General features: G+C 67.4%; 88 protein-coding genes (2 of these 88 running past the window's edge). 73 read left to right on the forward strand and 15 right to left on the reverse strand.

Annotated features, from left to right (window positions below; all coding sequences use genetic code 11):
- The 15 genes from RHA1_RS29690 to RHA1_RS29760 all read left to right on the forward strand — a co-directional run.
- Window positions 1-1,785, forward strand: the 3' portion of a protein-coding gene (locus RHA1_RS29690) for a mycofactocin system FadH/OYE family oxidoreductase 1 (protein ID WP_011598111.1). 180 nt of this gene lie to the left of the window's left edge; 1,785 of the gene's 1,965 nt are visible here — the last part of the coding sequence; its start codon lies beyond the left edge, outside the window; the stop codon is at window positions 1,783-1,785.
- An 8-nt stretch (window positions 1,786-1,793) separates the two neighbouring features.
- Complete coding sequence (locus RHA1_RS29695) at window positions 1,794-2,606, forward strand: mycofactocin-coupled SDR family oxidoreductase (RefSeq protein ID WP_011598112.1); 813 nt, start codon at window positions 1,794-1,796, stop codon at window positions 2,604-2,606.
- Window positions 2,603-4,564, forward strand: a complete 1,962-nt coding sequence (locus RHA1_RS29700; RefSeq protein WP_011598113.1) for a mycofactocin system FadH/OYE family oxidoreductase 2 — start codon at window positions 2,603-2,605, stop codon at window positions 4,562-4,564. Before RHA1_RS29695 ends, RHA1_RS29700 begins: the two co-directional genes overlap by 4 nt.
- Before the next feature lie 40 nt (window positions 4,565-4,604).
- Entirely contained in the window at window positions 4,605-5,327 is a 723-nt protein-coding gene (gene mftE / locus RHA1_RS29705; protein WP_009479315.1) for a mycofactocin biosynthesis peptidyl-dipeptidase MftE, read from the forward strand.
- A gap of 106 nt (window positions 5,328-5,433) precedes the next feature.
- A complete protein-coding gene (gene mftF, locus RHA1_RS29710) occupies window positions 5,434-6,834 on the forward strand; it encodes a mycofactocin biosynthesis glycosyltransferase MftF (protein ID WP_011598114.1) in 1,401 nt (466 codons plus the stop codon).
- Window positions 6,834-8,306: a mycofactocin dehydrogenase MftG gene (gene mftG, locus RHA1_RS29715; RefSeq protein WP_011598115.1), complete on the forward strand. Its 1,473-nt coding sequence runs from the start codon at window positions 6,834-6,836 to the stop codon at window positions 8,304-8,306. Before mftF ends, mftG begins: the two co-directional genes overlap by 1 nt.
- Before the next feature lie 66 nt (window positions 8,307-8,372).
- Window positions 8,373-9,689: a helix-turn-helix domain-containing protein gene (locus tag RHA1_RS29720; protein WP_011598116.1), complete on the forward strand. Its 1,317-nt coding sequence runs from the start codon at window positions 8,373-8,375 to the stop codon at window positions 9,687-9,689.
- A gap of 75 nt (window positions 9,690-9,764) precedes the next feature.
- Window positions 9,765-11,288, forward strand: a complete 1,524-nt coding sequence (gene adh / locus RHA1_RS29725; protein WP_009479319.1) for an aldehyde dehydrogenase — start codon at window positions 9,765-9,767, stop codon at window positions 11,286-11,288.
- Window positions 11,288-11,830 carry a DUF779 domain-containing protein gene (locus RHA1_RS29730; protein ID WP_011598117.1) on the forward strand — a complete coding sequence of 181 codons (543 nt, stop codon included), beginning with the start codon at window positions 11,288-11,290 and terminating at the stop codon, window positions 11,828-11,830. The genes adh and RHA1_RS29730 overlap by 1 nt, the downstream gene beginning before the upstream one ends.
- Before the next feature lie 155 nt (window positions 11,831-11,985).
- Window positions 11,986-13,440 (forward strand): ethanolamine permease, encoded by a 1,455-nt coding sequence (eat, locus tag RHA1_RS29735; protein WP_009479321.1) that lies wholly within the window; start codon window positions 11,986-11,988, stop codon window positions 13,438-13,440.
- The gene (locus RHA1_RS29740; RefSeq protein ID WP_009479322.1) at window positions 13,437-14,849 is read left to right on the forward strand and encodes an ethanolamine ammonia-lyase subunit EutB; all 1,413 of its coding nucleotides are present in this window, start codon (window positions 13,437-13,439) and stop codon (window positions 14,847-14,849) included. The genes eat and RHA1_RS29740 overlap by 4 nt, the downstream gene beginning before the upstream one ends.
- The gene (gene eutC, locus RHA1_RS29745) at window positions 14,846-15,613 is read left to right on the forward strand and encodes an ethanolamine ammonia-lyase subunit EutC (RefSeq protein ID WP_011598118.1); all 768 of its coding nucleotides are present in this window, start codon (window positions 14,846-14,848) and stop codon (window positions 15,611-15,613) included. The genes RHA1_RS29740 and eutC overlap by 4 nt, the downstream gene beginning before the upstream one ends.
- A 78-nt stretch (window positions 15,614-15,691) precedes the next feature.
- Window positions 15,692-16,237, forward strand: coding sequence for a hypothetical protein (locus RHA1_RS29750; RefSeq protein ID WP_011598119.1), 546 nt, complete (start codon window positions 15,692-15,694; stop codon window positions 16,235-16,237).
- A 121-nt stretch (window positions 16,238-16,358) separates the two neighbouring features.
- On the forward strand, window positions 16,359-17,699 hold the full coding sequence (locus RHA1_RS29755) for an MFS transporter (protein WP_011598120.1): 1,341 nt from the start codon (window positions 16,359-16,361) through the stop codon (window positions 17,697-17,699).
- Window positions 17,700-17,860: 161 nt separating this feature from the next.
- Window positions 17,861-19,498 carry an AMP-binding protein gene (locus RHA1_RS29760; protein WP_011598121.1) on the forward strand — a complete coding sequence of 546 codons (1,638 nt, stop codon included), beginning with the start codon at window positions 17,861-17,863 and terminating at the stop codon, window positions 19,496-19,498.
- 9 nt (window positions 19,499-19,507) lie between these two features.
- On the opposite strand, the gene RHA1_RS29765 is transcribed toward RHA1_RS29760, so the two are convergent.
- A complete protein-coding gene (locus RHA1_RS29765) occupies window positions 19,508-20,005 on the reverse strand; it encodes an ankyrin repeat domain-containing protein (protein ID WP_009479327.1) in 498 nt (165 codons plus the stop codon).
- Window positions 20,006-20,017: 12 nt separating this feature from the next.
- The gene (locus RHA1_RS29770; protein WP_009479328.1) at window positions 20,018-20,602 is read right to left on the reverse strand and encodes a GlcG/HbpS family heme-binding protein; all 585 of its coding nucleotides are present in this window, start codon (window positions 20,600-20,602) and stop codon (window positions 20,018-20,020) included.
- Window positions 20,603-20,765: 163 nt separating this feature from the next.
- Between RHA1_RS29770 and RHA1_RS29775 the strand changes: the two genes are divergently transcribed.
- The 3 genes from RHA1_RS29775 (at window position 20,766) to RHA1_RS29785 (ending at window position 23,009) form a co-directional block, all read left to right on the forward strand.
- Window positions 20,766-21,968, forward strand: a complete 1,203-nt coding sequence (locus RHA1_RS29775; protein WP_011598123.1) for a sensor histidine kinase — start codon at window positions 20,766-20,768, stop codon at window positions 21,966-21,968.
- Complete coding sequence (locus RHA1_RS29780) at window positions 21,965-22,591, forward strand: response regulator (RefSeq protein ID WP_011598124.1); 627 nt, start codon at window positions 21,965-21,967, stop codon at window positions 22,589-22,591. The genes RHA1_RS29775 and RHA1_RS29780 overlap by 4 nt, the downstream gene beginning before the upstream one ends.
- Window positions 22,592-22,739: 148 nt before the next feature.
- Complete coding sequence (locus RHA1_RS29785; protein WP_009479331.1) at window positions 22,740-23,009, forward strand: GlsB/YeaQ/YmgE family stress response membrane protein; 270 nt, start codon at window positions 22,740-22,742, stop codon at window positions 23,007-23,009.
- Window positions 23,010-23,116: 107 nt separating this feature from the next.
- Here RHA1_RS29785 and RHA1_RS29790 read toward each other — a convergent pair whose 3' ends face one another.
- Window positions 23,117-23,722: an SACE_7040 family transcriptional regulator gene (locus RHA1_RS29790; RefSeq protein ID WP_029539478.1), complete on the reverse strand. Its 606-nt coding sequence runs from the start codon at window positions 23,720-23,722 to the stop codon at window positions 23,117-23,119.
- Between the two features lie 115 nt (window positions 23,723-23,837).
- On the opposite strand from RHA1_RS29790, the gene RHA1_RS29795 reads away from it, so the two are divergent.
- The 7 genes from RHA1_RS29795 to RHA1_RS29825 all read left to right on the forward strand — a co-directional run bounded on the left by RHA1_RS29795 (window position 23,838) and on the right by RHA1_RS29825 (window position 67,026).
- Window positions 23,838-25,427 (forward strand): carboxyl transferase domain-containing protein, encoded by a 1,590-nt coding sequence (locus RHA1_RS29795; RefSeq protein WP_011598126.1) that lies wholly within the window; start codon window positions 23,838-23,840, stop codon window positions 25,425-25,427.
- 14 nt (window positions 25,428-25,441) lie between these two features.
- Complete coding sequence (locus RHA1_RS29800) at window positions 25,442-27,451, forward strand: acetyl/propionyl/methylcrotonyl-CoA carboxylase subunit alpha (protein ID WP_050787417.1); 2,010 nt, start codon at window positions 25,442-25,444, stop codon at window positions 27,449-27,451.
- Entirely contained in the window at window positions 27,448-28,608 is a 1,161-nt protein-coding gene (locus RHA1_RS29805; protein WP_009479335.1) for an acyl-CoA dehydrogenase family protein, read from the forward strand. Before RHA1_RS29800 ends, RHA1_RS29805 begins: the two co-directional genes overlap by 4 nt.
- Complete coding sequence (locus RHA1_RS29810; RefSeq protein ID WP_009479336.1) at window positions 28,605-29,090, forward strand: MaoC family dehydratase; 486 nt, start codon at window positions 28,605-28,607, stop codon at window positions 29,088-29,090. The genes RHA1_RS29805 and RHA1_RS29810 overlap by 4 nt, the downstream gene beginning before the upstream one ends.
- Window positions 29,087-29,932, forward strand: a complete 846-nt coding sequence (locus tag RHA1_RS29815; protein ID WP_011598128.1) for an HpcH/HpaI aldolase/citrate lyase family protein — start codon at window positions 29,087-29,089, stop codon at window positions 29,930-29,932. Before RHA1_RS29810 ends, RHA1_RS29815 begins: the two co-directional genes overlap by 4 nt.
- Window positions 29,933-29,980: 48 nt before the next feature.
- Window positions 29,981-31,924: an acetoacetate--CoA ligase gene (locus tag RHA1_RS29820; protein WP_011598129.1), complete on the forward strand. Its 1,944-nt coding sequence runs from the start codon at window positions 29,981-29,983 to the stop codon at window positions 31,922-31,924.
- A 1,325-nt stretch (window positions 31,925-33,249) separates the two neighbouring features.
- Entirely contained in the window at window positions 33,250-67,026 is a 33,777-nt protein-coding gene (locus RHA1_RS29825) for a non-ribosomal peptide synthase/polyketide synthase (RefSeq protein WP_011598132.1), read from the forward strand.
- Between the two features lie 73 nt (window positions 67,027-67,099).
- Here the strand turns inward: RHA1_RS29825 and RHA1_RS29830 are convergent, their stop codons facing one another.
- From RHA1_RS29830 to RHA1_RS29845, 4 genes are read right to left on the reverse strand one after another with little or no spacing between them, the layout of a single operon-like run.
- A complete protein-coding gene (locus RHA1_RS29830; RefSeq protein WP_011598133.1) occupies window positions 67,100-68,059 on the reverse strand; it encodes an AurF N-oxygenase family protein in 960 nt (319 codons plus the stop codon).
- Complete coding sequence (locus RHA1_RS29835; RefSeq protein WP_011598134.1) at window positions 68,056-68,988, reverse strand: prephenate dehydrogenase/arogenate dehydrogenase family protein; 933 nt, start codon at window positions 68,986-68,988, stop codon at window positions 68,056-68,058. Before RHA1_RS29835 ends, RHA1_RS29830 begins: the two co-directional genes overlap by 4 nt.
- Window positions 68,985-71,057: an aminodeoxychorismate synthase component I gene (gene pabB, locus RHA1_RS29840; RefSeq protein ID WP_011598135.1), complete on the reverse strand. Its 2,073-nt coding sequence runs from the start codon at window positions 71,055-71,057 to the stop codon at window positions 68,985-68,987. Before pabB ends, RHA1_RS29835 begins: the two co-directional genes overlap by 4 nt.
- Entirely contained in the window at window positions 71,057-71,494 is a 438-nt protein-coding gene (locus tag RHA1_RS29845) for a chorismate mutase family protein (protein ID WP_011598136.1), read from the reverse strand. Before RHA1_RS29845 ends, pabB begins: the two co-directional genes overlap by 1 nt.
- Before the next feature lie 230 nt (window positions 71,495-71,724).
- On the opposite strand from RHA1_RS29845, the gene RHA1_RS29850 reads away from it, so the two are divergent.
- The gene (locus tag RHA1_RS29850; protein ID WP_011598137.1) at window positions 71,725-72,660 is read left to right on the forward strand and encodes an esterase/lipase family protein; all 936 of its coding nucleotides are present in this window, start codon (window positions 71,725-71,727) and stop codon (window positions 72,658-72,660) included.
- A gap of 27 nt (window positions 72,661-72,687) precedes the next feature.
- Here RHA1_RS29850 and RHA1_RS29855 read toward each other — a convergent pair whose 3' ends face one another.
- The gene (locus tag RHA1_RS29855) at window positions 72,688-73,383 is read right to left on the reverse strand and encodes a GntR family transcriptional regulator (protein WP_011598138.1); all 696 of its coding nucleotides are present in this window, start codon (window positions 73,381-73,383) and stop codon (window positions 72,688-72,690) included.
- Window positions 73,384-73,430: 47 nt separating this feature from the next.
- Window positions 73,431-74,573: an acyl-CoA dehydrogenase family protein gene (locus RHA1_RS29860; RefSeq protein WP_011598139.1), complete on the reverse strand. Its 1,143-nt coding sequence runs from the start codon at window positions 74,571-74,573 to the stop codon at window positions 73,431-73,433.
- A 155-nt stretch (window positions 74,574-74,728) separates the two neighbouring features.
- Here RHA1_RS29860 and RHA1_RS29865 point away from each other — a divergent pair, with 155 nt between their 5' ends.
- Window positions 74,729-76,261, forward strand: coding sequence for an aldehyde dehydrogenase family protein (locus RHA1_RS29865; protein WP_011598140.1), 1,533 nt, complete (start codon window positions 74,729-74,731; stop codon window positions 76,259-76,261).
- Between the two features lie 23 nt (window positions 76,262-76,284).
- A complete protein-coding gene (locus RHA1_RS29870) occupies window positions 76,285-77,217 on the forward strand; it encodes an oxygenase MpaB family protein (protein ID WP_011598141.1) in 933 nt (310 codons plus the stop codon).
- A 39-nt stretch (window positions 77,218-77,256) separates the two neighbouring features.
- Here RHA1_RS29870 and RHA1_RS29875 read toward each other — a convergent pair whose 3' ends face one another.
- Window positions 77,257-78,495, reverse strand: coding sequence for a TetR/AcrR family transcriptional regulator (locus RHA1_RS29875; protein ID WP_011598142.1), 1,239 nt, complete (start codon window positions 78,493-78,495; stop codon window positions 77,257-77,259).
- A 272-nt stretch (window positions 78,496-78,767) separates the two neighbouring features.
- Here RHA1_RS29875 and RHA1_RS29880 point away from each other — a divergent pair, with 272 nt between their 5' ends.
- The 13 genes from RHA1_RS29880 to RHA1_RS29940 all read left to right on the forward strand — a co-directional run bounded on the left by RHA1_RS29880 (window position 78,768) and on the right by RHA1_RS29940 (window position 94,259).
- Window positions 78,768-80,003, forward strand: coding sequence for an acetyl-CoA C-acetyltransferase (locus RHA1_RS29880; RefSeq protein WP_011598144.1), 1,236 nt, complete (start codon window positions 78,768-78,770; stop codon window positions 80,001-80,003).
- Window positions 80,004-80,023: 20 nt separating this feature from the next.
- A complete protein-coding gene (locus RHA1_RS29885; RefSeq protein ID WP_011598145.1) occupies window positions 80,024-82,198 on the forward strand; it encodes a 3-hydroxyacyl-CoA dehydrogenase NAD-binding domain-containing protein in 2,175 nt (724 codons plus the stop codon).
- Window position 82,199: 1 nt separating this feature from the next.
- Entirely contained in the window at window positions 82,200-83,189 is a 990-nt protein-coding gene (locus RHA1_RS29890) for an NAD(P)H-dependent flavin oxidoreductase (protein WP_011598146.1), read from the forward strand.
- On the forward strand, window positions 83,186-83,977 hold the full coding sequence (locus RHA1_RS29895; RefSeq protein WP_011598147.1) for an enoyl-CoA hydratase: 792 nt from the start codon (window positions 83,186-83,188) through the stop codon (window positions 83,975-83,977). The genes RHA1_RS29890 and RHA1_RS29895 overlap by 4 nt, the downstream gene beginning before the upstream one ends.
- Window positions 83,978-84,103: 126 nt before the next feature.
- A complete protein-coding gene (fadD5, locus tag RHA1_RS29900) occupies window positions 84,104-85,696 on the forward strand; it encodes a fatty-acid--CoA ligase FadD5 (RefSeq protein WP_011598148.1) in 1,593 nt (530 codons plus the stop codon).
- Between the two features lie 64 nt (window positions 85,697-85,760).
- Window positions 85,761-86,570, forward strand: coding sequence for an MlaE family ABC transporter permease (locus RHA1_RS29905; protein WP_011598149.1), 810 nt, complete (start codon window positions 85,761-85,763; stop codon window positions 86,568-86,570).
- Window positions 86,570-87,430 carry an MlaE family ABC transporter permease gene (locus RHA1_RS29910; protein WP_011598150.1) on the forward strand — a complete coding sequence of 287 codons (861 nt, stop codon included), beginning with the start codon at window positions 86,570-86,572 and terminating at the stop codon, window positions 87,428-87,430. The genes RHA1_RS29905 and RHA1_RS29910 overlap by 1 nt, the downstream gene beginning before the upstream one ends.
- Window positions 87,430-88,482 (forward strand): MCE family protein, encoded by a 1,053-nt coding sequence (locus RHA1_RS29915; RefSeq protein ID WP_011598151.1) that lies wholly within the window; start codon window positions 87,430-87,432, stop codon window positions 88,480-88,482. Before RHA1_RS29910 ends, RHA1_RS29915 begins: the two co-directional genes overlap by 1 nt.
- A complete protein-coding gene (locus RHA1_RS52065; RefSeq protein WP_011598152.1) occupies window positions 88,479-90,533 on the forward strand; it encodes an MCE family protein in 2,055 nt (684 codons plus the stop codon). Before RHA1_RS29915 ends, RHA1_RS52065 begins: the two co-directional genes overlap by 4 nt.
- Window positions 90,530-91,621: an MCE family protein gene (locus tag RHA1_RS29925; protein ID WP_011598153.1), complete on the forward strand. Its 1,092-nt coding sequence runs from the start codon at window positions 90,530-90,532 to the stop codon at window positions 91,619-91,621. The genes RHA1_RS52065 and RHA1_RS29925 overlap by 4 nt, the downstream gene beginning before the upstream one ends.
- On the forward strand, window positions 91,618-92,667 hold the full coding sequence (locus tag RHA1_RS29930; protein WP_011598154.1) for an MCE family protein: 1,050 nt from the start codon (window positions 91,618-91,620) through the stop codon (window positions 92,665-92,667). The genes RHA1_RS29925 and RHA1_RS29930 overlap by 4 nt, the downstream gene beginning before the upstream one ends.
- Window positions 92,664-93,851 carry an MlaD family protein gene (locus RHA1_RS29935; RefSeq protein WP_011598155.1) on the forward strand — a complete coding sequence of 396 codons (1,188 nt, stop codon included), beginning with the start codon at window positions 92,664-92,666 and terminating at the stop codon, window positions 93,849-93,851. The genes RHA1_RS29930 and RHA1_RS29935 overlap by 4 nt, the downstream gene beginning before the upstream one ends.
- Window positions 93,852-93,881: 30 nt before the next feature.
- On the forward strand, window positions 93,882-94,259 hold the full coding sequence (locus RHA1_RS29940) for a hypothetical protein (RefSeq protein WP_011598156.1): 378 nt from the start codon (window positions 93,882-93,884) through the stop codon (window positions 94,257-94,259).
- 19 nt (window positions 94,260-94,278) lie between these two features.
- Here RHA1_RS29940 and RHA1_RS29945 read toward each other — a convergent pair whose 3' ends face one another.
- The 4 genes from RHA1_RS29945 to RHA1_RS29960 all read right to left on the reverse strand — a co-directional run bounded on the left by RHA1_RS29945 (window position 94,279) and on the right by RHA1_RS29960 (window position 97,669).
- Window positions 94,279-95,127 carry an ABC transporter permease gene (locus RHA1_RS29945; RefSeq protein ID WP_009479361.1) on the reverse strand — a complete coding sequence of 283 codons (849 nt, stop codon included), beginning with the start codon at window positions 95,125-95,127 and terminating at the stop codon, window positions 94,279-94,281.
- The gene (locus RHA1_RS29950; RefSeq protein WP_009479362.1) at window positions 95,124-95,939 is read right to left on the reverse strand and encodes an ABC transporter permease; all 816 of its coding nucleotides are present in this window, start codon (window positions 95,937-95,939) and stop codon (window positions 95,124-95,126) included. The genes RHA1_RS29945 and RHA1_RS29950 overlap by 4 nt, the downstream gene beginning before the upstream one ends.
- Window positions 95,936-96,904 carry an efflux ABC transporter ATPase subunit, DrrA-related gene (locus RHA1_RS29955; protein ID WP_011598157.1) on the reverse strand — a complete coding sequence of 323 codons (969 nt, stop codon included), beginning with the start codon at window positions 96,902-96,904 and terminating at the stop codon, window positions 95,936-95,938. The genes RHA1_RS29950 and RHA1_RS29955 overlap by 4 nt, the downstream gene beginning before the upstream one ends.
- Window positions 96,905-97,192: 288 nt before the next feature.
- Complete coding sequence (locus RHA1_RS29960; RefSeq protein WP_009479364.1) at window positions 97,193-97,669, reverse strand: hotdog fold domain-containing protein; 477 nt, start codon at window positions 97,667-97,669, stop codon at window positions 97,193-97,195.
- A 466-nt stretch (window positions 97,670-98,135) separates the two neighbouring features.
- On the opposite strand from RHA1_RS29960, the gene rpsJ reads away from it, so the two are divergent.
- The 24 genes from rpsJ (at window position 98,136) to map (ending at window position 110,705) form a co-directional block, all read left to right on the forward strand.
- Window positions 98,136-98,441, forward strand: coding sequence for a 30S ribosomal protein S10 (gene rpsJ / locus RHA1_RS29965; protein WP_003938093.1), 306 nt, complete (start codon window positions 98,136-98,138; stop codon window positions 98,439-98,441).
- A gap of 20 nt (window positions 98,442-98,461) precedes the next feature.
- Window positions 98,462-99,118 carry a 50S ribosomal protein L3 gene (gene rplC / locus RHA1_RS29970; protein WP_009479366.1) on the forward strand — a complete coding sequence of 219 codons (657 nt, stop codon included), beginning with the start codon at window positions 98,462-98,464 and terminating at the stop codon, window positions 99,116-99,118.
- Window positions 99,115-99,804, forward strand: a complete 690-nt coding sequence (gene rplD / locus RHA1_RS29975) for a 50S ribosomal protein L4 (RefSeq protein ID WP_009479367.1) — start codon at window positions 99,115-99,117, stop codon at window positions 99,802-99,804. Before rplC ends, rplD begins: the two co-directional genes overlap by 4 nt.
- On the forward strand, window positions 99,801-100,106 hold the full coding sequence (gene rplW, locus RHA1_RS29980; protein ID WP_005239632.1) for a 50S ribosomal protein L23: 306 nt from the start codon (window positions 99,801-99,803) through the stop codon (window positions 100,104-100,106). Before rplD ends, rplW begins: the two co-directional genes overlap by 4 nt.
- A gap of 40 nt (window positions 100,107-100,146) precedes the next feature.
- Window positions 100,147-100,983, forward strand: a complete 837-nt coding sequence (gene rplB / locus RHA1_RS29985; RefSeq protein ID WP_009479368.1) for a 50S ribosomal protein L2 — start codon at window positions 100,147-100,149, stop codon at window positions 100,981-100,983.
- A 13-nt stretch (window positions 100,984-100,996) separates the two neighbouring features.
- Window positions 100,997-101,278: a 30S ribosomal protein S19 gene (gene rpsS / locus RHA1_RS29990; protein WP_003940820.1), complete on the forward strand. Its 282-nt coding sequence runs from the start codon at window positions 100,997-100,999 to the stop codon at window positions 101,276-101,278.
- Complete coding sequence (gene rplV / locus RHA1_RS29995) at window positions 101,275-101,679, forward strand: 50S ribosomal protein L22 (RefSeq protein ID WP_005239634.1); 405 nt, start codon at window positions 101,275-101,277, stop codon at window positions 101,677-101,679. Before rpsS ends, rplV begins: the two co-directional genes overlap by 4 nt.
- Complete coding sequence (rpsC, locus tag RHA1_RS30000) at window positions 101,679-102,485, forward strand: 30S ribosomal protein S3 (protein ID WP_005239635.1); 807 nt, start codon at window positions 101,679-101,681, stop codon at window positions 102,483-102,485. The genes rplV and rpsC overlap by 1 nt, the downstream gene beginning before the upstream one ends.
- Before the next feature lie 3 nt (window positions 102,486-102,488).
- Entirely contained in the window at window positions 102,489-102,905 is a 417-nt protein-coding gene (rplP, locus tag RHA1_RS30005; protein WP_005239636.1) for a 50S ribosomal protein L16, read from the forward strand.
- On the forward strand, window positions 102,905-103,141 hold the full coding sequence (rpmC, locus tag RHA1_RS30010) for a 50S ribosomal protein L29 (protein ID WP_005239637.1): 237 nt from the start codon (window positions 102,905-102,907) through the stop codon (window positions 103,139-103,141). Before rplP ends, rpmC begins: the two co-directional genes overlap by 1 nt.
- The gene (gene rpsQ, locus RHA1_RS30015; RefSeq protein ID WP_005239638.1) at window positions 103,138-103,419 is read left to right on the forward strand and encodes a 30S ribosomal protein S17; all 282 of its coding nucleotides are present in this window, start codon (window positions 103,138-103,140) and stop codon (window positions 103,417-103,419) included. The genes rpmC and rpsQ overlap by 4 nt, the downstream gene beginning before the upstream one ends.
- A 170-nt stretch (window positions 103,420-103,589) precedes the next feature.
- A complete protein-coding gene (gene rplN, locus RHA1_RS30020; RefSeq protein WP_005239639.1) occupies window positions 103,590-103,958 on the forward strand; it encodes a 50S ribosomal protein L14 in 369 nt (122 codons plus the stop codon).
- Window positions 103,958-104,275 carry a 50S ribosomal protein L24 gene (gene rplX / locus RHA1_RS30025; protein WP_005239640.1) on the forward strand — a complete coding sequence of 106 codons (318 nt, stop codon included), beginning with the start codon at window positions 103,958-103,960 and terminating at the stop codon, window positions 104,273-104,275. Before rplN ends, rplX begins: the two co-directional genes overlap by 1 nt.
- A gap of 1 nt (window position 104,276) precedes the next feature.
- Window positions 104,277-104,843 (forward strand): 50S ribosomal protein L5, encoded by a 567-nt coding sequence (rplE, locus tag RHA1_RS30030; RefSeq protein ID WP_005239642.1) that lies wholly within the window; start codon window positions 104,277-104,279, stop codon window positions 104,841-104,843.
- Window positions 104,844-104,847: 4 nt separating this feature from the next.
- Window positions 104,848-105,033: a type Z 30S ribosomal protein S14 gene (locus RHA1_RS30035; protein WP_005239644.1), complete on the forward strand. Its 186-nt coding sequence runs from the start codon at window positions 104,848-104,850 to the stop codon at window positions 105,031-105,033.
- Window positions 105,034-105,181: 148 nt separating this feature from the next.
- Window positions 105,182-105,580, forward strand: a complete 399-nt coding sequence (gene rpsH, locus RHA1_RS30040; RefSeq protein ID WP_005239657.1) for a 30S ribosomal protein S8 — start codon at window positions 105,182-105,184, stop codon at window positions 105,578-105,580.
- A 14-nt stretch (window positions 105,581-105,594) separates the two neighbouring features.
- Complete coding sequence (rplF, locus tag RHA1_RS30045) at window positions 105,595-106,134, forward strand: 50S ribosomal protein L6 (RefSeq protein ID WP_009479371.1); 540 nt, start codon at window positions 105,595-105,597, stop codon at window positions 106,132-106,134.
- Window position 106,135: 1 nt separating this feature from the next.
- Window positions 106,136-106,543, forward strand: coding sequence for a 50S ribosomal protein L18 (gene rplR / locus RHA1_RS30050; RefSeq protein ID WP_009479372.1), 408 nt, complete (start codon window positions 106,136-106,138; stop codon window positions 106,541-106,543).
- Window positions 106,544-106,580: 37 nt separating this feature from the next.
- Entirely contained in the window at window positions 106,581-107,237 is a 657-nt protein-coding gene (gene rpsE, locus RHA1_RS30055) for a 30S ribosomal protein S5 (RefSeq protein WP_005253858.1), read from the forward strand.
- Window positions 107,237-107,416, forward strand: coding sequence for a 50S ribosomal protein L30 (gene rpmD / locus RHA1_RS30060; RefSeq protein ID WP_005253859.1), 180 nt, complete (start codon window positions 107,237-107,239; stop codon window positions 107,414-107,416). The genes rpsE and rpmD overlap by 1 nt, the downstream gene beginning before the upstream one ends.
- 2 nt (window positions 107,417-107,418) lie before the next feature.
- Window positions 107,419-107,862, forward strand: a complete 444-nt coding sequence (rplO, locus tag RHA1_RS30065) for a 50S ribosomal protein L15 (RefSeq protein WP_005239667.1) — start codon at window positions 107,419-107,421, stop codon at window positions 107,860-107,862.
- Window positions 107,863-108,052: 190 nt separating this feature from the next.
- Entirely contained in the window at window positions 108,053-109,366 is a 1,314-nt protein-coding gene (gene secY, locus RHA1_RS30070) for a preprotein translocase subunit SecY (protein WP_005239668.1), read from the forward strand.
- Complete coding sequence (locus tag RHA1_RS30075) at window positions 109,363-109,908, forward strand: adenylate kinase (protein ID WP_009479373.1); 546 nt, start codon at window positions 109,363-109,365, stop codon at window positions 109,906-109,908. The genes secY and RHA1_RS30075 overlap by 4 nt, the downstream gene beginning before the upstream one ends.
- Window positions 109,908-110,705, forward strand: a complete 798-nt coding sequence (gene map, locus RHA1_RS30080) for a type I methionyl aminopeptidase (RefSeq protein ID WP_009479374.1) — start codon at window positions 109,908-109,910, stop codon at window positions 110,703-110,705. Before RHA1_RS30075 ends, map begins: the two co-directional genes overlap by 1 nt.
- Window positions 110,706-110,730: 25 nt before the next feature.
- On the opposite strand, the gene dtd is transcribed toward map, so the two are convergent.
- Window positions 110,731-111,168, reverse strand: a complete 438-nt coding sequence (gene dtd, locus RHA1_RS30085; protein WP_005253862.1) for a D-aminoacyl-tRNA deacylase — start codon at window positions 111,166-111,168, stop codon at window positions 110,731-110,733.
- A 263-nt stretch (window positions 111,169-111,431) separates the two neighbouring features.
- Between dtd and infA the strand changes: the two genes are divergently transcribed.
- The 8 genes from infA to truA form a co-directional block, all read left to right on the forward strand.
- A complete protein-coding gene (infA, locus tag RHA1_RS30090; protein WP_003418601.1) occupies window positions 111,432-111,653 on the forward strand; it encodes a translation initiation factor IF-1 in 222 nt (73 codons plus the stop codon).
- 86 nt (window positions 111,654-111,739) lie between these two features.
- The gene (rpmJ, locus tag RHA1_RS30095; RefSeq protein WP_003938068.1) at window positions 111,740-111,853 is read left to right on the forward strand and encodes a 50S ribosomal protein L36; all 114 of its coding nucleotides are present in this window, start codon (window positions 111,740-111,742) and stop codon (window positions 111,851-111,853) included.
- Window positions 111,854-112,074: 221 nt separating this feature from the next.
- A complete protein-coding gene (gene rpsM, locus RHA1_RS30100) occupies window positions 112,075-112,449 on the forward strand; it encodes a 30S ribosomal protein S13 (RefSeq protein WP_005239677.1) in 375 nt (124 codons plus the stop codon).
- Window positions 112,449-112,862 (forward strand): 30S ribosomal protein S11, encoded by a 414-nt coding sequence (gene rpsK, locus RHA1_RS30105; protein WP_009479376.1) that lies wholly within the window; start codon window positions 112,449-112,451, stop codon window positions 112,860-112,862. Before rpsM ends, rpsK begins: the two co-directional genes overlap by 1 nt.
- Window positions 112,863-112,884: 22 nt before the next feature.
- A complete protein-coding gene (rpsD, locus tag RHA1_RS30110; RefSeq protein ID WP_005253863.1) occupies window positions 112,885-113,490 on the forward strand; it encodes a 30S ribosomal protein S4 in 606 nt (201 codons plus the stop codon).
- Between the two features lie 117 nt (window positions 113,491-113,607).
- Window positions 113,608-114,669, forward strand: coding sequence for a DNA-directed RNA polymerase subunit alpha (locus tag RHA1_RS30115; RefSeq protein WP_005239684.1), 1,062 nt, complete (start codon window positions 113,608-113,610; stop codon window positions 114,667-114,669).
- Window positions 114,670-114,696: 27 nt separating this feature from the next.
- Window positions 114,697-115,266 (forward strand): 50S ribosomal protein L17, encoded by a 570-nt coding sequence (gene rplQ / locus RHA1_RS30120; protein WP_011598158.1) that lies wholly within the window; start codon window positions 114,697-114,699, stop codon window positions 115,264-115,266.
- 5 nt (window positions 115,267-115,271) lie between these two features.
- A protein-coding gene (truA, locus tag RHA1_RS30125) for a tRNA pseudouridine(38-40) synthase TruA (protein ID WP_011598159.1) crosses the window boundary here: on the forward strand, window positions 115,272-115,343 show its start. Its footprint extends 822 nt past the window's final position; only the first 72 of its 894 coding nucleotides appear in the window; its start codon is at window positions 115,272-115,274; its stop codon lies beyond the right edge, outside the window.

A 115,343-nucleotide genomic window follows, 5' to 3' on the forward strand; every position in this document is an offset into this window, starting at 1 on the left:
GTCCATGCGTCCGACTGGCCGTACGAGCGGGCGCCGCTGGCGTCCGACTGCGTCGGCGGCTGGCGGGACGTGGTCGCTGCGTGCCGCCCGCACGGCACGCTGGTGCTGGCCGGGCTGGGGCACACCGGACTGCAGGGGTCGAGTGCGTATTCGCAGGCGGTGCTGTGGGGACCGTCGGGCATTGCCGACGTGATCTCCCGTGAGATGCCGATGCAGATGGAGCGGGCGGAGATCGACGGTCTCGTCGAGGGCTTCCGTGCCGCGGCCGCCGCGGCCGTGTCCGCGGACGTGGACGGTGTCGAGCTCGACGCGGGACCGAGAGGGATACTGCGGCAGTTCCATTCGAACCTCACCAATGTGCGCGATGACGCGTACGGCGCCGACCCGCTGCGCCTCACCCGGGAGGTCCTCGCCGCCGTCCGCGACGAGCTGGGCCCCGGCCGGGTCCTGTCGCTCCGCCTGAGCTGCGACGAGGCGACGTCCTGGGCGGGGATCACGCCGTCGATCGCCGCCGGACACGCACGAGAACTTGCCGAGGATCTCGACCTGCTCGTGGTGGTCCGGGGCGGACCGATGACGCCGAACGCGTACCGCCCCGACTTCCACCGGCCACCCTCGTTCAACACCGAGCTCTGCCGGGACATCCGCGCCGCTGTCGCGGGCGTGGTCCCTGTCGTTCTCCAGGGCAGCGTCGTCGATCCGGCCGACGCCCGGCAGGCGCTCGACGAGGGCGTCGCCGACGTCGTCGAGATGACGCGTGCCCAGATCGCCGACCCGGATCTCGTCGTCAAGATCCGGCGCGGTGCGGCGCCGCGGCCGTGCGTCCTGTGCAATCAGACGTGCCAGGTGCTCGACCCCCGCAATCCGGTGGTCACGTGTGTCGGTAATCCGACGGCCGGGCACGAGACCGTCGATCCCGTCGAGGACACCGCCGAGGTGGCCACCGGCGCGGTGCTGGTGGTCGGCGGCGGTCCGGCCGGTCTCGAGGCGGCGCGAGTGCTGGCCCTGCGCGGTCACCGCGTCACCGTGGCGGACGCGTCGGCCCGGCTCGGCGGGATGGTGCGGGCAGCCGTAGGTGCGCCGCACCTCGGAGCGCTCACCGATTGGCTCGAGAACGAATGCCGCAGCCTCGGAGTCGAATTCCGTCTCGGCACCGCTGTCTCGGACGCCGACATCGACGCCGCGGAACGCGAGGGCGCGACGGTAATCCTCGCGACCGGCAGCAGGCCCCGCCCGTTGCCGTTTCCCGCCAAGGGGAACGTCCGGTGCGTCGGCGCCGCGGATCTGCTGGACGGGGGACCGCCGACGAAGGGGCCCCATGTCGTCTTCGACCCGGTCGGCGGACCGGTCGGCGTGGCAGTCGCCGAATGGCTCGCGGCGCAGGGGCGCGACGTGAGCATCGTGACCCAGGACTCCGTGGCCGGCTCGCGACTCGGCATGACCGGAGATCTCGCCGATGCCAACACCCGGATGCAACGAGCCGGGGTGACGCGCCACCTCGACAGTCGCATCGTCTCGATCGGCGACGACGGCATGCGTATCCGCAACCGGTACACCGCCGAAGAGTCGGTGGTGCCGTGCACCGTGCTGATCGACTGCTCACACCGCCTCTCCGAGGACACACTCGGCTCGTCGCGTCCGGATGCGGTGCGGATCGGCGACTGCGTGGCCCCCCGCACACTGCTCGAGGCCGTCCGGGAGGGTCGCGCCGAGGCGCTGACCTGGACCGCGCACAGGCAGAACGAGTTCGACCACCATCCGTTCACCCTCGTCAACGAGAGATAGGACATTTCATGGGACAGATCGACGGCAAGGTCGCGTTCATCACAGGGGCTGCCCGTGGGCAGGGACGGACGCACGCGGTGCGGTTGGCGCGCGATGGTGCGGCGATCATCGCCGTGGACATCTGCGGGCCGGTGTCGGAGTACAACAGTTACGAGCCGGCGACGCCGGACGACCTGGCCGAGACGGTGCGGCTCGTGGAATCCGAGGGCGGCAAGATTCTCGCGGAGCAGGCCGACGTGCGTGACAGTGCGCAACTGAAGGCTGTCGTCGACCGGGGAGTCGAACAGTTCGGCCGGCTCGACATCGTGATCGCGAACGCCGGGATCTGCAATTGGAACCGCTTCTGGGAGATGCCCGACGAGCAGTGGGAGACGTTGATCGACGTGAACCTCACCGGGGCGTGGAAGACGCTGAAGGCTGCGGTGCCTGCGCTGATCGAGGGAGGTCGCGGGGGTTCGATCATCGTGATCAGCTCCGTCGCGGGCATCAAGCCGTTGCCGGGGCAGGCGAATTACGCCGCCTCCAAGTTCGGGCTCGTCGGACTTACCCAGACCGCGGCAAAGGAACTGGGCGAATACGGGATTCGGGTGAACTCCGTTCACCCGTACGGGGTGAAGACTCCGATGGGCACCGATCCGGGCAGCCTCGTGATACTCGAGAAGCACCCGCACTACCTGTCGAGCTTCGGCACCATCCTCACCGAGCACCCGCTGGCCGACACCGACGACATCACCGATGCGGTGCTGTGGCTGGCCGGCGACGGTTCGCGGAGGGTCACGGGCAGTCAGGTCGCCGTCGACATGGGCAACACCAAGGTGTGAGCACCTCCGCGTACCGCCACCTGTTCACCCGATTGCGTCTGGGGCCGCTGACCCTGCGCAATCGGGTGGTCTTCTCCGCGCACCTCACGGGGTACGCCGTGGACGGCCTGCCCACCGCGCAGCACGCCGCCTACTATGCGGCGCGCGCGAAGGGCGGTGCCGGCCTGATCCTCTCCGAGGAGCACGCCACCCATCCGGGCGACTGGCCGTACGAGAAGGTGATCGCCGGCTACCGGCCGGAGGTCGTCCCGGGGTACCGGCGGATCACCGACGCGGTTCACCAGCACGGAGTCCCAATCCTGGCTCAGGTCAACCACAACGGCGGCCAGGGGTCGAGCATGTACTCGCGGCGGCCGCTGTGGGCGCCGAGCGCAGTCCCCGATCCCCTGTTCCGCGAAGTTCCCAAGGCGGTCGATCAGCGGGAGATCCGGACCCTCGTCGACGGGTACGCGCGCGTGGCCGAGCATTGCGTCCGAGGCGGATTCGACGGGATCGAACTGCAGTGCTCCCATTCGTCGCTGGTGCGCAGTTTTCTCGCCCCCGCCACAAACCAGCGCACGGACGATTACGGGGGATCGTTGGAGAACCGGGCCCGGTTCCTCCTCGAGGTCGTCGAGGCCGTGCGCGTCGCGATCGGTCCGGATCGCGCACTCGGGGTGAGGCTCGCGGGGGAGGATCTGTTCGACGGTGGAGTCCGCCTCGACGAGGCGGTGGAGGTGGCCGCTCTGGTCGAGGCGGGCGGCCGTGTCGACTACATCAACACGTCCATCGGGATGGCCACCGAGACGCTCCACATGATCGAGGCGTCCATGGCCGTCCCTCGCGGGTACGCGCTGTTCGTCCCGAACGCGATCCGGCAACGGGTCGGTCTTCCCGTGGTCGGTGTCGGCCGATTCTCCGATCCGCACCAGGCCGACCAGGCTCTGGACGAGGGGCACTGCGACCTGATCGGGGTGGTGCGCGGCCAGATCGCGGACCCGGATTTCGCGGCGAAGGCCCTGGCCGGCGAAGAAGGAAACATCCGAACGTGCCTGGCGTGCAATCAGGAATGCATCGGACGTATGGGGCTCGGCCGGTGGCTCGGGTGCGTCGTCAACCCGCGCGCGGGCAGGGAATCGGTCCTGCTGCCCGAACCGACGGTTCCCGGCAGGCGGGTCTTCGTGGTCGGCGGTGGACCGGCCGGGCTGAAGGCCGCGGCGACCGCGGCGCAGCGGGGGCACGACGTGACCCTGTTCGAACGCGCGACGGTTCTCGGCGGCCAGGTCCGGACGGCTGCCGTCGTCCCGGGGCGCCGTGAGTTCCTCGACTTGGTCGTCGATCTGGAATCGGAATGCGTTCGGCGCGGTGTGGATGTGCGGACCGGCACCGACGCGACCGCCGGGGCGCTGATGCAGGGACGTCCCGACGTGGTGGTGCTCGCGACCGGGGCGCGTCCGCGCCGACCGCGCTGGGCGGGCGCGTCGGACCGGGTGGTGGACGTGCGGGACGTGCTGGAGGGCCGCGCGCGTCCGGCCGGGGCGGTGCTGGTGGTCGACGAATTGGGATTCCATCAGGGCACGTCCGTCGCGGAGTTCGTCGCCGACGCCGGGTGTGCCGTCACGATCTGCACACCGGGGATGATCGTCGGCCAGGACCTCGGCATCACGCTGGACCTCGAGGGCTGGAACCGGCGGGCGCACGACAAGGGCATCACGCAGGTGACGGACGTGGTGCCGACCGGGTGCGAGGCCGTCGACGGAGGGCGGCTCGCGGTCACGCTCCTGCATCATCCGACCGGTGAGTCGCGGCAGCTCACCGTCGACTGGGTGGTGTCCTCGGCGCATCAGCAGCCGGAGGAGGAGCTCTGGAAAGACCTGGCCGACAGAGGTATCGAGGTTCATCGCATAGGCGATGCCCTGGCTCCGCGCCGCGCGCATTCCGCCGTCATCGAGGGGGAGCGGGTTGCGCTCGCGCTCTAGCGCCCGCAGCGGCCGGTTCCGCATCGCCTAGCATCGGTGGATGCCCCATTCCGGACACCTCGACGACGCGGTGTGGCCCGAACTCGTGTCCCGCGTGTCGACGGTGGTGGTCCCGGTCGGCTCTCTCGAGCAGCACGGACCGCATCTGCCGCTCGACACCGACACCGCCATCGCCGACGCCGTGTGCCGCGCGCTGCCGCACGTACTGGTGGCGCCCCCGATCGCCTACGGAGCCAGCGGCGAGCACGAAGGGTTTCCCGGGACGGTCTCGCTCGGGTCGGAGGCGCTCGAAACCGTGCTGGTCGAGTACGGCAGGTCCGCGTGCCGGTGGGCCGACCGCGTGCTGTTCGTCAATGGGCACGGAGGGAACGGGCCCGCGCTGGTCAAGGCTGTCGCCTTGCTTCGGTACGAGGCACGCGATGTGGCTTGGGTGCCGTGTGCGGTACCCGGGGCGGACGCCCATGCCGGGCGTACGGAAACGTCCTTGTTGCTACACCTTTCACCCGCTCGAGTGAGGTTGTCCAGGGCTGAAGCCGGTAATACGGAACCTGTTGCGAGGTTGATGCCAAGACTGCGCGAAGGCGGTATGGTCGCCGTGTCGGCCAACGGCGTGCTCGGTGACCCGACGGGCGCTACGGCCGCGGAGGGGGCGCAGATCTTCGGCGTACTCGTCCACGCAGTCACCAAGGCACTGGCCCGGTGGGAACCGGGCCCCGATGGAAGGCTCCGGTCGGAACCGGGCGCCGATGGGAGGCTCCAATGACCCGCACGGGCGTCCTCGAGTTGCCGAGGGCGGATTTCCGGCATGCCGACGCGACTAATTTCCGGCATGCTCTGCCAGCGCTCTCCGATCCGCATACGATCGACTGATGCGCCAAGCTCGACTTCCCGACGGATTCGGGATCCGAATCGACCCCAAGGTACGCGCATATTCCGGAGGTCGCGTGCTCATCGGCGGTTCGCCGACTCGGATGCTGAAGCTGGCGCCCACCGCGGCGGCCATGATCGGAGACGGCTACCTCGAGGTCGTCGATCCGCAGTCCGCGGTCGTCGCACGCCGCCTCCTCGATTCGGGGGTCGCCAACCCGCGCCCCATGAGTACTCCGTCGCCCCGGGATGTCACCGTTGTCATTCCGGTGAAGAACAACGCGTCGGGGCTGCACCGGGTGCTGGCCTCGCTCCGCGGACTCGAGGTAATCGTCGTCGACGACGGCTCCGACGTCCCGATCGTCGCCCCCGTGCTGCAGAACGGGTGCGGTGGCCACGTCACCGTCCTGCGCCACGAGACGGCCAAGGGGCCGGCCGCGGCCCGGAACACCGGTCTGCGTTACGCCGCAACTCCGTTCGTGGCGTTCCTCGACTCCGACGTCCTGCCGCGCACCGGCTGGATCGAGGTCATGCTCGGCCACTTCAGCGATCCCGCAGTCGCACTTGTCGCCCCGAGGATAGTGGCGCTCGAACCCGACGCGAGCACACTCGCGCGGTACGAGCACGCCCGCTCCTCCCTCGACCTCGGACGTAAGGAGTCCGCGGTCCAGTCCGGTGGCCCGGTGTCGTACGTCCCGAGCGCCGCGATGATCGCCCGCCGCGAAGTGCTCGACGAGTTCGGCGGCTTCGACGAGTCGATGCACGTGGCGGAGGACGTCGACCTGTGCTGGCGACTCCAGGAGTCCGGCTGGCGACTGCGGTACGAGCCCGTGGCCCACGTTGCGCACGATCATCGTGTGACGTTCGGAAAGTGGTTCGACCGCAAGCTGTTCTACGGCACCGGTGCGGCGCCGCTGGCGGCAAGGCATTCGGGGATGGTTCCCCCGCTGTCGATGTCGCCGTGGACGTTCTTCGCGTGCCTCGCCGCCGCCACGTGCACCCGGCTCGGCCTGCTCGGCGCCGTCGCCACACTCGCGATGATGCTGATGCGCCTGCGCCGCATGTTCACCGGACTCGACCAGCCGACCCGCATCGCCGCGATCCTCGCGGCCCAGGGTTTCGCCGGCGGTGCCTGGCAGCTGGCGTCCGCGATGTGTCGCCACTATTGGCCGATCACACTGCTGGCGGTGCTGCTCTCGAAACGGATTCGCCGTATCGCGCTCGCGATCGCCGTCGCCGAGGGCGTCGCCGATTGGGTGACCCACCGGGCGCCCGGAGGGCTGGGACCGGTGCGGCACACGGTGTTCAAGCGGATCGACGACGTCGCGTACGGCGCCGGGCTCTGGAAGGGCGCCATCACCGCCCGCGACCTCGACGCATTGAAGCCCCGGTTGAAGTCGTAGTGGCCGATCCGATTCGCGCCGCCGACGTCGTGGTCGTCGGCGGCGGTTCGAGTGGATGTGTGGTGGCCGCCCGGCTCAGCGAGAATCCCGGACGATCGGTTCTGCTCCTCGAGTCCGGGCCCGGCTACCGAACGGTGTCCGACTGTCCCGTGCTCGACTACCGGACGCTGCCGGTCGGTCCGGGTAGCGCGTTCGCCGAGACGTACGGCGTGGAGTTGGCCCCAAGCGTTCCGTCGGCCATGGTGCGGGGACACGTCCTCGGTGGTTCGGGCGCCGTCAACGGCGCCTATTTCGTCCGTGGGACGGAAGCGGATTTCCGGCACTGGCCCGCGTCGTGGTCGTACGAGCACGTGCTGCCCGCCTTCCGGGCACTCGAGCGTGACGCCGACTTCGACGACTCCCGGCACGGCACGACCGGACCGATGCCCGTTCGCAGGCAGCCCGCGGAGCGGCTGAGCGAGATCAGCGCGGCGTTCCGCGCCGCGGCGCTCGGTGCAGGACATCCCGAGGAACCCGACAAGAACAGCGCGGGTGGAGGCGGGGTCGGTCCGGTGCCCCTGAACGTCGACGGCGGCCACCGTGTCAGTACGGCAGTGGCGTACCTGCTGCCGGCGTGGAAGCGGCCCAATCTGACGGTCGAAGCGAATTCCGACGTCGTCCGAATTCTGTTCTCCGGTAACGAGACCGTCGGGGTGGAGGTGGAGTCGGACGGGGTGCGGCGCACGGTCCGCACCGGTCGGGTCGTGCTGGCGGCAGGTCCTGTCGAAACCCCGGTGCTGCTGATGCTTTCGGGGATTGGTCCGGCAGAACACCTGAAGGACAACGGCATTCCCGTCGTCCTCGACGCGCCCGGTGTCGGCAGCGACTTCAGTGATCACCCCGAAGTGGCTCTGCCGTACCGTATCCGGGACTCGCTCCGCCGCAATGACACCAGTCCGGTCGTCGAAACGGTGCTGAATGTCGGCGACCTCGAAATCCGTCCGTACACGGCGCCGTTCGACGTGCTCGTCCCCGGATCCGGGCAGCCCGACCCGATCCTCGGGATCGGGCTCATGGTGACGGACAGTCGGGGCGACATCCGGCTCACGTCGGGGCGCCGCCGGGACCGTCCCCGAATCGAATACCGCTACGCGCAATCCGCCGCCGACCGCCGGGCGCTGCGCGAGGGGCAGGCCATCGGGCTGGAACTGCTCCGCTCACCGGAACTCGGCCCGCTGCTCGAGCCGTTGTCCCGGGAGGTGTCCGACCGCGCGGTGCTCGCCCACCTGGGGACGTCGCTGCACCTGTGCGGCAGTTGCCGGATGGGCGGACGCGACGATGCGGGCGCGGTGGTGGACGAGTGGTGCAACGTCCGCGGAATGGAAGGGCTGACCATCGCCGACACCTCGGTGTTCCCGGTGGTCCCGAGCCGTGGGCCGCACGCCACGGCGGTGATGGTCGCCGAGCGCGTCAGTACGTTCCTGGGGGAGTGACCGAGGGGACGACACAGGCACGTGTGACGCGGGTTACAGTAGGCAGAGACGCCGTGGAGGAGTTCGATGCAAAGTCAACCGCCCACAGGGGGCAATCCGTGGGTCGCCGTGCGCCCGGGAGACGACGTCGCGATGCTTGCACGCAGGGTGTCGTCGGCGCATCAGTTGTTCGTCGAGCGTCACGCACCCGCCGGTCGTGCCCCGGACGGTGACGGGAATTCCGTTCGTTCCGTCATCCTCGACTCGTGGTTGCGCAGCACCAGCAAGGGAGTGAACCCGGACGGGTCGGCCCGCGCGGTCGATCTGGCGGCCGCGGATCTCGCCGCGTACCGGGCGTCGCACCCGATGTCGATCATCCGCCCGGTGGTCCGCAAGCTTCTCGTCGAGGACGCCGCCGACACCGGGCTGCTCGTGGCCATCACGGACGAGAAGGGTCAGCTGCTGTGGGTCGAGGGCGATTCGTCCGCCAAGGACCGCGCACTGGAGATGAACTTCGTCGAGGGCGCCGACTGGAGTGAGGACACCGTCGGCACCAACGCCCCGGGTACCGCGCTGGCGCTCGACCATTGCGTGCAGATCTTCGGTGCCGAGCATTTCAGTCGCTCGGTGCACGACTGGAGTTGTTCGGCGGCGCCCGTCCACGACCCCGCGACCGGGCTGATCGTCGGGGCCATCGACATCACCGGTGGTCCGCGGGTGGCGGTGCCCGAGGTGCTCTCGCTGATCAGGGCGACCGTCGCGGCGGCCGAGGCGGAGTTGCGACTGCACCAGCTGCGTTCACCGCACCCGCTCGTCGAGACGGTATTGCGGTTGGAGGTGCTGGGATCGGGACGGCCGACTCTGGTCCGTGGGCCCGAACGCATCCCGCTGTCGCAGCGGCACGCGGAGATCCTCCTGCTTCTGGCGGAGCACCCCGAAGGCCTGAGTTCCGACCGCCTCGCGGTGCTGCTCGACGAGAACGAACTCGACGCCGTCACCATTCGTGCCGAGATGTCGCGCCTGCGTAAGGTTTTCGGTCCCGCAAACCTCGGTTCGCGGCCCTATCGGCTGCTCGCCGAGTTGACGTCGGACGTCCGGCAGGTTCGCGGAGCCCTGGACCGTGGCGAGCTCACCGCCGCCCTCGACGTGTACTCGGGCCCGGTCCTTCCCGGGTCGGAGGCGCCCGGGGTCGAGGATCTTCGCAACGAGTTGCGGGCACGCGTCCAGGCGGCGCTGCTGCGGGAAGGTGATCAACGGTTGCTCGCCAAATGGACCACGTCCGTCCACGGCCGCGAGGACGTCGCCGCATGGGAGGCGTACCTGGCGGGCCTCGACCCGCGTTCGCCCCTGTATTCCCAGGTCAAGTCCAGGATTGATCTGTTCGATCAGCAGTACGCAACGTAGTTGCAACGGTACGGTCCCTAGTGTTGTGAGTCACACCCAGTTCCACCCGAGTTTCACGACACCAGGGAGTTATCGATGACCGTGTATGCCCGCCCGGGTTCGCCGGACGCCGTCATGTCCTTCCAATCGCGTTACGACAACTGGATCGGCGGCCAGTGGGTTGCGCCCGTCAAGGGCCAGTACTTCGAGAATCCGACACCCGTCACCGGACAGCCGTTTTGCGAGGTCGCGCGTTCGACGTCCGAGGACATCGAACTTGCGCTCGACGCCGCACACGCTGCGGCTCCGGCCTGGGGCAAGACGTCGGTGGCGGAGCGCGCCATCATCCTGAACAAGATCGCGGACCGCATCGAGGAGAACCTCGAGTCCATCGCGCTCGCCGAGTCCTGGGACAACGGCAAGCCGATCCGCGAGACCCTGAACGCCGACATTCCGCTGGCCGTCGACCACTTCCGCTACTTCGCCGGCGCGATCCGGGCGCAGGAAGGCGCACTGTCGGAGATCGACTCCGACACCGTCGCCTACCACTTCCACGAGCCGCTCGGCGTCGTCGGCCAGATCATCCCCTGGAACTTCCCGATCCTCATGGCCGTGTGGAAGCTCGCTCCCGCACTCGCCGCGGGCAACGCGGTCGTCCTCAAGCCCGCCGAGCAGACCCCGGCGTCGATCCTGCACCTGATCTCCGTCATCGGCGACCTGCTGCCCGCCGGTGTGGTGAACATCGTCAACGGATTCGGTGTGGAGGCGGGCAAGCCGCTCGCCTCGAGCCCACGGATCCGGAAGATCGCGTTCACCGGTGAGACCACCACGGGCCGGCTCATCATGCAGTACGCGTCGCAGAACCTGATCCCGGTCACCCTCGAACTCGGTGGCAAGAGCCCCAACATCTTCTTCTCCGACGTGCTGTCCTCCAACGACGACTACCAGGACAAGGCGCTCGAGGGCTTCACGATGTTCGCCCTCAACCAGGGCGAGGTGTGCACCTGCCCGTCGCGTTCGCTGATCCAGGAGGACATCTTCGACGAGTTCCTCGCGATGGCGGCCATCCGCACCAAGGCCGTCCGCCAGGGCGACCCGCTCGACACCGACACGATGATCGGCGCGCAGGCCTCGAACGATCAGCTCGAGAAGATCCTGTCGTACATCGAGATCGGCAAGGGCGAAGGCGCCAAGGTCGTCACCGGCGGTGAGCGCGCCGAACTCGGCGGCGACCTGTCCGGCGGCTACTACGTGCAGCCGACGATCTTCACCGGTCAGAACAAGATGCGGATCTTCCAGGAGGAGATCTTCGGTCCCGTCGTCTCCGTCACGTCGTTCAAGGACTACGACCAGGCCATCGAGATCGCCAACGACACGCTGTACGGCCTCGGCGCCGGCGTGTGGTCGCGGGACGGTGGCGTCGCCTACCGCGCCGGTCGCGACATCCAGGCCGGGCGCGTGTGGACCAACACGTACCACCAGTACCCCGCGCACGCGGCGTTCGGTGGCTACAAGCAGTCCGGCATCGGCCGCGAGAACCACCTGATGATGCTCGAGCACTACCAGCAGACGAAGAACCTGCTGGTCAGCTACGCCCAGAAGGCTCAGGGCTTCTTCTGATGGACGCAGCCCGGGCGCCTCAGCGCCTGAAGGCAACCGCCGGGGCGGTGGAGCTTCTCCGCCGCCTCGGCGGTACCCACGGGGCGCTGATGATGCATCAGTCCGGCGGGTGCTGCGACGGCTCCGCGCCGATGTGTTACCCCGACGGTGAATTCATCGTCGGCGACCGCGACGTGCTGCTCGGCGTCCTCGACCTGCGACTCGGGGTCGGGGAGACCCCGTCCACCCGGCCCGAAGGCGGCGATGCGGTGCCCGTGTGGATCTCCGGTTCGCAGTTCGAGGCGTGGAAGCACACCCAGCTGGTGCTCGACGTCGTGCCCGGCCGCGGATCGGGATTCAGCCTGGAAAGTCCCGAAGGCATGCGTTTTCTCAGTCGTGCGCGTGCGTTCACCCCGGAGGAGAACGCCAGCCTCGCCGCGGAGGAGGTCATCGTGGGTCAGCGGTGGGAGCAGGGCTGGAGGCCCGCGCCGTCCCCCGAACCGCAAGTGGTCGACGAAGCCGTCGACGCATGTCCCGTGCCCGCCCGCCGCCCGGGCCCGTAGCGCCCCGCAGTGCACTACGACCTAGGTTTTTACGTCGTGGTCATGATTCGCTGACACGACGTGTACACAACTCGTTCACCATTGGCCTCGGCCGTTCGATCCCGCTCCACGAGCGGGGCGGGCGAGGCACCATTCGGATCGACGTAGGGGACGGAATGTCACTCGTAGAACCATCCAAGAATTCCGGAACCGGGCAACATCACGATGCTGCCGACTTCCACTCGGAAGACAGCAGCTATCTGGAAAAACGCACGCTCCGTAAGGGTTCGGCGGGCTGGGTGCTGCTCGCCGGCCTCGGTGTCAGTTACGTGATCTCCGGCGACTACGCCGGATGGAACAACGGACTGGCCGAGGGCGGATTCGGCGGCCTGCTGATCGCCGGCGTCGTCATCGCGGGCATGTACCTGGCCATGGTGCTGGGCATGGCCGAGATGTCGTCCGCCCTGCCCGCCGCCGGCGGCGGTTACACGTTCGCGCGGCGCGCACTCGGGCCGTGGGGCGGATTCGCCACCGGCACGGCCATTCTCATCGAATACGCGATCGCGCCCGCCGCCATCGCGACCTTCATCGGCAGCTACGTCGAGTCACTGAACCTGTTCGGTATCACCGACGGGTGGTGGGTGTACCTGGCGGTCTACGCCATCTTCATCGGAATCCATCTGACCGGCGCCGGCGAGGCACTCAAGGCCATGTTCGTCATCACGGCGATCGCACTGGTCGGTCTCGTGATCTTCGCGGTCTCCGCGATCGGCCTGTTCGACGCGGGCAATCTCACCGACATCGCGGCGACCGATGCGGTGGGAGCGTCGAGTTTCCTGCCCTTCGGTGCATTCGGTATCTGGGCCGCCGTCCCGTTCGCCATCTGGTTCTTCCTCGCCGTCGAAGGCGTGCCGCTGGCCGCGGAGGAAGCCCGCGAGCCGGAGAAGAACGTGCCGCGCGGAATCATCATCAGCATGCTCATCCTCATCGTCACGGGGGCGGCTGTCCTGTTCCTCGCTACCGGAGCGCTGGGTGCCGAGAGTCTGTCGACGTCCGGCAATCCGCTGGTCGAGGCGCTCGGTGACGGAACCGCGGCGAAGGTCGTCAACTACATCGGACTGGCCGGCCTCGTCGCCAGCTTCTTCTCGATCATGTATGCCTACTCGCGGCAGACGTTCGCGCTGTCCCGCGCCGGTTACCTTCCCAAGAACCTGTCGATCACCAACTCGCGGAAGGCGCCCACGCTCGCCCTCATCGTGCCGGGCGTCATCGGGTTCGTGCTGTCGCTCACCGGTGAAGGCGCAATGCTGCTGAACATGGCGGTGTTCGGCGCGGCCGTCAGCTACGTGCTGATGATGGTCAGCCACATCGTCCTCCGCAGGCGTGAGCCGGAGATGAAGCGGCCGTACCGCACCCCGGGGGGCATCGTCACCACGTCGTTCGCGCTCGTCATCGCGGCCGCCGCGGTGATCGCCACCTTCCTCGTCGATCCGGTCGCCGCACTCTGGACGCTGATCGCATTCGCGGCCTTCATGGCGTACTTCGGCCTGTACAGCCGCCATCACCTCGTTGCCAATTCGCCCGACGAGGAGTTTGCTGTTCTTGCGAAGGCAGAGGAAGACCTGGAATGACCACCTACAGTCACGGAGTCGCGGGAACCGGGTACACGTTCGACGGTCTCGTCGACCTCATGGCCAAGGCGACACCGCTCCGCAGCGGCGACGAACTGGCCGGGTGCGCGGCGTCCTCCGACGCCGAACGCGCCGCCGCGCAATGGGCGCTGGCCGACGTCCCCCTCGGTACGTTCCTGAACGAACTCGTCGTTCCCTACGAGGACGACGAGGTCACGAGGCTCATCATCGACTCGCACGACCGGGTCGCGTTCGGCGAGATCTCCCATCTCACCGTCGGCGGCCTGCGCGACTGGCTGCTGGACGTCGCGGCGCGGGACGGTGCGGCCGAGACGTTCCGTCGCGTCGCCCCGGGGCTGACACCGGAGATGGTCGCGGCGGTCAGCAAGATCATGCGCAACCAGGACCTCATCGCGGTCGCGCGGGCCGTCACCGTCACCGCGGGGTTCCGGACGACGCTCGGCGTACCGGGGCACCTGGGAACCCGGCTGCAGCCCAACCATCCCACCGACGACCCGCGTGGAATCGCGGCCGCCACGCTCGACGGCCTGCTGCTCGGCTGCGGTGACGCCGTCATCGGAATCAACCCGGCCACCGATTCGCCGCACGCCACCGCGGAACTGCTCCACCTCCTCGACGACATCCGTCAGCGCTTCGACATTCCGGCGCAGTCGTGCGTGCTGTCGCACGTGACCACCACGATGGGCCTGATCGAGGAAGGCGTTCCCGTCGACCTCGTGTTCCAGTCCATCGCCGGAACACAGGGCGCCAATTCGAGTTTCGGTGTGGACATTTCGCTGCTCCGAGAGGCCAACGCGGCCGGTCGGTCCCTGAAACGCGGCACCGTCGGCGACAACGTCATGTACCTCGAAACCGGTCAGGGCTCGGCGCTCAGTGCGGGCGCCCACCTCGGCACGGGCGGCAGGCCCGTCGACCAGCAGACCCTCGAGACCAGGGCGTACGCGGTGGCCCGTGATCTCGAACCGCTGCTGATCAACACGGTGGTCGGGTTCATCGGTCCGGAGTACCTGTACGACGGCAAGCAGATCATCAGGGCCGGGCTCGAGGACCACTTCTGCGGAAAGCTCCTGGGCCTGCCGATGGGTGTCGACGTCTGTTACACCAATCACGCCGAGGCCGACCAGGACGACATGGACACGCTGCTCACCCTGCTCGGTGTCGCAGGCGCGGCCTTCGTCATCGCGGTACCCGGTGCGGACGACGTCATGCTCGGGTACCAGAGTCTGTCGTTCCACGACGTGCTGTACGCGCGCCAGGTGCTCGGACTCAGGCCGGCACCGGAATTCGAGGACTGGATGCGCCGTCTCGGCATGGTCGACGACGCGGGACGGGTCCTGCCGGTCGACGCCGCGGCGTCGCCGCTGCGGGCACTGACGGTGGCACGATGAGTGATCCTGTGGTGCAAGACTTCTGGGCGGAACTGCGGGCCACGACGCAGGCGCGCATCGGACTCGGCCGCACCGGTGACGCCCTGCCCACGCAGCGCGTCCTCGAGTTCCGGTCGGCGCACGCCGCCGCACGTGACGCCGTCCACCAGCCGCTCGACGCGGAGGCGCTGGCCGAGCAGGTCGAGGCCGTGGGCCTGGGCAGGCCGGTGGTCGTCACGAGTCAGGCATCGGACCGCAGCGAATACCTGCGCCGGCCCGACCTGGGCCGCACGCCGGCCGACCTGTCCGCGGTTCCCGCGGTGACGGCCGAGGTCGGATTCGTCCTCGCCGACGGGTTGTCGCCGCGGGCGCTCACCGATCACGGGGTGTCCCTGCTGTCCGCGCTGGTCGACGAATTCGGCGGGACGTACTCGCTGGCGCCGCCGGTGATCGCGACCCAGGCCCGGGTGGCGCTCGGTGACCACATCGCGCAGGCACTCGGCGTGCAGACGCTCGTCCTGCTGATCGGGGAGCGGCCGGGGCTGTCGGTGGCCGACAGCGTCGGCGTCTATCTCACGCACCTCCCGCGTCCCGGACGCACCGACGCGGACCGGAACTGCGTGTCCAACATCCACCCACCCGAGGGGCTCGGCTACGAACTCGCAGCCCGCGTCGTGGCGGGTCTCGTGTCCGGTGCCAGGAAACTGGGCCGGTCCGGAGTGGAGTTGAAGGACACCTCCCGTGCCGATGCGCTCGCAGCCCCCTCGGAGATCCTCGAGCTGTAGTCGTGTTATCTAAAGGGCGGCAGGTCCGACCGGGCCTGCGGAGAACCGCCCTGGACGGGGTGTGACGAGGAGAGATCTATGGCCTTCGCTGGCAATGTGGACGAGTTGGCCCTGCTGCAGGCGGTCCGGTTGAAAGAGCAGGTCAGCGCGTCTGTTCTGGCCGAGCATCTCGGGGTGAGCGCCGCGTCCGCGCAGGCCGCCTACGACGCGCTGCTCACCCAGGGCAAGGCGCAGGAAGCCTCGGACGGCCGGATCGAGCTCACCGACGCCGGACTGTCGGAGCTCGAGGATCAACTCGACGCCGAGCGGGTGTCCATCGACGAGGACTCCATCGCGGAGGTGTACGAGAGCTTCGTGCCGTTCCACGAGGAGTTCGTCGGACTGATCGATTCGGCCGACGCCGATCAGCTGGCCGACCTGGACCGCCGTGCGTCGGTCGTGTTCGACGACCTGTCGGCGTTCGTGCCCAGGTTGTCCCGCTACCAGGATCTGTTCGCCGACGCTCTCGCGAAAGTCGCTGCGGGGGAGACGAAGTGGATCTCGGAACCCGTGATCGACTCGTACGCCACCGTGTGGACCGAACTCCGCACGGAGCTGCTCGGCGCGTCCGGCACCGCCGAGTGACGTGACGCGCGTCACCACCCCCCCTATTCGGGGGTGGTGGCGCAGTGAGCCGGATCACTACTTTTCCTCTCATCCGGGATACGCCCACCAGGGTGTTCCCCACGGACCACGGAGGAATCGAGTGACCACAGTCTCCAACTCGGGTGCGGGAGCCCCCCACGCCCCCACACCGGTGCGCCAGGGCGGTACCAGCGTCCGCAAGGTGGCCATCGCCAGCGGCATCGGCACGACCATCGAGTTCTACGACTTCTTCATCTACGGCACCGCCGCAGCCCTGGTGTTCCCCACGGTGTTCTTTCCCGCCCTCGGCTCCACCGCAGGCACCGTCGCCTCCTTCGCGACATTCGCCGTCGCGTTCGTCGCCAGGCCCGTGGGTGCCATGCTGTTCGGCCACTACGGAGACCGGATCGGACGTAAGAAGACGCTGATCTCCACGCTCATCCTGATGGGTGTCTCGACGTTCCTGATCGGCCTGCTGCCCGGTGCCGCGACGATCGGGGTCGCGGCCCCGATCCTGCTGGTGCTGCTGCGTTTCGGTCAGGGATTCGCCGTCGGCGGCGAATGGGCGGGCGCCACACTGCTGACGGCGGAGTACGCACCCCCGGGTAAGCGCGGCCTCTACGCGATGTTCCCGCAACTCGGCCCCGCGGTGGCCTTCATCCTCTCCAGCGCCACGTTCCTCGTCACCGGCACCCTGCTCGGCGACACCAACGAGGTCTTCCTCGAGTTCGGGTGGCGGATTCCCTTCCTGTTCAGCGCCGTCCTTGTCGGCATCGGCCTCTACATGCGACTGGCGATCGAGGAGACACCGGTGTTCCGCGCGGCCCAGCTTGCCGACCGTGCCGACGCGGCCCCGCGGACCCTCCCGCTGATGGACGCCTGGCGGTACCAGACAAAGGAGATCCTCCTCTCCGCCGGCGCGCTCGCTACACTCTTCGCGTTCTTCTACATGGGCACAGCGTTTCTCACCAGCTACGGCACCAAGACCCTCGGATTCAGCCGCCCGTTCGTGTTGACGGTCGGGATCGCCTCGGCCGTGGTCTTCGGATTCACGATCGTCGTCTCGGCTCTGTACTCGGACCGGATCGGGCGCCGACGGGTCATCATGATCTCCTGCGGACTGGCCGTCGTGTGGGCGCTCGCACTGTTCCCCCTGCTCGACACCGGTTCACCCGTCGCGTTCACGATCGGCGTGATGGTCACGCTCGCCATCTTCGGAATCGCCTACGGCCCCTGCGGCGCCCTGCTTCCCGAAATGTTCCAGACGCGCTACCGCTACACCGGCGCCGGCCTCGGCTACAACCTCGCCGGCGTGCTCGGCGGCGCGGTGCCGCCGCTGATCGCCGCGCCGCTGGCGTCCGCGTACGGCAGCGCCGCGATCGGCGTGATGCTCGCCGTCCTCGGCGTGGTCAGCCTGCTGTGCACGAAAGCCCTGGTGGAAACGAAAGACGACGCGCTCTGACAGGGCCGGCGAGGGGTGTCCGGACTTCGCACAGATACCGGCGCCCCTCGCCGTGCAGTATGCCCTGGATCACATCAACCAAGAGTAAGTTCGACCGCGGAAGGGCCTTCGGGTCTGCCCGTCCCGTAGGTGCCCGAACGGGCTCCTGGAGAGGAAGAGTGATGACAACCCCGCTTCCCAGCTACACCAACGGCGTGTGGGACGCCCCGATGCTCGGCGACACCATCGGAGACAACTTCGACCGGACCGTGGCAGCCCACGGCGATCGTGACGCCCTGGTCGACCGGCCCTCGGGACGGCGGTGGACGTACGCCGAACTGAGGCGGGACGTCGACGCCGTGGCGGCGGGGTTGCTGAAGCGGGGAATCGGGAAGGGCGACCGGGTGGGGATCTGGGCGCCGAACTGCCCGGAGTGGACGCTGATCCAGTTCGCGACTGCCAAGATCGGCGCCGTGCTCGTCAACATCAACCCCGCCTACCGGGCGCACGAGTTGAAGTACGTGCTCGACCAGGCCGGTATCCGCCTGCTGGTGTCGGCGCCCGAATTCAAGTCGTCCGACTATGCGGCCATGATCGAGGAGGTCCGGCCGCAGTGCCCCGACCTCGAGATGGTGGTGCTCCTCGGGAGTGCCGAGTGGAGCCGGCTGGCGTCGGACGGCATGGCTGCGCACGAGGCCGACCCGGCGCTGCTGCCTGCCGCGCAGGCGGCCCTGTCCTCGGACGATCCGATCAATATTCAATACACCTCGGGGACAACCGGATTCCCCAAAGGGGCGACGCTCAGCCACCACAACATCCTGAACAACGGGTACTTCGTCGGCGAGCTGTGCCACTACACGGAGAACGACCGCGTCTGCATCCCGGTGCCGTTCTACCACTGCTTCGGCATGGTGATGGGCAACCTGGCGTGCACGAGTCACGGCGCGACCATGATCATTCCGGGGCCGTCCTTCGACCCGACAGCCACGCTGCAGGCCGTCGAAGCGGAGAAGTGCACGTCGCTGTACGGGGTGCCGACGATGTTCATTGCCGAACTCGCCGAACCGGACTTCGCATCGTTCGACCTGTCGAGTCTGCGGACCGGAATCATGGCCGGGTCACCCTGCCCGGTGGAGGTGATGAAGCAGGTCATCGAACAGATGGGAATGGCCGAGGTCTCCATCTGTTACGGCATGACCGAGACGTCGCCGGTGTCGTTGCAGACCCGGTCGGACGACACGATCGATCAGCGCGTGTCGACGGTCGGCCGGGTCGGCCCGCACCTCGAGGTCAAGATCGTCGATCCGGCAACGGGGTTGACCGTTCCGCGGGGCACGCCGGGCGAGCTCTGCACCCGGGGTTACTCGGTGATGCTCGGGTACTGGAACAACCCGGAGAAGACCGCGGAAGCGATCGACGCCGGACGGTGGATGCACACCGGTGACATCGGTGTGATGGATTCGGACGGCTACGTCGCGATCACCGGGCGGATCAAGGACATGGTCATCCGCGGTGGCGAGAACGTCTATCCCCGCGAGATCGAGGAGTTCCTGTACACGCATCCGGACATCCTCGACGCCCAGGTCATCGGGGTGCCGGACGCGAAGTACGGCGAGGAACTGATGGTGTGGGTGCGGATGAAGGACGGTGCCGAGCCCCTGGACGCGGCGAAGGTGCGCGAATTCTGCACCGGGAAGCTCGCCCACTACAAGATCCCGAAGTACGTGCACGTCGTCGACGAGTTCCCGATGACGGTGACCGGCAAGGTGCGCAAGGTCGAGATGCGCGAGCAGTCCCTCGACCTGATCGGGCGCACCTGACCCGTCTCGTCATCTGGTCCGCAGCAACGTCGCGACGGCGTCCTGCCCGCGCCGCTCGGCATGCTGCAGGGCCGTGCGGCCGTCCGCGTCCTCGATGGACGGATCGGCGCCCGCGTCGAGCAGCAGGCGGACGACGTCCTGATACCGCTCGGAGCCGTCGCCGTAGACCACGGCCTCGAGCAGGGCCGTCCAGCCCGGCTCGTTGACGTGGTTGATCGGCACGCCGGCCTCGATCAGCATCCGCACGGTGTCGACGTGGCCGTGCTCGGCCGCCGGGATCAGCGCGGTTCCGCCGAACCGGTTGATGCTGGTGACGTCGGCGCCGGCGTCGAGGGTGAGCGCGAGAATCTCGTTCAGTCCCTCCGCGCCGGCGTACAGGAACGCCGAGTCCTCGCGGGCGTTCTTCGCGTCGACGTCCGCTCCGGCGTCGATCAGCGTCCGCGCGGCGGCGACGTCGTCACGGACGACGGCGTCGAACAGCGCGTGTTCCAGTTCGGGCGTCGACACGGGGGCTGCTCTTCAACCGAGCGTCCCGGCGATCGCGTCGAGCCCGGCGGCCGCGCACGCCTGATCCCGCATTCCGTCGGGCGCGCCGCCGACGCCGATACCCGCGATCGACCCGCCGGCCGACTTCACGCTCACCCCGCCTGCGAGGAACAAGGTGCCGGGAAGGTCGGCGACCGTCGCGCCGTCGCCCTTGGCCCGTTCGCTCAGATCGCTGGTGTTCGCGCCGAACGCGGCAGCGGTGTACGCCTTCTGGCGGGCCGCCTCCACGGTGTGCTGAGCGGCATTGTCCCCGCGCAGCATGGCCTGCACGTTGCCGGCACGATCGACCACCGACACGGTGACGAAGCCGAGCCCGTCGGCCTGGCACTTCGCGAGCGCCGCCTGCGCGGCGGCCTGCGCTGTGCCGATACCGAGACGGTTCTGGCTCACCACGCCGTCCGCACCGTCGATCGGGGCAGGCGCGGCGGCGGTCGCGAGCGGAGTGGACGTCGGACTCGCCTCGTCGGACGCGGACGTGCCGCACGCCGAGGTGGCGACGATCGCGGCGAGCGGGACGGTGATCGCCAGAACGCGGGGCAGGCGGTGGAAGGTGCGCATCGGAAGGCCTTTCGGGAAGTGACGAGCTGACGTGACCAGCCTGGCCCGGCGGTGCCGGTGACTGCATCGGGCCGACGGCGCCCCCGAACTCATCCGTCCGGTCCCGGCAGATCATCCGAACGGTGGATCCGCGAACTACGGCACATCCGTAGGATCACTCGACGTGACGACACCTGTGGACGGAGTGGACAGGCCGGACGGCGCGGGTCTGCGCGGCCCGCTCGTTACCGCCATCCATGTGTCGTTCTACGTCCTCCTCGCGACGTCGACGGCGCGATATCTGACCTACCACGGAGTGAGCGGACGGTTCATCGTGGTGGTCGCGTTGATCGCGGCGCTTGCCGCGTTGTACACGGTCACCGCCGTTGTCGCACGGCGGGGAGGCGTGTGGGAACCGTGGGTATGGCCGGTCCTGACGACGTGGGCAGTGCTCGTCTGGCTCGCGCCGAGTTTCGCCTGGTGCGCGTTTCCCATGTTCTTCCTGTGCACGCGGGCGTACCCGAGCCGGATCGCGTACCCGGTCGTCGGGGTTCTCGCCGTCCTCACCTCGGTGGCGTTCTTCACCTTCTCCGGCCGCACCGAGTGGGCCGTGCTGGTGGGACCGCTGTGCACCGGGGCGCTGATCGTCATGGCGTACAGCCAGATCGAGCGCGACGGCCGGGAACGGGTGCGACTGCTCCGCCAGGTGGCGGAGACCCGGTCCCGGCTCGCGGAAACCGAGCGGGAGGCGGGGGTGCTCGCCGAACGCGAACGACTGGCCCGCGAGATCCACGACACCGTGACGCAGGGGCTGACCAGCAGCCTGCTCCGGCTCGAGGCGGCCGAGCAGATCTGGGCGCAGGCAGATCCGCGGACGGAGGAGCGGGCACGTGAGGACGTCCGCGTGGCGACCGGAACGTTGCGCGAGAACCTGGCGGAAACACGCAGTCTCGTGCACCATCTCGCGGCGCCCAATCTGGAATCCCAGCCACTCGACGCGGCACTGCTCGCCGCCGCGCGTACCCACCACCCGCGGGCGGAGCTCCGGATCGTGGGCACTCCGATCGCGATTCCGGCGGAGGTGACGCATGCGCTGCTGCGGATCACCCAGAGCGCGGTGTCCAACATCGCCCGGCACGCCCACGCCGAGACCGTGGGTGTCACGTTGACGTACCTTCCGGACGCCGTCGCGCTCGACATCTTCGACGACGGCACCGGTTTCGAACCCCCGCCCGCCGGATCTCCCTCGGCGCGAGGCGGATACGGCCTGCGCGCGATGCGCAGTCGCGTCGAGCAACTGGGCGGCACGTTCACCGTCGAGAGCGCACCGGGCGAGGGCACCGTGGTGGCCGCCCAGATACCGTGCGCGAGAGGAACCGCGGCATGACGAGAGTGACCGTGCTGCTGGTCGACGACCATGTGGTCGTTCGTGCCGGGCTGCGAGCGCTTCTCGACTCGCAGCCGGACATCGAGGTGATCGCCGAGGCGGGCACGGGGGAGGAGGCGGTCGACGCGGTGAGCGCCTTCCGGCCGCAGCTCGTGACGATGGATCTCGCCCTGGGCGCCGGTATCGACGGGGTCGAGGCCATTCGCCGCATCCGACAGGTCGATCGGGCCCTGCCGGTGCTGGTGTTCACGACCTACGACACGGATGCCGACGTGGTGCGCGCCATCGACGCCGGTGCCATCGGATACCTCCTGAAGGATTCGACACCCCAGGAGATCTTCGCGGCCGTGCGCGGCGCGGCCGCCGGCCAGAGTGTGCTGTCGCCGCCCGTCGCGTCGCGGCTACTGCAGCAGATGCAGCGCCCCGAGGAGGCCCTCACGCCGCGGGAGGCCGAACTGCTGACCCTGATGGCCGAGGGCATGACCAACAAGGAACTCGGCAAAGCCCTCTTCATCAGCGAGGCGACGGTCAAGACCCATCTCGCCCACATCTACGCGAAACTCGGTGTCGACACCCGCGCCGCGGCGGTGTCCGTGGCCCTGCGACGGCAGGGCATTCGCTGAACCGAGGGGGTTCACAGCGGTACGCCGCATGAACCTTTTGGCAACGATTTGCCGAAGCCCTGTCGAACGGGTGTCCACGTGGTTATGTTCGACATGAGCGGTGACCTTCCGCTCGCACCATGAATTGCGTGTTGAGAGGACAAGCGCCATGGTCATGGACATCATCGGCACCATCATCTTCGGTGCGGTCATCGGCGTTCTGGCGCGTCTCGTGATTCCGGGAAAGCAGGCGATGGGTTGGATCATCACCGTCGTCCTCGGCATCATCGGTGCGCTGATCGGGTACTGGGTGTGGGAGGGGCTCCTCGACAAGGGGGACACCGGCGGAATCGACTGGATCCGGTGGATCATCAGCATCGCCGTAGCGGCCGTGCTGACCCTCGGATACACCTCGATGACGAGCAAGAACAGGGTGTAGGCGCCACATCGCACTGGCACGAGAAGGGCCCCGGCCGGTCAGGGCGGGGCCCTTCTGCGGCTTCGCCGCCCGTGAGTACTTATCAACCGCCGGACGTTAACAAGTACTCACGGGCGTAGGCAGAGAAGCGTCATGTCGCGCAGTACTTTCCGGGTGCGCGAGGGAGTCGTGGGATCGGCGCTGTGCGGGGTCGAGTTGATGAGCCCGAACGTGGCGTGTGCCTTGGTGCGGGCATCCGTCTCGTCCAGTGACGTGTCCACCTGCAGCAGTACCTTCACCCAGATCTCCACGTAGCGCCGCTGCGTCTGCCGGACCTCCCGGCGGGCCTCGGCGGGCAGGCTCTCCAGGTCCCGGTCCTGGATACGAATGAGGTCGGGTTCGCCGAGCGCGAAGTCCAGGTGGAAGTCGATCAGACCCTCGAGGGCCGCTTCCGGGGAGGCGGCCTCCGCCACGACGAGCGACCCGCCCTCGAGCAGTCGCGTGCTGATCCCGACGAGCAGTTCGACGAGGACGGCGTCCTTGTTGGGGAAGTGCCGGTACACGGCGGGGCCGCTGATTCCCGCCGCGGAACCGAGGTCCTCGAGGCGGACGCCGAGGAAGCCCCGTTCGGCGATGAGGCGGGCGGCGGCGTCGAGCAGTTGGCGGCGACGATCCGCCTTCATCTGTTCCCGGCGCGTGATCGGCGCTTCGGTGCCGTCGACGTCTGTGGTCATCGCCTTGCTCTTTCTCGGATGCGGTCTGGACAACTCAGTTAATCACAGTTATCTTAGATTCAGTTATCGAGTATTAACTCACTCGGCACGGGCGTCAAGACGAGAAGGCGGCAGGATGGCACTGAGCGGAACCACTGCACGGGAGGGCTACCGGGCAGAGCACACGAAATTGGTGGACGAGCTGAAGTCGAGGCTGGCCGTGGCCGCACTCGGCGGCAGCGAGAAGTCGCGCGAGCGGCACGTCAGCCGAGGCAAGCTCCTGCCCCGCGATCGAGTGGACACCCTGCTCGACCCCGGAAGCCCGTTCCTCGAGATCTCCCCGCTCGCGGCGAACGGCCTGTACGACGACGAATGCCCCGGCGCGGGCGTCATCGCCGGCATCGGCCGGGTGTCCGGCCGGGAATGTGTGATCGTCGCCAACGACGCGACCGTCAAGGGCGGCACCTACTACCCGATGACGGTGAAGAAGCACCTGCGGGCGCAGGAGATCGCGCTGCAGAACCAGCTACCGTGCATCTACCTCGTCGACTCCGGCGGCGCGTTCCTGCCCAGGCAGGACGAGGTGTTCCCGGACCGCGAGCACTTCGGCCGCATCTTCTACAACCAGGCCACGATGAGTGCGCAGGGCATCCCGCAGATCGCGGCGGTCCTCGGCTCGTGCACCGCGGGCGGCGCCTACGTGCCCGCGATGAGCGACGAGGCCGTCATCGTCCGCAACCAGGGCACCATCTTCCTGGGTGGCCCGCCGCTGGTGAAGGCCGCCACCGGTGAGGTCGTGACCGCGGAGGAGCTCGGCGGCGGTGACCTGCACTCGAAGGTCTCCGGCGTCACCGACCACCTCGCGGAGGACGACCAGGACGCGCTGCGGATCGTGCGGAACATCGTCGCGACCCTCGGCCCGCGCGCCGAGCGTCCGTGGGACGTGATCAGCGCCGTCCCCGCGTCGGCGCCGCAGACCGACCTCTACGACGTGGTCCCCACCGACCCGCGCACCCCGTACGACGTCCACGCGGTCATCGACCGCATCGTGGACGGCAGCGAGTTCCAGGAGTTCAAGGCGGAGTACGGCAAGACCCTGGTCACCGGTTTCGCGCACATCGAAGGCCACCCGGTCGGCATCGTCGCCAACAACGGCGTGCTGTTCGCCGAGTCCGCGATGAAGGGCGCGCATTTCATCGAACTGTGCGACAAGCGCAAGATTCCGCTTCTGTTCCTGCAGAACATCGCAGGCTTCATGGTCGGTCGCGACTACGAGGCCGGCGGCATCGCCAAGCACGGCGCCAAGATGGTGACCGCGGTGGCATGCGCCCGGGTTCCCAAGCTGACCGTCGTGATCGGCGGCTCCTACGGTGCGGGCAACTACTCGATGTGCGGGCGGGCGTACTCGCCGCGGTTCCTGTGGATGTGGCCTAACGCCCGGATCTCCGTGATGGGCGGCGAGCAGGCGGCATCGGTGCTCTCTACGGTGCGCAGCGAGCAACTCGACAGCGCGGGCAACCCGTGGTCGGCCGAGGACGAAGAGGCGTTCAAGGCGCCGATCCGCGAGCAGTACGAGGCGCAGGGCAATCCGTACTACTCGACGGCCCGGCTGTGGGACGACGGCATCATCGACCCCGCCGATACCAGAACTGTTCTCGGACTGGCGCTCTCGGTGTGTGCGAACGCACCGGTCGAGCCGGTCTCCTACGGCGTTTTCCGGATGTGAGTGGAATGACTGAAATGACTCGGATAGATACCGTCCTGGTAGCCAACCGCGGCGAGATCGCGGTGCGTGTGATCCGCACCCTGCGGGCCATGGGAATCCGTTCCGTCGCCGTGTTCAGCGAGGCGGACCGGGACGCGCGGCACGTCCGTGAGGCCGACACCGCGGTGCTGCTCGGCCCGGCCGCGGCCCGGGAGAGTTACCTCGTCATCGAGAAGGTGATTGCGGCGGCGCAGGCAACCGGCGCGCAGGCCATCCATCCCGGTTACGGGTTCCTGTCGGAGAACTCCAAGTTCGCCGGGGCCTGCGCGGACGCGGGAATCGCGTTCCTCGGCCCGTCCGCTCACGCGATCGAGGTGATGGGCGACAAGATCACCGCCAAGAACGCGGTGGCGAAGTTCGACGTGCCCGTCGTCCCCGGCATCGCCCGTCCCGGCCTGTCCGACGACGAACTGATCGCGGCCGCAGGCGACATCGGATACCCCGTCCTCGTCAAGCCGTCGGCAGGTGGCGGCGGAAAGGGGATGCGACTGGTGGAGGAGCCGGGCGCACTCGCCGAGGCACTGCGCAGCGCGCGGCGGGAGGCGGCGTCGGCGTTCGGCGACGACACGCTGTTCCTCGAGCGATTCGTGCTGCGGCCCCGGCACATCGAGGTGCAGATCCTCGCGGACGGGCACGGGAACGTCGTCCACCTCGGTGAGCGCGAATGCAGTCTGCAGCGCCGCCACCAGAAGGTCATCGAGGAGGCTCCGTCGCCGCTGCTGGACGAGGCGACGCGTGCCCGGATCGGTGAGGCCGCCTGCAACACGGCGCGCAGCGTCGACTACTCCGGAGCGGGAACGGTCGAGTTCATCGTCTCCGCCGACAAGCCCGACGAGTTCTTCTTCATGGAGATGAACACCCGGCTGCAGGTCGAGCACCCGGTCACCGAACTCGTCACGGGCCTGGACCTCGTCGAGTGGCAGGTGCGAGTGGCCGCCGGTGAGCCGCTCGGCTTCGCCCAGGACGACATCACCCTCACCGGTCACGCCATCGAAGCCCGCGTCTACGCCGAGGATCCGAGTCGCGGATTCCTCCCCACCGGCGGACTCGTGGCCGACGTCGTCGAACCCGCCGGCCCCGGTGTCCGGGTCGACTCCGGGCTGCAGCCCGGCACGGTGGTCGGCAGCGACTACGACCCGATGCTGGCGAAGGTCATCGCCCACGCCGACGACCGCGCCGGTGCGCTGCGCAAGCTGGACCGGGCACTGGCCGGCACCGGTGTGCTGGGAGTGGTCACCAACATCGAGTTCGCACGCTTCCTGCTCGCCGATCCCGACGTGGTGGCCGGCAACCTCGACACCGGTCTGCTCGACCGACGGCTCGAGGACTTCGTCGCCGCGGAGGCCACCGACGCCGCCCTGGTCGCCGCTGCGGCTTTCCGCTGGTTGCAGCGCTGGCCCGAGCGGGCACAGGCGGATCCGTGGGACGTTCCCAGCGGCTGGCGGGTCGGGGTTCCCGCGCCCACCAGCATCCGGTTGTCCTCTGCCACCCGCACCGACCACGTGCGCATCACGGGCAGTCCGTCCGAGGCCACCGCGCAGGTGGAGGACGGCGACACCCTGTCCCTGACGGCGGCGCTCGACGGAACGACGCTGTCCGTGGTGATCGACGGCAGGCGCGAAACCTACCGCGTCGCCCAGACCGACGGGCACATCTGGCTCGCCGGTTCCGACGGCACGACGATGCTGCGTGAGGTCCGCGAACTCAGTGTCCGCACCGGCGACGTCCACGCCGGCGAGGCCGAGATCACCAGCCCCATGCCCGGATCCGTCATCGCCGTCGGCGCCGAGGCAGGCGCCCACGTCACCGCAGGCCAGAGCCTCGTCGTGGTCGAGGCGATGAAGATGGAGCACTCGCTCACCGCCCCCGTCGACGGCGTCGTCGACATCCTCGTCGCACCCGGCGACCAGGTGATGGTCGACCAGCTGCTCGCACGAGTCACCCCGCACACCGACACCACCGACACGAAAGAAGACGCGTCATGACCGAATTCCTTGCCACCGGCCAGCTTCCCGACGAGTACCAGCAGTTGGCGAAGACCGTCGCCGATTTCGCCAAGAACGTGGTGGCACCGGTCGCGGCGGAACACGATGCCAACCACACGTTCCCGTACGAGGTGGTGGCGGGAATGGCCGACATGGGCCTGTTCGGCCTGCCGTTCCCGGAGGAGTACGGCGGAATGGGCGGCGACTACTTCGCCCTCTGCCTGGCACTCGAAGAACTGGGCAAGGTCGACCAGAGTGTCGCGATCACCCTGGAAGCCGGCGTGTCGCTGGGTGCGATGCCGATCTACCGGTTCGGCAACGAGGAGCAGAAGCAGGAGTGGCTGCCGCAGCTGACGAGCGGCAAGAGCCTGGCCGCGTTCGGGCTCACCGAGCCGGGTGCCGGAAGCGATGCCGGCGGGACGAAGACCACCGCGAAGTTCGACAGCGGTGAGTGGATCATCAACGGCAACAAGCAGTTCATCACCAACTCCGGCACCGACATCACCAAGCTCGTCACCGTTACCGCGGTGACCGGTACGAAGGACGGCAAGAAGGAGATCTCCACCATCCTCGTGCCGACGTCGACGCCGGGCTTCACCGCCGAGCCGGCGTACAACAAGGTCGGCTGGAACGCCTCCGACACCCACCCGCTCACGTTCTCGGACGTGCGCGTTCCCGAGGAGAATCTGCTCGGCGAGCGTGGCCGCGGGTACGCGAACTTCCTGCGGATCCTCGACGAGGGCCGCATCGCCATCGCCGCGCTCAGCGTCGGAGCCGCCCAGGGATGCGTCGACGAGTCGGTCAAGTACGCCAAGGAACGCGAGGCGTTCGGACGGCCCATCGGCCACAACCAGGCCATCGCCTTCAAGATCGCCCGCATGGAGGCGCGCGCCCACACCGCGCGCACCGCCTATTACGACGCCGCTGCCCGGATGTTGTCCGGCAAGCCGTTCAAGAAGCAGGCCGCCATCGCCAAGCTCGTCGCCTCCGAGGCCGCGATGGACAACGCCCGGGACGCCACCCAGATCCACGGCGGTTACGGATTCATGAACGAGTACACCGTGGCCCGGCACTACCGTGACAGCAAGATCCTGGAGATCGGCGAGGGCACCACCGAGGTGCAGCTGATGCTGATCGCGCGGGAGGCGGGCCTGTGACCGCGACGACCGAACCGAAGCGAATCGTCCAGCGGGGCCTGTGGTTCGAGGAGTTCGAGCTGGGAGCGGTGTACGAGCACCGTCCCGGCCGGACCGTCACGGAGGCCGACAACGTCCTCTTCACGACGCAGACGATGAACACGCAGGCACTGCACCTGGACGCCGCGTACAGCGAGAACACCCAGTTCGGTGAGCGCCTCGTCAACTCGATGTTCACCCTCTCGACCGTGGTCGGGTTGTCGGTGGCACAACTGACGCAGGGGACGATCGTCGCGAATCTGGGGTTCTCGGAGATCAGTTTCCCGAAGCCGCTGTTCCACGGCGACACGCTCTACGCGGAGACGAAGATCGTGGACAAGCGTGAGTCGAAGAGCAGGCCCGGCGAGGGCATCGTCACGCTCGAGCACACCGGCCGCAACCAGAACGGCGACGTGGTGGCGATCGCGGTCCGCAAGACCCTCGTCCAGAAGAGGCCGTCGTGAGCTGGGAACTGCCCGGGCCCGCCTGGTTGTTCTGCCCGGCCGACCGGCCCGAACGGTATGCGAAAGCGGCTGCGGCAGCCGACGTCGTGATCCTCGACCTCGAGGACGGGGTGGCGCCCGCGGACAAGGAAGCGGCGCGGGTCGCCCTGATCGACACCCCGCTGGATCCGGATCGCACGGTGGTGCGGGTCAATCCGGTCGGAACCGAGGACCACGAGCGCGATCTGCTGGCACTCGACGGCACCCGCTACACGAGGCTGATGCTGGCCAAGTGCGAGTCCGCCGACCAGGTGCTGTCGTTGGCGCCGCGTGAGGTGATCGCCCTCGTCGAGTCGCCTCTCGGTGCGCTCGCGGTGAGCGAGATCGCGCTCGCGGCGAGCACGATCGGCGTGATGTGGGGCGCCGAAGATCTCGTGGCGGCGATGGGCGGTAACTCCAGTCGCCGCGAGGACGGCAGCTATCGTGACGTCGCCGATCACGTGCGGTCGTCGACACTGCTGGCCGCCAAGGCGTATCACCGGCTCGCCCTGGATTCCGTCTATCTCGACATCAAGGACCTCGACGGGTTGCGTGCCGAGGCGGTCGACGCCGTCGCCGTCGGATTCGACGTCAAGGTCGGCATCCATCCCAGCCAGATCGCGGTGATCCGGGAGGCGTACGCGCCGTCCGACGAGGACGTCGACTGGGCCACGCGGGTTCTCGCCGCCGTCGCCGACGAACGGGGAGTCTTCGCGTTCGAGGGAAAGATGGTGGACGCGCCGGTCCTGCGTCACGCCGAGGCGATCCTGCGCCGCTCCCAGGTCGATTCGAAGGGGAAGAGCACGTCCGAGTCCCCGCGGTAGGCGGCGAAAGAGCGCGGAACTGCCGCGCTCTCGGGGAAGATGGTGCCCATGACTGCCGATCCGCAATGGGTGCCCACCGAATCCGACGTGCGCGACGCGGTCGTCACCGACTTCGCCCGGTTCGTCGCACGGCGCCACAGCGTCCGGGTCGACCACTACCGGGCGCTGTGGCGCTGGTCGATCGCCGACCCAGCGGCGTTCTGGCAGGACGTGTGGGACTACTTCGAGTTCCGGTCCGCCACCGACCCCGGACCGGCCCTCGCGGACGACGCGATGCCGGGTGCCGTCTGGTTCCCCGGGGCGACCCTCAACTACGTCGACCACGTCTTCCGGAACGCCCGCCCCGGCACACCGGCGATCCTGTACGCGGGTGAGGGCGCCACCGACGTCTCCGTCGGGTGGGACGAGTTGCGGTCCGCGGTGGCGGGCCTCGCCGTGACTCTCCGCGAGCACGGAGTCGGGGTCGGTGACCGGGTCGTCGGCTACCTCCCGAACATTCCCGAGGCCGTCGTCGCGTTCCTCGCCACGGCGTCGCTCGGTGCCGTGTGGGCCGCGTGCGGACAGGACTACTCCGCGCCGGCCGCGCTCGATCGACTGGGTCAACTGGACCCGAAAGCGTTGATCACCGCGGACGGCTACCGGTTCGGGGGCAAGGAACACGATCGGCTCGCCGCGGCCGCCGAGCTGCGCGGCGGATTGCCGTCGTCGGCCCTCACCGTGGTCGTGCCGCATCTCGATCCGGACAGTGCCGTCGACGGCGCCCTCACCTGGGCGGATGCCACCGGCCGGGACGCCGTACTCGAGTCCGTCGCCGTCCCGTTCGACCACCCGCTGTGGGTGGTGTTCTCCTCGGGGACCACGGGCCTGCCGAAGGGCATCGTGCACGGTCACGGCGGCGTCCTCCTCGAACACGTGAAGTCGCTCGCGCTCCAACTCGACATCCGCCGCGACGACACCCTGTTCTGGTACACCAGTCCCAGTTGGATGATGTGGAACTTCCAGACGGCGGGCCTGCTGGTGGGGGCCACCATCGTCACCTACGACGGAAGTCCGTCCTATCCGACGCCGGATGCGTTGTGGTCCTTGGTGTCACGACTGGGTGTGACCGTGGTCGGCACGAGTCCCGGCTATGTTCTCGCGTGCGACAAGGCGGGTGTGGTCCCCGTGCGCGAGCACGATCTGAGCGCACTCCGGGCGGTGGGGGTGACCGGGTCCACGCTGCCGGCGGCGTCGTCACTGTGGTTGTCCGAGAACGTCGGTCGCCGCGTTCCCGTCGTGTCGATCACCGGTGGGACCGACGTGGTGTCGGCGTTCGTCGGGGGAGCGCGGAACGTACCGGTCTGGCCGGGGGAGCTGTCCGCCCCCTGCCTGGGTGTCGCCGTCGACGCGTTCGACGAGTCGGGGCAACCGGTGCGAGGGGAGGTCGGTGAACTGGTCGTGACGGCGCCGATGCCGTCCATGCCGGTGTCGTTCTGGAACGATCCGGACGGAAAGCGGTACCGCGAGGCATATTTCGATGTCTTCCCCGGAGTGTGGCGGCACGGCGACTGGATCACGATCACCGATCGCGGGACCGTCCTGATGCACGGGAGGTCCGATTCCACCTTGAATCGCAACGGGATTCGGATGGGTAGCGCCGACATCTACCAGGTGGTGGAGAAGCTCCCGGAGGTCGCCGAAGCGCTTGTCGTCGGTGTCGACCTGGCGGACGGCGGATACTGGATGCCGCTGTTCGTGGTCCTGTCGGAGGGGGCGGAACTCGACGACGCTCTGAAGCAGCGTATCCGTGCCGCGATTCGTGAGCAGGCCTCTCCGCGGCATGTGCCCGACGACATCATCGAGGCGCCCGGTATCCCGCACACCCGGACCGGCAAGAAGCTCGAGGTGCCCCTCAAGCGCATTTTCCAGGGAGCGGATGCGGGGCGCACGGTGGACCGCAGCGCCGTGGACGACCCCGGTCTGCTCGATTGGTTCGCGAGCCACGGACGGTGAGCGGCGAGTCCCTCGATGTCAGTGTCGTCGGGCGGCGAAGGTTAGGTTAGTCTTACTTTGGTTACTTGCTGGTAGAAGCATGCTCCCCGACGTCGACGCGCCGCCGAATGTGAGAAATCTCCCGTCAGCCTGCGATCGGTCACGCGTCAGCGATCGCGACTAATCGGACATCGAGAGTGCCGCGCACCGGGAGGGTGTTCCAGATGCTGGGATACAGCCGTGGTGTCGTCGGTTCACCTCCCTTCGCCGGGGGCGCGTGTCTGCGTCCTCGTGGCAGGTCAGCGGCCGATCTTCCGGAGCCCGGGTGCTCACGTGAACGTCCAAGTTTCCGTTCGAAGCGGATGCGTGACGGGCCTGGTCGGTTATTCCCGGTGTGCAACTTCGGGTGCTCTCCATTTTGAGACCTGCGCGGGGCTTTGGTAGACACGGTGGTTGGCAAAAACTGCGGTCAGGGGGGGCAGTGAGTGTTCAACGCCGCGGCCGGTCGTCAGATCGGCTGCACCGTGCGCGGATAACAGTCGGGAGGTGGAACATGAAACTGGATACGACAGTTGTACACCTAGCGAAATTCCGACTCTCGGTACGGTATCCGTATTCTGGTTGTACACAGTGTCCGGAATGTGGTTCGGCCTGTTGAATATGTGCGCGTCGAAGATCGAATTCAGGCGTGGTTCTGGAAGTATCGAGGGTTGGGTACGTCACACCGGCGCCGGTAACGGCAGTGGATCCGACACCGATGTAATTCCCGGCGCTACCGCAGAACGGTACGAACCGAGATTGTCACCACCGAGCGAGAGGAGGCCGAAGCAATGGTCGCGACGATGTTTCGCTCCTACACCGGCGCCGTAGACTCGGCTCTCGACTCGGAGGATGACGAGCACCGATTGGGTGGCCGCTTGTTGGATCGATGAGAGAACGGAGCCACGTATGAACCCGCTCACCGCAAGTAGTTCGGGATGTAAGGGCCTTGGAGTGTTCAGCGTCGCAGGCAATCGGGTTTCGGACGATCGTCTGACATCGACTCCGAGTGTGGTGGAACTCTTCGATCAGCGCAGGGCGTCCCATGCCCGGCACGTCACCGCTCCGCGAGATGCTTCGAACCGGCAAGGCTTGTTCATGTGATGGCGTTCATCGGAAGACCGGCCCACGAGGTAGTCCGTGCGACCGAGAGCTACGAATCACCAAAGACACAGGCGGCAGTCGCCACGCGTTCGAGAACGGAGTAACCCTTGGGGTCGGGACAAGCAGCGGGTAGTAGCGGTGCTCCGGAAGGAGCGTTTCCGCTGTCGGCTGCGCAGCGTGGCATCTGGTTCGCGCAACACGCGATGGGCGACGTTCCTCTCACCATCGCCCAGTACATCGAGCTTCGCGGTGACATCGACCTCGACCTGTTGACCGAGGCCAGCAAGCGCACCGGCCGGGAGTTCGGCTCCGGCTTCCTCCGCCTCGTCGAGATCGACGGCGTTCCGTACCAGTACGTCGACAAGGCGCTCGACGACGCCATCACCTACGTCGACCTCCGCGGCGAGGACGATTCCGTCGACGCGGCCGAGAAGTGGATGCGGGCCAACTACAGCGCCCCCGTCGACCTCCTCGAGGACCGCCTCGTCGTGGTCTACCTACTCCACGTCGGGGAGAATCACTACTTCTGGTTCTGCCGCATCCATCACATCGCGCTCGACGGTTTCGGCGCGATGGCGCTGATCGCTCGCATCGCCGAGATCTACACCGCACTGGTCGAGGGCACCGAGCCGCCGGCCTGCCGCGCCGAGGACCTGGTCCGGATCGTCGAGGACGAGCAGCGGTACCGCAACTCCGAGCGGTTCGCGAAGGATCGCGAATACTGGGCCGAACGCACCGCGCACCTGCCCGAGGCTCCGAGCCTCGCCGGTCGCGCGGCCATGGTGGGCAAGTTCGCGCGGCTCTCCTCCGAGGCCCTGCCCGAGTCCACCGCCACCCTGCTCGACGAGGCGCTCGGCGGCAGCAACGCCAGCTCCGCACCCATCGTGGTGGCCGCATTCGCCGCGTACCTGGCCCATATGACCGACCGGACGGACGTCGTCCTCAGCCTCCCGGTCTCGGCGCGCACCACCGCCACGCTGCGTCGCTCCGGCGGAATGGTGTCGAACATCGTTCCGCTCCGACTCCAGATCACCCCGGAGATGACCGTCCCCGAGCTGGTCAAGAGCGTCCAGATCGAGCTCACCGGCGCCCTGCGCCGCCAGCGGTACCGCCACGAGGACATCCGCCGGGACGCGGGAGCGCCCCAGGGGCAGCGTGGCTTCTTCGGTCCCTCGATCAACATCATGATGTTCCACAGCGAGATCAAGCTGGGGACGGTCACCGGACACCAGAACGTCCTCACCACCGGACCGGTCGAAGATCTCTCGCTGAACATCTACCAGGGTGTGGCGGGCAGCAAGATCCACATCGACTTCGAGGCCAACCCCAACCTGTACTCCGCCGACGAGCTGGACCGTCACCACAGCCGCTTCTTCGACTTCTTCGAGCGCTTCCTCGGCGCCGGCGACGACGCCTCGGTGTCGGACCTGGCCGCGATGAGCCACGAGGAACGCGGACAGGTCGTGACCGGGTGGAACGGCGACGTCGTGACCCCGCCGGCGGGGACCGTCGTCGACTTGTTCGACGCCCAGGTCGGGCGCACGCCCGACGCGACGGCACTCGTCTTCGACGGCGAGGAGCTCACGTATGCCGAGTTCGACGCGCGGGTGAACCGTCTCGCCCGGACGCTGATCGGCAGGGGAGTGGGTCCGGAGACGAAGGTCGCCCTCGCGATCCGCCGCTCGCTCGACTCCATGGTCGCGATGTACGCCGTCGTCAAGGCGGGTGGCGCGTACGTGCCCCTCGACTCCGACCACCCCGCCGAGCGCACGGCGTACGTGCTCGAGAGTGCCCGCCCGCTGTGCATCCTCACGGTCGCGCGCGACGGCCTCGTCTTTCCCGCCGATCAGGACGTCCTGGAGATCGACGCCCTGGATCTGAGCGGCGCCCCGGCCGGCCCGATCCGCGACGACGAACGGGCAGCCGATCTGCGGCCGGCGAACCCGGCCTATGTCATCTACACGTCCGGGTCCACCGGACGTCCGAAGGGCGTGGCGGTGAGCCACGCTTCGGTCCTGAACCAGGTCACGTGGATCGCGTCGCGCTACGGGCTCGATGCGAACGATGTCGTGCTGCAGAAGACCCCGACGACGTTCGACGTGTCGGTGTGGGAACTGTTCGCCGCACTCGCCTCCGGGTCGCGCCTGGTGATCGCCGCACCCGAGGGGCATCGCGACCCCGCCTACCTCGCCGACGTGATCGCGCGCGAGAAGGTCACGGCGACGTCGTTCGTCCCGTCGATGCTGTCGGTGTTCGTCGCCGAAGCGGACCGCGAACAACTCGTCAGCCTGCGCGTCGTTCTCGTTGCGGGCGAGGCGTTTCCGCCTGCCGTCGCCGCAACGTTCCGCGCGAAGTCCGACGCCGGGTTGCACAACCTGTACGGCCCCACCGAGTTCACCGTGCACGCCACCGCAGGCGAGGTGGATCGGGAGACCCTCCACACGATTCCCATCGGCACCCCGGTGTGGAACACCGAGGCGTACGTGCTCGACGGCCACCTCCGGCCCGCTCCCATCGGATCCGCGGGAGAGCTCTATCTCGCGGGCGCCCAGGTCGCGCGCGGCTACGAGGGCAGGCCGGAACTCACGGCAGAACGCTTCGTGGCCAATCCCTTCGGCGCCGCGGGAACCCGTCTGTACCGCACCGGCGACCTCGTCAAGTGGCGCGTCGACGGCAGCATCGAGTACCTCGGTCGCACCGACTTCCAGGTGAAGGTGCGCGGCCTGCGCATCGAACTGGGCGAGATCGAGGCCGCGATGTCCTCGTATCCCCATGTGGCGCAGTCGGTTGCGGTCGTGCACGACAGCTCCCTGGGGCAACGGCTCGTCGGTTATGTCGTCCCCGAACCCGGTTCGGCGGTGGACGTCGAGGATCTGACGGTCCACGTCGGCCGCGCGGTGCCCTCGTACATGGTTCCCGACGCCGTCGTGGTGATCGCCGAGATGCCGGTCGGAGCGAGCGGCAAACTCGACCGGAAGGCCTTGCCCGAACCGACGTTCGCGGCGGAGTCCAGTGAGTACGTGGCCCCTCGCAGCACCATGGAGGAGTCGATCGCAGGACTGTTCGCCGAGGTTCTCGGTCTGCCGCGGGTCAGTGTCGGCGACTCGTTCTTCGCGCTCGGTGGCGACAGCATCGTCTCGATCCAGCTGGTGTCCCGCGCGAAGGAAGCCGGTGTCCTGTTCACGGCCCGCGACGTCTTCGAGCGCAAGACCGTGGCCTCGCTCGCCGAGGTCGCGAAGTCGGCATCCGAGTCGGCGACGGTGCACGTCCTCGAGGAACTTCCGGGCGCCGGTATCGGCACGATGCCGCTGACACCGGTCGTGCACTGGATGACGGAACTCGGCGGCGACTTCCACCGCTTCTCCCAGTCCATTCTCCTGGCACTGCCGCCGAAGGTGGAGCGGGACCGCCTGGTGCGCACGCTCGCGGCCGTCGTCGATCGTCACGACGCTCTGCGTTCGTCTTTGCGCCGCACCGACTCTCCGGCCGGATGGTCGCTGGAGGTCGCACCGATCGGCTCCGTCGACGTCGACCGGCTCGTCGATCGCGTCGAGTTCAGCGAGGGACCCGGCACCGACTCGTTCGAGGCGCTGGCCGCGCACGCTCTCGAGCGCACGGTGGACACGCTGGACCCGGCGACCGGCAGCGTGGTGCGTTTCGTCTGGTTCGCGCCCGCAGAGGATGCCGGAGATCTCGCACCGCGGGACGGCGCGGACGCCGACAGCGGGGAGGGCGAGAGCACCCCACAGTCGGGACGACTGCTCGTCGTGATCCACCACCTCGCCGTGGACGGGGTGTCCTGGCGAGTGCTGGTGCCTGACTTCGCATCCGCGTGGGCGCAGATCGCCGCCGGGGCCGACCCGCTGCTCCCGGCGGTCGGCACGTCGGTGCGCCGCTGGGCGCACGGCCTCGCCGACAACGCCCGGAGCGCCCGCCGCGTGGCCGAACTCGACCACTGGCGCACCACTCTCGACGGTGCGGACCCGCTGATCGGTTCGCGCGCCCTCGACGGACGCGACACGGTCTCGACCACCGGCCGGGTCCGCCTGGAGGTCTCGGCCGACGTCACCGACGGTCTGCTGACCGACGTGCCGCGCGCGTTCCACGGCGGCGTCAACGACGGTCTCCTCACCGCCCTCGCCCTCGCCGTCGCGGCGTGGCGCGCGGAACGCGGCGTCACCGAGTCCTCCACCCTCGTGCACCTCGAAGGCCACGGCCGCGAGGAGACGGTGCTGCCCGGCGCCGATCTCTCCCGCACGGTCGGCTGGTTCACCAGCATGTTCCCGGTCCGGTTGTCGGCGCCCGGCGTCGACGTGCGCGACGCCCTCGCCGGCGGTGCGGCCGCAGGCCGGGCCGTCAAGTCGGTGAAGGAACAACTCGCCCGGGTACCCGAGCACGGCATCGGTTACGGAATGCTGCGATTCCTCAACGCCGAGACCCGCGCGGTTCTCGCCGCGTTGCCGAGCCCGCAGATCAGTTTCAACTACCTCGGTCGCGTGTCGGTGGGCGAGATCCCCGACGCGTTCCGGGCGGCGGGCTGGGTGCCCGACACCGACACGATGGAGCTGACCGGTACCCGCAACAGCGAGATGCCGGTGCACTTCGCCCTCGACATCAACGCGATGATCGTGGATGTCGAAGGAGAACAGCGACTTTCGGCCACCGTCGACTTCCCCCAGGGCGTCCTCGCCGACGCCGAGGTCGGCGAGCTCACCGGCCTGTGGGCACGCGCGCTCGAAGGGCTCGTCGAACACACGAAGCGGCCCGGAGCCGGTGGCCGGACGCCGTCGGACCTCGACCTCGTGTCCCTGAGTCAGAGCCGGATCGACACCCTCGAGAGCGACTACCCCGCGCTCGGCGACGTCTGGTCGCTGGCCCCGCTGCAGGTGGGCTTGCTGTTCCACGCGTCGCTGGCCGGTACCGACACCGACGTGTACACCACCCAGCTCGTGATGGACCTGGGCGGATCCGTCGACACCGACCGCCTCCGCCGTGCCGCGGAGTCACTCGTCGCGAGGCACCCCAACCTGCGCACCGCGTTCGTCGCGGGCGACGACGGCGCCGGCATGCAGGTGGTCGTCGACCGGGTGGACGTGCCGTGGACGCACGTCGACCTCTCGGCCGCGTCCGAGTCCGATCGTGCTGCGGAACTCGAGGCGCTGATGCTCGCGAACCGGACCGACCGGTTCGACATGACTGCGCCGCCTCTCGTTCGGTTCCTGCTGGTCGAGACGGGCGAGGACCGCTACCGGTTCGCCGTCACCAACCACCACATCCTCCTCGACGGCTGGTCGCTGCCGATCCTCATCCAGGATCTGCTGACCCTGTACGCGGTGGACGGCGACGAACTGGCACTGCCGCAGCCGCGTCCGTACCGCAGCTACCTCGAGTGGCTGTCCGCGCAGGACCCGCAGGTGCCCGTGGCCGCGTGGACGAAGGCCCTGGGCGGTATCGAGGAGCCCACCCTCCTCGCACCCGCGCACGCGGAGACCGCGCCGACGCTCACCCCCGGTGAGCTGGTGATCGACCTGCCGGACGACCTGCTCGCCGACATGACCGCGCGCTCGCGCGAACTCGGTGTCACCATGAACACCCTCGTCCAGGCCGCGTGGGGAATCGTGCTGGGCAGGCTGACCGGACGGGACGACGTGGTGTTCGGCACCACCGTCTCGGGTCGTCCGCCGCAGGTGCCCGGCATCGAGTCCATGCTCGGGCTGTTCATCAACACTCTGCCGGTGCGGGTCCGCGTCCGTGCCGGCGACGCCGTCCGCACCCTGCTCGACCGCATCCAGCACGAGCAGACCGAGTTGCTCGATCACCATCACGTCGGGCTCACCGACATCCAGCAGGGACTCGGCCTCGGCGCGCTGTTCGACACGCTGATGGTCTACGAGTCCTACCCGCTCGACCGTGAGGCGCTCACGAAGAGCAGCGACATCGAGGGTCTCCGCGTTCTCGACGTGACGTCCAACGACGCCACGCACTACCCGCTGGCGATCGTCGCGATGACCGACCCGCGGCTGCACCTGACGGCCAAGTTCCTTCCCGAGATCTTCGAGGCCGCCGAGGTCGAGGAGATCATGGAGCGGGTCGTCCGCGTGCTCGGTGCGCTGTCCGGGGACGTCGACACGCTCGTCGCGGACATCGACATCCTCGCTCCCGGTGAGCGTGCGTCCTTGCTGGCGGCGCACGGCACCGACGCCGTCGTACCGCTGTCGCTGCCGGAGATCCTCGCCGCGACCGCGGCCGAGAACGGCGAGCGCACCGCGCTGGTCGCGGACGGCGAATCGCTGACCTACGCGGAACTCGACGCGCGCTCGAACCTGCTCGCCCGGGTTCTCGTCGATCGCGGTGTGGGACCGGAAACGTCGGTGGCGCTCGGGATGACGCGCTCGCTGCACTCGGTGATCGCAACGTGGGCCGTGGCCAAGGCCGGCGGCACCTTCGTGCCCGTCGACCCCCGCTACCCGTCCGAGCGCATCGCGCACATGGTCGCCGACTCCGGTGCGATTCTCGGCCTGACCGTGGCCGCCCAGCGGGACACCCTTCCCTCGGACGTCGAATGGCTCGCCCTCGATTCGTCCGAGTGCGACGCGCTGTGCGCCCCGAAGTCGGCGGATCCGGTCACGGATTCCGAGCGGACCGCGTCGGTGCAGCTCGAGCACCCGGCGTACATGATCTACACGTCCGGTACCACCGGTCTGCCCAAGGGCGTCGTCGTCACCCACACCGGTCTGGCCAACTTCTCCGCCGAGCAGCGCACCCACTACGGGGTGAGCCCGTCGGCGCGGACCCTGCACTTCGCGTCCCCGAGCTTCGACGCGTCCGTCCTCGAACTGCTGCTCGCCTTCGGCTGCGGCGCGACGATGATCGTCGCCCCCGCAGACCTGTACGGCGGCGAGGAGCTCCGAAACTTCCTCGCGGACAACGAGGTCACCCACGCCTTCGTCACGCCCGCCGCGCTCGCGTCGGTGGAGCCGGCCGGACTCGACCGGCTCGAGGTCGTCGTGGTCGGCGGCGAGGCGTGCCCGCCGGAACTGGTGGAACGCTGGGCGCCGGGTCGCCGGATGTACAACGGTTACGGACCCACCGAGGCCACCATCATGAGCAACGTCAGCAACCTGCTGGTGCCCGGGAGCCGGGTCGAGATCGGCGGTCCCGTCTGCGGTGTCACCGTCTACGTTCTCGACGAACTGCTGCGCCCGGTACCCGTCGGCGTGGCGGGGGAGTTGTACATCGCAGGCCCCGGCCTCGCCCGCGGCTACCACGACCGTCTCGGCCTCACCGCCGAACGATTCGTCGCGAACCCGTTCGGCGACAGCGGCAGCCGGATGTACCGCACGGGCGACGTCGTCCGGTTCGTCGTCGACCACGGACACCGTTCCGGCTACGGCGTGGAGTACGTCGGTCGCAGTGACTTCCAGGTGAAGGTCCGTGGTTTCCGGATCGAACTCGGCGAGATCGACGCCGTTCTGGTCAAGCACCCGGACCTCGAGTTCGCGGCCACCCTCGGCACGTCGATGCCGTCGGGTTCGACCGCCCTCGTGTCGTACGTGCTGCCGACCGCGGGCGCCTCGGTGGACGTCGCCGAGGTGACGCATTTCGTCGGCGACATGCTTCCGGCGCACATGGTGCCGAGCTCGGTCGTCGTCCTCGACGAGATCCCGCTCACCACGGCAGGAAAACTTGACCGGAAGGCCCTGCCCGAGCCCGACTTCGACGCCCTGCAGGGCGAGATGATCGAGCCGCGTACGCCGACCGAGGAACTGGTCGCCGGTGTCCTCGCCGACGTGCTCGGGCTCGCGAAGATCAGTGTCGCCGAGTCGTTCTTCGACCTCGGGGGCAACTCGCTCGTGGCGACGAAGGCTGTCGCCCGGCTCAACGCTGCCGCGGGCACCCGTCTGGGTGTGCGCGAGTTGTTCGATGCGCCGACCGTGGAGCGGCTCGCCGTAAAGGTGGCGGAGCAGGCCGGCACGGGCTCCGACCGCCCGGTCCTCGTCGCGCGGCCGCGCCCCGAGCGGGTTCCGCTGTCGATGGCTCAGCAAAGCATGTGGCTGATGAACCGGTTCGACACGGCGTCCTCGGCGTACAACATCCCGCTCGCCGTGCGGCTCTCCGGTTCGCTCGACATCGACGCGATGTCGTCGGCGGTGTCGGATGTGCTCGCGCGGCACGAGTCTCTGCGGACCGTGTTCCCCGACGCCGGCGACGGCCCGTACCAGCAAATCGTCGACACCGAGCAGGTTCCCTTCGACCTGACGCCCGTCCCGGTGACCGAGGCCGAACTCCACACGGCCCTCACCGAATTCGCCACCGAGGGATTCGACGTCACAGTTGCGCCCCCGCTGCGCATCCGGCTGTTCGCCACGAGCGAGAGCGAGTTCCTGCTCGTCCTCGTCGTGCATCACATCTGCGCCGACGGCGCGTCGATGTCGCCGCTCGCACGGGACGTCATGGTCGCATACAGCGCGCGCACCGCCGGTGCGGCTCCGCTGTGGCAGCCGCTGCCGGTGCAGTACCCCGACTTCGCGCTGTGGCAGCGCGAAGTCCTCGGCGACCCCGCCGACACCCAGTCGCTCGCGGGCAAGCAGATCGCGCACTGGGCTGACACCCTCGCCGGGGCACCCGAGCTCATCGACCTTCCGCTGGACCACGCACGCCCGGCCAGGCAGTCGATGCGGGGCGATTCGATCGACTTCGCGATCACCCCCGAGTTGCGGCGCGGCCTCGAAGCGGTCGGCAAGGAACGCGGCGCCTCGCTCTTCATGGTGACGCACGCGGCGTTGACGACACTGCTGTCGCGGCTGAGCAACAGCGACGACATCACCGTCGGCACCCCGCTCGCCGCACGCAGCGATCAGGCGCTCGACGACCTCGTGGGCATGTTCGTCAACACCCTGGTCCTGCGCACCCACGTGCGGCCGGGGGATTCCTTCGCCGAACTCGTCGAACGGGTCCGCGAAGGCGACCTGGCGGCGTTCGGTAATTCCGACGTGCCGTTCGAGAAGATCGTGGAGGCACTGCGGATTCGGCGCTCGGCGGCGTACTCGCCGCTGTTCCAGGTGATGCTGTCGTTCCAGAACAACCGGATGGACGCGCTCGAACTGCCCGGTCTGACCGTCCACGTGATCGAGGACATGGCGCAGGGCGCCAAGTACGACCTCACACTGACGATCACCGAGAAGGCCGACGAGTCGGGTGAACCGGCAGGCCTCGGCGGCAGGTTCACGTTCGCCACCGACCTGTTCGAGCGGAGCACCGCGGAACGGATCTCCGAACGGTTCGTCCGGATCCTCGAGGCCGTCGTCACCGATCCCGGTGTCGCTGTGGGCGACATCGACATTCTCACCGAACACGAGAGAGCAAAGTTGAGCCAAGCCCGACCTGCCCGCACGATGACAGTTCGCGAGCTGCCGCAGCTTCTGGCTGCAGCGGTCGAGGTCGCTCCCGACGCCGTCGCCGTCGCCCACGACGGCATGCAGGTGACGTACCGCGAGTTCGACGAGCGGCTGCGCTTGATGTCCGCGCCGCTGTCGGAGCGGGGGATGGGTCCGGACGCGATCGTCTCCGTCGTGCTGTCCGGTCTGGTTCCCACGATCATGACGGCCCCGCCGTCCGAGGACGGGAAGGACGGCTTCGGTACGATCCTCGACCAGGTCATCGCGGACGCGTACGCCCTCGTCGGTGACATCGAGATCGCCGCGCCCGCACCGGAGATCGTTGCAACGGCGCCGTCGGCGTCCGAGATGCCCGATCCCGCGGGGTGGCCGCTCGAGCGGTTCATCGCGCGCTGGCAGGAGTCGGTGGAACGGGAACCCGATGCGCCGGCAGTCGTTGCGGGTGGGGTCACGACCACCAGGGGCGAACTCAACCGCCGCGCCAATCAGCTGGCTCGTGAGCTCCGCGCGCAGGGGGTCGGTCCCGACGACGTCGTGGCACTGATCGTCCCGCGGTCGCTCGAATGGGTGATCGGCATGATCGCCGCCTGGAAGCTGGGCGCGGCATACTCGCCGTTCGACCAGGACTGGGGTCTCGACCGGATCGTCGGGCTGATCGAGGACAGTGGTACCCGCGCCGTGGTCGTCACCAACTCGTGGAGCGGCTTGACCGAGGCGCCGTTGGGCAACGCCGTCCTCGACGCCGCGATCGTCGTCGACGATGCCGACACGATCGAGCGGCTCGCCGCACACGACGTCAGTGACTTCGCGCACGACCCGTGGTCGGACGCGGAAGCGAGTTCCCGCCTGGCCTATGTCATCTCGACCTCGGGTTCGACCGGACGCCCGAAGCCGACCATGGTGCCCATGATCGGTGTGTCCAACACGTATCAGTGGTATCGCCACGCCCTGGATTTCACCGAGGGGACCGGTGTCCTCGTCGCCAACTCTCCGTTGTTCGACCAGACCCAGAAAAATATCTGGGTGTCGGTCGCGTACGGCGGCGTCATGCACCTTGCGCAACCCGGCTTTGACCCACTACCAATCCTCCGGCAGATCGGCACCGGCGATGTGCAGATCGCGAACATGGCGCCCAGCGCCTTCGAGGTCCTGAGCGACCTCGACACGGAAGGGGTCCTCGGCAAGCTGGACATCGTGGTGGTCGGCGGCGAGCAGCTCCGACCCGCCGCCTGCTCCGCGCTGATCGGAACGCAGACCCGTCTGATCAACACCTACGGGCCGACCGAGGCGTCGGCCACCGACTCCTCGTACGAGGTCGACCTCTCCTCGGCGGATGCCGAGCAGTGGCCGGTGCCGTTCGGTGCGGCGTTCGAAGGGGTCGAGTACCACGTGCTCGACGGGCGGATGCGCCCGGTTCCGCCCGGTGTGACCGGTGAGCTCTACATCGGCGGCATCGTGCTCGCTCGTGGATACGGTGGCATGACCGGGATCACGGCGTCCCGCTTCGTCGCGAACCCGTTCGGCAACGCCGGCACCCGCCTCTACCGGACCGGCGACCTGGTCCGTGAGCGTGACCACGGCCAGCTGGTATTCGTCGGTCGCAGCGACTTTCAGGTGAAGATCCGCGGCCTGCGGATCGAACTGGGGGAAATCGAGTCGGCGCTCACCGCCAACAGCGACGTGCTGCAGTCGGTCGTCGTCGTGCACGAGAGCGAGCAGGGCCCCCGGCTCGTCAGCTACGTCACCGCGGCAGCCGGTGTCGAACTCGACATCGACGCGATCCTGGACGACCTGCATCGCGCCCTGCCCTCGCACATGATCCCGGACACGGTGATGGTGCTCGACGAGATGCCGCTCAACGCGAATCTCAAAGTCGACCGCAAGGCCCTCCCGGAGCCGGTCTTCGCCACGAGCACGGTCGAATTCGTCGCACCTCGCACCCCCCTCGAGGAGGTCGTCGCCGGCATCTTCGGTGACGTCGTCTCCGCGACGCGGGTGAGTGTCGACGAGTCGTTCTTCGACCTGGGCGGCAACTCCCTCAGCGCCACCAGAGTCGCTGCCCGCGTCACGTCCGCGACGGGCACCGAGGTCGGGATCCGTGATCTGTTCGAGGCCCCCACGGTCGCGACCCTCGCGAAGCTCGTCGAGGACCGGGCTCACCACGGCTCCACCAGGCCCGCACTCGTCGCCGGCGAGCGCCCGCGGGAGTTGCCGCTGTCGCTCGCGCAGCAGCGGATGTGGTTCCTCAACCGTTTCGATCCGTCGTCGCCGGCGTACAACGTTCCGCTCACCGTGCGACTGCGCGGGGAGCTCGACGTCGCCGCCCTGGCCGCGGCGCTCTCCGACGTCGTGGCGCGGCACGAAGTGCTGCGGACCGTGTTCCCGGACTCCGATTCCGGTGCGCATCAGGTGATCCTGCCCCCCGCCGACATCGACCTCGCTCTCGAGCCGGTCGACGTCCGCGAGGAGGCCCTTCGGGACCGAATGTTCGAATTCGGTTCCACCGGCTTCGACGTCACCGACACGATCCCGGTCCGGGCCCGCCTGTTCCGGCTCGGCGCGGCCGACCACGTGCTGGTCCTGGTCATGCACCACATCGCGTCCGACGGCGCGTCCACGCTGCCGCTGGCCCGCGACGTCATGACGGCCTACGCGGCCAATCTGGACGGAACGCAGCCTGCATGGCCGGTGCTGCCCGTCCAGTACGGGGACTACGCGCTGTGGCAGCGGGACGTGCTCGGTTCCGAGGACGACCCCGATTCCCTGGCCGCGGCGCAGATCGATTTCTGGTCGAAGACCCTCGCGGGTGTGCCGGACGTCCTGGCGCTCCCCATCGACCGGCCCCGCCCGACGGTGCGGTCGATGGCCGGTGCCTCCGTCGGCTTCTCCGTCGACGAGGACATCCACCGTCGTCTCGGTGAGGTCGCGCGCGCACACAACGTGTCACTGTTCATGGTGCTGCACGCCTCGCTGTCCGTGCTGCTGGCACGGCTCAGCGCGAGCACCGACATCGCCATCGGAACAGCTGTGGCCGGTCGTGGTGACGAGGCACTCGAGAACCTCGTCGGCATGTTCGTCAACACGCTGGTGCTGCGGACCGAGGTCGAGCCCGGCACGTCGTTCGCCGAACTGCTCGAGCAGGTCCGCACCCAGGACCTCGCCGCGTTCAGCAATCAGGACGTCCCGTTCGAGCAGTTGGTGGACGTCTTGAAGCCGACCCGGTCGACGGCGTACTCGCCGCTGTTCCAGGTCGTGCTGACCCATCAGGTCAACGGCATCCCGTCGCTCGAGTTCGCCGGGCTCGAGGCGACACCCGGCGCCGTGGACGTCGAGTTCAGCAAGTTCGACCTCACCGTGGACCTGCGCGAATTGTGGTCGGACGAGGGTGCGCCCACCGGGATCACCGGCGTTCTCGGGTTCGCCACCGAGATCTTCGACGCGGAGACCGTGCAGGGCTTCGCGGACCGTTTCGTGCGGATCCTCGCCGCCGTCGCAGGCGGCGGAACCGACATCGCGGTAGGGGACATCCCCATCCTCGACGCCGAGGAGACAGCGGAACTGACACCGGTCCGCGGTATCGAGGGCACACCGCCCACGACTCTCGTCGAACTGCTGTCCGCGGCGGTCGCCGCGAACCCCGACGGGGTCGCGATCGTCTCGGGCGGCGACAGCATCACCTACCGCGAGCTGGACGAGCTCTCGAACCGTGTGGCGCGCATCCTGATCGAGCGCGGAGTCGGCGCGGAGACGTTCGTCGGGCTCGGCATCACCCGCTCGATCGTGTCGATCGCCGGCATCTGGGCGGTCGCCAAGAGCGGCGGCGCGTACGTGCCGATCGACCCCGGGTACCCGGACGAGCGCATAGCGCACATGGTCACCGATTCCGGTGTGTCGCTGGGGCTTTCCGTGAGCTCCGAGGTCGGCCGGCTTCCTGCGGACGTGGATTGGCTGGTCCTCGACAGCGAAGACTTCGAGAACGCCGCCGCGCAGTATTCCACGGCTCCCGTCGCGGAGGTGGAGCGTCGCACGGCCGTGACACCGGCCAACAGCGCCTACGTGATCTACACGTCCGGCACCACCGGGCAGCCCAAGGGCGTCGTCGTGACGCACCGGGGTCTCGCCAACTTCGCGGCCGAACAGCGTGAGCGTTACCGGGTGACGACGGACTCGCGGACGCTGCACTTCGCGTCGCCGAGCTTCGACGCGTCCGTTCTCGAACTGCTGCTCGCGGTCGGCGCCGGTGCCACAATGGTGATCGCTCCCACCGACGTGTACGGCGGACCCGAGTTCGCGAAGTTCCTGCGCGAACACCGCGTCACGCACGGCTTCGTCACGCCTTCGGCGCTGGCGTCCGTGGATCCGTCCGGGCTGGACGACTTCCAGTTCGTCGTCGCCGGCGGCGAGGCCGTCCCGGCGGAACTCGCGGCCCGCTGGGCACCCGGACGTTCGCTGTTCAACGGATACGGTCCCACCGAGACCACGATCATGACCAACATCAGCGACCCGATGGCCGCCGACGGCCCGGTCACTATTGGTGGTCCGATCCGCGGCACCAGCGCGCTGGTCCTCGACGATCGGCTCCGCCCCGTTCCGGTCGGTATCGCAGGTGACCTCTATCTGTCGGGTCTCGGACTCGCCCGTGGCTACCACCGGCGCACGCCGCTGACCGCGGGACGCTTCGTCGCGAACCCGTACGGTGAGCCGGGCGACCGGATGTACCGCACCGGCGACGTCGTGCGCTGGACGAAGGACGCGGACGGTGCGCTGACCGTCGACTACGTCGGCCGCTCGGACCAGCAGGTGAAGGTCCGCGGGTTCCGCATCGAACTCGGCGAGATCGACGCGGTGCTCGCCAAGCACCCCGCCGTCGACTTCGCCACGACGTCCGTGCTGCCCGGACCGTCCGGCGATTCGGTCCTCGTGTCGTACGTGCTTCCGGTGCCGGGCGTCGAGGTGGACGTTCCCCGGATGCTGGACTTCGTGGGCGAGTTCGTGCCCACGTACATGGTGCCGTCGACGATCGTGACCCTCGACGCCATCCCGCTCACCCCGGTGGGCAAGCTCGACCGCCGGGCCCTGCCCGAGCCCGAATTCCTGGCGGAGGACCGTGAGTTCCGTGCTGCGGGAACCGCTCTCGAACAGCGGGTCGCCGCGGTGTTCGCGGAGGTACTCGGTGTCGACGTGGTCGGAGCGGACGACTCCTTCTTCACGCTCGGCGGAAACTCGCTCGCCGCCACCCGCGTGATGGCGCGGATCAACGAGGCCGTGGGCATCGACGCTCCGGTGCGCGAGATCTTCGAGGCTCCCACGGTGGCGCAGCTGGCCCGCAGGCTGGAAGAGCTCGGTGTGGATGGCGGCGCGCGTCCGCCCGTCACCGCCGGACCGCGTCCGGACCGGCTGCCGCTGTCGCTGGCACAGCAGCGGATGTGGTATGCCAACCGGTTCGATCCCGAATCGGCCGAGTACAACATCCCGTTGGCGTTGCGGCTCACCGGCGCACTGGACGTCGACGCGCTGCGCTCGGCGATCGCCGACGTCGTCGCCCGGCACGAGTCGCTGCGCACGGTGTACCCGGATTCCGTCGACGGCCCCTACCAGGTCGTCCTGCCCGCATCCGACACGAAGTCCGGGCTCGACGTCGTCCGCGTGGCCGACGAGCAGGAGCTGCGGGAGCGGGTCGTCGCGCTGGCATCGGCCGGCTTCGACGTCACCGCCGACGTGCCGGTGCGCGCCGCCCTGTTCGAACTCGGGGAACGCGACCACGTCCTCGTCGTCGTCGTCCACCACATCTCGGCGGACGGCTCGTCGATGGCCCCGCTCGCACGGGACTTGTTCGGCGCCTATGGCGCTCGCGTGCAGGGGGAGGAGCCCGGCTTCTCGCCGCTGCCCGTGCAGTACCCGGACTTCGCCCTGTGGCAGCGGAATCTCCTCGGCTCCGAGGACGACCCGGACTCGCTTGCGGGCAAGCAGATCGCGTACTGGACGCACGCCCTCGGCGATGCACCGGAGGTCCTCGACCTCCCGGCCGACCGGCCGCGTCCGGCCGTCCGCAACCCGCAGGGTGGCCTGATCGAGTTCGAGATCGGGCAGGACGTGCACCGGTCGCTGAACGACCTCGCACAGACCCACCAGGCGTCGCTGTTCATGGTGGTGCACACCGCACTCGCCGTGCTCCTGGGACGTCTGAGCAACACCAGCGACATCTCCGTCAGCACCCCCGTCGCGGGCCGCGGTGACCGCGCGCTCGACGACCTCGTCGGGATGTTCGTCAACACGCTCGTGCTGCGCACCGATGTGGACCAGAACGCCCGTTTCAGCACGCTGCTCACGCAGGCACGCGAGGTCGATCTGAATGCATTCGGGAACGCGGATGTGCCGTTCGAGCAGATCGTCGAGGTGCTCCGTCCGTCGCGCACCGCCGCGTACGCGCCGCTCGCGCAGGTGATGCTGAGCTTCCAGAACCTCGAACGGCCGAAGCTCGAGCTCGACGGGCTGACCGTCGAGGTTCTCGAGAGCGGACTCACCACGAGCAAGACCGATCTCGGTGTCGCGGTCGAGGAACGGTTCGACGAGGGCTCCGTCGCGAACGGCATGCGGGGCTGGTTCTCCTACGCCACCGATCTGTTCGACGAGTCGACGGTCCGCGGTTTCGCCGATCGCTTCGTTCGCGTGCTCGAGGCCGTCACGGTCGACGCGGACGCCGTCGTCGGTGACATCGACATCCTGACCGAGGACGAGAAGGCCGGTCTGGCCGTGCCGGAAGAGGGGGCGCAGTCCCTGATGTCGCACTCGATCTCGGAGGAGCTGACGGCCACAAAGTCGCTGCCCGAACTCCTCGACGGCGCGGCGTCGATCAACCCGGACGGGATCGCGCTGTCGCACAACGGCACCGATGTCACGTATGCGCAGTTGCGGGACAAGTCCGCGGAACTCGCGCGCACGCTCGCCGGTGTGGGCATCGGACCGGAAGCCGCCGTCACAGTGGCACTGTCCACTCTGCTGCCCGGACTGCTCGAGGGATCCTCGGGCGAAGATTTCGCCGACACGTTCGCCGGTGTCCTCGCCGGCGTTATCTCCGACGCGACATCGGCGACCTCGACGACTGCGGCGGCCGAGCGGACCCTCGTCGACCTGTTCGAAGAAACTGCGAAGGCAGCATGCGAGGCAGAGGCAGTCACGGCGGGCGCGGTTACACTCACCTACAGTGAACTCGACGTTCGCGCGAACAAACTGGCCCGGTTGTTGATATCGCGGGGGGTGGGCCCGGATTCCCTCGTGGCGGTAGCGCTCGACCGATCGGCGGATCTCGTCGTTTCCCTTCTCGCCGTGGTGAAGGCGGGTGGCGGATACTTGCCGACCGACGTCACCTACCCTGCCGACAGGCTTGAGTTCATGCTCACGGATGCGCGGCCTGTCGTGATTCTCACGTCGATTGCTCATGCAGCTGGTCTTCCCGATACCGGAATTCCTACGGTGCTTCTCGATGCCGACGAGACCCTTATCGATCTTGCGGACCTTGATGCCGGTCCAGTCGAAGAGCGCGAGCGACACGCTGCTCTGCGCGCGAATAATCTGGCTTACGTCATCTACACGTCGGGCTCCACGGGACGTCCCAAGGGCGTGATGGTCACGCACTCCGCCGTCGTGCAATTGTTCGACCGCACGTTCGGCGAGTTCGGCTTCGATGACTCGGATGTGTGGACACTGTTCCACTCATACGCTTTTGACTTCTCGGTGTGGGAGTTGTGGGGGGCGCTGCTCTACGGCGGTCGACTCGTGGTCGTCGACTACCTCACTTCCCGCTCTCCCGACGAGTTCCGCGCACTGCTTAGCCGCGAGCGCGTTACCGTTTTAAGTCAGACGCCGTCGGCGTTTTATCAACTGTCCGCAGCTGATCGCGCTCTCGAGACACCCGATGATCTCGCACTGCGGTATGTGATCTTCGGTGGCGAGGCCCTCGATCTGGGGCAGTTGTCGAAGTGGTACGACAGGCATCCCGAAACTGCTCCGCGCTTGGTGAACATGTACGGAATAACCGAGACGACCGTGCACGTCACACATCTCGCCCTCGACCGCAAGTTCGCCGAGTCGGCCTCGGCATCGGTTGTGGGCGAGCCGATAGATGGTCTGCGCGTGCACGTCCTCGACTCCAGGTTGCGGCCTGTCCCGACCGGAGTTTCCGGCGAGATGTACATCTCCGGCGGGCAACTCACTCGGGGCTACCTACAACGTCCTGATCTCACTTCCACACGATTCGTCGCAAATCCCTTTGGGGCGACGGGTGGGCGGCTGTATCGGTCGGGTGACGTGGCCCGCTGGAATTCCGCGGGATTGCTCGAGTACCTAGGCCGCAGCGACTCGCAGATCCAGCTCCGTGGCTTCCGCATCGAGCTGGGAGAAATCGAATCGGCGCTGTTGCGAGCACCCGGTGTCGCGGCATCAGTTGCAGTGGTGCTCCGGGATGCCGAGGTCGGTGACCGGCTTGTCGGCTACGTCGTCCCTGAGTCTGGCGCGATATTGGTCCCGACTGAGATCAAAGACTTTGCCAGCGGGTTCCTAACCAGCTACATGGTGCCGGATGTCGTGATGGTTCTCGGGGCTATGCCCATAACTGTCAACGGCAAGCTCGACCGAAAAGCCCTGCCTGCGCCGGAGATCACGGTCTTGCAGTCAGAATTCGTTGCTCCCAGCACGCCTGTGGAAGAGATCGTGGCGGGCGTGTTTGCGGAAGTTCTCGGCGTCGAACGCGTCGGCACCGCCGACTCGTTCTTTGACCTCGGCGGAAACTCCATCAGCGCAACGAGGCTCACCGCCAGGCTGACCGCGGCGCTCGGTGCGCAGCTTTCCGTCCGGGAGTGCTTCGAGCACCCGACCGTCGCAGAGCTCGCGGCGTTGCTCGAAGCGACCGCGGGAACCGCCGAACACCGTCCCACGCTCGTCGCCCGTGCCCGCCCCGACCGCATCCCGCTGTCGCTGGCTCAGCAGCGCATGTGGTTCATCAACCAGTTCGATCCGTCCTCCCCGGCGTACAACCTGCCGTTGGCGGTGCGGTTGACGGGCTCGATCGATACGGCGGCGCTGAATGCGGCGTGGGCGGACGTCGTGGAGCGGCACGAGTCGCTGCGAACGGTCTTCCCGGTCGGCGACGAGGACGCACACCAGATCGTGCTGCCCGCAGCCGACGTGGTGTCCGACCTGACCCCGACGCCGGTCGCGGACGAGCAGGACCTGTACGCGCGGATGCGTGAACTCGGCGCCACCGGATTCGACGTCACCGAGACGGTCCCGGTGCGGGTCGCCTGCTTCGAGGTGAACCCCACCGACCACATCCTGATGATGGTCGTGCACCACATCTCGGCCGACGGTGCGTCGCTGGCGCCCCTCTTCACCGACATCATGACCGCCTACGCGGCGCGTGCGGCCGGTACTGCTCCCGGCTGGGAACCGCTGCCCGTCCAGTACGCCGATTACGCGCTGTGGCAGCGTGAGTCGCTCGGTGACGAGTCCGACCCCGAATCGCTCGTCGCCCGCCAGCTCGGCTACTGGCAGCAGGCGCTCGGCGGGCTCCCCGAGGTGCTCGAGTTGCCGGCCGACCGGCCCCGGCCGCCGGTGCAGTCGCTGCGCGGCGCGTCGGCACGTTTCACGATCGACGCGCAGACCCACCGCGGGCTGCTCACGATCGCCCGGGAAACGAACTCGACCCTGTTCATGGTCGTGCACGCCGCGCTCGTGGTCCTGCTCGAGCGGCTGTCGTCGCAGACGGACGTCGCGATCGGCACGCCGGTCGCCGGCCGCGGCGAGCAGGAACTGGACAGGCTCGTCGGCATGTTCGTCAACACCCTCGTGCTCCGCGCGTCGGTGCGTCCCGACGACACCTTCGCCGACCTGCTGGCACAGGTGCGCGCCACCGATCTGAATGCGTTCAGCCACAGCGACGTTCCGTTCGAGCGCCTCGTCGAGGTACTCGACGTGCCGCGGTCGACGGCACACCAGCCGCTGTTCCAGGTGGCGTTGTCGTTCGACAACAACGAATCGGTCCGGATGGAGTTCCCGGGCCTCGAGATCTCCGCGCTCGACGCGCCGCTCGAGGTCGCCAAGTTCGACCTCCAGCTCAGCGTCGGCGAGCGCTACGTCGATGGGGCCGCCGCGGGTATCGCCGCGACGTTCAACTACTCGACCGACATCTTCGACGAGCAGACCGTTCTGAGCTTCGCGGACCGGTTCGGCCGGATCCTCCATGCCGTGTCGGCCGACCGTGACGTGGTCCTCGGCGACATCGAGATCCTCGACGCCGCGGAGAAGGCCGCGATCGCCCCGGTCCGCGGACCGCAGTCAATCGAGCCGCGCACGCTGCCCGAACTGCTGCGTTCGGGTGTCGAGATCTCCCCGGAGTCGGTCGCGGTGTCCTACGAGGGACGCGAGGCCACGTACCGGGAACTCGACGAGCTGTCGAATCAGCTGGCGCGCGTCCTGATCGATCGGGGCGTGGGGCCGGAGAGCTATGTCGCACTGGCGATCACGCGTTCCGTCGAATCCATCCTTGGAATCTGGTCGATCGCCAAGGCCGGCGGCGCCTACCTGCCCGTCGACCCGAAGCTGCCGTTCGAGCGGATCGGCGAGATGCTGTCCGACTCGGGGGCGGTCCTCGGACTGACGGTCGCCCGCCACCACGACGACCTTCCCGGCACGGTGCCGTGGATCGTCCTCGACGAGACGGCGGCGGCCGAGGAGATCGGTGCCCGCAGTGCGGGCGCCGTGGAGGACGCGGATCTGCGCCGCGCGCTGACGGTCGACCACCCGGCGTATCTCATCTACACCTCGGGTTCGACGGGTAAGCCGAAGGGCGTCGTGGTCACCCACCGCGGTCTGGCGAACCTCACCCGCGAGGTGCGCGAGCACTACGTCGTGTCACCGGACTCCCGTTTCCTGCACGTGGCGTCGCCGAGCTTCGACACGTCGGTCGGGGAGATGCTCGCCGCGTTCAGCGCGGGCGCCACCCTGGTGATCTCGCCCGCGGACGTCTACGGCGGCGACGAACTCGCCGACCTGATCCGCCGCGAACGGGTCAACAACGTGGTCATGACACCGACCGCGCTGATGACCGTCGACCCCGACGGGCTCGACACGGTCACGTCCGTCGTGGTCGGCGGCGACACCTGCACACCGGAACTGGTAGCACGGTGGGCTCCCGGCCGCGAGATGCGCAACGCCTACGGTCCCACCGAGACCACGGTCATCGTCACCATCACCGAACCGATGGTGGCGGGCGAACGCGTGACGATCGGTTCGCCGCTGCGTGGCGTCGAATCCCTCATCCTCGATTCGAGGTTGCGTCCGGTGCCGGAAGGAGTTCCCGGGGAGCTCTACATCTGCGGTCCGTCGGTGACCCGCGGCTACCACAACCGTCCGTCGGTCACGGCGGAGCGGTTCGTGGCCAACCCGTTCGGTGAACCCGGCGCGCGCATGTACCGCACCGGCGACGTCGTGCGCTGGGCGGACGGACACCGGGTGGAGTACGTCGGCCGGTCCGACTTCCAGGTGAAGGTCCGCGGGTTCCGCGTCGAACTCGGTGAGATCGACGCCGCCCTGGCCGCACAGCCGAACGTCGAGTTCGCCGTGACCGTGGGTCGCGAGAACCCAGCCGGGCTGACGACCCTCGTGTCGTACGTCCTGCCCGCCGACGGCGCGACGGTCGATCCGGAATCGCTGAAGTCGGTTGTCGGCGAGACGCTTCCGCCGTACATGGTGCCGTCCGTCGTGATCCTCCTCGACGAGGTCCCGCTGACCGGCATCGGCAAGCTGGATCGCGCGCGGCTGCCCGAACCCGAGTTCGTCACCGCGGGCGCGGAGTTCCGTGCCCCGACGACACCCGCGGAAGAGACGATCGCAGGCATCTTCGCCGACGTGCTCGGACTCGAGCAGGTCAGCGTCGACGACAGATTCTTCGACCTCGGCGGAAACTCGCTGAGCGCCACCCGTGTCGTGTCCAGGGCCGGGCAGGTCTTCGGTCGCCGCATCGGAGTGCGGGAACTGTTCGAGGCGCCGACGGTCTCGGGCCTCGCCGCCCGCATCGGCACCCCGGACGAGAACCTCCGACCGCGGCCTGTCCTCGCGCCGCGGGAGAGGTCTGCCTTCGTCCCGTTGTCGCTGGCACAGTCCCGGATGTGGTTCATCAACCGCTTCGACCCGGACTCGCCCGCCTACAACATTCCCCTCGCGGTCCGATTGACCGGTGCGCTGGACGTGGACGCGCTGCAGTCCGCCGTGTTCGACGTGCTCGACCGGCACGAGTCGCTGCGCACGATCTACCCGGACTCGCCGGAGGGCCCGCACCAGGTGATCCTCCCCGCCGACCAGGTCCGGCTGGACCTGACGCCCGCTGCGGTGTCGGATGACGAACTGCGCGAGCAGTTGGTGGAGATGGTCACCGCCGGATTCGACGTCACCGCCGACGTTCCGCCGATCCGGACGCGACTGTTCGAGGTCGGCCCGCAGGACTACGTGCTGGCACTCGTCGTGCACCACGTGTCCACCGACGGTGAGTCCACGGCGCCGTTCGTGCGCGACGTCATGGTGGCGTATGCGTCGCGGGCGGCAGGCCGGGAACCTGGCTTCGCACCGCTCCCGGTGCAGTACGCGGATTACGCGATCTGGCAGCGTGAACTCCTCGGCAGCGAGGACGACCCCGACAGCCTGATCGCCGCCCAGCTGGCCTTCTGGAAGAAGACGCTCGCCGGCGTGCCCGATCTCCTCGAGCTGCCGGTGGACCGGCCGCGACCGCCCGTGCAGTCCCTGCGCGGGTCGCGGATCGACTTCACCATCGACGCCGAGGTGCACCGCGGTCTGGCAGCCCTGGCCCGCAGGCACAACGCCAGCGTGTTCATGGCCGTGCACGCCGCGTTCGCGGTGCTGCTCAGCCGGTTGTCCGGCACCGAGGACATCTCGGTGGGCACCCCGATCGCAGGCCGCGGCGAGCGCGAACTCGACGACGTCGTCGGCATGTTCGTCAACACCCTTGCGCTGCGGGTGCAGGTCGACGGGCAGCAGACGTTCGACGAGATCCTCGATCGTGCCCGGGAGGCCGACCTCGAGGCGTTCTCGCACGCCGACGTCCCGTTCGAGCGCCTGGTCGAGGTCCTGAACCCGGCACGCTCGATGGCCCACCACCCGATCTTCCAGGTGGGCTACTCGTTCCAGAACACGACGAAGGCCGAGCTGGAACTGCCCGACCTCACCGTCACACCGCTCGAGGTCGAGGGCGACACCGCGCAGTTCGACCTCCATCTGATCCTGGGCGACAGCCCCGAGGGTGAGCAGATGTCGGGCGTGTTCACGTTCGCGACCGACCTGTTCGACGCCGCCACCGTCAAGCGTTTCGCGGACATGTTCCGCCGCGTCCTGGCCGCCGCGGTGGACTCTCCGCGGACCGCGGTCGGTGACCTGCCGCTCGCAGGCAGCGACGAGCGTGCGCTCGTGGTGTCCGGATGGAACGACACGGAGCGGGCCCTGCCGGAGACGACGCTCGCGGACATGTTCGCGTCCGCCGCCGCGGAGAACCCCGACGTCACCGCTCTCGTGTTCGAGGGCGAGTCGCTGACGTACGCCGACTTCTCGGCGAGGGTCAACCGGTTGGCCCGGCACCTCGTCGGCCGCGGGGTCGGCCCGGAAACCGTGGTCGGCCTCGCGATTCCGCGTTCGGTGGAACTGCTGGTCGGCATGTACGCGATCGCCGCGGCCGGCGGTGCGTACCTGCCGATCGACCCGGACCATCCGGCCGAGCGCACCGCGTACGTGCTGGAGAGCGCACAACCCGTCTGCGTCCTGGCGACCCGCGCCGTCGTCGGGGGACTGCCGGGCGAGGTCGACTACCTCCTCCTCGACGAACTGGATCTGGGCGGAATCGACCCGTCCCCGCTCACCGACGCGGAGCGGATCACGCCGCTGCGGCCGGAGAACGCCGCGTACGTGATCTACACGTCCGGCTCGACCGGCCGCCCGAAGGGTGTGGCGATCGCGCACCGTGCGATCGCGAACCAGTTGCGGTGGAAGCAGTCGGAATACCCGCTCACCGCCGAAGACTCGGTGTTGCTCAAGACGGCGGCGACGTTCGACCTGTCGGTGTGGGAGTTCTGGTGGGCGCTGACCGCGGGCGCACGTCTGGTCGTCGCCACACCGGACGGCCACCGCGACCCGTCGTACCTGGCCGCACTCGTTGCGGAGCAGCAGGTCTCGACGGTCCACTTCGTGCCTTCGCTGCTGTCGGCGTTCGTCGCGGTTGCGGAACCTGCCCAGCTGGTGTCGTTGACACGTGTGCTCTGCATTGGTGAGGCACTGCCCGCCGACACGATGCTCCGCTTCCGCGACGTCTCCGACGCGGAGATCTTCAACCTGTACGGCCCCACCGAGGCCGCCGTCAGCGTCACCCACTACCGGTGCGGCGACGAGCGCGACGGTTCGGTCCCGATCGGCAGGCCCGAATGGAACACGCAGACGTACGTTCTCGATGCGCGTCTGCACCCGGTTCCCGCCGGCGTCACTGGTGAGCTCTATCTCGCGGGCGAGCAGTTGGCGCGCGGTTACTTCGGCCGCCACGACCTCACCGCGGAACGGTTCGTCGCCAACCCGTTCGGCGACGCCGGACACCGGATGTACCGCACCGGTGACCTGGTGCGATGGAACCGCGACGGCAACCTCGACTACGTCGGCCGGAGCGACTTCCAGGTCAAGGTCCGCGGTTTCCGGATCGAACTCGGCGAGATCGAGCGGGCACTCGTGGCGCACCCGTCGGTGGCGCAGGCCGTCGTCGTCGTCCACCACGACCGTCACACCGGGGACCGGCTCGTCGGCTACGTGGTGCCGGAGCAGGGCGTCTCCGTCGACGACGCCGACGTTCTCACGTTCGCCGGCCGGTCGGTGCCGGGATACATGGTGCCGTCCGCGCTGATCGCCCTCGACGTGCTGCCGCTGAACATCAACGGCAAGCTCGATCGCAAGGCGCTCCCCGAACCCGAGTTCGGTGGCGCCGTGGACCATTACAAGGCTCCGCGTACGCCCGTCGAGGAGATCGTCGCGGGAGTCTTCGCGGACGTGCTCGGTCACGAGCGGGTCAGCGTGGACACGAGCTTCTTCGACCTCGGCGGCAACTCACTGGTCGCGACGCGCGTGGTCGCCCGCGTCAACGCCGCGCTCGACACGTCGATCGGTGTGCGCGAACTGTTCGAGGCTCCGACGGTGATCGCGCTGTCGGCTCGCGCCGAGCAGTCCGATTCGGCGGGCGCGAACCGCCCGGCCCTGGTGCCGCAGCCGCGTCCGGCCCGGATTCCGCTGTCCCCGGCGCAGTCCCGCATGTGGTTCATCAACCAGTTCGACACGGCGTCGGCGGCGTACAACATTCCGCTGGCGATCAGGCTGACGGGCCACCTCGACGTCTCGGCGCTCGAACAGGCACTCGGCGACGTCGTCGAACGGCACGAGACGCTGCGCACGACGTACCCCGACACCGGAGACGGTCCGGGCCAGGTCGTGCTGTCGCGGACCCGGAGTTTCACCTCACTGGACGTGGAGAACGTCGCAGACGAGAACGCCCTGCGTGAGCGCGTGATCTCCCTCGTCACCGCCGGTTTCGACGTCGCGAAGACCGTCCCGGTCCGCGCGCGTCTCCTGCGGATCGACGCCGAGCAGCACGTGCTGGTCATCGTGGTCCACCACATCTCCTCCGACGGTGCCTCGACGGCACCGCTGGCGCGCGACGTGGTGATCGCCTACAGCGCACGCGCGGCCGGTTCCGAACCTGCCTGGGCTCCGCTCGACGTCCAGTACGCGGACTTCTCGCTCTGGCAGCACGAGTTGCTCGGCGACGAGAACGCGTCGGATTCGCTGGCCACCAAGCAGATCGACTACTGGCGGACCACGCTCAGCGGTCTGCCGGACGTGCTGCCGTTGCCGACGGACCGGCCGCGGCCGCCCGCGCAGTCGATGCGCGGCGCGAACTTCGACTTCGAGATCGACGCGGAACTGCGCGACCGGCTCGGGGCGCTGGCGCGTGAGCACAACGCGTCGCTGTTCATGGTCGCGCACGCGGCACTGTCGGTGCTGCTCGCTCGGCTGAGCGCCACGGACGACATCGCGGTGGGGACCGCGATCGAGGGCCGCGGCGAGGCCGCGCTCGACGACCTCGTGGGCATGTTCGTCAACACGCTGGTGTTGCGCGCGCAGGTCGACGTCGACAAGACGTTCGCCGACCTCCTCGCGCAGGTGCGTCAGCACGACCTCGGTGCGTTCACGCACACCGACGTGCCGTTCGAGCGGCTGGTCGAGATCCTCCAGCCGGAACGCTCCACGGCGTTCTCGCCGCTCTTCCAGGTGGCCCTCGCTTTCCAGAACATCGAGCAGGCGCACCTGGAGCTGCCCGGTCTGACGGTCGAGGGACTCGACGGTGGGATCAGCGCCGCGAAGTTCGATCTGCAGCTCACGCTCGCGGACGCAGCCGGCACGGACGGGGACGCGCCCATGCGGGGCGTCTTCACCTACGCGACGGATCTGTTCGACGAACGCACGATCGCGTCGTTCGCGTTCCGTTTCCAGCGCATCCTCGAGGCGATCACTACCGACGCCTCCGTGCTGATCGGGGACATCGACGTCCTGAGCGAGAACGAGCACGCGGTGCTGGCACCCGTGCGCGGCGCCGACAGCGCCGCACCCGAGCTCCTGTCGAGCATCCTGGCCACCGCCGCCGCGGTGGACCCCGATGCCGTCGCCGTCGTGTGCGGCGACGAACAGGTCACCTACCGCGAGCTCGACGAGCGCTCGAACCGTCTCGCCCGCGTCATGATCGGCAGGGGCATCGGGGCCGACGACTTCGTCGCACTGGCGCTGACGCGTTCCGTCGAATCCATCCTCTCCATCTGGGCGGTCGCGAAGACCGGCGCCGCATTCGTGCCCGTCGATCCGAGCTACCCGTTCGAGCGGATCCTGCACATGGTCACGGACTCCCGCGTGGAGGTCGGTCTCACCACCGGCGCCCACGTCGGCGAGCTGCCGGACACCGTGCGCTGGCTGGTGCTCGGTGAGGACGAGATGGACGGCGACTGCGCGTCCGTGTCGTCCGAGGCCGTCACCGACGCCGACCGCATCCGTCCGACACGGGTCGACGATGCGGCGTACGTCATCTACACGTCGGGGTCGACGGGTCTGCCCAAGGGCGTCGTCGTCACCCACACCGGGCTGGCGAACGTCACGACCGAGCAGGTCGAGCGACTCCGCCTCACTCCGCAGTCGCGGGTGCTGCACTTCGCCTCGCCGAGCTTCGACGCGTCCGTGTTCGAACTGCTGCACGCCGTGGCCGCCGCGTCGACGATGGTCATCGCGTCCGGCGTGGTCTACGGCGGCGACGAACTCGCCCGGTTGCTGAAGAAGCAGAAGGTCACGCACGCGTTCATCACGCCCGCGGCTCTGACCACGGTCGACCCGGCCGGGTTGGACGGCATCGAGGTGCTGTCGGTGGCCGGTGAGGCCTGCCCGCCGGAACTCATGCAGAAGTGGGCGCCGGGCCGGCGCATGTTCAACCTCTACGGCCCGTCCGAGGCGACGATCTGGAGCACGTCGAGCAACCCGATGAAGGCGGATCAGCCCGTCACCATCGGTGGTCCCACCCGGGGCGTCGACGTGGTCGTGCTCGACTCGCGGCTCACGCCCGTCCCGGTGGGGGTCGCGGGTGAGCTGTACGTGGCGGGTCCGAGCGTGGCACGCGGCTATCACAACCGGTTCGCCCTGACGGCGGAGCGATTCGTCGCCAACCCGTTCGGCGGTCCCGGTGAGCGGCTCTACCGCACCGGCGACGTTGTCCGCTGGGTGCACGACGGGGAGACCGGCGACCTCGTCCTCGACTACGTCGGCCGGTCGGACTTCCAGGTGAAGGTCCGCGGGTTCCGCATCGAGCTCGGTGAGATCGACGCCGAACTCGGCAGCCACCCGAGCGTGGACTTCGCGGTCACGCTGGGCCACCACCGCGAGTTGACCGGTCAGACCGTGCTGGTGTCGTACGTGATGCCCGCTGCCGGCGCGTCGATCGACGTCGCGGAACTGTCGGCGTTCGTGTCCGAGACCCTGCCCGGGTACATGGTGCCGTCGTCGATCATGGCGATCGACTCGGTGCCGCTGACGCCCGCCGGAAAGCTCGACCGGAAGGCGCTTCCCGAACCTCAGTTCGTGTCGGCCGCCAGTGAGTACTGCGCGCCGTCGACGCCGATGGAGAAGGCCATCGCCGACGTCTTCGCGCAGGTGCTCGGTGTCGACCGCGTCAGCGTCGACGACTCGTTCTTCGCCCTCGGCGGCGACAGCATCGTGTCCATCCAGCTGACGACCCGCGCGAAGAACGCCGGGGTGCTGTTCACGGCTCGGGACGTCTTCGAGCGCAAGACCGTCTCGGCGCTGGCCGACGTGGCCGCCTGGGCCACCGACGTCGAGTCGGTGAAGCTCGAGGAGCTGCCGGGCGGCGGCGTCGGATCGATTCCGCTCACGCCCATCGCGCACTGGCTGGTGGAGACGGCAGGGACCTTCGAGAAGTTCTCGCAGGCGGTTCTGCTGACCACCCCGCCCGCGGTCACGCGGGATCAGTTGGTGGCCACGGTGGATGCTGTCCTGGAACGCCACGACATTCTCCGATCCCGGCTCACCCGGGCCGGGGACGACTGGGCGTTCGAGGCTCTCTCCACCGAAGAAGCGTTCGGTGCGGACGACCTGATCGAGCGGATCGAGTTCACCGACAAGCCGGGAACGGACGGATTCGAGAGGCTGGCACGCGCGGCTCTCGACCGCGCGGCGGAGCGGCTGGATCCGGCGTCGGGCCGGATGACGCAGTTCGTGTGGTTCGCTCCCGCGGCGTCGTTGCCGGGGCAGAGCGGCCGCCTGCTGGTGCTCGCGCATCACCTCGTCGTCGACGGTGTGTCCTGGCGAGTGCTGTTGCCGGACTTCGCGACCGCGGGTTCGCAGGTCACGGCGGGACAGCCGGCGCAGCTCGAACCGGTCGGCTCGTCGGTCCGTGCGTGGGCGCACGGTCTCGTCGAGGAGGCGAAGTCGCCGCACCGCGTGGCGGAACTCGACTTCTGGCGCGGGATGCTCGCGGGCACGGACCCGCTGATCGGAAAGCGTGCATTCGATCCCGCACGCGACGTGATCGCCCGGACCGACCGCCTGAGCATGACGTTCTCGACGCAGGTGACGCAGGCGCTGCTCACCACGATCCCGCAGTCCGTGAACGGCGGTGTCAACGACGGCCTGCTCGCGGCTCTCGCTCTCGCGGTCGCGCGCTGGCGTGGACTCCGCAACGGGACCGAGGATCGCTCGGTGCTGATCAACCTCGAGGGACACGGCAGGGAAGAGGCGACCGTGCCCGGTGCCGACCTCTCCCGCACGGTGGGCTGGTTCACGAGCCTGTACCCGGTGCGGCTGGACGTCTCCCGGGCCGATCTCGACGACGCGTTCGACGGCGGGACGTCGACAGGCGCGGCGCTGAAGGCTGTCAAGGAACAGTTGCTTGCCGTGCCCGACAAGGGCATCGGCTACGGGCTGCTTCGCTACCTGAACGAGGAGACCGCTGCGGCTCTGGCATCGTTGCCGACTCCGCAGATCGGGTTCAACTACCTCGGTCGCGCGGGCTCGGTGGATCTGCCCGCCGAGATCCGGGATCTCGGCTGGATCCCCGACAGCGATTCGGGTGAGTTCGGCGGTGCCATGGACGACGACATGGTGGCACCCGCGGTACTCAGCATCAACGCGGTGACGTCGGAGACGGCGTCCGGTCCCCAGATCGAAGCCAAGATCGCGTTCGCCACCGAGATTCTCGACGAGGCGGACGTGTGGGAGCTCGCCGAACTGTGGCACGCCGCGGCGACCGCGCTGGCCGAGCACGCCTCCGGACCGAACGGCGGCGGTCTCACGCCGTCCGACGTTCCGCTGGTGTCCGTGACGCAGGACGACCTCGAGGCGCTCGAGCGGCGCTACCCCGACGCAACCGACGTGTGGCCGCTCGCCCCTCTGCAGTCCGGAATGTTCTTCCATTCCGTTCTCGCCGAGGACGCGGTCGACGTCTACACCGCTCAGGTGGTGCTGGACTTCCAGGGCATCGTCGACACCGGCCGGCTCCGCGGCGCGGCGGAGGCGTTGATCGCACGGCACGCGAACCTGCGCACGGCGTTCGTCCCCGACGATTCGGGAACCGCGGTCCAGGTGGTCGTCGACCGCGTCGCACTGCCGTGGGAAGAGCTCGACCTCTCCGGTCTGTCCGGGGCCGAACGCGAGGAGCGGATGAGTTCCGTTCTGAGCGAGCATCGTTCGGCGCGGTTCGACATGAGTCGTCCGCCCCTGATGCGGTTCCTGCTGATCCGCACGGGCGAGAACAGCTACCGGTTCTCCATCAGCAACCACCACATCCTGCTCGACGGATGGTCGATGCCGTTGCTGATGAAGGACCTGCTGGTGCTGTACGCCACCCGCGGAGACGGTTCGGTGCTGCCGCGCGTGCGTGGCTACCGAGACTTCCTCGGCTGGCTGTCCGAACGCGACACCGACGCATCGCGCAGCGCGTGGGCGCACGCACTGGCGGGACTGGACGGTCCAACCGTGCTGGCCCCGGCGCCGAGCAGCGAGGACCGACCCGAGCCGGCCGAGTTCGCGCTGCACCTCGGTGAGGTGGTGAGCGAGAACCTGGCGCGCATCGCCCGGGACCGCGGCCTGACGATGAACACGATCGTCCAGGCGGCGTGGGGTCTGCTGCTGGCCCGCATGACGGCCTCGGACGACGTCGTCTTCGGCGCCACCGTGTCGGGTCGTCCCCCGGAGGTCGCAGGCATCGAGTCGATGGTGGGCCTGTTCATCAACACCATCCCGATCCGCGTGCGTATCGATCCCCGTGAGTCGCTCCTCGGACTACTCGAGCGGCTGCAGGCGGAACAGTCGACGCTGTTCGACCACCATCACATCGGTCTTCCGGAGATCCAGCAGATCGCCGGAATCGGTGGGCTGTTCGACACGTTGACGGTGTTCGAGTCGTACCCGGTGGACCGCGCAGGGCTCACCGAGGACAGCGACATCGACGGTCTCCGGGTCGCCGGGGTGCAGATCAGCGACGCCTCGCACTACCCGCTGAGCCTGCTGGCCCAGTCGGACAGCGAGCTGCAACTGGTCCTGAAGTACCTCCCGGACGTGTTCGGCGCCGACACCGTCGAGCGGCTCGGGTCCCGGCTGAACCGGATCCTGCAGACCATCGCGGCAGGCAGTTCCACGCTGGTGGGCGATCTCGACCTGCTGACCGGCGACGAACGCGAACTCGTCCTGTCCGGGTGGAACGACTCGGGGCACGACGTCGCCGACGAATCCGTGGTGTCGATGTTCGGCGCCCAGGTCGCCCGCACGCCGGATCGAACGGCGGTGGTGGCGGACCACGTCCGGCTCACCTACGCGGAGTTCGACGCGCGGGTGAATCGTCTGGCGCGGCATCTGATGTCGATGGGTGTGGGGCCGGACTCGGTGGTGGGCATCGCGATGCGACGCTCGCTCGACATGGTGATCAGCCTCTACGCCGTCCACGCGGCGGGCGGTGCGTACGTGCCGATCGAGCCGGAGCACCCGGCGGACCGCACCTCGTACGTCGTGGACAGTGCCATGCCGACGTGTGTGCTGAGCCTGGCCGACGACATCGCGAATCTCGATGTGGACGTGCCGGTGTACCTGGTCGAGGACTTCGACCTGTCCGAGTACGCGGCCGGCCCGGTCGAGGATTCCGAGCGGCTCGCCGAGTTGCGCCCGGACAACCTGGCCTACGCGCTGTACACGTCGGGTTCGACGGGACGTCCGAAGGGCGTGGCGATTCCGCACGCGGCGCTGGCCAACCAGCTGGCGTGGATGCGGGACGTCTACGGCATCGGCGCGCAGGACGTGGTGCTGCAGAAGACACCGTTCACGTTCGACGCCTCGGTGTGGGAGCTGTTCCTGCCGTTGGTGGTCGGTGGCACTCTCGTGATCGCGTCGCCGGACGGTCACCGCGACCCCGAGTACATGGCAGCGACCGTGGGCACGGAAGCGGTGACGGTGATCCAGTTCGTCCCGTCCGTGCTGACCATGTTCCTCGACGCCGCGACGGCCGACCGGAGTGGTTCGCTGCGCCTGGTCTTCGCGGGCGGTGAGCCGCTGCCGCAGTCGGCTGCCGAGCGGGTCGCCGGTCTCGGTTCCGCGGAATTGGTGAACCTGTACGGCCCGACCGAGGTGACCATCAACTCGACGGCCCACGTGGTGGAGCCGTCGGGAACGGCGACGATCGCGCCGATCGGTTCGCCGGCCTGGAACACGCGGGCCTACGTGCTCGACGCTCATCTGAACCCGGCGCCGATCGGTGTTCCCGGTGAGCTGTACCTCGACGGCGCGCAACTCGCTCGCGGATACGTCAACAGTTCCGCACTGAGTGCGGAACGGTTCGTCGCGAACCCGTTCGACGATTCGGGGGCGCGGATGTACCGCACCGGCGACCTCGTCCGGTGGAACGAGAACGGCGTCCTCGAGTTCGTGGGCCGCACCGACTTCCAGGTGAAGGTGCGCGGACTGCGTATCGAGCTCGGCGAGGTCGAGGAGGCGTTCGTCCGGTACCGCGACGTGGCGCAGGCGGCCGTGATCGTCCACAACAGCGAGGTGGGTGCGCGGCTCGTCGCCTACGTCGTGCCGAAGCCGGATGCCGCTCTCGACGCGGCGGCGCTGAACGGGTTCGTCGCGGAATCGCTGCCCGAGTACATGATTCCGGATTCCCTGATGGTTCTCGCCGAACTGCCGTTGGGTACCAGCGGCAAGCTCGACCGGCGCGCACTGCCGGTGCCGGACTTCGCGTCGGCGGCCGAGTTCCGGGCGCCGAGCACCGACACCGAGCGTGCACTCGCGACCGTGTTCGGTGAACTGCTCGGCCGGGAGAGCGTCGGAATCGACGACTCGTTCTTCGAGCTCGGCGGCGACAGCATCGTGTCGATCCAGTTGGTGGCGCGGGCACGTTCGGCCGGTATCCACTTCACCGCGCGAGATGTGTTCGAGCGGCGCACCGTTGCCGAGCTGGCCGCGGTGGCCGACTCGGGCGAGTCCGCGGCGGCCGCATTGCAGGAGTACGAGAGTGGTGGCGTCGGAACGGTGCCGCTCACCCCAGTTGCCCGCAAGATGGTCGAGCGCGGCGGCGACTTCGACCGGTTCGTCATGCCGCTGTTGCTCACCCTGCCCGCCGGGATCGAACGCGAGCAGGTGATCGCGACGATCGCCGCCGTGGTCGACAAGCACGACGTGCTGCGGTCGACCCTGGTCACGTCCGGCGTAGGGGACGCGCTCGAGATCGCACCCGCGGGCAGCGTCGACATCGACGCCACCGTGCAGCGGGTGGCGATCGCGGCCGGCGACGAGCCCGGTTCGCCGGAATTCGACGCGGTGGCGAGTGCGGCGTTCGACGCGGCGCTGGATCGCCTCGACCCGCGCACCGGGTCGATGCTCCAGTTCGTCTGGTTCGACCCCGCCGAGTCGGATCGGCGCGGACGGCTCCTCGTGGTGCCGCACCACCTCGTCATCGACTCCGTGTCGTGGCGGATCCTCGTGCCGGACTTCGCGACCGCGGGCGCGCAGATCGCCGCCGGCACGTCGCCGTCACTCGAGCCGGTCGGAACGTCGCTGCGGCGCTGGACCGACGGTCTGCTCGAGGCGGCGGTCAAGCCGGAGCGGGTGGCCGAACTCGAGGTGTGGGAACACATGCTGACCGGCCCGGATCCGCTGCTCGGATCGCGTGAGCTGGACCTGGGAACCGATCTGGTGAGCACGCTGGAGCGGACCCGGGTGGATGTTCCGGCACCGGTCACCGAGGCATTGCTGGGTGGCACGCCGGGTTCGCTCGACGGTGAGATCGGCGACGTCCTCGCGGCAGCCCTCGCGTTGGCAGTGACCGCATGGCGGCGCGACCGCGGAGTCGAGGCTTCGTCGACGGTCGTCACCCTCGAGGGCCACGGACGTGAAGAGTCCACGGTGCCGGGTGCGGATCTGTCGCGGACGGTCGGCTGGTTCACCACGATGTACCCGGCACGTCTCGACCTCGCCGGGGTCGACATCGCCGATGCCCTGCGGGGTGGCGCGGGCGCGGCGGACGCCGTGCGCGCCGTACGGGATCAGCTGAGCGCGATCCCGGACCGGGGAATCGGGTACGGGCTGCTCCGGTACCTGAACCCCGACACGTCGGCGGTCATGAGGAACTGGTCGGAACCGCAGATCGTGTTCAACTACATCGGACGCGTCAGCGCGGCCGAGGTTCCCGAGGCGGTACGCGGACTCGACTGGCTGCCCGATTTCGAATCCTCCATCTCAGGCGGATACGAGAACAGCGCGATGCCTGCCCAGGCCGTTCTCGATATCCAGTCGGTGGTTTCGGAAACCGCGGAGGGCCTGCAGTTGTCGGCGTTCATGTCGTTCCCGCCTGACATCATCTCGGCGCCGGAAGTGGATCGGTTCGGGGAGTTCTGGGTGGACGCGCTCACCGCGCTCGTGGCTCAGGCCGAGGAGCGATCCGGGCGCTGATCTCCGCGGCCCGTGGTGGGGAGGCTCCGAGCCTTCCCACCACGTGGCCCCGTCTGTTTCCGTCGCCGTGGAGTCAGGCCCACTCGAAGGACATCTCGCCCGCGACGCCGAGGTGCTTGCACAGCTTGTGGATCCCACTGAAATCCTGGACCAGTGCGGATCGGCGGGTGTCGTGTTCGGCGTCGTCGATCATCGCCTGGCCGCCGTCCAGGTCCAGGATGTCGACGATGGTGTGCCACGTCGAGTAGTCGTTGCTGCTGAATGCCGTCATCGCGTCGACGAGCCCGTCCAGGAAGTGGCGGCGGTCGTGGGGGCTCAGCGTGTCGTAGACGACGCCCGCGATGTCGTCGGCGATCGAGGCGTGACAGTACTCGTCGCGGTTGTGGAGGCGGACCGTCGCCCGGTTGACCGGCTGGATGACGTCGTTCTCGGAGATCAGGTCGAGGTAGGAGCTGATCGAGATCTCCGCCACCGTCATGAAGGCGAACGTGGTGATCGCCCGCTTCCTCGGGTCGGCGGCATCGGCGGTCGCCGCGCGTTGACGGCGCAACGTCAGGACGTCGGGAAGGGCGTTGTTCGGCATGGCCCAACCGCGTTGCCTGCGCGTGACCGCGCTCGCGTTCAGGTGCATGAGGGTGTGGTACTGCTCGTCGACCATCGCCTGGTGGACGGCCACGGCGAACGTGTCGCCGAGCCCGGTGTCCAGGGCGTCGTGCGCGACGAGGTCGAACCCGGGATTGACCACGTACTGCTCGATGTCCATGACGTTCTTGTTGAAAGCGATCCAGGCCCACGCCCGGAGCTGGTTCCGTTGCTCCTCGCGCATGCCGAGGAACCGATCGTGATCGGCGAAGGGCAGCAAGTCGTTCGGGTAGTCCTGCTTGTCGAGATCGAACAGCGCGTCGAGGTCCGGTTCCGGCTTCTTCACGGTCGCCCGCTGTCCCCAGTTCCGGGCGAGTCGGGACACGACGGCGCTCTCCACCGGATCAGACGGGTCGTACTCCGGGAGCGAAGGAGTCTTCTGGGGCGTCATGACGAATCTCCATTCCTGTCCCACGACTGCGGCTGTCTGCGAACGAGATCGGTGAAGAGGTCGGCGCACAGCCGGGCGAGGGGTTCGCTCCGGCCGCCGAGCGTCGACGTCGAGCGGGACATGAGCGTGGCGAAATCATCCTCCGAGCCCTGCTCGACGGTTTCCGTGAGAGTGGTCAGCGCCGCGGCGAGCGCGCGGCGGGCCTCGCCCGCGAAGGGATTGCCCGCCTGGATGTCCCGGTAGACCTCCGGGACACCTCCGCCGACCCGCGCGAGGAGCGCGAGCGACACGAGGTGGGGAGGGGTTGCCACCGCGGTGAGTTCGGCGCCGTCGACACCGAGGTCCGCGAGCGCGAGGCCGAACGCGAGGACGCCGGCGTGGGTCAGTGCCTGGGTCGCTGCCGTGAGCCGGTCGTGGTGTTCGGCGTCCAGGCGGACCACCGACGACCCCCAGCCGGACAGCACCGACAGGAACCACTCGACCTCACCGCTGTCCCGGTAGGTCACCGCCGCGACGGGGCGGCCGTCCGGCCCGAGGGAAGGCGCAAACATCGGGTTGATGCCCACCGCGCCGTTGCGCAACGCGCTGTCACGCAGGGCGGCGTCGAATCGGGACTTCACGGACAGCGTGTCGACCAGCAGGGCGTGTTCGGGCAATTCCGCGACGACGAACGGAATCGCCTCCAGAGCGACGCTTTCGGGGATCGCGAGGATTACCGCATCGGCGGCGTGCACCACCGCCCGCAGCTCCGGCGACGGGTCGGTGACGTCCCCCTTCACCTGATCCGGGTCGGACCGGTCGGTGAAGCGGATGTCGATGGTGCGCACCGTGTTTCCGTCAGCGCGCAGCCGAGCCGCCAGCATCCGGCCGACATCGCCGGAACCGCCGATCAGCGCGACGGTCCGGGTGGATGCGGCCGGGACGTTCACGGCCCGATCTCGTTCGGCCGGTCTGCCGTCACGGTCAGTGCCCGCAACATGGTGGCGGCCTTGACCATCGCCTCGTCGAACTCCTCCTCCGGGTCGGAGAGGGCGGTGATCGCGCCGCCGATGCCGAACGTCACCTCGGTTTCCGTGGCGACGATCGTGCGGATGACGATCGACAGGTCGGCCGTCCCCGTCAGTGAGAAGTAGCCGATCGACCCGGAATACACACCGCGAGGCCCGGACTCGAGCCGGTCGATGATCTCCATGGTCCGGATCTTCGGGGCGCCCGTCATCGATCCGCCCGGGAAGGCGGCGCGAACGCACTCGACGACGGAGGCGTCGGCGCTGAGCGTCCCGCGCACGGTCGACACGAGTTGATGCACGGCCGCGTACGTCTCGACGTCGAAGAGCTTGGGAACGTGCACCGATCCGGGAACGCACACCCGGGCCAGATCGTTGCGCGTCAGGTCGACGATCATCAGGTTCTCGGCGCGGTCCTTCTCGCTGTCGAGCAGGTCCTGCCGCAGTGCCGCGTCCTTGGCGGGGGTCGCGCCGCGCGGACGCGTCCCCTTGATGGGTTTGGACTCCACCACCCGGTCCGCGCCGATCCTGAGGAACCGTTCGGGGGAGGCGCTGAGAACCGACAGACCGGCGAACTGGAGGTACGCGCTGTACGGGGTGGGGCTGATGGAGCGCAGCAACTCGAACGTGTGCAGGGGATCGATCGACTGGTCCACCGTCGCCATGTTGGTCAGGCACACCTCGTAGGACTCGCCGGTCCGGATCTCGCCGAGCGAGGTCCCGATGTGTTCGAGGTACTTGTCGTGATCGTGGCGCAGGGCGAGTTCGGCGGACTCCGGCTTCCGGATCGGCGACACCGCGGTCGGCGGGTTGTCCGGCTCGGCCAGCCGATGCAGCGCCACCTCCATCTCGTCGAGCCAGCGGCGCAACTCCGGATCGTCCTGGTGATCGCTCAGGCACAGCGCGTAGGTGCGCTCGCCGGAATGGTCGATGACGACAGCGCGGTCCGCGAACACCAGCGCGGCGTCCGGGGTGGGCGACTTGTGGGCCGCCGTGCCGCCGGTCTCGGCCTTCAGTTCGTAGCCGAGGTACCCCACGTAGCCGAGGCCGAACGGCACCCCCGGGAGGCCGGGCACCGACCGGGCCTGCAGTTGCCGCTCGAGGTAGTCGAAGAACGGTGCATGTACCTGTTCGACCGGCAACCCCTCGCGAGTGATCCGGACGATCGCTTCGCTGACGTCGTACGTGATGTATTCGGCGCGGGGGCCGGAACAATTGCCCATGATGGTGAACCGCGAATTCGGTTCCGATGCCGACGTCCCGTCCAGCCAGAACGCGTTGGGCCCGGACGCGAAGAGATCCTCGAACGTGGTGCGGGGATCGACTTCGTGGTCGACGCGCACCTGCTGGACCACGTACGGCGCGTGGGGAATCGGGATTCTGAGCATGGAACCATGCGTGGATGTCCCGGAATGCGTCTGCGTGAGATCGCGGAAGTTCGCGAGCAGTTCGTGACCGAAGGCGGTGCTGATCGACTCGGGGTGGAACTGGACGCCCCACAGCGGACGAGTGCGGTGACGGACACCCATCAGCAGGCCGTCGGCGGTCCAGGCGGTGGCCTCGAGGTCGTCGGGGAGATCCTCGACGATCAGCGAGTGGTAGCGGACCGTCGGAAACGGTGACGGAATGCCCGCGAAGAGTTCGGAACCGTTGTGTTCGACGAGGGACACGCGGCCGTGCATCGGTTCGGGTGCGAGAACCACACTGCCACCGAACAGCTGACACAGCCCCTGATGGCCGAGGCACACGCCGAGGACGGGGAGTGCGGTCTCCGTGATGACGCGCGCACTGATGCCGAAGTCCCGTTGCCGCTCCGGGCGTCCGGGGCCGGGGGAGATGACGATGTTGTCGAACTCGGACCAGGGGATCGAATCCCACTCCACATCGTTGTGCACGACTGTGGGGGGTTCACCGTTCACCTCGGCCAGCAGGGTGAACAGGTTGTAGGTGAAGGAATCGTAATTGTCGACCAAGAGCGTCCGGGTACTCATCACGACTCGACATTCGCAGAGGGCACGGAACTGTGACGAACGTGGTGGTTGTCATGGTGGTCGTGGCGTCCGTTGTGGTGAGGGCCCTCATCGGCGGGCTCCGCGTTGATCACGAGGTCCTCGAGCCTGCAGGTCTCGGCGATGAGAAGGTCGTAAAGCGAGTCGAAGAACTCCGGGGACAGTGAGTGGCTGTCCGCGTACTGTCGCGCCCGTTCGCGGACGATGTGGATCCGGCCGGGCTGCATCATGGCGATGTGCTCGCGTCGCTTCAGTTCGCCGATGCGCAGGCACACCTCCAAGCGCTGCCGGACCGCGTCGAGAAGGGTCGCGTCGACTGCGTCGAGTTCGGCGCGCAGACCGTCGAGTGCCTGCTGCGCCGAGGCGTCAGAATGCTCTCCGGAATCGTCGCCGTTCCGCTGTTCTACGGAGAAATACATAATCGCCCCACTCACTCGATTGGCAGTAGCTTTCTCATCCCGACTATCGTGTGTCGTTGGTGGTTCGTTTCGGCGAGCCTTCCGGATGGCCGGGAGGACTGTCTGTGATCAGCCGAAGACGAATCGTGTGGGTTATCACCCCCAGAGTCTCGATCTCAAGTTGAGACTTCGATGGACAGTTGGGTAACGTAACCTGAAGTCTATTTCCGTCAACTCAGGATACGAGGAATATGCGTATATCGTCGGCCGGTAAGGCCCTGTTGTTCGCGCTGGCAGGCATCGTGATGCTCTGCGGTGTGGCACCAGCGGCAGCGGATCCCGTGGAAGCGGAACCCGCACCCGCGGCCGACCCGTCGGTACTGCCGGGGGCGAACGACTGGAGCTGTAAGCTGTCCGCGGCGCACCCGCGTCCCGTCGTACTGGTGCACGGCACCTGGACCGGCATGGTGGGAACGTGGAAGGACCTCGCCCCGGCGCTCACGGCGGAGGGGTACTGCGTCTTCGCCCTCAACTACGGACAGGCTGCCGGTCTGACCGAGGGCAACCTGATGCGCATGTTCGGCGGCGCCGACATCGCGGAGTCCGCGCGGCAGCTCGCCGGATTCGTCGACCAGGTCCGTACCACCACCGGCGCTTCGCAGGTCGACATGATCGGGCATTCGCTCGGTGGCACGGTGTCCCGCCAGTACCTGCGGTTCGACGGCGGCGCCGACCCAACGAACCCCGCGCTGAACAAGGTGCACTCGCTCGTCACGCTCGGTGCCACCAACCACGGCACCAGCTTCGGGGACGTCCAGGCGCTCGGTGCAATCGCTCAGGCACTGGGCGTGCCGGTCACGACGCTCGCCGGTGTCGCGGTCGGGCCGTCCTACATCCAGCAGATGGTGGGCTCGCCCTTCCTCCAACTCCTCAACGCGGGCGGCGACACCGACCCGGGCATCGAGTACACGGTGGTCGCCAGCCGCAGGGATACTGTGTCGACCCCGCCGGAGAACACGTTCCTGGCGGCTGGTCCGGGGGCCGTCGTGCACAACATCTGGCTCCAGGACGGCTGCGAGACGAACACGGCCGAACACGGCCAGCTGACCACCGATGCGCGGGCCGTGTACATCATCCAGCGGGCGCTGGACCCCACCTACGGAGATCGCAACCCCGCACCGTGCTGACCCGGCGCCGGGGACCGGTAGTGCCGGTCAGTCCCAGATGCCGACCTCGTCGAGATGCGCGACCAGTCGCTGGGCGCCGTCGATGAAGTGGGTCTTGTTCTCGGCACCCACCACGTCGGCCTTCCCGTCGGCGAGGGCGGCGATGAGGCGGCGATGGCTGTCGACCGCCGACTCACCCCAAGCCGGATCGGACGAATAGAACTGCACCGGGGTGTAGCGGGTGGCGCTGAGCAGGAACCACGACAGCTTGCTCGCGTCGGCAAGCCGGTTGATGACCCGGTGGAACGAGAACTCGAGATCCTCGATGCGGCCTGCGTCGCCGTCCTCGACGGCGCGCCGCAGCTTCTCGTTGATCGCGGTCAGCTCTTCCACGGCCTCCGGGGTGGCCGACCGTGTCGCGCGGACCGCGAGTTCCTCGGCGATCTGCCCCTGCAGCCAGAAGAGGTCGTGGATGTCGTCCCGGCTGAGCGGTGCGACGACGTACCCGCGGTGAGGAACCAGTTCGACGAGTCCCTCGCCCCGCAGGGTCAGAAGCGCCTCACGGACAGGTGTGACGCTGACCCCCAGGTCTGCCGCAGTCTCGTCGAGGCGGATGAAGTCACCCGGGCGAACGCCCCCGGACATGATCAGGTTGCGGACGTGCACGGCGACGTCGTCCGACAGCTGGGGTCGGCGGCGCAGTGTGCGGCCCGCTGGGGATCGTGACACGGAGGGCGATGCCATGGAGAACTCCTTCGATGCGGCAAACCAGCATAAACCGCAGGGGATGGTTACAAGCCGTAGGTCTTGCCGATGATGTCGCGCTGAATCTCGTTGGTACCGCCGTAGATGGTCGACACGATGGTGGAGCGGACGTGCTTCTCCATGTCGAACTCGGTGGCGTAGCCGTACCCGCCCATCATCTGCATACCCTCGAGCGCGACCTTCTTCGCCGTCTCCGTGACCTTCAATTTGGCCATCGACGCCTCGCGGGCCAGCATCTTGTCCGGGTTCGCGTCGACGTCCTTGGCGACGCTGTAGACGAGCAGCTTGCAGCACTCGATCTCCGTCGCGAGATCGGCGATGCGGTGGCGCAGCGCCTGGAACGATCCGACGGGCCGCCCGAACTGCTTTCGCTGGGTGACGAAGTCGAGGGTGTCGGCGAACGCGCGCTGCGCGGTGCCGAGCATCATGGCGGCGAGGATCAGGCGTTCGAAGTTCAGGCCGGTCATCAGCTGGCGCCAGCCGTTACCGACCTCGCCCACCACCGCGTCCTCGGGCAGGACGCAATCGGTGAAGTAGAGATCGTTGACCTCCTTGCCGCCCATCGTGTCGATGCCGCTGATCTTCAGCCCGGCGGTATCCGCGGGGACGTGGAACATGGTGAGGCCTTCGTGCTTGCCGTCGCCGCGCCCGGTGCGGGCCACGAGCAGGATGTTGTCGGCGAAGTGCGCGTTGGAGCACCACGTCTTCTGACCGTTGATCACCCAGCCGTCGGCGGTCTTCTCCGCGCGGGTGCTGAGGTTGCCGACATCGGAACCGGCTTCCGGCTCGGACATCGAGATGGACTGTGATCGGCCTGCCACGATGCCGCGCAGCACGACGTTCTTCTGTGCGTCGGTTCCGAACTTCGCGTAGGCGCCGCCCGTGATCAGGGTGGGACCGATGCCGCCGATGGGTGCCATGCCCTTGGCGGCCTCCTCGAGCAGGATGCACATGTCGACGTGGCTGGCGGCCGAGCCGTCGTACTCCTCGGGAATGGTGATGCCCAGCCAGCCCAGCTTGGCCATCTTCTCGTAGACGTCCTGATTGTGGTTGTGCTCGCCGTGATTCGTCAGCCTGTCGCGCTGCTCGCGGGTGCCGCTCTCGCGCTTGCAGAAATCGGCGATCGCCGACGCGAAGTCCTTCTGTTCACTGGTGAATTCGACGCTCATGTCCGGGGGACTCCTCATGGTTGATTCGGCCGGCGAATCGGTCGGCCGGAGTGACTGTGCGGGGCTTGCCGCGATGGGGTCTGCCGCATACTGTGATGTCCACTACATTACATCACATCACATATATTTGATGTGATCTCGAGGGAGGACAGACCATGCCACAGCAGGCGGAGACGACCGAGACGACGGCCGGCGAACAGCCCGCAGCCCCGACGGAGCAGGCGCCGAAGACGTTCGCGTCCCTGGACCCGCGCAGTGGCAACGTCCTGGCCGAGTACCCGATCCAGGGGGAGCCGGAGGTGCGCGACGCCGTCGACGCGGCCCGAGCGGCCGCGCAGTGGTGGAACGCTCTCGGATTCGACGGCCGCAAGCAATGGCTTCTCGACTGGAAGAAGTCCGTCGCACGAGACGGTGAGCAGCTCGCCGCACTCGTCGCCGCCGAAACCGGTAAGCCGTACGACGACGCGCTCCTCGAAGTGATGCTCGCCGTCGAACACCTCGACTGGGCCGCGAAGAACGCGGGCAAGGTCCTGAAACGGCGCAAGGTGCCGTCCGGCCTGGTCAGCGCGAACCAGGCCAGCAGCGTCGGATACGAGCCGATGGGTGTGGTCGGTGTCATCGGGCCGTGGAACTACCCCGTCTACACGCCGATGGGTTCGATCTCCTATGCGCTGGCGGCAGGCAATACCGTGGTCTTCAAACCCAGCGAGCTGACCCCCGGGGTCGCGGTGTGGCTCGCCGACAAGTGGAAGGCGCTCGTTCCCAACCAGCCCGTGCTGCAGGTGGTCACCGGAGACGGATCGACCGGCGCGGCGCTCGTCTCGGCCGGGGTCGACAAGATCGCCTTCACCGGATCTGCCGCCACCGGCAAGCGCGTCATGGCCGCGTGCGCCGAAACGCTCACCCCCCTCGTCGTCGAGGCGGGCGGCAAGGACGCCATGCTCGTCGACGCCGACGCGAATCTCGACGAGGCGGCCGGCTTCGCGGTGTTCGGCGCGATGGGCAACGCCGGACAGACGTGCGCCGGCGTCGAGCGCATCTATGTCGTCGACTCGGTCTACGACGAGTTCGTCCGACTGGTCGCCGAGAAGTCGAAGGCCCTGCACCCCGGCCCCCGGGACGCCGCCTACGGTCCGATGACGATGGCCGGCCAGTCCGACGTCGTCCGCGGCCACGTCCAGGACGCACTCGACAAGGGCGGATCCGCGGTGGTCGGCGGACTGGACTCCATCAAGGACGGCTACGTCGGGCCGATCGTGCTGACCGGCGTTCCCGAGGACAGCACCGCGATCCGCGAAGAGACGTTCGGCCCCACGGTCGTCATCAACAAGGTTGCCAGCCTCGACGAAGCGGTCACGAAGGCCAACGGCACCACGTTCGGGCTCGGCGCATCCATCTTCACCAAGGACGCGACGAAGGCGATGCAGGCTGCCGAGAAGCTCAGGACCGGAGTCGTGACGATCGGTTCGGTGCTCGGGTTCGCCGGTGTGGCGGCGCTGCCGTTCGGCGGTGTCGGAGATTCGGGCTTCGGCCGCATCCACGGCGCCGACGGTCTGCGTGAATTCAGCCGGGTCAAATCCATCGCCAGGCAGAAGTTCGCGGCTCCGCTGAACCTGCTCACCATGCAGCGCAAGTCGCGGGACATGAAGATCTCGGCCTGGATGTTGAAGAACCGGCACGGACGCTGATCACACGGCAGGAGGGTATTCACATGCTGATGAAGACCAAGCGCGCCGACAGCGGCGCGCCGGGCGGGATTCCGCGGGGCAGGCACGGCTGGCAGCGCCGCATCGAGGAACTCGACCCGGTTCGGGATCACCAGGAGATCCATCGCATCACGGCCGGCTACGAATTTCCGTGGGACTACCAGCGATCCCTCGAGTTCGCGCTGTTCCGGACGTACTGCGTCCCCACCATTTCGGAACTGCTGCAGCGCACCGGTGAGTTCGAGAAACGACCACAGAAGCGGTACGACGACACCGCGCTGCTGATGGCCGAACTCGTCGAACACGGCTACGACTCCGAGCGCGGCGTTGAATCGCTGCGCGTCGTGAACCGCATGCACGGCAAGTACGACATCGACAACGACGACATGCTGTACGTGCTGACCACCTTCATCTACGAGCCGATCGACTGGATCGACCGCTTCGGGTGGCGGCGGCTGACCCCGAACGAGCGTCTCGCGTGTTTCCATTTCTACCGTCAGGTGGGAATCCGGATGGGAATCAAGAACATTCCCGAAGATTTCGAGGCCTTCTACCGGTTCAAGGTCGACTACGAGCGGCGGCATTTCCGGTACACCGACGACAACCATCGCGTCGGTACCTACACGCTGAAGCTGTTCTGCTCCTGGTTTCCGGCGCCCGTCCGGCCGCTCGTCGCTCAGGGGGTCTACGCCCTCCTCGACCCGATGATGCTGTCGGCGTTCGGGTTTCCCGCCGCCCCGGTCTGGCTGCAGAACGCGTCCCGCCGTGCGCTGGGGATCCGGGCGAGGTTCGTGCGCTTCCTGCCGCCGCGGCGGGAGTCCAAGGCCGCCCGGGATCGGCACAACCGGAGCTACCCCGGATACCCGGTCGGCTACCGTCCCCGGGACCTGGGGGCGGACGGCGACAATCACCGTGGAGCCCGTCGACGGGTCGCATGACGGGCTGTGTCCCTGGGTGATTCGTCCAGGGGCACGGCCTCAGTGGCCGAGCAGTACCGCCGTCATCAGGGTGTGGAGACGCGCACGCGACTCCTCGCGGGTGTCGAAGTGGACCAGTCGGCCGATATCGAGAACCAATCCCAGCGCTGCGTGAACCAGGAACCGTGCCTCCGGAGCCGAGAGTTCGGAGCGCACGGTGGTCACCAGGTGGACCCACTCCTCGACGTGTAGGCGCTGCACGTTGCGGAGATTGGTCCGCTCGTTCTTCGGGAGATTCCCGATCTCCGCGAAGTACACCGACAGCACTTCCGGGTTCCGGAAGGAGAGTTCCAGATAGGACTCCGCGAGTTTGCGGAGCGCATCCTCGGGGCCGGTGGCGGTGGACAGCGCCGCCGAGGTGGCCACGGCCAGCCGGTCGGACGCACGGTAGAACACCGCTGCGAGAAGGTCGGCCTTGCTGGGGAAGTGGCGGTACACGCTCGACGCGTTGATGCCGGCCGCGGCGCCGATTTCTTCGATGCTCGAGTCGTGATAGCCGTGCCGGTCGAATATCTTCACGGCCTCGTTGATCAGCAACTCGCGCTTGGACGTCACCGCCAGGCCGCGTACCGCACCTGTGCCCGCGTTCCTTCCGTCGGCCGGGACGGCGGGAGGCAGTGTCGCACGCAGGATCGATTCGCACGCCGACTTCAACAGCGCGTCGAGCCGGCGCGTCGCGAGGGTGGTGCGGTGTGCGCTGATGCTCCCCATCACGCTCAGTGTCGACGCCCCCAGCGTCGTGGCGTCGACGGACGTGAGTTCGGGGCGCAGTTCCCGCAGGGGGCCCGCCACGCACTGGGTGACGTGAACGAAGACGTCGCGGATTCGCGTGCGATCCTCGGCCTCGAGGTACCGGCCCTCCCAGCGGTAGAGCCCGGCGACCTTGCGGTTCTCGATGGTGTTCGCGACGAGCGCGGAGACCAGATGGTCGAGGCGGTCTCCGGGCTCGCGTTCGGCCATCCCCTCGAGCGCGCCGTCCGCGGCTGCCTGCAGAGCGTCGGCCGTCGTGGTGGCGGCGTGTACGAGCAGGGCGTACTTGTTGGGGTAGTGCCGGTAGAGGGCGGGGCCGGAGATCCCGATGGTGGCGGCGATCTCGTCGACGCCGACCGCGTGGTAGCCGCGCTCGCTGAAGGCCTCGGCAGCGACGTTCGCGATCTGGGCCTTGCGGTTCTTCGGGCGACGGCGGATCGGCCGCTCGGTGGCGGCACCGGCCGCCGTGCTGGTCCGAGCCACGGTCACCTCCAGTAATCGGCAGTCATCTGCCAGTTTAACTGTCGATCATCTTAACCGAGACTTTCGCATCGTCGGGTCGGCTGAGGGTCGCGTGCGAAGAAAGCGCCACGCCGCATTCTCGGAAAATGCCGGTGAATCCGGCTGCGGAGGTGTCGTGGGGGTATTGACACGTGAGGAACAAGCGGAATAAGTTAACCGCAATTCGCATGTGTCCGCGGTCTCCTGACGGTCGTGCGCTCCTGGATGTCACATTTCGAACTATCGGAGGTAGCTGGATCATGAGTGCAACCCGGCAGAGCGGGCAGGCATTGATCTTCGACGCGATCAGAACCCCCCGTGGGCGGGGCAAGAGCAACGGTGCCCTGCACGGCACCAAGCCAATCGACCTGGCGGTCGGGTTGATCGAGGAGATCCAGGTCCGGAATCCGAATCTGGACCCGGCACTGATCGACGACATCGTGCTCGGCATCGTGTCGCCGCTGGGTGAACAGGGCGGCGTGCTTCCGCGGGTCGCGGCGCTGGCTGCCGGACTGCCCGAGACCGTCGCGGGTGTCCAGATCAACCGCTTCTGCGCCTCCGGGCTCGAGGCCGTCAACCTCGCCGCGCAGAAAGTGGCGTCCGGCTGGGAAGACTTCGTTCTCGCCGGTGGCGTCGAGTCCATGTCGAAGGTTCCCATGGGGTCGGACGGCGGTGCATGGGGACTCGATCCGGCGACCAACTACGACACGTACATGGTTCCACAGGGGATCGGCGCCGATCTCATCGCGACCATCGAGGGATTCGGTCGCAGCCAGGTCGACGAGTTCGCGGTTCGCTCACAGGAACTGGCGGCCGAGGCGTGGGCCCGCGGACGGTTCGACCGCTCGGTCGTCCCGGTGCGGGATCGCAACGGTGTCGTCGTCCTCGACCGGGACGAGCACATGCGGCCCGGCGCCACCGTCGAGGTCCTGGCGGCGTTGCAGCCGTCATTCGCCGCGCTGGGGGAGCAAGGCGGATTCTCCGCGGTGGCACTGCAGAAATACCACTGGGTGGAGCGCATCGATCATGTCCACCACGCCGGCAACTCGTCCGGAATCGTGGACGGTGCCTCCCTGATGCTCATCGGCAGCGCCGAAGCCGGCGAACGCGCCGGCCTCGCGCCGCGCGGCCGGATCGTGTCCACGGCCGTCATCGGCTCCGAGTCGACGATCATGCTCACCGGTCCCGCGCCGTCGGCGCGCAAAGCACTCGCGAAAGCCGGACTGGTCGTCTCCGACATCGATCTGTTCGAGATCAACGAGGCATTCGCCTCCGTGGCACTGAAGTTTGCCAAAGACCTCGAGATCCCGCTCGCCAAGGTGAACGTGAACGGTGGTGCCATCGCGATGGGCCACCCCCTGGGCGCCACCGGCGCAATGATCCTCGGCACGCTGCTCGACGAACTCGAACGTCGAGGCAAGCGTTACGGCCTGGCCACCCTGTGCGTCGGCGCGGGCATGGGCATCGCGACGGTCGTCGAACGCATCCAGCACTGACCACAGGAGAAGCGAACAGCATGACTGACAGCACAATTCGGTACGAGAAGGACGCGGACGGAATCGTCACCCTCGTTCTCGACGACCCCGCCCAGTCCGCGAACACGATGAACGAGGGGTTCATCGTGTCCCTGGGCGAGGTCGTCGACCGCTTGACCACCGAGCGCGACACCATTGCCGGAGTCGTGGTCACCTCCGCGAAGAAGACGTTCTTCGCCGGCGGCGACCTCAACGACATCCTGAAGTCCCGCGCGGGACAGGCAGAGGCGGTGATGGCGAACGTCGACCGAATCAAGGAACCACTGCGCAGGCTGGAGACGCTGGGCAGGCCCGTCGTCGCGGCCATCGGCGGCGCCGCTCTCGGCGGCGGACTCGAGATCGCACTCGCCACCCACCATCGGATCGCGCTGAATGCCGCAGGCGTGCAGATCGGACTCCCCGAGGTGACGCACGGGCTCCTTCCCGGCGGGGGAGGTGTGGTCCGGACGGTGCGCCTGCTCGGAGTCGTCTCCGCCCTCACGCAGGTTCTCCTGCAGGGGCAGCGCCACACAGCGGAGAAGGCGCACGGTCTCGGTCTGATCGACGAGCTCGTGGACGATGTCGACCACCTGGTGCCCGCGGCGAGGAAGTGGATCGCCGAGAACCCCGATGCAGTGCAGCCGTGGGACGTGCAGGGGTACCGGATTCCCGGTGGAACTCCCGCGTCCCCGGCGCTGGCCGCGAATCTTCCCGCCTTCCCCGCCAACCTGCGGAAACAGCTCAAAGGCGCGCCCTATCCGGCTCCGATCGCGATCATGAGCGCTGCCGTCGAAGGTGCGCTCGTCGACTTCGACACGGCTCAGAAGATCGAGAACCGCTACTTCGCCGGGCTGGCGACGGGGCAGATCTCGAAGAACATGATCCGCGCGTTCTTCTTCGACCTCCAGAAGGCCAACAGTCTGGTCAACCAGTACGGCGGTGCCGACCGCGCACCCGTCGGCACCGTCGCGGTGCTCGGCGCGGGGATGATGGGCGCGGCCATCGCGTACGTGTGTGCCGAGTCGGGCATGAACGTGGTGCTGAAGGACGTGAGCCTGGCCGCGGCCGAGAAGGGCAAGGGGTACTCGAAGACTCTTCTGGACAAGGCAGTCGCCAAGGGCCGGACGTCCGCCGGGAAGGCCGAAACGATCCTCGCGCGGATCCTCCCCACCGACCGGCCCGAGGACACCGCAGGTGCCCAGCTGGTCATCGAGGCCGTGTTCGAGGACCCGGCCGTGAAGAACACGGTGTTCGCCGAGATCGACGGCTTCATCGCGCCCGACGCGCTGCTCTGCACCAACACGTCGACATTGCCGATCACCCTCCTCGGCGAGAACCTGTCGCGTACCGAGGACTTCATCGGCCTGCACTTCTTCTCGCCGGTCGACAAGATGCCCCTGGTCGAGATCATCAAGGGCGAGAAGACCAGCGACGACGCGCTCGGACGCGCGCTCGCCGTGGTCCGGCAGATCGGCAAGACTCCGATCGTCGTCAACGACAGCCGCGGTTTCTTCACGAGCCGCGTCATCGGTACCTTCACCAACGAAGGCATCGCGATGCTCGGCGAGGGCGTCTCCCCGGTGTCGATCGAGCAGGCGGTGTCGCAGGCCGGATATCCCGCTCCCGTCCTCGCGTTGATGGACGAACTCACGCTCACTCTGCCCCGCAAGATCCGCGAGGAGACGAAGGCCGCGATACTCGCCGAGGGGAAGACCTGGGAGCCGCATCCGGCGGATGCCGTCGTCGATCGGATGATCGACGAATTCGGTCGCAAGGGCCGCTCCACGGGCGCCGGTTTCTACGAGTACGCGGACGGTAGGCGGGTCGGATTGTGGTCCGGGCTCGAGATGTTCCGGCGCGATGGTGCGCATACCGAGATCCCGTTCGAGGACATCAAGGAGCGGATGCTCTTCATCGAGGCCGTCGAGACGGTCCGATGCCTGGAAGAGGGTGTGCTCGAGTCGACCACCGACGCCAATGTCGGTTCCATTCTCGGTATCGGCTACCCCGGCTGGACCGGTGGCGTGGCCCGCTACATCGACCAGTACCCGGGCGGGATCCAGGGATTCGTCTCCCGGGCGCAACTGCTGGCCGCACGGTACGGCGTCCGATTCCTTCCACCCCAACTGCTGCTGGACAAGGCCGCCACAGGCGGCACGTTCGAAGAGGTGAACTGATATGAGGACGAAATTCACCGAGGCCTTCGGTGTCGAGCATCCGATCGTCCAGGGCGGCATGATGTGGGTCGGCCGTGCCGAACTCGTAGCGGCCGTGGCCGATTCGGGGGCGCTCGGATTTCTCACCGCGCTCACCCAGCCGACTCCCGAAGATCTCGTCGCGGAGATCGCCCGCACACGGGAGCTCACCGACAAGCCCTTCGGTGTGAATCTGACGATCCTCCCGTCGATCAACCCGCCGCCGTACGCCGAGTACCGCCAGGCGATCATCGATTCCGGAATCGGCATCGTCGAGACCGCCGGCTCCAATCCGGCGGACCACCTCCCGCACCTCAAGGACGCGGGGATCAAGGTGATCCACAAGTGCACGAGCGTGCGGCACGCGGTGAAGGCGGAACAGGTAGGTGTCGACGCGGTCAGCATCGACGGCTTCGAATGCGCAGGGCACCCGGGTGAGGACGACGTCGCGGGCCTGATTCTGATCCCGGCAGCCGCCCGAAAGCTCACGATCCCCCTGATCGCGTCCGGTGGTATCGCGGACGCGCGTGGTTTCGTCGCAGCACTCGCACTCGGCGCCGACGGCGTGAACATGGGCACCCGATTCATGTGCACGGTCGAATCCCCGGTGGCACACGCCGTCAAGGAACGGATCGTCGCCAACACCGAACGCGACACCGAACTCATCTTCCGCTCCCTTCGCAACACCGCCCGCGTCGCGACCAACGCGGTCAGCACCGAGGTGGTCGACATCGAATCCCGTGGCTGCGAATTCGCCGACATCCAGCATCTCGTCGCCGGAGCCCGGGGACGCACGGTGTTCGAAAAGGGCGATCTCGACGCCGGAATCTGGACCGCGGGACAGAGCCAGGGCCTGATCGACGACATCCCGACGGTGCGCGAACTCGTGACCCGGATGGTCACGGAGGCGCAATCGATCATCACCGGGCGGCTCGCGAGCACGGTCGACTCGCGTATCGGCGCGGTGTCGTGACCGCCCCGGCGGTCGACGGGCTACGCGTCGTCAACGAGGCCGGGATCCTCCGGATCACGATCGACCGGCCCGACCGGATGAACGCCCTCGACCTGGCGCACATGACGGCGCTGGGAGACGTGCTCACTGCAGCCGCCACGGATTCCTCCGTTCGTGTCGTGGTCATCGCGGGGTCGGGCAAGGCGTTCAGCACGGGCGCGGACCTCGCGGCGGCCGCCGCGGCCGGAGGCCGGGAAGCGCCCGCCGAGGTGGTCATGGACTCCGCCAACCGGGTGGTTCGTGCCATCGTCGAGTTGCCCGTTCCGGTCATCGCGCAGGTGAACGGGGCGGCCGCGGGGGTCGGGGCGTCTATCGCTCTGACCGCCGATCTGACGTACGCCTCCGAGAATGCCTATCTACTCCTCGCGTTCGTCAACATCGGGTTGATGCCCGACGGCGGTTCCAGCGCGCTGATCGCGGCGTCCATCGGCCGGGCGCGGGCCACCCGGATGGCTCTCCTCGGGGAGCGCCTGCCCGCCGCGGAGGCGGAGCGGGAGGGCCTGATCGCGGGTGTTCTCCCACCGGACGAACTCGCCGCGCACGTCGATGCCGTGGCGGTCCGGCTGGCTCGTGGTCCGAGGCGGGCCATCGAACTCACCAAGCGGGCACTCACCGCAGCGACACTGACAGCTCTGGACGCATCGCTCGACCGCGAGAAGGCGGGCCAAACGGAACTGTTGCAGGGCCCCGACTTCGTCGAAGGGGTCACCGCGATGCTCGCGAAACGCACTCCGAAGTTCCGGAGCTGATGCGAATTGCGGTTAACAAGATTGTTCCGATAGACGTCGAGATCTGTAATACTCGTCACATCTCGGTGCAGGTCCGAACAGGCACACAGGCGCCGGGCACGAGTACAGCGAAGGGACCACCACCACATGTCGTCACGTAGCGAGCTGCTGGAGCAGCCACTGCAATCCCGCCGCAACCACTGGAACAACTGGGTTGCCTCACACGCGGAGATGAAGCCCGATCAGGCCGCGTTCCGCTTTCTCGGGCACAGTACGACCTGGCGCGACTTGCACGACCGATCGGAGGCGCTCGCCGGCGCACTGTCCCGGCGCGGTGTGAACTTCGGCGACCGTGTCCTGCTGCTCACCCTCAACCGCACCGAGTTCTTCGAGGCGGTTCTTGCGATCAACGCCCTCGGCGCCATCGCGGTTCCCGTCAACTTCCGGCTCACCCCACCCGAGGTCGCGTTCATCGCCCGTGACTCGGGGGCTCGTGCGGTGTTCACCGAGCCCGCGCTCGCACCGCTGGTCGCCGCGGTGCGGCAGGACGTTCCCGGACTGAGCCTGGTCGTGAACATCGGCGCCGACACGGAAGCCGACGTGCTCGGTTACGAAGAACTCGTGTCGGAGGACGGCCCGGCCCATGCCCCCGTCGATCTGCCGGAGGACACACCGTCGCTGATCCTCTACACGTCCGGAACGACGGGTACGCCCAAGGGTGCGGTGCTGTCGCACTCGAACATGGTCGGACAGTCCATCACCTGTATCCGCGCGATGCGTTACGACCGCGGCGACGACATCGGGTTTCTCGCGTCCCCCGTGTTCCACGTGGCCGCGCTCGGTTCCGTCGCCCCGATGCTGATGCTCGGGGGTACCACGGTGATTCACCCCCTCAAAGCGTTCAACCCCACCGAGATGCTCGACGTGTGGGAGCAGGAGCGGATCACGACGGTGTTCCTCGTGCCGGTGCAGTGGCAGGCCGTCTGCGCCGACCCGACCGTCCGGGGTCGCGATCTCGCCCTCCGAGTCATCAGCTGGGGGGCGGCGCCCGCATCGGATACGGTGCTGCGCGCCATGGCGGACACGTTCCCGCGGGCGCTCATAGTCGCGGTGTTCGGGCAGACCGAGATGTCGCCCATCACCTGTGTCCTCGACGGTGACGACGCGATCCGCAAGCTGGGCTCGGTGGGCAAGCCGATCCCGACGATCCAGACGCGCGTCGTCGACGACGACATGAACGACGTCGCACCCGGGACCGTCGGCGAGATCGTCTACCGCGGACCGACGATGATGCTGGAGTACTGGCAGAACCCGGCCGCCACGGCGGACGCGTTCGCAGGCGGGTGGTTCCATTCCGGAGATCTGGTGCGACAGGACGACGAAGGATTCGTCTACGTCGTCGACCGGAAGAAGGACATGATCATCTCCGGCGGCGAGAACATCTACTGCGCCGAGGTGGAGAACGTCCTGTTCGGACACCCGCGGATCCGGGAGGCCGCCGTCGTCGGCCGGCCCGATCCCAAGTGGACCGAGGTGCCCGTCGCCGTCGTCGCACTCGACGACGAGGGATCCGACCTCACCGTGGAAGAACTCGCGGCGTGGCTCGACGACAAGCTCGCCCGGTACAAGCACCCGAAAGACGTCGTGATCGTCGACGCTCTGCCCCGCAACGCCAGCGGCAAGGTCGTCAAAGGCGAGCTCCGAAAGGCCCACGGCGCAACCGGCGTCGCGGTCGTCTGACCTCGTATCGAACATCTCGAGGCCGGTCCCCGCTCTGCGGTGACCGGCAACGGGGGAGGACCGCGTGACATTCGAGTTGCCACCCGCCAAAGGGCCCGTGAGTCATTTCGCCAACGAAGTCGGCGCACTCATCGGATTCTCCATCGCGACCACGGTGGCCGCGGTACGAGTTCTGGTGCGGCGCAAGCTGGCCTGGCGGGAACTGCTGGACCAGGCCTGGCGGCTCGCGTCGGTCACGTCGGCGCCCGCCCTGCTGTTGATGATCCCCATCGGAGTCCTCATCGCTGTCACGATCGGTAGCCTCGCCGGTCAGCTCGGCGCCGAGGGGTACACCGGGGCGGTCGTGGGGTTCGTGATCGTCGGGCAGGCGTCCGCCCTGGTCTGCGCGCTGATGCTGGCCGGGGTCGGAGGGTCCGCGATCTGCGCCGACCTCGGCTCGCGGACGATCCGCGAAGAGGTCGAGGCCATGGAGGTGCTCGGGCTCAACGTGATCGAGCGGCTCGTGGTCCCGCGCGTGCTCGCAGCGGTGATCGTCGGCATCGCACTCTGCGCGATGGTCACCGCCGTCGGAGTGTCGGCCTGCTTCCTCTTCCAGGTGATCGTCCAGAACAGTTCGGCGGGAAGCTTTCTCACTGCACTGTCCCAATACACGCGGTTGTCGGATTTCGTGGTCGCCCTCGTCAAATCGATGGCGTTCGCGGTGACGTCGGCGCTTGTCGCCAGTTTCAAGGGGCTGCACGCCAAGGGCGGGCCCAGCGGTGTCGCCGACGCCGTCAACGAGGCCGTCGTTCTGGCCTTCATCCTGGTCTTCATCGTCAACACCGTGCTCAGTCAGCTCTATTCCGTTCTCGTCGTCCCGGTAGGTGGTTACTGATGGTCGTGAGCACCAGATGGCCCGCAGTGCACTGGGTGCGGGCCCGGGCCCGTCAGCCCCTGGACCTGATGACGGGGCTGGGCCGGGAATTCACGTTCTACGGCAGCGTGATCGCCGGAGTTCCCCTCGCGATCGTGAAGTACTGGCGGCACATCATGCGTCAGATCGGCGACATCAGCTTCGGCGGTGCCACGCTGCTCGCCGGCGGCGGCGCGATCGGTGTCGTCTTCGCGATGTCCGCCGTCGCCGCGACGCAGGTGGGCATCGAGGGGCTGCGCGGACTGGACCTGCTCGGCATGGGATCCCTGTCCGGACTCCTGTCGGCGATCCTCAACACCCGCGAACTGGCGCCCGTGATCGCCAGTATCGCGCTCGCGGCGAAGGTCGGAACCGGGTTCACCGCGCAACTCGGCGCCATGCGCATCTCGGAGGAGATCAGTGCGCTGGACGCGATGGCGATCCGGTCGCTGCCGTTCCTCGCGAGCACACGACTCGTCTCGTGCCTGATCTGTGTGGTCCCGTTGTACGTCGTCGGCCTGTTGTCGTCGTACCTGGCTTCGCGGCTGGTGATCGTCACGTTCGGCGGGCAGTCGGCCGGAACGTACGACTACTACTTCCATCTCATGCTCACCCCCACCGACGTCGCGTACTCGTTCGTCAAGGCCGTCGTGTTCGCGACGATCATCGCGCTCGTCCACTGCTCGTACGGGTACCACGCGCACGGCGGCCCCGAGGGCGTCGGCCGTGCGGCCGGACGCGCGTTGCGGACCAGCATCCTCGCCATCGGCATCGTCGATCTGCTGCTCACGCTCTCGCTGTGGGGCCTCGTCCCGTCCGCCCCCGCCCTGGGGTTGCCGTGATGCGCGGTCGCCCGGGTGGGCCGGGCACCGGCGCACTCGCAGTGCGGGGGGTGATCGGAGTGGCGGTCCTGATCCTGGGATCGGCATTGCTGGTCGGTTTCGGCACCGGAACGATCGTCACCGATCCCGTGGTGACAGCGACACTTCCGGCCGACGCCGGTGCAGTGAAGTCGCACACCACGGTGTCCTACAAGGGGGCGACCGTCGGAACCGTGTCGAGTGTCGACCCCGGAATGAACGAGACGGGCATGGACATCAGTCTCCGCCCCGAGCAGATGCGCCACATCCCGGCGTCCGTCCAGGTGCGGGTCGTGCCCCGCACGCTGTTCGGCGACCAGACTGTCGAGCTGGTGTCGACCGCCGGAACCGGCGGCGCCCGACTCGAGGCCGGCGCGCGGCTGCAACCCGACACCTCAGCCGAGACCGTCCAGATGTACGACCTGTACTCGAAGGTCTACGACATGCTGTCGCGGGTGAAGCCCGAGCAGATGCAGGCCGCACTCAGCGCCGTCGCCGACGCGTTGCGGGGTCGCGGCGAGCGGTTGGGGCACACTATCGACAGCCTCCACGCTGTGGCGACATCCACCGCGCCACTCGTCGAGTCGGTCGCGGAGCGGGCTCCGCAGATCGCCCGGATCAGTGAGCAACTGGCCGCGGCCGCGCCGGACGTCCTCGCCGCCATGGACGCCGCGGTGTCGCTGTCGAGCACTCTCGTCGAGAACACCGACAGCTTCACCGGTTTCCTCGCCGCCTCGCTCGTCGTCTCGAGGAATTCCGGCGACGTCCTGGAACAGAACGCGGACAACATGATCGCGGTGGCCCTGAACGTCTCGCCGACCCTGGGCACGATGGCCAGCAAGTCCGATCTGCTGCGGGCCACCCTCGACGAGGCAGGCCCGTTCGGCGAGGCCGGTGCCGCCGTCTTCTCCACCGGCAAATTCGCGGTCCGCGTCGCCGCGGACCTGTCCAACCCGCGGCCCTACACGTCGGCCGACTGCCCGCAGTATCCCGGCATGGACGGACCGAACTGTGGGGGAGGTGGCGGAGGATGAGCGTCCGGAACTCGGCAATCAAACTCGCGATCTTCGGTGTCCTCGGCATCCTCTCGGCAGTGCTCGTCGTGAACACGCTGCGGGTGCCGGTGGAGGGGCAGACCGTCACGTACAAGGCGTTGTTCACCGACGCCCAGGGTGTCACTCCCGGCAGCGACGTCACCATCGCCGGTGTGCGGGTGGGACGTGTCGATTCGATCGACATCGTCGACGGCGACGCCGGAAGTGCCACCGCCCTGGTGGACTTCGAGGTGCAGCGCGATCAGGAACTTCCCGCCGACACCACCGTCGCCATCCGATACGGCGACCTGTTGGGGGTCCGGTATCTCGATCTCGCGGCCGGGCCGTCGGACGAGGGCACCCTCGAGGAGGGCGACACGATCCCGCTCGACCGAACGTCGCCCGCCCTCGACCTCACCAGCCTCTTCAACGGATTCAAGCCACTGTTCGACGCCATCGACCCGAAACAGGTCAACGCACTCGCAACCGAAGTAGTCGCGGTGTTCGACGGCAGGAAGACGAGCATGGAAACTCTGCTGCGCAGGGTGGCGGACGTCACCGGCAACCTGGCGAATCACGATCAGCTGATCGGCGACCTCATCCGGAACCTCGAGGTGGTGGTGGGAACGGCGGCGGCGCGGGGTCCCGAACTGTCCCACCTGGTCGACAGCCTCACCCAGTTCACCGGGATGCTGGCCGAGAACAACGAGGTTCTCATGGACACCCTCGATCAGAGTGCGGCGGTGAGCCGCTCGGCGCTGCAGATCGTGGACGGGCGCGTCCCGGAGCTCAGCCGCACCGTGGAACAACTTCACTCACTGACGGGGGCGATGCTGGGCGCGAACCCGGAATTCGATCACCTGATGGTGGCCATGCCGGAGTTCTTCTCGTCCGTCGACCGCTCGGGCTCGTACGGCTCGTGGCTCAACATCTACCTGTGCACCTTCATCGTCAACGTCGACGGTCGCGAAGGCGCCCCTCGGACCCGACCTGCATTCGAGGTACTGCCAATGAGTGTCACCGAGAACGTGCGCGACGTGTGGGACTCGCTGGCCGGAAATCAGCGCGTGCGGCCCGTCAACCCGCTGATCGTCGGAATCGCGGGAATTCTCGCGGCGACGCTGGCGCTGGCGCTGGTTCTGGTGATCCCGCGGGTGAGCTTCGCCGTGCGGACCGACGGCTACACAGCCGAACTCGCGAACGCTGCGGGCCTGACCGATTCGGACTACGTGTACGTGGCGGGGGTCCCCGCCGGCCGGGTCACCGGAGTGGACCTGGCGGGCGATCACGTGGTCGTGCACTTCCGGCTCGACGGTGAACGTCACCTCGGATCGACGACGTCCGCGGGGGTCAAGCTGTCGACCATCCTCGGCAAGCGCTATCTGGACGTCGCACCGTCGGGGCCGGGAGACCTGGGGGACGACGGGGTGATTCCACTCCGCCACACCAGCGTCCCGTATTCGCTCGACGACATCGGGTCGTCCGCGATCGAGACGGCGGACGAACTCGACCTCGGGGGACTGCAGAAGATGCTCGCGGTGGTGACGGAGACGTTGCCGCAGGACGCGAACCTCAACCGGGAGGCACTGGCGGGTGTGAGTGCGGCGTCCACGATCCTGGCGAAGAACGCCGATCAGGTCACGCAATTGCTCGACAGCTCGCGGACCCTCACGGACGTGCTGGTCGGTCAGCAGGGTCAGCTCACCACCCTGCTCGGTAACGCGGACGTCGTGATGAACACACTCGCCACCCGGCGTGCAGCCATCCGCCAGATGGTCGACGATCTTCAGGGGCTCGTCGCACAGGCATCCCAGTTCCTCGGCGAGAACACCGCCGAGCTGGATTCACTGCTCGTCAACGCGAGACAGGTGACGGACCGGCTGCAGGCGAACCTCGCCAACCTCGACGCGCTCCTCACCACGGGTGCACCCGCCGCGAGGGCGCTCGTGAACGCGACCGGAACCGGCGACTGGGCCGACGTCTCCGCGCCGTCGGCCGTCATCGCCGACAACCTGCTGTGCGTCGTCGGGCTGATCACGGGGTGCTCGTGAACGCGGGCATCGCGCGCAGGGCCGCCGGGATCGGCGGCGTGCTCGCGCTCGTGGTCGCGATCGTCGTGGCCGGCTGGCTGCTGATCTTCCGCACGTCGTCCACCGTCGTGCATTCCGAATTCGCCTACGTCAACGGCGTGTTCCCCGGCACCAAGGTCTCGGTGCTCGGGGTTCCGGTCGGCACCGTCGAGGCGGTCGAGCCGAGAGGCGCGACCGTAATGGTCACGATGTCCGTCGCGTCGGACATCGTGCTGCCCGCGGACGCGAACGCGTACGTGCTGGTGACGTCTGCGATCGGTGAGCGTTTCGTCGAACTCGGCCCCGCGTACACCGGCGGCCCGGTGTTCGAGAGTGGGCAGACCATTCCACCCGAGCGCAGTCATTCGCCCATTACCTGGGACCAGTTGATGGACAGCGTCGACACCGTCGTCAAGGCACTCGGCCCGGACGGGGGTGACGCCGGTGCCGCGATCTCCGCTGCCGCCGCGTCCACGGACGGTCTCGGTCCCGCGATGAACGACGCCATCCGCACACTGTCGCAGGCGAGTTCGGTGATCGCAGGCAACAGCGCGGACGTCGGCGCGCTCGTCGACAACCTCGAGGTGCTCGTGAACGCGATCTCGTCGCGTCAGGCGCAGGTCGATTCGCTCGCCGGTTCGCTCACCGCGATCGGCGACGAGTTCGCCGGCCGGCAGTTCGCGATCGACGACACCGTTACCCAGTTGTCCACGCTCCTGGACCAGATCGACCAACTCGTGTCCGCCCGGGGCGGCGATGTCACCGCCGGAATCGACAACCTCGCGGGAGTGAGCGAGGTGCTGCAGAGACACGACACCGACCTCGCCGAGATCATGGACCTGGTGCCCTTGCTGATCGACAACATCCAGCGTGTGGTGACCCCGGACCAGCGTGCCCGCATCCGGCTGAACATCTCCACCAACCTGGCGCAGGCCGAGCCGACGTCCCCGCTCTGCGCGGTGGTCGATCCGATCCTCTGCCGCGGAGCGGGAATCACCAACCCGATTCAGTTTCCGCCCAGCATGTCCGACCCGTTCGGGCTGCGCGAACTCATGGTCGGAGGACGATGACGATCCGGACGAGAACGAAATCGCTGACGGCGGCGCTGATCGTCGGTATGGCGCTGCCAGTCGCGGGGTGTTCGCTGAGCCTGCAGGATCTGTCGGTGGGCCGTTCGCCGGACGGTCCGTCGTATCAGATCTCCGCGCAGTTCGACGGAGTAGATCGTGTCGTCCCCGGCGCCGAGGTCCGGGTGGGTCAAGAGGTGGTGGGCCGAGTCTCGGACGTGTCGACCCGGGACTTCACCGCTCGGATCGAGATGCGGATCCGCGACGACGTCCCGATACCGCAGGATGCGACGGCCCGGATCGAATTGCCCACGGCCCTCGGCAATCCCTTCGTCCGACTCGAGGTCGGGGACGCGGCGGGCGCGCCGATGAGCGAGGGTGACACCATCCCACTGGACCGGACGTCGCGCGGTCCCGACATCGAGAGCGGCCTGGCCGCGCTGGCCACCGTGCTGAACGGCAGCGGCATCGACCAGATGCACGCCATCATGAACGAATTGACCGTCGCCTTCGCGGGCCGCTCGGACAAGGTCCGGGAACTGGTGGACATGTTGAACGACACACTGGGCGTCGTCGACGACCATCGGGACGAACTCGACCGGGCGATGGTGGCGTCCAATGCCTTCGCGGCGGAACTCGCCGCCGGGCAACCGACCCTCGATCGGGCGATGACCGACCTGGCTCCTGCGGTGGACCTCCTGGTGTCGCAACGAGATCAGATCGTCGCGTTGATGGGGGAGGCGTCCCGTCTCAGCCGCGAGGCGCAACATGTCCTCGGCAGCGCCGGATCCGAACTGTCGGCCGAGATCAGCGACGCGGGGGCCGTGCTCACGGCACTCGACGGGTTCGAGTCACAACTCGCGCCGACGTTGAATTCGGTGGCGACGTTCCTCGGTGGATTCGCCGCGGCCACACCCGGTGATTACACGACGTTCGACGGAACGTTCGACGTCACCGCCGTCATCGCCAAGTTGCTCACCGGATCGGCTCCTCTCGAGGTGCCGGAAGCCCGCACGCTGCCCGAGGTACTCGGCGGAGGCGTCCGATGATGACACGTCACGTGGTGGCGCAGTTGGTCCTGTTCCTCGTGATCTCGATCGCCGCGATGCTGTTCGGGCTGCGGTACGTCGCCGGCCCGGACACGTTCGGAAGTCCCATTCACCTGAGTGCGCGGCTCGACCACGCCGCCGGCCTCGCCCAGGGAGCGTCCGTCAATTATCGCGGCGTCGGAGTGGGCACGATCAGCTCCGTCGACGTGAACCCCGAAGGAACGGGCGTCGTCCTCGGCATCGAACTGCATCCCGGTACCCAGGTGCCGGCCGGCTCGACGGCGAAGATCACCACCGAGAACGCGATCGGCATCCAGGCGCTCGACATCATGCCCGACAGTGCGAACCCGCCGTACCTCGCGGACGGGGACGTCGTCGAGGTCCCGGAGGAGGGAATCCCGCGCTCGCTCGACGCGACCCTCGTCGAGACCACGGACCTCGTGAACTCGATGGACGTCACCGCTCTGTCGTCGCTGGCCGACACGTTCGGCACCGCCTTCGGGGGCACGGGGCCCCACCTGCAGAACCTGCTCGACGGTTCCGCCGAGATCGCCCGGACACTCGAAACCCGCACCGACGCAGTGTCGACCATCGTGAACAAGGGCATGCCGCTCCTGGACACCGCCGACCGCCTCACCGCCGCTCTGCCGGAATCGGCGAGCACCGCCCGGAGCGTCCTCGAGCAGTTGCGGGCGAACGACTCCGCGCTCGTCGACCTGCTCGGGCGCTCGCCGCAGACGATGGCGAGCTTGGACTCGTTGCTGTCGGGAAATCGGGACTCACTGGGCGCCCTGATGGCGAATCTGGTTCTCCCCACCCGGATCGTCGGTGACCGCACACCCTCCCTCGACTACGGCCTGACGATCATGCCCGGCGCGCTGCCGAAGATCGCGTCGATCGAGAAGGGCGGACTCGCGGACCTACTTTTGGTCGGAACGCAGGGGCCGATGTGCGTGTACGACGCCCCCCGCCGTCTCGTGACCGACGCGGAACCGAGTCAGCCCGCCCTGGACTGGACGTGCCAGTCGCAGCAGTACCTGGAGCAACGGGGCGCCGTGAACGTTCCGCGACCGGACGACCTGGGTCAGGAGAACACGACGAGGAACGGCGGCGTCTACGGACCACCGGCTGCGGACGATCCGCTGGTGATCGAGCCGCCACTCACGGGGCACACCCCACGCTAGGTCCGTGCACGAGCCGAGGAGCGAACATCGATGAGCAAACCGACGGGTGTAGGGGCGGACGGTGTCGACACGGCCGGCCGTATCAGGAGACTCACCCAGGCCGCACTCAATGCCGACGTCACCATCGGCCGCGTCGACGGGGTGGCCCACGAGATCGGGACGTCCCTCGACGAATTCGCCCGCGTGCTGGGCAGGTTCGACGCGTTGCTGGACAAGTTCGCCGACGGGCTCGACACGTTCGCAGGCACGGTTCGGTCGGTGGACGGAGTCGTCGGATCGCTGACGGCCCCCGAACAGGACCTCGACGAGCTGCTGCTGCGCGTCGGCCGGATCGTCGAGACGGTCGACTGGCTGCTGACCCCCGCGACGGCGGTGCGTCACCGGTTGGCCGGGATCAGATTCTTCTGAGCTCCGGTATACGTAGGGGCTACGCCGGGTTGCCCGCGGCCCGGCGATAGCCGCGCACCGCCGGGTAGGTGAAGATCAGCAGCCCGGCGAGCGACCACGCAATCGTCTTGAGCAGGGGTTCCGCGACCGGTCCGCCCATCGACAGTCCCTTCATCGCGTCGATCGCGCACGACATCGGCTGGTTCTCCACGAACGGCTGAAGCCACGTGGGGTAGGCGCCTGTGGGTACGAATCCCGAGTTGAAGAACAGCAGGAGAGTGCACAGTAGGGAGAGGATTTCGACGAGCGGCGCCTTCGCCGCGTTGACGGCGAGGGCGGTCACCATCGTCGCGAAACTCACCCCGAACAGCAGCGGCAGGAGCATCAATGCGATACCGGCGAGAATGCCTTGATCGAACCGGAACCCGATGGCGAAACCGACGGCGATGATCAGCACCGTGGTGAGCATGATCCGCACGGATTCGGCCATCAGGCGGCTGATCAGGCCCGACGCGCGGTGCACGGGCAGCACCCAGAACCGGCTCAGGAGCCCGTCCGCCCATTCCTTCTTCAGCGACAGACCGCCCGCGATGGATCCGAACATCGCGCCGACGAGCGTAATCATCGGAACGGTCCCGAAGACGCTGTTGACCCCGGTGGCCTTGGTAATCGAGATTCCGAGCACCGCCCAGAACATCAGCAACATCAACGACGGGTACACGATCGCCTGAAGCATGGTGTACGGGTCGCGAGCCCATCGGAGCAGAAGTCGTCCGGTCTGCAGCAAGCTATGAGAGAACAGCGCGGCGAGGGAATTCTCCGGGTGAGGTTCGAGCACCTCGGGGAAGGTCACCGTCGCCGGTGTGTCGGATCGGTACTCGGTGGTCATCCGCGCCTCACATTCGACCAGATCGACAACGGGAGGAAAACCAAGGCAAATCCTGCGCACCACAGCAACGTAGGTGTCAGTAGCTGGAACGTGATCGTCCCATCGGTCATCGCGCGCATGGACGTGGAGAACTGTGAGATCGGCTGATTTCGCACGAAGCCCTGAGCCCATTCGGGGAATTGCGTCACCGGAACGAAACCGGACGAGAACATGCCGAGGATCAGTTGGGGGAGCGTCAGCGCTTGACTTGTGATCTCGGGGCTCCGGGTCAGGGTGCCGAGCGCATCGGCCCCCGTTGTGAGGGTGAATCCAATGGCCATGGCTAGTCCGCAGAACGCGGCAGTTTGTGCCACACCGCCATCGAATCGGAATCCGATCAGCAATCCGTATGCGATCGATGCTACGAGCGAAATCGCCGAATGTATGAAGCTGGCGGTCATCCGTGCCGCCAACGGAATTGCTGGGCCGATCGGCATCGTCTGGAACCGGGAGTTCATCCCGTTCGATGCCTCGGTAGCAGCTCGGTGCGCCGCCGAGATGGCGGTGAATGCCATGGCCTGCAGGACGATGATCGGCATGACGAACTGTGCGTAATCGATGCCCTGGAATTTCATCACCAGGCGTAGCGGCAGGTAGAAGCCGATGGTGAAGATTAATGGCGCCAACACTGCTATGAAGAACTGACCGGACACTGCCATCGTGTGCAGGTTGCGCTTGGACAGCGCAATCCACTGCTGGATGCTCGACGGTTGAGGCCGCCGGTGCTTTCCTTCGAGGGCACGCTCGAATCCGAGCTGGGCGGGCGCCGTCACGACGGCAGGCTCTCGTCGACGCGGACGTGACCGGTGAGGGAGAGGAAGACGTCGTCGAGGGACGGGCGCCGCAGGGCGATGTCGGCGAGCGTGACCCCGGCGAGGTCGAGGCGGCGCAGAACCTCGGCGAGGGTCTGGGCGCCGTGTTCGGCGGGAATCGACAGCCGGTCGGTGCCTTCTTCGATGGCCCGGCCGGGTGGGCAGAGGCTCGTGAGGATTTCGCGGACGCGCGGCAGGTCGTCGAGACTCACCGGGACGACCTCGCAGTAGCTTCCGCCGGTCCGGGCCTTCAGTTCGTCGGCCGTGCCCTCGGCGATCACGGTGCCTTTGTCGATGACGACGATGTTGTCGCTCAGCAGGTCGGCCTCTTCGAGGTACTGCGTGGTCAGCAGGATCGTGATGCCCTGCTCTTTCAGAGCGGATACGAGGGACCACACGCCCTGGCGGCTGCGGGGGTCGAGGCCGGTGGTGGGCTCGTCGAGGAACACCACCTCGGGACGGATCACGAGGCCACAGGCGATGTCGACGCGCCGGCGCATACCGCCGGAGTACCCGGACACCTTCCGGTCACCCGCTTCGAGCAGATCGAACTGGCTCAGGAGGTCCTGCGCGCGCGATTTCGCGGACGCCTTGGGCAGGCCCATCAGGCGGCCGAACAGCACCAGATTCTCGCGGCCGGTCAGCGACTCGTCGAGGGCGGCGTACTGACCCGTCATCATGATGCTGCGCCGGACGTTCGCCGACTCCTCGACGACGTCGTGTCCGGCTACGAACGCGCGGCCCGCATCGGGCCGCAGCAGAGTGGACAGCACGTTGACGGTGGTGGTCTTCCCTGCGCCGTTGGGGCCCAGGATGCCCAGGACCGTGCCGCGGGGCACCTCGAAGCTCACACCCCGCAACGCTGCTACGTCACCGAAGGATTTCTCGATTCCCTCGACAAGAACGGCGGTGTCAGGTGCTGGCATGTCCCGAGTATGTCACGCGAAGAGGGTGATCAAGGCAGACCGGGGAACACCTTCGCGCCCGACGAAGGGGAGGGGAAAACTTCTGTAACGCGTAAAGACAGGTACACGATAAATGCCGGACGTCTGTACCACTTCGGCCCCGGCGACCACGGCGGAAACCGATCCCGTCCGGCCGGAAGGGCGTGCTGTGCCGTGACGTTCCGGCTCCGGGGAAGTGCCACACGGTAATTCGGGCCACCCCCACGAACTCCGGAACGAATGTGAGCTTCGACATGTGCCTTTCGCGCTCTACCGCGGCGTGACCCACGTCGTGATGTCGGCGTGAACCACCTCTACTCCCTGCCGGTCGAAGATGCGCACGGGCACGACCACGTGGGTGCCCTCGGTGATCGCGGCGAAGTCCGGCAGCTCCCGCAGTTCCGCGACGGCGCGCAGCGTTCCGTTCGCCTTGGCGAGGTAGTCGACCGTCATCGACTTCGGGATCCACCGGTGGGTCGACGGCACGGTCGCCTCGGACAGCATGCCCATGGCGGCCTCGGCGAGGTTGCACGCCGCGATCGCGTGGAACGTGCCCAGGTGGTTGCGGACGCCCCACCATTTCGGTGCGCGGACTTCGCAACGGCCCGGCCGCATCTCGACGACGCGGGGGAGTACCGAGCCGAAGTAGGGGACGCGCAGACACATGCCGACAGAGAAGAGGACGTGCCCGAGCGCGTTGTCGGGGAGCTTCTGCCACGCGGCGAACGTGGGACTCGAGGTAGTCATGCCCGTATCTTACTTCAGAGTAAGTTCGGTCGAGTACGAGAGGAATCGAGCCCGGTTTGAAGTCTCCCGCCCGGTACGGCATACTGGTCGGGTTGCCTTGTCTGGGACGCGATCGTTTGCGGCCCGAAACAGGTGGGGTGAAACGTCGCGGTGTAGATCACATGACCTGCTCGCGGCCACATGCAAGACGGAAGCAGTACCTACTGGCACTCGAATTCGAGTGCATCCGGTGCGCGTTCCCGGCCCGAAAAGCTGAAAAGTTCCGGGTCGGAGAATGAGTGGGAGGGCGACACGCCCGACCGCGTGTACCGGAGAACCATGACAGATGAACAGCGGCAGCGGATCGGGTGTGTCCCGGTCGCCTAGCGTTCGGACAGTTGCGGCCCAGGTAAGGGACTGTGCAGACGAGGTAGTTCGGCCCGACTCGGGTGGGACTACGAAACGCGGCAAGAAAAGGACACTAAGCGTGGCGGGACAGAAGATCCGCATCAGGCTCAAGGCCTACGACCATGAGGCGATCGACGCGTCAGCGCGCAAGATCGTCGAGACGGTGACCCGTACCGGGGCCCGCGTCGTTGGACCCGTGCCGTTGCCGACCGAAAAGAACGTGTACTGCGTCATCCGCTCGCCGCACAAGTACAAGGACTCGCGCGAGCACTTCGAGATGCGTACTCACAAGCGGCTTATCGACATCCTCGACCCGACGCCCAAGACGGTTGACGCGCTCATGCGCATCGACCTTCCGGCCAGCGTCGACGTCAACATTCAGTGAGCGCGGCGGAGACAAAAACAATGACTGATACCAAGATCAAGGGAATCCTGGGCACCAAGCTCGGCATGACCCAGGTCTTCGACGAGAACAACCGGGTCGTTCCGGTCACCGTCGTGAAGGCCGGACCGAACGTCGTGACCCAGATTCGTACCGAAGAGCGTGACGGCTACAGCGCCGTGCAGCTCGCGTTCGGCGCCATCGACCCGCGCAAGGTGAACAAGCCGACTTCCGGCCAGTTCGCCAAGGCCGGCGTCACCCCGCGCCGCCACGTTGTGGAGCTCCGCGTTGCCGACACCTCGGAGTACGAGGTCGGCCAGGAACTTACCGCCGAGGTCTTCGAGGACGGCGCCTACGTCGACGTCACCGGAACCAGCAAGGGTAAGGGCTTCGCCGGAACCATGAAGCGTCACGGCTTCGCCGGTCAGGGTGCATCGCACGGTGCGCAGGCCGTTCACCGTCGCCCCGGTTCCATCGGTGGTTGCGCCACTCCGGGCCGCGTGTTCAAGGGCATGCGCATGTCCGGCCGCATGGGTAGCGACCGCATCACGACGCAGAACCTCTCCGTTCACAAGGTGGACGCCGAGAACGGCCTGCTGCTGATCAAGGGTGCGATCCCCGGCCGCAAGGGTGGCCTCGTGATCGTCAAGAGTGCAGTGAAGGGTGGTGCACGAGCATGACCAGCACCGAGACATCGACGACCAAGCTGACGCTGGACGTCAAGGTCGCCGGCGGCAAGACCAACGGCACCGTCGATCTCCCCGCGGAGATCTTCGACGCGCCTGCCAACATCGCGCTTCTCCACCAGGTTGTCGTCGCGCAGCTCGCTGCTGCACGTCAGGGCACCCACGCCACCAAGACCCGCGGCGAGGTTCGCGGCGGTGGCAAGAAGCCGTACCGCCAGAAGGGCACCGGCCGCGCTCGTCAGGGCTCGACCCGTGCACCGCAGTTCGCCGGCGGTGGCACCGTCCACGGCCCGCAGCCGCGCGACTACAGCCAGCGGACCCCCAAGAAGATGAAGGCCGCCGCCCTGCGCGGAGCCCTCTCCGACCGGGCCCGCAACGAGCGCATCCACGTGATCACCGAACTGGTTGCCGGTCAGACTCCGTCCACGAAGTCCGCCCGCACCTTCCTCGGCGAGATCTCGGACCGCAAGAAGGTCCTGCTCGTCGTCGGACGCGAGGACATCGCGGCCTGGAAGAGCGTGCAGAACCTGGACGGCGTGCACCCCATTGCACCCGACCAGCTCAACACCTACGACGTGCTCAACAGCGATGATGTCGTCTTCAGCGTCGAGGCGCTGAACTCGTTCATCCACGGGCCCGCCGAGACCGCCCAGGAAGAGAACAAGGAGGAGGGCAAGTGAGCACCATCGCCGATCCCCGCGACATCCTGCTCGCCCCGGTCATCTCCGAGAAGTCCTACGGACTGATCGAGGAAGGCACCTACACCTTCCTGGTGCACCCGGACTCGAACAAGACGCAGATCAAGATTGCCGTCGAGAAGATCTTCGGCGTCACCGTGACCAGCGTCAACACCGCCAACCGTCAGGGCAAGCGCAAGCGGACCCGGTTCGGTTACGGCAAGCGCAAGGACACCAAGCGCGCGCTCGTGACCCTCTCGGCCGACAGCAAGCCCATCGAGATCTTCGGAGGACCGGTCGCGTAAGCGCCCGGGACTTGACGAGACATAGAGGACGAGAAGACTCATGGCAATCCGTAAGTACAAGCCGACTACCCCGGGCCGTCGTGGCTCGAGCGTCTCGGACTTCGCCGAGATCACTCGGTCGACCCCCGAGAAGTCGCTGGTTCGCCCGCTCCACGGACGCGGTGGACGTAACGCACACGGTCGTATCACCACCCGGCACAAGGGTGGCGGACACAAGCGCGCCTACCGGCTGATCGATTTCCGTCGCAACGACAAGGACGGCGTGCCGGCCAAGGTCGCTCACATCGAGTACGACCCCAACCGCACCGCGCGTATCGCCCTGCTGCACTACGCGGACGGCGAGAAGCGCTACATCATCGCCCCCAAGGGCCTGGCCCAGGGTGCTCCGGTCGAGTCCGGCGCAGGCGCCGACATCAAGCCCGGCAACAACCTGCCCCTGCGCAACATCCCGACGGGTACCACCATCCACGCGGTGGAACTCCGCCCGGGTGGCGGCGCCAAGATGGCCCGCTCGGCCGGATCCAGCATCCAGCTGCTCGGTAAGGAAGGCACCTACGCCACGCTGCGTATGCCGTCCGGCGAAATCCGTCGTGTCGACGTTCGCTGCCGCGCCTCGATCGGTGAGGTCGGCAACGCCGAACAGTCGAACATCAACTGGGGCAAGGCCGGCCGTATGCGCTGGAAGGGCAAGCGCCCGACCGTCCGTGGTGTCGTGATGAACCCGGTCGACCACCCGCACGGTGGTGGTGAGGGTAAGACCTCCGGTGGTCGCCACCCGGTCAGCCCGTGGGGCAAGCCCGAGGGCCGCACCCGCAAGAACAAGGCGAGCGACAAGCTCATTGTCCGTCGTCGCCGTACCGGCAAGAACAAGCGCTAGGAGGGAGTGAAGGATGCCACGCAGCCTCAAGAAGGGCCCGTTCGTCGATGACCACCTCCTCGCGAAGGTGGACGTGCAGAACGAAAAGGGAACCAAGCAGGTCATCAAGACCTGGTCCCGTCGTTCCACGATCATCCCGGACTTCATCGGCCACACGTTTGCGGTTCACGACGGCCGCAAGCACGTCCCCGTGTTCGTTTCCGACTCGATGGTCGGACACAAGCTCGGAGAGTTTGCACCGACCCGCACGTTCAAGGGTCACATCAAGGATGATCGGAAGGCGAAGAGGCGATGAGCAACACCGAAACCGCCAACCCGACCGCCAAGGCAGTAGCGCGCCACGTGCGCGTCACGCCGATGAAGGCGCGTCGTGTTGTGGACCTGGTCCGCGGGCGTTCGGTTGAAGACGCCCTGAACATCCTGAAGTTCGCGCCGCAGGCAGCGAGCGAGCCGGTCGCCAAGGTGATCGCCTCCGCAGCAGCCAACGCCGAGAACAACCTCGACCTCGACCCGAGCACGCTTGTCGTCGCCACGGCGTTCGTGGACGAGGGCGCGACCCTCAAGCGGTTCCAGCCGCGTGCACAGGGACGTGCGTTCCGTATCCGCAAGCGCACCAGTCACATCACCGTGATCGTGGAGAGCCTGCCGAAGACCGGAACATCGACCCGTAATCGCCGGAAGGGAAGTGCTCAGTAGTGGGCCAGAAAATCAACCCGCACGGCTTCCGCCTCGGCATCACCACCGACTGGAAGTCTCGCTGGTACGCAGACAAGCAGTACGCGGAGTACGTCAAGGAAGACGTCGCGATCCGTAAGCTCCTCGCCACCGGCATGGAGCGCGCGGGCATCGCGAAGGTCGAGATCGAGCGCACCCGTGACCGTGTGCGTGTGGACATCCACACCGCTCGCCCGGGCATCGTCATCGGCCGCCGCGGCGCCGAAGCCGATCGCATCCGTTCCGAGCTCGAGAAGCTGACCGGCAAGCAGGTCCAGCTGAACATCCTCGAGGTCAAGAACGCCGAGGCCGAGGCTCAGCTCGTCGCACAGGGTGTGGCCGAGCAGCTCTCGAACCGAGTCGCCTTCCGTCGCGCCATGCGCAAGGCCATCCAGTCGGCCATGCGTCAGCCCAACGTCAAGGGCATCCGCGTTCAGTGCTCCGGTCGTCTCGGCGGCGCCGAGATGTCCCGGTCGGAGTTCTACCGCGAAGGCCGTGTGCCGCTGCACACGCTTCGTGCGGACATCGACTACGGCCTCTACGAGGCCAAGACCACCTTCGGCCGCATCGGCGTGAAGGTCTGGATCTACAAGGGCGACATCGTCGGTGGCAAGCGTGAGCTGGCCGCCAACGTGGCTGCTCCCGCAGGCGACCGCCCGCGTCGTGAGCGTCCGAGCCGTCCCCGTCGTTCCGGTGCCACCGGCACCACCGCGACCAGCACCGAGGCCGGCCGCGCAGCGACCGCCACTGCCGATGCACCCGCTACGACTGAACAGAAGGAGGGCTGACGCATGTTGATCCCACGGCGGGTCAAGCACCGCAAGCAGCACCATCCGAGCCGTTCGGGTGCCGCCAAGGGTGGAACCCAGGTGACCTTCGGTGACTACGGCATCCAGGCTCTCGAGCCGGCCTACATCACCAACCGGCAGATCGAGTCCGCTCGTATCGCCATGACCCGGCACATCAAGCGTGGCGGCAAGATCTGGATCAACATCTTCCCGGATCGCCCCCTCACCAAGAAGCCGGCCGAAACCCGCATGGGTTCCGGTAAGGGTTCGCCCGAGTGGTGGATCGCGAACGTCAAGCCCGGTCGCGTGATGTTCGAGATGAGCTACCCCAATGAGGAGATCGCTCGTGAGGCCCTGCGCCGCGCGATGCACAAGCTCCCGTGCAAGTGCCGGATCGTGACAAGGGAGGAGCAGTTCTGATGGCTACTGGAACCCCAGCCGCAGAGCTCCGCGAGCTCACCGAAGAAGAGCTGGTCACCCGGCTTCGTGAGTCGAAGGAAGAGCTGTTCAACCTTCGTTTCCAGATGGCAACGGGTCAGATGGACAACAACCGTCGACTTCGTACCGTTCGTCACGAGATCGCGCGTATCTACACCGTTCTGCGTGAGCGTGAGCTCGGGCTGGCCGTTGGTCCGGACGCAGGTGACGCGGCATGAGTGAGGAAAAAGCAGTGAGCACTGAAGAGCGCGGCAGCCGCAAGGTCCGCACCGGATACGTCGTCTCCGACAAGATGGAGAAGACGATCGTGGTCGAGCTCGAAGACCGGGTCAAGCACCCGCTCTACGGCAAGATCATCCGGCGCACCAGCAAGGTGAAGGCGCACGACGAGAACGGCGTCGCAGGCATCGGTGACCGCGTGCAGCTGATGGAGACCCGTCCGCTGTCCGCGACCAAGCACTGGCGTCTCGTCGAGGTCCTCGAGAAGGCCAAGTAAGAAACCGAATAATGTATCCAGTACGATGGTGGGGTTGCCTTGCGGCAGACGCACGGCAACCCCACCGTTGTGCCGCCCACCCGGGCGGCCCCTCTCGCAGGGCACGGGTACAGACCGCGCACGTCGGGTCGGAAATCTGCCGTGCAACAGTCCAGGTCAAGGAGAAGTAAGTGATTCAGCAGGAGTCGCGGCTGCGCGTCGCCGACAACACGGGTGCCAAGGAGATTCTCTGCATCCGCGTTCTCGGTGGTTCGTCTCGCCGCTACGCCGGGATCGGTGACATCATCGTCGCCACCGTCAAGGACGCCATCCCGGGTGGAAACATCAAGAAGGGCGAGGTCGTCAAGGCCGTCATCGTCCGTACCACCAAGGAGCGTCGCCGTCCGGACGGGTCGTACATCAAGTTCGACGAGAACGCCGCCGTCCTCATCAAGCCGGACAACGATCCCCGTGGCACCCGCATCTTCGGCCCCGTCGGCCGTGAGCTGCGTGAGAAGAAGTTCATGAAGATCGTCTCGCTCGCCCCGGAGGTGCTGTGATGAAGGTGCACAAGGGTGACACCGTGCTGGTCATCGCCGGCAAGGACAAGGGCGCGAAGGGCAAGGTCATCCAGGCCTACCCCGCGACCAACAAGGTCCTCGTCGAAGGCGTGAACCGCATCAAGAAGCACACCGCGGTTTCCGCGAACGAGCGCGGAGCCTCCTCCGGCGGCATCGTCACGCAGGAAGCCCCGATCCACGTTTCCAACGTCGCGGTCGTCGACTCGGACGGCAACCCCACCCGCGTGGGCTACCGGACCGACGAAGAGTCCGGCAAGCGCGTTCGGATTTCCCGGAAGAACGGGAAGGACATCTGACATGACCTCCACTGAGAACAAGATCCAGCCGCGCCTGAAGACTCGCTACCGCGAGGAGATCAAGGCTGCGCTGAACACCGAGTTCGACTACGCCAACGTGATGCAGATCCCCGGCGTCGTCAAGGTCGTCGTCAACATGGGTGTCGGTGACGCCGCGCGCGACGCCAAGCTGATCAACGGTGCCGTCAACGATCTCGCTCTGATCACCGGTCAGAAGCCCGAGATCCGCAAGGCACGCAAGTCCATCGCGCAGTTCAAGCTCCGCGAGGGAATGCCGATCGGTGCCCGCGTCACGCTGCGTGGCGACCGCATGTGGGAGTTCCTGGACCGTCTCGTGTCCGTCGCGCTTCCCCGCATCAGGGACTTCCGCGGCCTGTCGGGCAACCAGTTCGACGGCAACGGCAACTACACGTTCGGCCTGAACGAGCAGTCGATGTTCCACGAGATCGACGTGGACAAGATCGACCGCCCGCGCGGCATGGACATCACCGTGGTGACCACCGCGACCAACAACGAAGAAGGCCGTGCCCTGCTGAAGCACCTCGGCTTCCCGTTCAAGGAGAACTGAGCTAATGGCTAAGAAGGCATTGGTCAACAAGGCCAACAAGAAGCCCAAGTTCGCGGTGCGCGCCTACACCCGCTGCCAGCGCTGCGGCCGTCCGCACTCGGTGTTCCGCAAGTTCGGCCTGTGCCGAATCTGCGTCCGTGAGATGGCGCACGCCGGCGAGCTGCCCGGCGTTCACAAGAGCTCCTGGTGAGCCGGTGACGCCGTCGCCTCGGCGGCGGCGTCACCCCACAGACTTCCGGTTCGTAACCTCGGACCGGGAAACGTAAGACCTACTTCGCGATAGGCCTGCGCCGGAATCGGCAGAGGGAACCGTTGTGAGAAAGGTAGAGGTCAACCTCATGACCATGACCGACCCCATCGCAGACTTCTTGACGCGTCTGCGCAACGCCAACACGGCGTACCACGATGAGGTGAAGTTGCCCCACTCGAAGATCAAGGCGAACATCGCCGAGATCCTCAAGCGCGAGGGTTACATCGCCGACTACCGCACCGAAGACGCCGAGGTGGGCAAGACCCTCATCGTCGACCTGAAGTACGGCCCGAGCCGTGAGCGCAGCCTTGCCGGCGTGCGTCGCGTCTCCAAGCCCGGTCTGCGTGTGTACGCGAAGTCCACCAACCTGCCCAAGGTTCTGGGCGGCCTCGGAGTGGCGATCATTTCCACGTCCACCGGCCTGCTCACCGATCGCCAGGCGGCCAATCAAGGAGTGGGCGGGGAAGTCCTCGCCTACGTCTGGTAAGGGAGGCCACCACAATGTCGCGTATTGGAAAGATTCCCGTCACCGTCCCCGGCGGCGTCGACGTCTCGATCGACGGCCAGGACGTCACGGTCAAGGGTCCCAAGGGCTCGCTGGCCCTGACGATCTCCGAGCCGATTGCCATTGCGAAGAACGACGACGGCACGCTCAGCGTGACTCGTCCGGACGACGAGCGTCGCAGCCGCGCGCTGCACGGTCTGTCTCGCACCCTGGTGCAGAACCTCATCACCGGTGTCACCGACGGTTACACCACCAAGATGGAGATTCACGGCGTCGGTTACCGCGTCGCTCTCAAGGGCAAAGACCTCGAGTTCGCACTCGGCTACAGCCACCCGGTTCCGATCGAGGCTCCGGAAGGCATCACCTTCGCGGTCGAGTCGCCCACCAAGTTCTCGGTGTCGGGCATCGACAAGCAGAAGGTCGGGCAGATCTCGGCCAACATCCGTCGTCTCCGTCGTCCGGACCCGTACAAGGGCAAGGGCGTGCGTTACGAGGGTGAGCAGATCCGCCGCAAGGTCGGAAAGACGGGTAAGTGATATGAGCCAGACTGCAAACCAGAAAGCCAAGCGGATTCCGCTCGGCAAGGATGCGTCCACGAAGCGTCGCCTGTCGAAGGTGCGTCGTCACTTCCGTCTCCGCAAGAAGGTCTCCGGCACGCCCGAGCGTCCCCGCCTGGTCGTCAACCGGTCCGCGCGCCACATCCACGTCCAGCTCGTGGACGACCTCGCAGGCCACACCCTGGCTGCGGCGTCGACCACCGAGGCCGACGTGCGTGCAGCGGACGGCGACAAGAAGGCCCTCAGTGCGAAGGTCGGTCAGCTGATCGCCGAGCGCGCGAAGGCAGCCGGTGTCGAGGCCGTCGTGTTCGACCACGGTGGACACGGCTACCACGGTCGCATCGCGGCCCTTGCGGACGCAGCTCGCGAAGGCGGGTTGAAGTTCTGATGACCAAGACCGAGTACATGAACGGAAGGACAGCCTGATGCCGGGACGTCAGAGGCGTGACGGCGGAAGCGGACCCGCCGGACAGAATGGCCCCAACACCGGGGACAACCGCGGCGGCGGCGACCGTCGTGGTGGCGGTCGCGACGATCGTCGCGGCGGACAGTCGGCCGAGAAGTCGAACCACATCGAGCGCGTCGTCACGATCAACCGCGTATCGAAGGTCGTCAAGGGTGGTCGTCGCTTCAGCTTCACCGCGCTGGTGATCGTGGGCGACGGCAACGGACTGGTCGGCGTCGGCTACGGCAAGGCCAAGGAAGTTCCTGCGGCCATCCAGAAGGGCGTCGAGGAGGCTCGTAAGAGCTTCTTCCGCGTTCCGATGATCGGCAGCACCATCACGCACCCGGTTCAGGGTGAGGCCGCAGCGGGCGTCGTCATGCTGCGTCCGGCAAGCCCCGGTACCGGTGTCATCGCCGGTGGCGCGGTGCGTGCCGTGCTGGAATGCGCCGGCATCCACGACATTCTGTCGAAGTCGCTCGGTAGCGACAACGCCATCAATGTTGTGCATGCGACCGTTGCTGCGCTCAAGGGCCTGCAGCGCCCCGAGGAAGTTGCCGCTCGCCGCGGTCTCGCCCTCGAGGACGTTGCCCCCGCCGGCATGCTGCGTGCGCGCGCACAGGCTGGGAGCGTGAAGTAATGGCCGAACTCAAGGTCACTCAGATCAAGAGCACCATCGGTACCAAGCAGAACCAGCGGAACTCGCTGCGCACCCTCGGCTTGAAGGGCATCCGTCAGACGGTTGTCCGCGAGGACAATGCCCAGAACCGCGGTCTGATCAACGTGGTGCGCCACCTCGTCACAGTTGAGGAGGTCTAACCATGACCATCAAACTGCATCACCTGCGCCCCGCGCCGGGAGCCAAGTCCGACAAGATTCGTGTCGGTCGTGGTGAAGGCGGCAAGCGCGGCAAGACCGCCGGTCGCGGCACCAAGGGCACCAAGGCCCGCAAGAACGTGCCCGCCGCCTTCGAGGGTGGACAGATGCCGCTGCACATGCGTCTGCCCAAGCTCAAGGGTTTCACCAACCCGTTCCGCACCGAGTACCAGGTCGTCAACGTCGGCGACATCGCCCGTCTGTTCCCCGAAGGTGGACAGGTCACGGTCGAGGACCTCGTTGCCAAGGGTGCCGTCCGCAAGAACCAGCTCGTCAAGGTTCTCGGCGACGGCGACCTGACTGTCGCCGTCCAGGTGACGGTCGACAAGTTCACCGGCTCCGCCAAGGAGAAGATCGCTGCTGCCGGTGGTACCGCCACCGAGCTGTGAGCTATCACCGCTAGCCAGTAGATGGCCGCAGTACAGCCTCGCGCTGTACTGCGGCCATTTGCGGCTGTACGGGCAGCCCTGCCGCAGGTCTCCCAACTGTGCGTTCAGTTGCCACTGTTAGAGTTCTAGAGTTCATTCACGGACAAGTCTGCTTTCGACTCGTCTCCCCACCGTCGTGCCAGGAGGATCTTTGCTTTCCGCCTTCGTCTCGGCCCTCAGGACCCCAGACCTGAGGCGGAAGATCCTCATCGCGCTCGGTCTCGTTGCGCTCTATCGCATCGGTGCCGTGATTCCGTCGCCGGGCGTCGACTACGGGAACGTCCGAGCCTGTGTCGATCAGCTGTCGGGCGGTGACTCCGCGGGTATCTACTCGCTGATCAACCTGTTCTCCGGCGGCGCGCTACTCCAGCTGTCCATTTTCGCGATCGGCATCATGCCGTACATCACGGCCAGCATCATCGTCCAGCTGTTGACGGTCGTCATCCCGAAGTTCGAGGAACTTCGGAAGGAAGGCCAGTCCGGCCAGGCGAAGATGACGCAGTACACGCGTTATCTGTCGATCGCCCTGGCGATCCTGCAGGCCACCGGCATCGTGGCGCTCGCGTCGCGCGGCCAGCTGCTGCAGGGATGCCAGGAAGAGATCATCGCCGACAAGAGCATCTTCGGCCTCGTGATCATCGTGCTGGTCATGACCGCGGGCGCTGCTCTCGTCATGTGGTTCGGTGAGGTCATCACCGAGCGCGGTGTCGGTAACGGCATGTCGCTCCTGATCTTCTCGGGTATCGCGTCCCGCCTGCCGTCCGAGGGCAAGGCCATCCTGGACAGCCGTGGGGGACTGATCTTCGCGATCATCTGCGTCGCGGCCCTCGCCATCATCGCCGGCGTCGTGTTCGTCGAGCAGGGCCAGCGGCGGATCCCCGTGCAGTACGCCAAGCGCATGGTCGGCCGCAAGATGTACGGCGGTTCGTCGACGTACCTGCCGCTCAAGGTCAACCAGGCCGGCATCATCCCGGTCATCTTCGCGTCGTCGCTTCTGTATCTGCCGAACCTCATCGCGCAGCTCACCGGCGCCACGTCGTCCGCCGATCCCAGCTGGTGGCAGCGGATCATCAACGAGTACCTGGTGAATCCGAACAACCCGGTGTACATCGTCATCTACTTCGCGCTGATCGTGTTCTTCGTGTTCTTCTACGTCGCGATCACGTTCAATCCGGAAGAGCGCGCGGACGAGATGAAGAAGTTCGGCGGTTTCATTCCCGGTATCCGCCCCGGTCGCCCCACCGCGGACTACCTGAATTACGTGCTCAACCGCATCACCGTTCCCGGCTCGATCTACCTCGGCCTGATCGCGGTGCTGCCCCACTTCTTCCTGTCCGGAAGCCAGACCTCCAGCAGCATCTTCGGTGGTGCGGCCGTGCTGATTCTCGTCAGCGTCGCCCTGGACACGGTCAAGCAGATCGAAAGTCAATTGATGCAACGTAACTACGAAGGGTTCCTCAAGTGAGACTTGTCCTCCTTGGTCCTCCCGGTGCAGGCAAGGGCACCCAGGCCGCGATTCTGTCCGAGAAGCTCGGCGTCCCGCACATCTCGACGGGCGACCTGTTCCGCGCGAACATCGGCCAGGCCACCCCCCTCGGCCTCGAGGCGAAGAAGTACCTGGACGCCGGGGACCTGGTTCCCAGCGAGATCACCAACAACATGGTGAAGGCCCGTGTCGGCGAGCCGGACGCGGCCAACGGATTCCTCCTGGACGGCTTCCCCCGGACGGTCGACCAGGCTCAGGCGCTCGAGGCGATCCTCGCCGAGCTGAACACCAAGCTCGACGCAGTGCTGTCCTTCATCGTCGACGAGGACGTCGTGGTCGAGCGGATGCTGGCCCGTGGCCGCGCCGACGACAAGGAAGACGTCATCCGCAACCGGCTCCGGGTGTACCGCGAGGAGACCGCGCCGCTGCTGGACTACTACAAGGACCAGCTGGTGACCGTCGACGCCCTGGGCGAGGTCGACGAGGTCAACGCTCGTGCACTGGCAGCGTTGGGTAAGTAATGGGCTTCGGGCGTAAGCGCAAGGTCGTTCCGTTCCGGACCGCAGGCGAGCTCGACGCGATGGCGGCCGCCGGTGCCATCGTCGGTGCGGCTCTGGTGGCGGTCCGCGATGCGGCGAAGCCGGGTGTGAGCACGCTCGAACTCGACGAGGTGGCCGAATCGGTCATCCGCGGCGCAGGCGCCGTGCCCTCGTTCAAGGGCTACCACGGGTTCAGCGGATCGATCTGTTCGTCCGTCAACGATCGTGTGGTGCACGGGATTCCCTCGGCGGAAGACATTCTCGCCGAGGGAGACCTCGTCTCCATCGACTGCGGCGCCATTCTCGACGGCTGGCACGGCGACTCTGCGTGGACTTTCGGTGTCGGAGACATCATCGAAGCGGATCAGCAGCTCAGCGAGGCCACTCGGCTGTCCATGGAGGCGGGGATCGCGGCGATGCTTCCCGGCAACCGCCTCACCGACATCTCCCACGCCATCGAACTCGGCACCCGCGCCGCCGAGGTGGCGCACGACCGAAAGTACGGCATCGTCGACGGCTACGGCGGTCACGGCATCGGTCGCGAAATGCACATGGAGCCGTTCCTCGCCAACGAGGGCGCTCCGGGCAAGGGGCCGCAACTGGTGGTCGGCTCCGTTCTGGCGATCGAACCGATGTTGACCCTCGGCACCACCGATACCGTTGTCCTCGAGGATGATTGGACGGTCGTCACCTCCGACGGCACCCGTGCCGCGCACTGGGAGCACACGGTCGCGGTCACCGAGGATGGGCCGCGCATCCTGACCCTGCGTCCGGAGTAGCGGCCGGCCGCCGGAGGGCGCGGGCCTATACGTCGATAAGCAACGTCACCGGGCCGTCGTTGACGAGGCTGATTTCCATGTGTTCGCCGAACACGCCGGTCTCGACGGTCGCGCCCAGCTCGCGCAGGGCGCCGGTGAACTCGTCCACGAGTGGTTCCGCCACCGGCCTCGGCGCCGCGGCGGACCAGGACGGGCGCCGGCCCCGGCGGGTGTCCGCCATGAGCGTGAACTGACTGGCGACGAGCACCGGGGCGTCGAGGTCGGACGCGGACTGTTCGTTCTCCAGGATGCGCATGGTCCACACCTTCTTCGCGAGCAGAGCCGCCTTCGCCTCGTCGTCCGTATGGGTGACGCCGACCAGGACGAGCAGCCCGTGGCCGCCGGCCGGGGGAGTGATCCGTCCGACCTCGTCGCCGTCGACGCGGACCGACGCGGACGTCACTCGCTGTACCAGGGCGCGCACGCACACCATCCTTCGCATCGTGGCCGTGGGTATCGGAAGTCGAATTCTGCCGGGCGGGCGGCTCCGTCGGGGACCGCATTTGGCCTGGTGAGCAATTTCCCGTAACATGGATCAACGGTGCGCTATGCGTGCCGGTTGTCTGCGTGCCCAGTGCCGGATTCGATCCGGATTGTTCATGTTTCGGCCGGTGAAGATCCCATTGGGCGCCACGGTAACGGAAACAGATGCAATAAGCACGCCAAACCACATGGATCGCGGAGGATATGGCTAAGAAAGACGGGGCCATCGAGGTCGAGGGACGAGTAGTCGAGCCGCTGCCCAATGCGATGTTCCGCATTGAGCTCGAGAACGGCCACAAGGTTCTCGCCCACATCAGCGGAAAGATGCGTCAGCACTACATTCGCATCCTCCCGGAAGATCGCGTTGTCGTAGAGCTCTCGCCCTACGACTTGTCGCGCGGACGCATCGTTTACCGGTACAAGTAAAGCTTCCCCGCCCGACCAGGTCGGGGAGAAGTACGTCCGCTGCGGCTCTGCGTAGTGGGCTGCCACAAAACAGGAGATCAGAAGACGTGAAGGTTCAGCCGAGCGTCAAGAAGATCTGCGAAAAGTGCAAGGTGATCCGTCGTAACGGCCGGGTCATGGTGATCTGCGAGAACCTGCGCCACAAGCAGCGTCAGGGCTAGATCTCCGCTTTTCGAGGATCTGCTTGGCAACAAGCAAAGATGACCTCCCAGCACCAGCCAGTACTCACGGCTTTCGAGCAGGTACTGGTTCACCCCCGGCACGGAGGCCGGGGCCCCACTGAGTTAGTTGAAGCATTGTCGGTCGCGAGACCGTCGACGTTTGAAGAGGCACAGGGGATGGACTGGGAGCAGACCTCCGCACACCGATAGGAAATGCCGACATGGCACGTCTCGCAGGTGTCGATCTTCCCCGTGAAAAGCGGATGGAGATCGCACTTACTTACATCTACGGCATCGGCCGTACCCGCTCCAAGGAGATCCTGGACGCCACCGGCGTCAGCCCGGATCTGCGGAGCAAGGATCTCTCGGACGAGGATCTGGCCAAGCTCCGCGAGTACATCGAGGAGTCGCTGAAGGTCGAGGGTGACCTTCGCCGCGAGGTCCAGGCCGACATCCGACGCAAGATCGAGATCGGCTGCTACCAGGGCCTGCGCCACCGTCGTGGTCTGCCCGTGCGTGGTCAGCGCACCAAGACCAACGCCCGCACCCGTAAGGGTCCGAAGCGCACCATTGCAGGCAAGAAGAAGGCGAAGTAATGCCCCCCAAGTCACGTGGCACCGGTCCGAAGAAGACCCAGAAGGCGCGTCGCAGGGACAAGAAGAACGTCCCGCACGGCGCCGCTCACATCAAGAGCACGTTCAACAACACCATCGTGTCCATCACGGACCCCGCCGGAAACGTGATTTCCTGGGCGTCCTCGGGACACGTCGGCTTCAAGGGTTCGCGTAAGTCGACCCCGTTCGCCGCTCAGCTGGCCGCCGAGAACGCAGCCCGCAAGGCGCAGGAGCACGGTGTCAAGAAGGTCGACGTCTTCGTCAAGGGCCCCGGCTCCGGCCGTGAGACCGCGATCCGCTCGCTTCAGGCCGCGGGCCTCGAGGTCGGCACCATCTCCGATGTCACCCCCCAGCCGCACAACGGCTGCCGTCCGCCCAAGCGGCGTCGGGTCTAGCGGGAAGGATAGGTAGAAGAAAATGGCACGTTATACCGGACCCATCACCCGCAAGTCGCGTCGTCTGCGCGTCGACCTCGTTGGAGGCGACCAGGCGTTCGAGCGTCGTCCCTACCCGCCGGGCCAGCACGGCCGCGCGCGGATCAAGGAGAGCGAGTACCTGCTCCAGCTGCAGGAGAAGCAGAAGGCTCGCTTCACCTACGGCGTCATGGAGAAGCAGTTCCGCCTGTACTACAAGGAGGCGAACAACCGCCCCGGTAAGACCGGTGAGAACCTGCTCCGCATCCTGGAGTCGCGTCTCGACAACGTCGTGTACCGCGCCGGACTGGCTCGCACCCGCCGCCAGGCCCGTCAGCTGGTCACCCACGGCCACCTCCTTGTGAACAACAAGAAGGTCGACATCCCCAGCTACCGCGTCTCCCAGTACGACATCATCGATGTCAAGGAGAAGTCGCTGTCCACGCTTCCCTTCCAGGTTGCGCGCGAGACCCAGGGCGATCGCCCGATCCCGGGTTGGCTGCAGGTTGTCGGTGGACGTCTCCGGGTTCTGGTTCACCAGCTTCCCGAGCGTGCGCAGATCGACGTTCCTCTGCAGGAACAGCTCATCGTCGAGTACTACTCGAAGTAGGCCTGACGGCTCGTGCGCCTTTCCGGTAGTTCCGACTACCGGAAAGGCGCACGGGCACGAAGTGCCTTTCCCATCGTGGGCGTCAAATAGCGGACGCCCGTACAGGAGGAAATCCAAATGCTCATTTCTCAGCGACCCACGCTGACCGAAGAGGTCATCGCTGACAACCGCTCGAAGTTCGTCATCGAGCCCCTCGAGCCAGGCTTCGGGTACACCCTCGGCAACTCGCTCCGCCGCACGCTGCTCTCGTCGATTCCCGGCGCTGCTGTCACCAGCATCCGCATCGACGGCGTTCTGCACGAGTTCACCACAGTTCCCGGTGTGAAGGAAGATGTCACCGACATCATCCTGAACCTCAAGGGCCTCGTCGTGAGCTCCGAAGAGGACGAGCCGGTCACCATGTACGTCCGCAAGCAGGGCCCCGGCGCTGTGACCGCAGGCGACATCGTGCCCCCGGCCGGCGTCACCGTGAACAACCCGGATCTGCACATCGCCACCCTGAACGACAAGGGAAAGCTGGAGATCGAGCTCGTCGTCGAGCGCGGTCGCGGCTACGTCCCCGCCGTCCAGAACAAGGCGTCCGGCGCCGAGATCGGCCGTATCCCGGTCGACTCGATCTACTCGCCGGTGCTCAAGGTCACCTACAAGGTGGAGGCCACCCGCGTCGAGCAGCGCACCGACTTCGATCGGCTCGTGCTCGATGTGGAAACCAAGAACTCCATCACCGCTCGGGACGCGCTCGCTTCGGCAGGCAAGACCCTGGTTGAGCTCTTCGGCCTGGCCCGTGAGCTGAACGTCGAAGCAGAAGGCATCGAGATCGGACCTTCGCCTGCCGAGGCCGATCACATTGCTTCGTTCGGACTGCCCATCGAGGACCTGGACCTCACGGTCCGTTCCTACAACTGCCTCAAGCGCGAAGGTGTTCACACCGTCGGTGAGCTTGTCGGCCGTACCGAGTCCGATCTGCTCGACATCCGCAACTTCGGACAGAAGTCCATCGACGAGGTCAAGGTCAAGCTGCATTCGCTCGGCCTGGCCCTCAAGGACAGCCCCGCGTCCTTCGATCCCACCACCGTTGCCGGCTACGACGCCGCCACCGGAACGTGGAGCGACACGGACGCCGGTTCCTTCGGTGATGCCGAGGGCACCGAGGACTACGCCGAGACCGAACAGCTGTAGCTCACGGTCCTTTACTAGGAGATCATCATGCCCAAGCCCAAGAAGGGTGCCCGCTTCGGCGGGTCGGCTTCGCACCAGAAGGCGATCTTCGCCAATCTGGCTACCGCGCTCTTCGAGCACGGCCGCATAACCACCACGGAGTCCAAGGCCAAGGCCCTGCGCCCGTACGCCGAGAAGCTCGTCACGCACGCCAAGGCCGGAACCCTGGCTCACCGTCGCGAGGTTCTGAAGGTCATCCGCAACAAGGATGTCGTGCACACCCTGTTCGCGGAGATCGGCCCGTTCTACGCCGATCGTGACGGCGGCTACACCCGCATCATCAAGACGGTCCCCCGCAAGGGCGACAACGCGCCGATGGCGATCATCGAGCTCGTCAAGGAGAAGACCGTCACCTCCGAGGCCGACCGCGCTCGTCGCGTGAAGGCATCGCAGGATGCGCCGGCTGCAGCTCCCGCCGAGGAGAACGTCGTCGAGGCCGTCGAGGCCGAGGCAACCGACGCCGAGGTCGAGAACGCTGACGCCGTCGTCGAGGCCATCGAGGACGAGACCGCCACCGCGGCCGACGCCCCCGAGGCCGAAGAGGCCAAGAAGGACTAGTCCACTTGGTTTCGGCACACGCTGAATCGAACGAGCCCGTCGTCCCCCCGAGGGACGGCGGGCCCGTTTCGTATGGG

Origin of the sequence: Rhodococcus jostii RHA1, from assembly GCF_000014565.1 — a bacterium.
Taxonomy (GTDB): Bacteria; Actinomycetota; Actinomycetes; order Mycobacteriales; family Mycobacteriaceae; genus Rhodococcus_F; species Rhodococcus_F jostii_A.

Bases quoted from the DNA above. Each gene is read 5' to 3' on its own strand.
- RHA1_RS29695 (WP_011598112.1), top strand. From the start codon at position 1,794: ATGGGACAGATCGACGGCAAGGTCGCGTTCATCACAGGGGCTGCCCGT.
- mftE (WP_009479315.1), top strand. From the start codon at position 4,605: ATGCCCCATTCCGGACACCTCGACGACGCGGTGTGGCCCGAACTCGTG.
- mftF (WP_011598114.1), top strand. From the start codon at position 5,434: ATGCGCCAAGCTCGACTTCCCGACGGATTCGGGATCCGAATCGACCCC.
- RHA1_RS29720 (WP_011598116.1), top strand. From the start codon at position 8,373: ATGCAAAGTCAACCGCCCACAGGGGGCAATCCGTGGGTCGCCGTGCGC.
- adh (WP_009479319.1), top strand. From the start codon at position 9,765: ATGACCGTGTATGCCCGCCCGGGTTCGCCGGACGCCGTCATGTCCTTC.
- RHA1_RS29730 (WP_011598117.1), top strand. From the start codon at position 11,288: ATGGACGCAGCCCGGGCGCCTCAGCGCCTGAAGGCAACCGCCGGGGCG.
- eat (WP_009479321.1), top strand. From the start codon at position 11,986: ATGTCACTCGTAGAACCATCCAAGAATTCCGGAACCGGGCAACATCAC.
- RHA1_RS29740 (WP_009479322.1), top strand. From the start codon at position 13,437: ATGACCACCTACAGTCACGGAGTCGCGGGAACCGGGTACACGTTCGAC.
- eutC (WP_011598118.1), top strand. From the start codon at position 14,846: ATGAGTGATCCTGTGGTGCAAGACTTCTGGGCGGAACTGCGGGCCACG.
- RHA1_RS29750 (WP_011598119.1), top strand. From the start codon at position 15,692: ATGGCCTTCGCTGGCAATGTGGACGAGTTGGCCCTGCTGCAGGCGGTC.
- RHA1_RS29760 (WP_011598121.1), top strand. From the start codon at position 17,861: ATGACAACCCCGCTTCCCAGCTACACCAACGGCGTGTGGGACGCCCCG.
- RHA1_RS29770 (WP_009479328.1), bottom strand. From the start codon at position 20,602: ATGCGCACCTTCCACCGCCTGCCCCGCGTTCTGGCGATCACCGTCCCG.
- RHA1_RS29780 (WP_011598124.1), top strand. From the start codon at position 21,965: ATGACGAGAGTGACCGTGCTGCTGGTCGACGACCATGTGGTCGTTCGT.
- RHA1_RS29785 (WP_009479331.1), top strand. From the start codon at position 22,740: ATGGTCATGGACATCATCGGCACCATCATCTTCGGTGCGGTCATCGGC.
- RHA1_RS29790 (WP_029539478.1), bottom strand. From the start codon at position 23,722: ATGACCACAGACGTCGACGGCACCGAAGCGCCGATCACGCGCCGGGAA.
- RHA1_RS29795 (WP_011598126.1), top strand. From the start codon at position 23,838: ATGGCACTGAGCGGAACCACTGCACGGGAGGGCTACCGGGCAGAGCAC.
- RHA1_RS29800 (WP_050787417.1), top strand. From the start codon at position 25,442: ATGACTCGGATAGATACCGTCCTGGTAGCCAACCGCGGCGAGATCGCG.
- RHA1_RS29805 (WP_009479335.1), top strand. From the start codon at position 27,448: ATGACCGAATTCCTTGCCACCGGCCAGCTTCCCGACGAGTACCAGCAG.
- RHA1_RS29820 (WP_011598129.1), top strand. From the start codon at position 29,981: ATGACTGCCGATCCGCAATGGGTGCCCACCGAATCCGACGTGCGCGAC.
- RHA1_RS29825 (WP_011598132.1), top strand. From the start codon at position 33,250: ATGGGCGACGTTCCTCTCACCATCGCCCAGTACATCGAGCTTCGCGGT.
- RHA1_RS29830 (WP_011598133.1), bottom strand. From the start codon at position 68,059: ATGACGCCCCAGAAGACTCCTTCGCTCCCGGAGTACGACCCGTCTGAT.
- pabB (WP_011598135.1), bottom strand. From the start codon at position 71,057: ATGAGTACCCGGACGCTCTTGGTCGACAATTACGATTCCTTCACCTAC.
- RHA1_RS29845 (WP_011598136.1), bottom strand. From the start codon at position 71,494: ATGTATTTCTCCGTAGAACAGCGGAACGGCGACGATTCCGGAGAGCAT.
- RHA1_RS29850 (WP_011598137.1), top strand. From the start codon at position 71,725: ATGCGTATATCGTCGGCCGGTAAGGCCCTGTTGTTCGCGCTGGCAGGC.
- RHA1_RS29855 (WP_011598138.1), bottom strand. From the start codon at position 73,383: ATGGCATCGCCCTCCGTGTCACGATCCCCAGCGGGCCGCACACTGCGC.
- RHA1_RS29860 (WP_011598139.1), bottom strand. From the start codon at position 74,573: ATGAGCGTCGAATTCACCAGTGAACAGAAGGACTTCGCGTCGGCGATC.
- RHA1_RS29865 (WP_011598140.1), top strand. From the start codon at position 74,729: ATGCCACAGCAGGCGGAGACGACCGAGACGACGGCCGGCGAACAGCCC.
- RHA1_RS29870 (WP_011598141.1), top strand. From the start codon at position 76,285: ATGCTGATGAAGACCAAGCGCGCCGACAGCGGCGCGCCGGGCGGGATT.
- RHA1_RS29880 (WP_011598144.1), top strand. From the start codon at position 78,768: ATGAGTGCAACCCGGCAGAGCGGGCAGGCATTGATCTTCGACGCGATC.
- RHA1_RS29885 (WP_011598145.1), top strand. From the start codon at position 80,024: ATGACTGACAGCACAATTCGGTACGAGAAGGACGCGGACGGAATCGTC.
- RHA1_RS29890 (WP_011598146.1), top strand. From the start codon at position 82,200: ATGAGGACGAAATTCACCGAGGCCTTCGGTGTCGAGCATCCGATCGTC.
- fadD5 (WP_011598148.1), top strand. From the start codon at position 84,104: ATGTCGTCACGTAGCGAGCTGCTGGAGCAGCCACTGCAATCCCGCCGC.
- RHA1_RS29910 (WP_011598150.1), top strand. From the start codon at position 86,570: ATGGTCGTGAGCACCAGATGGCCCGCAGTGCACTGGGTGCGGGCCCGG.
- RHA1_RS29915 (WP_011598151.1), top strand. From the start codon at position 87,430: ATGCGCGGTCGCCCGGGTGGGCCGGGCACCGGCGCACTCGCAGTGCGG.
- RHA1_RS52065 (WP_011598152.1), top strand. From the start codon at position 88,479: ATGAGCGTCCGGAACTCGGCAATCAAACTCGCGATCTTCGGTGTCCTC.
- RHA1_RS29930 (WP_011598154.1), top strand. From the start codon at position 91,618: ATGACGATCCGGACGAGAACGAAATCGCTGACGGCGGCGCTGATCGTC.
- RHA1_RS29935 (WP_011598155.1), top strand. From the start codon at position 92,664: ATGATGACACGTCACGTGGTGGCGCAGTTGGTCCTGTTCCTCGTGATC.
- RHA1_RS29940 (WP_011598156.1), top strand. From the start codon at position 93,882: ATGAGCAAACCGACGGGTGTAGGGGCGGACGGTGTCGACACGGCCGGC.
- RHA1_RS29945 (WP_009479361.1), bottom strand. From the start codon at position 95,127: ATGACCACCGAGTACCGATCCGACACACCGGCGACGGTGACCTTCCCC.
- RHA1_RS29955 (WP_011598157.1), bottom strand. From the start codon at position 96,904: ATGCCAGCACCTGACACCGCCGTTCTTGTCGAGGGAATCGAGAAATCC.
- RHA1_RS29960 (WP_009479364.1), bottom strand. From the start codon at position 97,669: ATGACTACCTCGAGTCCCACGTTCGCCGCGTGGCAGAAGCTCCCCGAC.
- rplC (WP_009479366.1), top strand. From the start codon at position 98,462: ATGACTGATACCAAGATCAAGGGAATCCTGGGCACCAAGCTCGGCATG.
- rplD (WP_009479367.1), top strand. From the start codon at position 99,115: ATGACCAGCACCGAGACATCGACGACCAAGCTGACGCTGGACGTCAAG.
- rplB (WP_009479368.1), top strand. From the start codon at position 100,147: ATGGCAATCCGTAAGTACAAGCCGACTACCCCGGGCCGTCGTGGCTCG.
- rpsS (WP_003940820.1), top strand. From the start codon at position 100,997: ATGCCACGCAGCCTCAAGAAGGGCCCGTTCGTCGATGACCACCTCCTC.
- rplV (WP_005239634.1), top strand. From the start codon at position 101,275: ATGAGCAACACCGAAACCGCCAACCCGACCGCCAAGGCAGTAGCGCGC.
- rplP (WP_005239636.1), top strand. From the start codon at position 102,489: ATGTTGATCCCACGGCGGGTCAAGCACCGCAAGCAGCACCATCCGAGC.
- rpmC (WP_005239637.1), top strand. From the start codon at position 102,905: ATGGCTACTGGAACCCCAGCCGCAGAGCTCCGCGAGCTCACCGAAGAA.
- rpsQ (WP_005239638.1), top strand. From the start codon at position 103,138: ATGAGTGAGGAAAAAGCAGTGAGCACTGAAGAGCGCGGCAGCCGCAAG.
- rplX (WP_005239640.1), top strand. From the start codon at position 103,958: ATGAAGGTGCACAAGGGTGACACCGTGCTGGTCATCGCCGGCAAGGAC.
- rplE (WP_005239642.1), top strand. From the start codon at position 104,277: ATGACCTCCACTGAGAACAAGATCCAGCCGCGCCTGAAGACTCGCTAC.
- RHA1_RS30035 (WP_005239644.1), top strand. From the start codon at position 104,848: ATGGCTAAGAAGGCATTGGTCAACAAGGCCAACAAGAAGCCCAAGTTC.
- rpsH (WP_005239657.1), top strand. From the start codon at position 105,182: ATGACCATGACCGACCCCATCGCAGACTTCTTGACGCGTCTGCGCAAC.
- rplF (WP_009479371.1), top strand. From the start codon at position 105,595: ATGTCGCGTATTGGAAAGATTCCCGTCACCGTCCCCGGCGGCGTCGAC.
- rplR (WP_009479372.1), top strand. From the start codon at position 106,136: ATGAGCCAGACTGCAAACCAGAAAGCCAAGCGGATTCCGCTCGGCAAG.
- rpsE (WP_005253858.1), top strand. From the start codon at position 106,581: ATGCCGGGACGTCAGAGGCGTGACGGCGGAAGCGGACCCGCCGGACAG.
- rpmD (WP_005253859.1), top strand. From the start codon at position 107,237: ATGGCCGAACTCAAGGTCACTCAGATCAAGAGCACCATCGGTACCAAG.
- rplO (WP_005239667.1), top strand. From the start codon at position 107,419: ATGACCATCAAACTGCATCACCTGCGCCCCGCGCCGGGAGCCAAGTCC.
- map (WP_009479374.1), top strand. From the start codon at position 109,908: ATGGGCTTCGGGCGTAAGCGCAAGGTCGTTCCGTTCCGGACCGCAGGC.
- infA (WP_003418601.1), top strand. From the start codon at position 111,432: ATGGCTAAGAAAGACGGGGCCATCGAGGTCGAGGGACGAGTAGTCGAG.
- rpsM (WP_005239677.1), top strand. From the start codon at position 112,075: ATGGCACGTCTCGCAGGTGTCGATCTTCCCCGTGAAAAGCGGATGGAG.
- rpsK (WP_009479376.1), top strand. From the start codon at position 112,449: ATGCCCCCCAAGTCACGTGGCACCGGTCCGAAGAAGACCCAGAAGGCG.
- rpsD (WP_005253863.1), top strand. From the start codon at position 112,885: ATGGCACGTTATACCGGACCCATCACCCGCAAGTCGCGTCGTCTGCGC.
- RHA1_RS30115 (WP_005239684.1), top strand. From the start codon at position 113,608: ATGCTCATTTCTCAGCGACCCACGCTGACCGAAGAGGTCATCGCTGAC.
- rplQ (WP_011598158.1), top strand. From the start codon at position 114,697: ATGCCCAAGCCCAAGAAGGGTGCCCGCTTCGGCGGGTCGGCTTCGCAC.